The 107,149-nt window shown below is 69.3% G+C and carries 103 protein-coding genes and 1 tRNA gene (1 of these 104 cut by a window edge); 59 read left to right on the forward strand and 45 right to left on the reverse strand.

Annotated elements, in window-relative coordinates:
• From acs to tsaD, 5 genes are all read right to left on the reverse strand, one after another.
• Nucleotides 1-974: the start of an acetate--CoA ligase gene (gene acs, locus KHC19_RS19915; RefSeq protein WP_213354764.1), read on the reverse strand. Its footprint begins 982 nt before the window's first position; only the first 974 of its 1,956 coding nucleotides appear in the window; its start codon is at nucleotides 972-974; its stop codon lies off the left edge, out of view.
• Between the two features lie 127 nt (nucleotides 975-1,101).
• Nucleotides 1,102-1,800 (reverse strand): class I SAM-dependent methyltransferase, encoded by a 699-nt coding sequence (locus tag KHC19_RS19920; RefSeq protein WP_213354766.1) that lies wholly within the window; start codon nucleotides 1,798-1,800, stop codon nucleotides 1,102-1,104.
• Nucleotides 1,764-2,180: an EVE domain-containing protein gene (locus tag KHC19_RS19925; protein WP_213354768.1), complete on the reverse strand. Its 417-nt coding sequence runs from the start codon at nucleotides 2,178-2,180 to the stop codon at nucleotides 1,764-1,766. The genes KHC19_RS19920 and KHC19_RS19925 overlap by 37 nt, the downstream gene beginning before the upstream one ends.
• Nucleotides 2,181-2,205: 25 nt before the next feature.
• Nucleotides 2,206-3,195: an NAD(P)H-dependent glycerol-3-phosphate dehydrogenase gene (locus tag KHC19_RS19930; protein WP_213354782.1), complete on the reverse strand. Its 990-nt coding sequence runs from the start codon at nucleotides 3,193-3,195 to the stop codon at nucleotides 2,206-2,208.
• Nucleotides 3,192-4,256 carry a tRNA (adenosine(37)-N6)-threonylcarbamoyltransferase complex transferase subunit TsaD gene (gene tsaD / locus KHC19_RS19935; protein WP_213354797.1) on the reverse strand — a complete coding sequence of 355 codons (1,065 nt, stop codon included), beginning with the start codon at nucleotides 4,254-4,256 and terminating at the stop codon, nucleotides 3,192-3,194. Before tsaD ends, KHC19_RS19930 begins: the two co-directional genes overlap by 4 nt.
• Before the next feature lie 62 nt (nucleotides 4,257-4,318).
• Between tsaD and hemC the strand changes: the two genes are divergently transcribed.
• From hemC to KHC19_RS19960, 5 genes are all read left to right on the forward strand, one after another.
• Complete coding sequence (gene hemC, locus KHC19_RS19940; protein ID WP_213354800.1) at nucleotides 4,319-5,278, forward strand: hydroxymethylbilane synthase; 960 nt, start codon at nucleotides 4,319-4,321, stop codon at nucleotides 5,276-5,278.
• 48 nt (nucleotides 5,279-5,326) lie between these two features.
• Nucleotides 5,327-6,028 carry a uroporphyrinogen-III synthase gene (locus tag KHC19_RS19945; RefSeq protein WP_213354802.1) on the forward strand — a complete coding sequence of 234 codons (702 nt, stop codon included), beginning with the start codon at nucleotides 5,327-5,329 and terminating at the stop codon, nucleotides 6,026-6,028.
• A 110-nt stretch (nucleotides 6,029-6,138) separates the two neighbouring features.
• Complete coding sequence (locus KHC19_RS19950) at nucleotides 6,139-7,563, forward strand: hypothetical protein (protein ID WP_213354804.1); 1,425 nt, start codon at nucleotides 6,139-6,141, stop codon at nucleotides 7,561-7,563.
• Complete coding sequence (locus KHC19_RS19955) at nucleotides 7,560-9,140, forward strand: heme biosynthesis protein HemY (RefSeq protein ID WP_213354807.1); 1,581 nt, start codon at nucleotides 7,560-7,562, stop codon at nucleotides 9,138-9,140. Before KHC19_RS19950 ends, KHC19_RS19955 begins: the two co-directional genes overlap by 4 nt.
• Before the next feature lie 525 nt (nucleotides 9,141-9,665).
• Nucleotides 9,666-10,373 carry an HXXEE domain-containing protein gene (locus KHC19_RS19960; RefSeq protein ID WP_213354810.1) on the forward strand — a complete coding sequence of 236 codons (708 nt, stop codon included), beginning with the start codon at nucleotides 9,666-9,668 and terminating at the stop codon, nucleotides 10,371-10,373.
• Nucleotides 10,374-10,439: 66 nt separating this feature from the next.
• Here KHC19_RS19960 and cobT read toward each other — a convergent pair whose 3' ends face one another.
• The 3 genes from cobT to KHC19_RS19975 all read right to left on the reverse strand — a co-directional run bounded on the left by cobT (nucleotide 10,440) and on the right by KHC19_RS19975 (nucleotide 14,266).
• Complete coding sequence (gene cobT / locus KHC19_RS19965) at nucleotides 10,440-12,383, reverse strand: cobaltochelatase subunit CobT (RefSeq protein ID WP_213354813.1); 1,944 nt, start codon at nucleotides 12,381-12,383, stop codon at nucleotides 10,440-10,442.
• A gap of 223 nt (nucleotides 12,384-12,606) precedes the next feature.
• Nucleotides 12,607-13,593: a cobaltochelatase subunit CobS gene (gene cobS, locus KHC19_RS19970; protein WP_213354816.1), complete on the reverse strand. Its 987-nt coding sequence runs from the start codon at nucleotides 13,591-13,593 to the stop codon at nucleotides 12,607-12,609.
• A 52-nt stretch (nucleotides 13,594-13,645) separates the two neighbouring features.
• Nucleotides 13,646-14,266, reverse strand: coding sequence for a J domain-containing protein (locus KHC19_RS19975; protein ID WP_213354819.1), 621 nt, complete (start codon nucleotides 14,264-14,266; stop codon nucleotides 13,646-13,648).
• A 110-nt stretch (nucleotides 14,267-14,376) separates the two neighbouring features.
• Between KHC19_RS19975 and KHC19_RS19980 the strand changes: the two genes are divergently transcribed.
• A complete protein-coding gene (locus KHC19_RS19980) occupies nucleotides 14,377-14,673 on the forward strand; it encodes a BolA family protein (protein WP_213354846.1) in 297 nt (98 codons plus the stop codon).
• A gap of 99 nt (nucleotides 14,674-14,772) precedes the next feature.
• Here the strand turns inward: KHC19_RS19980 and KHC19_RS19985 are convergent, their stop codons facing one another.
• From KHC19_RS19985 to KHC19_RS19995, 3 genes are all read right to left on the reverse strand, one after another.
• Nucleotides 14,773-16,086 carry an HlyC/CorC family transporter gene (locus KHC19_RS19985; protein ID WP_465252707.1) on the reverse strand — a complete coding sequence of 438 codons (1,314 nt, stop codon included), beginning with the start codon at nucleotides 16,084-16,086 and terminating at the stop codon, nucleotides 14,773-14,775.
• A 111-nt stretch (nucleotides 16,087-16,197) separates the two neighbouring features.
• Entirely contained in the window at nucleotides 16,198-17,334 is a 1,137-nt protein-coding gene (gene aroB, locus KHC19_RS19990; protein ID WP_343207766.1) for a 3-dehydroquinate synthase, read from the reverse strand.
• On the reverse strand, nucleotides 17,331-17,924 hold the full coding sequence (locus KHC19_RS19995) for a shikimate kinase (RefSeq protein ID WP_213354861.1): 594 nt from the start codon (nucleotides 17,922-17,924) through the stop codon (nucleotides 17,331-17,333). The genes aroB and KHC19_RS19995 overlap by 4 nt, the downstream gene beginning before the upstream one ends.
• A gap of 173 nt (nucleotides 17,925-18,097) precedes the next feature.
• Between KHC19_RS19995 and KHC19_RS20000 the strand changes: the two genes are divergently transcribed.
• From KHC19_RS20000 to KHC19_RS20015, 4 genes are all read left to right on the forward strand, one after another.
• Complete coding sequence (locus KHC19_RS20000) at nucleotides 18,098-18,241, forward strand: hypothetical protein (RefSeq protein WP_213354864.1); 144 nt, start codon at nucleotides 18,098-18,100, stop codon at nucleotides 18,239-18,241.
• A gap of 29 nt (nucleotides 18,242-18,270) precedes the next feature.
• Nucleotides 18,271-19,245 (forward strand): tyrosine recombinase, encoded by a 975-nt coding sequence (locus KHC19_RS20005; RefSeq protein ID WP_213354866.1) that lies wholly within the window; start codon nucleotides 18,271-18,273, stop codon nucleotides 19,243-19,245.
• A gap of 196 nt (nucleotides 19,246-19,441) precedes the next feature.
• Nucleotides 19,442-20,395, forward strand: coding sequence for an acetyl-CoA carboxylase carboxyltransferase subunit alpha (locus tag KHC19_RS20010; RefSeq protein ID WP_213354868.1), 954 nt, complete (start codon nucleotides 19,442-19,444; stop codon nucleotides 20,393-20,395).
• Nucleotides 20,396-20,597: 202 nt separating this feature from the next.
• The gene (locus KHC19_RS20015) at nucleotides 20,598-22,262 is read left to right on the forward strand and encodes a L,D-transpeptidase family protein (RefSeq protein WP_246549196.1); all 1,665 of its coding nucleotides are present in this window, start codon (nucleotides 20,598-20,600) and stop codon (nucleotides 22,260-22,262) included.
• A gap of 439 nt (nucleotides 22,263-22,701) precedes the next feature.
• Here the strand turns inward: KHC19_RS20015 and KHC19_RS20020 are convergent, their stop codons facing one another.
• Both KHC19_RS20020 and secA read right to left on the reverse strand, forming a co-directional pair.
• Entirely contained in the window at nucleotides 22,702-23,082 is a 381-nt protein-coding gene (locus tag KHC19_RS20020) for a nuclear transport factor 2 family protein (protein WP_213354873.1), read from the reverse strand.
• Entirely contained in the window at nucleotides 23,079-25,862 is a 2,784-nt protein-coding gene (gene secA / locus KHC19_RS20025) for a preprotein translocase subunit SecA (protein ID WP_213354876.1), read from the reverse strand. The genes KHC19_RS20020 and secA overlap by 4 nt, the downstream gene beginning before the upstream one ends.
• Nucleotides 25,863-26,252: 390 nt before the next feature.
• Between secA and KHC19_RS20030 the strand changes: the two genes are divergently transcribed.
• On the forward strand, nucleotides 26,253-27,269 hold the full coding sequence (locus tag KHC19_RS20030; RefSeq protein ID WP_213354879.1) for a peptidylprolyl isomerase: 1,017 nt from the start codon (nucleotides 26,253-26,255) through the stop codon (nucleotides 27,267-27,269).
• A gap of 114 nt (nucleotides 27,270-27,383) precedes the next feature.
• On the opposite strand, the gene KHC19_RS20035 is transcribed toward KHC19_RS20030, so the two are convergent.
• Complete coding sequence (locus KHC19_RS20035; protein ID WP_281418582.1) at nucleotides 27,384-28,043, reverse strand: TetR/AcrR family transcriptional regulator; 660 nt, start codon at nucleotides 28,041-28,043, stop codon at nucleotides 27,384-27,386.
• A gap of 122 nt (nucleotides 28,044-28,165) precedes the next feature.
• Between KHC19_RS20035 and KHC19_RS20040 the strand changes: the two genes are divergently transcribed.
• The 3 genes from KHC19_RS20040 to mutT all read left to right on the forward strand — a co-directional run bounded on the left by KHC19_RS20040 (nucleotide 28,166) and on the right by mutT (nucleotide 30,195).
• Entirely contained in the window at nucleotides 28,166-28,387 is a 222-nt protein-coding gene (locus KHC19_RS20040; protein ID WP_213354882.1) for a putative antibiotic biosynthesis monooxygenase, read from the forward strand.
• A gap of 130 nt (nucleotides 28,388-28,517) precedes the next feature.
• The gene (gene argJ, locus KHC19_RS20045; RefSeq protein WP_213354895.1) at nucleotides 28,518-29,765 is read left to right on the forward strand and encodes a bifunctional glutamate N-acetyltransferase/amino-acid acetyltransferase ArgJ; all 1,248 of its coding nucleotides are present in this window, start codon (nucleotides 28,518-28,520) and stop codon (nucleotides 29,763-29,765) included.
• A 16-nt stretch (nucleotides 29,766-29,781) separates the two neighbouring features.
• A complete protein-coding gene (mutT, locus tag KHC19_RS20050) occupies nucleotides 29,782-30,195 on the forward strand; it encodes an 8-oxo-dGTP diphosphatase MutT (protein WP_213354898.1) in 414 nt (137 codons plus the stop codon).
• 11 nt (nucleotides 30,196-30,206) lie between these two features.
• Here mutT and KHC19_RS20055 read toward each other — a convergent pair whose 3' ends face one another.
• The 3 genes from KHC19_RS20055 to KHC19_RS20065 all read right to left on the reverse strand — a co-directional run bounded on the left by KHC19_RS20055 (nucleotide 30,207) and on the right by KHC19_RS20065 (nucleotide 32,365).
• Nucleotides 30,207-30,707, reverse strand: coding sequence for a hypothetical protein (locus KHC19_RS20055; RefSeq protein ID WP_213354901.1), 501 nt, complete (start codon nucleotides 30,705-30,707; stop codon nucleotides 30,207-30,209).
• 72 nt (nucleotides 30,708-30,779) lie between these two features.
• Nucleotides 30,780-31,364 carry a TetR/AcrR family transcriptional regulator gene (locus KHC19_RS20060; protein WP_213354904.1) on the reverse strand — a complete coding sequence of 195 codons (585 nt, stop codon included), beginning with the start codon at nucleotides 31,362-31,364 and terminating at the stop codon, nucleotides 30,780-30,782.
• Nucleotides 31,365-31,459: 95 nt separating this feature from the next.
• Nucleotides 31,460-32,365, reverse strand: a complete 906-nt coding sequence (locus KHC19_RS20065) for a methyltransferase domain-containing protein (protein WP_213354907.1) — start codon at nucleotides 32,363-32,365, stop codon at nucleotides 31,460-31,462.
• Between the two features lie 154 nt (nucleotides 32,366-32,519).
• Here KHC19_RS20065 and KHC19_RS20070 point away from each other — a divergent pair, with 154 nt between their 5' ends.
• The 5 genes from KHC19_RS20070 to KHC19_RS20090 are packed head-to-tail and all read left to right on the forward strand — an operon-like array spanning nucleotide 32,520 to nucleotide 35,523.
• Complete coding sequence (locus KHC19_RS20070; protein ID WP_213354919.1) at nucleotides 32,520-33,341, forward strand: ComF family protein; 822 nt, start codon at nucleotides 32,520-32,522, stop codon at nucleotides 33,339-33,341.
• 57 nt (nucleotides 33,342-33,398) lie between these two features.
• Nucleotides 33,399-33,656 (forward strand): glutaredoxin 3, encoded by a 258-nt coding sequence (grxC, locus tag KHC19_RS20075; protein WP_213354922.1) that lies wholly within the window; start codon nucleotides 33,399-33,401, stop codon nucleotides 33,654-33,656.
• 29 nt (nucleotides 33,657-33,685) lie between these two features.
• Nucleotides 33,686-34,612 (forward strand): carbon-nitrogen hydrolase family protein, encoded by a 927-nt coding sequence (locus tag KHC19_RS20080; protein ID WP_213354925.1) that lies wholly within the window; start codon nucleotides 33,686-33,688, stop codon nucleotides 34,610-34,612.
• 2 nt (nucleotides 34,613-34,614) lie between these two features.
• A complete protein-coding gene (locus tag KHC19_RS20085; protein ID WP_213354928.1) occupies nucleotides 34,615-35,091 on the forward strand; it encodes a DUF1178 family protein in 477 nt (158 codons plus the stop codon).
• Nucleotides 35,092-35,115: 24 nt separating this feature from the next.
• The gene (locus KHC19_RS20090) at nucleotides 35,116-35,523 is read left to right on the forward strand and encodes an Ivy family c-type lysozyme inhibitor (protein ID WP_213354931.1); all 408 of its coding nucleotides are present in this window, start codon (nucleotides 35,116-35,118) and stop codon (nucleotides 35,521-35,523) included.
• A gap of 15 nt (nucleotides 35,524-35,538) precedes the next feature.
• Here KHC19_RS20090 and KHC19_RS20095 read toward each other — a convergent pair whose 3' ends face one another.
• The 3 genes from KHC19_RS20095 to KHC19_RS20105 are packed head-to-tail and all read right to left on the reverse strand — an operon-like array spanning nucleotide 35,539 to nucleotide 37,082.
• Nucleotides 35,539-36,156 (reverse strand): DsbE family thiol:disulfide interchange protein, encoded by a 618-nt coding sequence (locus KHC19_RS20095; protein ID WP_213354934.1) that lies wholly within the window; start codon nucleotides 36,154-36,156, stop codon nucleotides 35,539-35,541.
• Entirely contained in the window at nucleotides 36,146-36,322 is a 177-nt protein-coding gene (ccmD, locus tag KHC19_RS20100; protein WP_213354937.1) for a heme exporter protein CcmD, read from the reverse strand. Before ccmD ends, KHC19_RS20095 begins: the two co-directional genes overlap by 11 nt.
• A 25-nt stretch (nucleotides 36,323-36,347) precedes the next feature.
• A complete protein-coding gene (locus tag KHC19_RS20105; RefSeq protein ID WP_213354940.1) occupies nucleotides 36,348-37,082 on the reverse strand; it encodes a heme ABC transporter permease in 735 nt (244 codons plus the stop codon).
• Between the two features lie 395 nt (nucleotides 37,083-37,477).
• On the opposite strand from KHC19_RS20105, the gene KHC19_RS20110 reads away from it, so the two are divergent.
• From KHC19_RS20110 to rplS, 6 genes are all read left to right on the forward strand, one after another.
• The gene (locus KHC19_RS20110) at nucleotides 37,478-37,876 is read left to right on the forward strand and encodes a DUF930 domain-containing protein (RefSeq protein WP_343207767.1); all 399 of its coding nucleotides are present in this window, start codon (nucleotides 37,478-37,480) and stop codon (nucleotides 37,874-37,876) included.
• A 362-nt stretch (nucleotides 37,877-38,238) separates the two neighbouring features.
• On the forward strand, nucleotides 38,239-39,780 hold the full coding sequence (gene ffh, locus KHC19_RS20115; protein ID WP_213354951.1) for a signal recognition particle protein: 1,542 nt from the start codon (nucleotides 38,239-38,241) through the stop codon (nucleotides 39,778-39,780).
• A gap of 206 nt (nucleotides 39,781-39,986) precedes the next feature.
• The gene (gene rpsP, locus KHC19_RS20120) at nucleotides 39,987-40,346 is read left to right on the forward strand and encodes a 30S ribosomal protein S16 (protein WP_213354964.1); all 360 of its coding nucleotides are present in this window, start codon (nucleotides 39,987-39,989) and stop codon (nucleotides 40,344-40,346) included.
• Between the two features lie 197 nt (nucleotides 40,347-40,543).
• Nucleotides 40,544-41,098, forward strand: a complete 555-nt coding sequence (gene rimM, locus KHC19_RS20125; protein WP_213354966.1) for a ribosome maturation factor RimM — start codon at nucleotides 40,544-40,546, stop codon at nucleotides 41,096-41,098.
• A gap of 5 nt (nucleotides 41,099-41,103) precedes the next feature.
• A complete protein-coding gene (trmD, locus tag KHC19_RS20130; RefSeq protein ID WP_213354978.1) occupies nucleotides 41,104-41,859 on the forward strand; it encodes a tRNA (guanosine(37)-N1)-methyltransferase TrmD in 756 nt (251 codons plus the stop codon).
• Between the two features lie 110 nt (nucleotides 41,860-41,969).
• Complete coding sequence (gene rplS, locus KHC19_RS20135; RefSeq protein ID WP_213354981.1) at nucleotides 41,970-42,377, forward strand: 50S ribosomal protein L19; 408 nt, start codon at nucleotides 41,970-41,972, stop codon at nucleotides 42,375-42,377.
• 307 nt (nucleotides 42,378-42,684) lie between these two features.
• Here rplS and KHC19_RS20140 read toward each other — a convergent pair whose 3' ends face one another.
• Entirely contained in the window at nucleotides 42,685-42,954 is a 270-nt protein-coding gene (locus KHC19_RS20140) for a hypothetical protein (protein ID WP_246549205.1), read from the reverse strand.
• Between the two features lie 219 nt (nucleotides 42,955-43,173).
• On the opposite strand from KHC19_RS20140, the gene KHC19_RS20145 reads away from it, so the two are divergent.
• From KHC19_RS20145 to leuB, 11 genes are all read left to right on the forward strand, one after another.
• Nucleotides 43,174-43,371, forward strand: a complete 198-nt coding sequence (locus KHC19_RS20145) for a hypothetical protein (protein ID WP_213354984.1) — start codon at nucleotides 43,174-43,176, stop codon at nucleotides 43,369-43,371.
• A 114-nt stretch (nucleotides 43,372-43,485) separates the two neighbouring features.
• Nucleotides 43,486-44,901, forward strand: coding sequence for a 3-isopropylmalate dehydratase large subunit (gene leuC, locus KHC19_RS20150; RefSeq protein WP_213354986.1), 1,416 nt, complete (start codon nucleotides 43,486-43,488; stop codon nucleotides 44,899-44,901).
• A gap of 11 nt (nucleotides 44,902-44,912) precedes the next feature.
• A complete protein-coding gene (locus tag KHC19_RS26250) occupies nucleotides 44,913-45,047 on the forward strand; it encodes a hypothetical protein (RefSeq protein WP_281418583.1) in 135 nt (44 codons plus the stop codon).
• A 34-nt stretch (nucleotides 45,048-45,081) separates the two neighbouring features.
• The gene (locus tag KHC19_RS20155; protein ID WP_213355180.1) at nucleotides 45,082-45,483 is read left to right on the forward strand and encodes a metallopeptidase family protein; all 402 of its coding nucleotides are present in this window, start codon (nucleotides 45,082-45,084) and stop codon (nucleotides 45,481-45,483) included.
• Between the two features lie 59 nt (nucleotides 45,484-45,542).
• Nucleotides 45,543-46,148 carry a 3-isopropylmalate dehydratase small subunit gene (gene leuD, locus KHC19_RS20160; protein ID WP_213354987.1) on the forward strand — a complete coding sequence of 202 codons (606 nt, stop codon included), beginning with the start codon at nucleotides 45,543-45,545 and terminating at the stop codon, nucleotides 46,146-46,148.
• A gap of 173 nt (nucleotides 46,149-46,321) precedes the next feature.
• Nucleotides 46,322-46,702, forward strand: a complete 381-nt coding sequence (locus KHC19_RS20165) for a RidA family protein (protein WP_213354989.1) — start codon at nucleotides 46,322-46,324, stop codon at nucleotides 46,700-46,702.
• Between the two features lie 79 nt (nucleotides 46,703-46,781).
• Complete coding sequence (locus tag KHC19_RS20170) at nucleotides 46,782-47,114, forward strand: ribbon-helix-helix domain-containing protein (RefSeq protein WP_213354992.1); 333 nt, start codon at nucleotides 46,782-46,784, stop codon at nucleotides 47,112-47,114.
• A 152-nt stretch (nucleotides 47,115-47,266) separates the two neighbouring features.
• The gene (locus tag KHC19_RS20175; protein WP_213354999.1) at nucleotides 47,267-47,662 is read left to right on the forward strand and encodes a VOC family protein; all 396 of its coding nucleotides are present in this window, start codon (nucleotides 47,267-47,269) and stop codon (nucleotides 47,660-47,662) included.
• A gap of 116 nt (nucleotides 47,663-47,778) precedes the next feature.
• Nucleotides 47,779-48,327, forward strand: coding sequence for a Twin-arginine translocation pathway signal (locus tag KHC19_RS20180; protein WP_213355001.1), 549 nt, complete (start codon nucleotides 47,779-47,781; stop codon nucleotides 48,325-48,327).
• Between the two features lie 15 nt (nucleotides 48,328-48,342).
• Nucleotides 48,343-49,914, forward strand: a complete 1,572-nt coding sequence (locus tag KHC19_RS20185) for a GMC family oxidoreductase (RefSeq protein WP_213355003.1) — start codon at nucleotides 48,343-48,345, stop codon at nucleotides 49,912-49,914.
• A 427-nt stretch (nucleotides 49,915-50,341) separates the two neighbouring features.
• Nucleotides 50,342-51,448, forward strand: coding sequence for a 3-isopropylmalate dehydrogenase (gene leuB, locus KHC19_RS20190; protein ID WP_213355005.1), 1,107 nt, complete (start codon nucleotides 50,342-50,344; stop codon nucleotides 51,446-51,448).
• 108 nt (nucleotides 51,449-51,556) lie between these two features.
• Here the strand turns inward: leuB and KHC19_RS20195 are convergent, their stop codons facing one another.
• Both KHC19_RS20195 and KHC19_RS20200 read right to left on the reverse strand, forming a co-directional pair.
• On the reverse strand, nucleotides 51,557-51,829 hold the full coding sequence (locus tag KHC19_RS20195) for a hypothetical protein (RefSeq protein ID WP_213355007.1): 273 nt from the start codon (nucleotides 51,827-51,829) through the stop codon (nucleotides 51,557-51,559).
• Between the two features lie 96 nt (nucleotides 51,830-51,925).
• Entirely contained in the window at nucleotides 51,926-52,855 is a 930-nt protein-coding gene (locus tag KHC19_RS20200) for a polyprenyl synthetase family protein (protein WP_213355011.1), read from the reverse strand.
• Between the two features lie 138 nt (nucleotides 52,856-52,993).
• On the opposite strand from KHC19_RS20200, the gene mtgA reads away from it, so the two are divergent.
• The 3 genes from mtgA to KHC19_RS20215 all read left to right on the forward strand — a co-directional run bounded on the left by mtgA (nucleotide 52,994) and on the right by KHC19_RS20215 (nucleotide 56,007).
• Complete coding sequence (mtgA, locus tag KHC19_RS20205) at nucleotides 52,994-53,674, forward strand: monofunctional biosynthetic peptidoglycan transglycosylase (protein ID WP_213355021.1); 681 nt, start codon at nucleotides 52,994-52,996, stop codon at nucleotides 53,672-53,674.
• A gap of 169 nt (nucleotides 53,675-53,843) precedes the next feature.
• Nucleotides 53,844-54,029 (forward strand): 50S ribosomal protein L32, encoded by a 186-nt coding sequence (rpmF, locus tag KHC19_RS20210; protein WP_213355023.1) that lies wholly within the window; start codon nucleotides 53,844-53,846, stop codon nucleotides 54,027-54,029.
• Nucleotides 54,030-54,306: 277 nt separating this feature from the next.
• Entirely contained in the window at nucleotides 54,307-56,007 is a 1,701-nt protein-coding gene (locus KHC19_RS20215) for an EAL domain-containing protein (RefSeq protein WP_213355025.1), read from the forward strand.
• Nucleotides 56,008-56,019: 12 nt separating this feature from the next.
• On the opposite strand, the gene phaR is transcribed toward KHC19_RS20215, so the two are convergent.
• Nucleotides 56,020-56,604 carry a polyhydroxyalkanoate synthesis repressor PhaR gene (phaR, locus tag KHC19_RS20220; RefSeq protein WP_213355036.1) on the reverse strand — a complete coding sequence of 195 codons (585 nt, stop codon included), beginning with the start codon at nucleotides 56,602-56,604 and terminating at the stop codon, nucleotides 56,020-56,022.
• A gap of 235 nt (nucleotides 56,605-56,839) precedes the next feature.
• Between phaR and KHC19_RS20225 the strand changes: the two genes are divergently transcribed.
• Nucleotides 56,840-58,018: an acetyl-CoA C-acetyltransferase gene (locus tag KHC19_RS20225; protein ID WP_213355038.1), complete on the forward strand. Its 1,179-nt coding sequence runs from the start codon at nucleotides 56,840-56,842 to the stop codon at nucleotides 58,016-58,018.
• 158 nt (nucleotides 58,019-58,176) lie between these two features.
• Nucleotides 58,177-58,902, forward strand: a complete 726-nt coding sequence (gene phbB / locus KHC19_RS20230) for an acetoacetyl-CoA reductase (protein ID WP_213355039.1) — start codon at nucleotides 58,177-58,179, stop codon at nucleotides 58,900-58,902.
• A 34-nt stretch (nucleotides 58,903-58,936) separates the two neighbouring features.
• Here the strand turns inward: phbB and KHC19_RS20235 are convergent, their stop codons facing one another.
• Nucleotides 58,937-59,263 carry a PepSY domain-containing protein gene (locus tag KHC19_RS20235; RefSeq protein ID WP_213355062.1) on the reverse strand — a complete coding sequence of 109 codons (327 nt, stop codon included), beginning with the start codon at nucleotides 59,261-59,263 and terminating at the stop codon, nucleotides 58,937-58,939.
• A gap of 363 nt (nucleotides 59,264-59,626) precedes the next feature.
• On the opposite strand from KHC19_RS20235, the gene yddG reads away from it, so the two are divergent.
• A complete protein-coding gene (gene yddG, locus KHC19_RS20240; RefSeq protein WP_213355063.1) occupies nucleotides 59,627-60,502 on the forward strand; it encodes an aromatic amino acid exporter YddG in 876 nt (291 codons plus the stop codon).
• An 18-nt stretch (nucleotides 60,503-60,520) separates the two neighbouring features.
• On the opposite strand, the gene KHC19_RS20245 is transcribed toward yddG, so the two are convergent.
• The 5 genes from KHC19_RS20245 to thpR all read right to left on the reverse strand — a co-directional run bounded on the left by KHC19_RS20245 (nucleotide 60,521) and on the right by thpR (nucleotide 63,600).
• Entirely contained in the window at nucleotides 60,521-60,961 is a 441-nt protein-coding gene (locus tag KHC19_RS20245) for a cupin domain-containing protein (protein ID WP_213355065.1), read from the reverse strand.
• 5 nt (nucleotides 60,962-60,966) lie between these two features.
• The gene (gloB, locus tag KHC19_RS20250; RefSeq protein ID WP_213355067.1) at nucleotides 60,967-61,740 is read right to left on the reverse strand and encodes a hydroxyacylglutathione hydrolase; all 774 of its coding nucleotides are present in this window, start codon (nucleotides 61,738-61,740) and stop codon (nucleotides 60,967-60,969) included.
• 112 nt (nucleotides 61,741-61,852) lie between these two features.
• Nucleotides 61,853-62,365, reverse strand: coding sequence for an invasion associated locus B family protein (locus KHC19_RS20255; protein ID WP_213355069.1), 513 nt, complete (start codon nucleotides 62,363-62,365; stop codon nucleotides 61,853-61,855).
• Nucleotides 62,366-62,578: 213 nt separating this feature from the next.
• Nucleotides 62,579-62,977, reverse strand: a complete 399-nt coding sequence (locus KHC19_RS20260; protein WP_213355071.1) for a YkvA family protein — start codon at nucleotides 62,975-62,977, stop codon at nucleotides 62,579-62,581.
• A gap of 89 nt (nucleotides 62,978-63,066) precedes the next feature.
• Nucleotides 63,067-63,600: an RNA 2',3'-cyclic phosphodiesterase gene (thpR, locus tag KHC19_RS20265; protein ID WP_213355073.1), complete on the reverse strand. Its 534-nt coding sequence runs from the start codon at nucleotides 63,598-63,600 to the stop codon at nucleotides 63,067-63,069.
• A 152-nt stretch (nucleotides 63,601-63,752) separates the two neighbouring features.
• On the opposite strand from thpR, the gene KHC19_RS20270 reads away from it, so the two are divergent.
• A complete protein-coding gene (locus tag KHC19_RS20270; RefSeq protein ID WP_213355075.1) occupies nucleotides 63,753-64,589 on the forward strand; it encodes an MOSC domain-containing protein in 837 nt (278 codons plus the stop codon).
• A 228-nt stretch (nucleotides 64,590-64,817) separates the two neighbouring features.
• Here KHC19_RS20270 and KHC19_RS20275 read toward each other — a convergent pair whose 3' ends face one another.
• The 5 genes from KHC19_RS20275 to KHC19_RS20295 all read right to left on the reverse strand — a co-directional run bounded on the left by KHC19_RS20275 (nucleotide 64,818) and on the right by KHC19_RS20295 (nucleotide 72,054).
• On the reverse strand, nucleotides 64,818-65,873 hold the full coding sequence (locus KHC19_RS20275) for a DUF4167 domain-containing protein (RefSeq protein WP_213355077.1): 1,056 nt from the start codon (nucleotides 65,871-65,873) through the stop codon (nucleotides 64,818-64,820).
• A gap of 611 nt (nucleotides 65,874-66,484) precedes the next feature.
• The gene (prmC, locus tag KHC19_RS20280; protein WP_213355078.1) at nucleotides 66,485-67,339 is read right to left on the reverse strand and encodes a peptide chain release factor N(5)-glutamine methyltransferase; all 855 of its coding nucleotides are present in this window, start codon (nucleotides 67,337-67,339) and stop codon (nucleotides 66,485-66,487) included.
• Between the two features lie 4 nt (nucleotides 67,340-67,343).
• The gene (prfA, locus tag KHC19_RS20285) at nucleotides 67,344-68,438 is read right to left on the reverse strand and encodes a peptide chain release factor 1 (RefSeq protein WP_213355079.1); all 1,095 of its coding nucleotides are present in this window, start codon (nucleotides 68,436-68,438) and stop codon (nucleotides 67,344-67,346) included.
• On the reverse strand, nucleotides 68,435-70,702 hold the full coding sequence (gene ptsP / locus KHC19_RS20290) for a phosphoenolpyruvate--protein phosphotransferase (protein WP_213355080.1): 2,268 nt from the start codon (nucleotides 70,700-70,702) through the stop codon (nucleotides 68,435-68,437). Before ptsP ends, prfA begins: the two co-directional genes overlap by 4 nt.
• A gap of 98 nt (nucleotides 70,703-70,800) precedes the next feature.
• Nucleotides 70,801-72,054, reverse strand: a complete 1,254-nt coding sequence (locus KHC19_RS20295; protein WP_213355082.1) for an aspartate kinase — start codon at nucleotides 72,052-72,054, stop codon at nucleotides 70,801-70,803.
• Between the two features lie 190 nt (nucleotides 72,055-72,244).
• Between KHC19_RS20295 and ubiG the strand changes: the two genes are divergently transcribed.
• Entirely contained in the window at nucleotides 72,245-72,997 is a 753-nt protein-coding gene (gene ubiG / locus KHC19_RS20300; protein WP_213355084.1) for a bifunctional 2-polyprenyl-6-hydroxyphenol methylase/3-demethylubiquinol 3-O-methyltransferase UbiG, read from the forward strand.
• A 183-nt stretch (nucleotides 72,998-73,180) separates the two neighbouring features.
• Here the strand turns inward: ubiG and KHC19_RS20305 are convergent, their stop codons facing one another.
• A complete protein-coding gene (locus tag KHC19_RS20305; protein ID WP_213355086.1) occupies nucleotides 73,181-73,810 on the reverse strand; it encodes a hypothetical protein in 630 nt (209 codons plus the stop codon).
• Nucleotides 73,811-74,081: 271 nt separating this feature from the next.
• Here KHC19_RS20305 and clpB point away from each other — a divergent pair, with 271 nt between their 5' ends.
• The 3 genes from clpB (at nucleotide 74,082) to KHC19_RS20320 (ending at nucleotide 78,502) form a co-directional block, all read left to right on the forward strand.
• The gene (gene clpB / locus KHC19_RS20310) at nucleotides 74,082-76,697 is read left to right on the forward strand and encodes an ATP-dependent chaperone ClpB (RefSeq protein WP_213355091.1); all 2,616 of its coding nucleotides are present in this window, start codon (nucleotides 74,082-74,084) and stop codon (nucleotides 76,695-76,697) included.
• 349 nt (nucleotides 76,698-77,046) lie between these two features.
• A complete protein-coding gene (locus KHC19_RS20315) occupies nucleotides 77,047-78,030 on the forward strand; it encodes an SPFH domain-containing protein (protein WP_213355181.1) in 984 nt (327 codons plus the stop codon).
• 10 nt (nucleotides 78,031-78,040) lie between these two features.
• Nucleotides 78,041-78,502 (forward strand): NfeD family protein, encoded by a 462-nt coding sequence (locus tag KHC19_RS20320; protein WP_213355092.1) that lies wholly within the window; start codon nucleotides 78,041-78,043, stop codon nucleotides 78,500-78,502.
• A gap of 27 nt (nucleotides 78,503-78,529) precedes the next feature.
• Here KHC19_RS20320 and galU read toward each other — a convergent pair whose 3' ends face one another.
• Complete coding sequence (galU, locus tag KHC19_RS20325) at nucleotides 78,530-79,420, reverse strand: UTP--glucose-1-phosphate uridylyltransferase GalU (RefSeq protein WP_213355093.1); 891 nt, start codon at nucleotides 79,418-79,420, stop codon at nucleotides 78,530-78,532.
• Nucleotides 79,421-79,694: 274 nt separating this feature from the next.
• Between galU and KHC19_RS20330 the strand changes: the two genes are divergently transcribed.
• The 3 genes from KHC19_RS20330 to KHC19_RS20340 all read left to right on the forward strand — a co-directional run bounded on the left by KHC19_RS20330 (nucleotide 79,695) and on the right by KHC19_RS20340 (nucleotide 83,552).
• Nucleotides 79,695-81,053 (forward strand): lytic murein transglycosylase, encoded by a 1,359-nt coding sequence (locus KHC19_RS20330; RefSeq protein ID WP_213355094.1) that lies wholly within the window; start codon nucleotides 79,695-79,697, stop codon nucleotides 81,051-81,053.
• A 105-nt stretch (nucleotides 81,054-81,158) separates the two neighbouring features.
• Nucleotides 81,159-82,553 carry an SGNH/GDSL hydrolase family protein gene (locus KHC19_RS20335; RefSeq protein WP_213355095.1) on the forward strand — a complete coding sequence of 465 codons (1,395 nt, stop codon included), beginning with the start codon at nucleotides 81,159-81,161 and terminating at the stop codon, nucleotides 82,551-82,553.
• A gap of 189 nt (nucleotides 82,554-82,742) precedes the next feature.
• Complete coding sequence (locus KHC19_RS20340; RefSeq protein ID WP_213355096.1) at nucleotides 82,743-83,552, forward strand: polysaccharide pyruvyl transferase family protein; 810 nt, start codon at nucleotides 82,743-82,745, stop codon at nucleotides 83,550-83,552.
• A gap of 77 nt (nucleotides 83,553-83,629) precedes the next feature.
• Here KHC19_RS20340 and KHC19_RS20345 read toward each other — a convergent pair whose 3' ends face one another.
• From KHC19_RS20345 to gltB, 4 genes are all read right to left on the reverse strand, one after another.
• Entirely contained in the window at nucleotides 83,630-84,721 is a 1,092-nt protein-coding gene (locus KHC19_RS20345) for a hypothetical protein (protein ID WP_213355097.1), read from the reverse strand.
• Between the two features lie 249 nt (nucleotides 84,722-84,970).
• On the reverse strand, nucleotides 84,971-85,780 hold the full coding sequence (locus tag KHC19_RS20350; RefSeq protein WP_213355099.1) for a polysaccharide pyruvyl transferase family protein: 810 nt from the start codon (nucleotides 85,778-85,780) through the stop codon (nucleotides 84,971-84,973).
• A gap of 327 nt (nucleotides 85,781-86,107) precedes the next feature.
• A complete protein-coding gene (locus tag KHC19_RS20355; protein ID WP_213355100.1) occupies nucleotides 86,108-87,532 on the reverse strand; it encodes a glutamate synthase subunit beta in 1,425 nt (474 codons plus the stop codon).
• A gap of 183 nt (nucleotides 87,533-87,715) precedes the next feature.
• Nucleotides 87,716-92,425: a glutamate synthase large subunit gene (gene gltB / locus KHC19_RS20360; RefSeq protein ID WP_465252706.1), complete on the reverse strand. Its 4,710-nt coding sequence runs from the start codon at nucleotides 92,423-92,425 to the stop codon at nucleotides 87,716-87,718.
• 513 nt (nucleotides 92,426-92,938) lie between these two features.
• Here gltB and KHC19_RS20365 point away from each other — a divergent pair.
• The gene (locus tag KHC19_RS20365; RefSeq protein ID WP_213355102.1) at nucleotides 92,939-93,946 is read left to right on the forward strand and encodes a hypothetical protein; all 1,008 of its coding nucleotides are present in this window, start codon (nucleotides 92,939-92,941) and stop codon (nucleotides 93,944-93,946) included.
• A gap of 108 nt (nucleotides 93,947-94,054) precedes the next feature.
• Here KHC19_RS20365 and KHC19_RS20370 read toward each other — a convergent pair whose 3' ends face one another.
• Nucleotides 94,055-94,528 (reverse strand): Hsp20 family protein, encoded by a 474-nt coding sequence (locus tag KHC19_RS20370; protein WP_213355103.1) that lies wholly within the window; start codon nucleotides 94,526-94,528, stop codon nucleotides 94,055-94,057.
• A gap of 285 nt (nucleotides 94,529-94,813) precedes the next feature.
• Here KHC19_RS20370 and KHC19_RS20375 point away from each other — a divergent pair, with 285 nt between their 5' ends.
• Both KHC19_RS20375 and KHC19_RS20380 read left to right on the forward strand, forming a co-directional pair.
• Nucleotides 94,814-95,197: a hypothetical protein gene (locus KHC19_RS20375; RefSeq protein ID WP_246549208.1), complete on the forward strand. Its 384-nt coding sequence runs from the start codon at nucleotides 94,814-94,816 to the stop codon at nucleotides 95,195-95,197.
• A 132-nt stretch (nucleotides 95,198-95,329) separates the two neighbouring features.
• A complete protein-coding gene (locus KHC19_RS20380; protein ID WP_213355105.1) occupies nucleotides 95,330-96,280 on the forward strand; it encodes an alpha/beta fold hydrolase in 951 nt (316 codons plus the stop codon).
• 27 nt (nucleotides 96,281-96,307) lie between these two features.
• Here KHC19_RS20380 and hisN read toward each other — a convergent pair whose 3' ends face one another.
• Complete coding sequence (hisN, locus tag KHC19_RS20385; protein ID WP_213355109.1) at nucleotides 96,308-97,093, reverse strand: histidinol-phosphatase; 786 nt, start codon at nucleotides 97,091-97,093, stop codon at nucleotides 96,308-96,310.
• A 3,372-nt stretch (nucleotides 97,094-100,465) separates the two neighbouring features.
• The gene (locus KHC19_RS20390; protein ID WP_213355111.1) at nucleotides 100,466-101,350 is read right to left on the reverse strand and encodes an N-formylglutamate amidohydrolase; all 885 of its coding nucleotides are present in this window, start codon (nucleotides 101,348-101,350) and stop codon (nucleotides 100,466-100,468) included.
• A gap of 245 nt (nucleotides 101,351-101,595) precedes the next feature.
• Here KHC19_RS20390 and cpdR point away from each other — a divergent pair, with 245 nt between their 5' ends.
• From cpdR to KHC19_RS20405, 3 genes are all read left to right on the forward strand, one after another.
• Entirely contained in the window at nucleotides 101,596-101,955 is a 360-nt protein-coding gene (gene cpdR / locus KHC19_RS20395) for a cell cycle two-component system response regulator CpdR (RefSeq protein ID WP_213355113.1), read from the forward strand.
• Nucleotides 101,956-102,103: 148 nt separating this feature from the next.
• Nucleotides 102,104-102,178, forward strand: a tRNA-Val gene (locus tag KHC19_RS20400).
• Nucleotides 102,179-102,420: 242 nt separating this feature from the next.
• A complete protein-coding gene (locus KHC19_RS20405) occupies nucleotides 102,421-102,690 on the forward strand; it encodes a hypothetical protein (RefSeq protein WP_213355114.1) in 270 nt (89 codons plus the stop codon).
• 50 nt (nucleotides 102,691-102,740) lie between these two features.
• Here KHC19_RS20405 and KHC19_RS20410 read toward each other — a convergent pair whose 3' ends face one another.
• Entirely contained in the window at nucleotides 102,741-103,529 is a 789-nt protein-coding gene (locus KHC19_RS20410) for a histidine phosphatase family protein (protein ID WP_213355115.1), read from the reverse strand.
• Between the two features lie 163 nt (nucleotides 103,530-103,692).
• On the opposite strand from KHC19_RS20410, the gene KHC19_RS20415 reads away from it, so the two are divergent.
• From KHC19_RS20415 to KHC19_RS20425, 3 genes are all read left to right on the forward strand, one after another.
• Nucleotides 103,693-105,531, forward strand: a complete 1,839-nt coding sequence (locus tag KHC19_RS20415) for a M3 family oligoendopeptidase (RefSeq protein ID WP_213355116.1) — start codon at nucleotides 103,693-103,695, stop codon at nucleotides 105,529-105,531.
• A 141-nt stretch (nucleotides 105,532-105,672) separates the two neighbouring features.
• On the forward strand, nucleotides 105,673-106,629 hold the full coding sequence (locus KHC19_RS20420; protein WP_213355117.1) for a heme-dependent oxidative N-demethylase family protein: 957 nt from the start codon (nucleotides 105,673-105,675) through the stop codon (nucleotides 106,627-106,629).
• Between the two features lie 124 nt (nucleotides 106,630-106,753).
• Nucleotides 106,754-107,047 (forward strand): aa3-type cytochrome c oxidase subunit IV, encoded by a 294-nt coding sequence (locus tag KHC19_RS20425; protein ID WP_213355118.1) that lies wholly within the window; start codon nucleotides 106,754-106,756, stop codon nucleotides 107,045-107,047.
• The last annotated feature ends 102 nt before the right edge of the window (nucleotides 107,048-107,149 follow it).

The following is a 107,149-nucleotide window of genomic DNA, read 5'->3' on the forward strand; positions in this document are numbered from 1 at the left end:
GTGGTGGCGCCGTTGGCGAGCGGGCCGTAGAGGATGTAGCTGTGGCCGGTGACCCAGCCGACATCCGCCGTGCACCAGTAGATGTCGCCCTCGTGGTAGTCGAAGACGTATTGGTGCGTCATCGAGGCGTAGACGAGATAGCCGCCGGTGGTGTGCAGCACGCCCTTGGGGGTGCCGGTCGAGCCGGAGGTGTAGAGGATGAACAGCGGGTCCTCGGCATTCACCGGCACCGCCGGGCATTCGCTGGTCACGAGGTCGGCGGCGGCGTGGTACCAGACGTCGCGGCCGGGGGTCATGTCGACGGCGCCGCCGGTGCGCTTCACCACGATGACATGATCGACCCCGCCCTCGACCTTGGCGATGGCGGCGTCGACATTGGCCTTCAGCGGCACCTTGCGACCGCCGCGCAGGCCCTCGTCGGCGGTGATGACCACCTTCGAATCGCAGTCGCGGATGCGGCTCGCCAGGCTGTCCGGCGAGAAGCCGGCGAACACCACCGAATGGACGGCGCCGAGCCGGGCGCAGGCCAGCATGGCGAAGGCGGCCTCGGGGATCATCGGCAGGTAGATGGTGACGCGATCGCCCTTCTCGACATTGCGGTTGCGCAGCACATTGGCGAAGCGGCAGACCTCGTCGTGCAGTTCCTGATAGGTGATCTTGCGCGACTGCGAGGGATCGTCGCCCTCCCAGATGATGGCGACCTGGTCGCCACGCGTCTCCAGATGCCGGTCGATGCAGTTCCAAGCGACATTGGTGACGCCGTCCTCGAACCATTTGATCGACACCGCGCCGGGCGCGAAGGAGGTGTTCTTCACCACCGTATAGGGCTCGAACCAGTCGATCCGCTTGCCTTCCTCGCCCCAGAACGCCTCCGGGTCGTGCACCGAGGCCTCATATTTGGCCCGGTAGCCGTGATCGTCGAGGAAAGCCCGCTGCGCCCATGCGGCCGGAACGTCGTAAATCTTTTCGGACATTGGCGTTTTCCCTCCATGCCTGCGCTGGTGCGCCTTATCTTGGTTCCAGGGAATTATGGTGAGGTGGCCGCATCGCGACAAGCATGGCCGGCGCGAGACTTTGGTCGGTATGCCGCAACCCGCGCGATCAGCCGGACGGTTTCGGCCGCCAGACGGCGGTGCGCTTGATCTCGCTGTCCTCGAGCTCGCGCGAGACGGGCACGCCATATTCGGCCAGCTTCTCCAGCCGCTCGCGCGGAAGGTAGCTGCGTCCGGGATCGCCGATCCACACCTGCGCACCGCGGGCGGCGAGCGCTTCCAGCCAGGCGAAGACCTGCGCCGCAAGGTCGCGCTCATAGGCGATGTCGCCGGCCAGCACCACGTCCCACCCCTCGTCGCGGCCGAGCACGTCGCGTTCGCAGGCGGTGATGGCGTCGAGGCCGTTCAGCCCGGCATTGAGCGCGATGGCGGCGCGGGCGAAGGGATCGATGTCCGCCGCCTCCACCGCGCGGGCGCCGGCCAGCCGGGCCGCCAGCGCGACGAGGCCGGAGCCGGAGGCGAAATCCAGCACGCGCTTGCCGGCGACGATCCCGGGATTGTCCAGTACATGGCGGGCCAATGCCTGGCCGCCGGCCCAGGCGAAGGCCCAGAAGGGCGGTGGCAGGCCCATCTCGCCGAGCTCCTCCTCGGTGCGCTGCCAGATCGGCACCGCCTCGTCGGCGACGTGGAGCCGGATTTCCGGCACCAGCGGCACCGGACGCGGGCGGGTTTCGGCGCGGATGAAGGCGCCGGGATCCTCGATCGCCGCCCTCACCTGGCCCCGGCCATGGACAGGACGATGTCCCATTCCTCGTCGGTGACGGGCTGCACGGAGAGGCGGGAGAAGCGCATCAGCGCCATTTCCGACAAACGCGGCTCGGCCTTGACGGCGGCGAGCGTCACCGGCTTCGGCAGGCTCTCCACCGCCTTGATGTCGACCATGACGAACTTGCCCGTCGGGTCGGAGGGATCGGGATAGGCTTCCCGGATCACCTCGACGATGCCGACGATCTCCTTGCCCTCGTTGGAGTGGTAGAAGAAGCCGCGATCGCCGAGCTTCATCGCCAGCAGCTGCTGCTTGGCCAGATGGTTGCGCACGCCGTCCCAATGGGTGCCCTTGGCGCCGGCGTCGAGCTGGTTCTGCCAGGACCATTTGAAGGGCTCGGACTTGTAGAGCCAATGCGCCATTTTTCCTTCCACCCTTCCGCCTGTGTCACGCCTCGGCCTTTTGCGGCCGTGCCAGCAGCGAGCCGATCGCCTGCTCGATGTCTTCCCGCCCCGACAGCACCGCCTCCACCGCGCGGGCGATCGGCATGTCGATGCCGGCATGCGCGGCCATCGCCACCAGCACGGAGGCGGTGAGCGCGCCCTCGGCCAGCTTGCCACCCGGCGGGAACTCGTTGTTCTTCCCGAGATTCAGCCCCAGCGCATAGTTGCGCGATTGCGGCGTCGAGCAGGTGAGGATGAGGTCGCCCAGCCCGGAAAGCCCGGTCAGCGTCTCCGGGCGGGCGCCGAAGGCGCGGCCGAAGCGCGACAGCTCGGCGAAGCCGCGGGCGATGAGCGCGGCGGCGGCGCTGGCGCCGAGCTCGCGTCCGCCGACGATGCCGGCGGCGATGGCGAGCACGTTCTTCGCCGCGCCGCCGATCTCCACCCCGCGCACGTCGTCGCTGTGATAGAGCCGGAAGGAGGGGGAGCCGAGCGCCGTGCACAGCGCCTCGGCGAGGGCGAAATCCGGCGCGGCGAGGGTGACGGCCGTCGGCAGTCCGGCGGCGACGTCGGCGGCGAAGCTCGGCCCGGAGAGGATGGCGGGCACCGCCTGCGGGCAGGCCTCGCCGAGCACCTGGGTCATGAAGAGCGAGGTGCCGCGCTCGATGCCCTTGGCGCAGGTGACGAGGGGAGTGCCGGGCTTGAGATGCGGGGCGAGGGCGGTCGCGACCTCGCGGCTCGCCTGCGCCGGCACCACCAGCAGCACCGCGTCGCACGCCTCCATGGCATGCAGCGCGGCGGCGGGCGACACCGAGGGGGCCAGCTCGACGCCGGGCAGATGCGTCTCGTTGCGGCGGCTGCGCGCCATCGCCTCGACCATGCCGCGATCGCGGCCCCACAGCGCCACGTCCCGGCCGGCACGGGCGGCGGCGTTGGCAAGCGCCGTGCCCCAGGCGCCGGCGCCGACCACCCCGATGCGGCGGAAGCGCGCGCTCATGCGGCGGAGGGTCGCTGCGCCTCGACCTCGCCCAGCGGCCAGCGGGCGCGCGGCGAGACGTCGAGCCCGTCGCGCAGGCCGAGGGCGAGGCGCTCGGCCCCGGCCCAGGCGATCATGGCGCCATTGTCGGTGCAGAGTTCCGGCGGCGGCACGGCGAGGCGGGTGCCGCCATCGGCCGCCACCTTGTGCAGGGCGCGGCGCACCGCCTGATTGGCGCCGACGCCGCCGGCCAGCACCAGCGCGCTGGGGGCGTGGCCGCGCTCGCGCATCGCCCGGAGGCCGTAGCGCACCCGATCGGTGACGATATCGACGATGGCGGCCTGGAAGCCGGCGCAGAGGTCCTCGACGTCGTGGTCCGACAGCGGGGCGATCTTCAACGCCTCCAGTCGCACCGCGGTCTTGAGGCCGGACAGCGAGAAATCGGGTTCCGGCCGGCCGAGCAGCGGACGCGGCAGCGCGAAGCGGGTCGGATCGCCGCCGAGCGCGGCGCGCTCCACCGCCGGCCCGCCGGGATAGGGCAGGCCGAGCATCTTGGCGGTCTTGTCGAAGGCTTCGCCGATGGCGTCGTCGATGGTGCCGCCGAGCTTCTCGTAGCGGCCGACGCCGGTGACGCAGACCAGCTGGGTGTGGCCGCCGGAGACCAGCAGCAGCAGATAGGGGAACGGCACCGAATCGGTGAGCCGCGCCGTGAGCGCATGGGCTTCCAGATGATTGACCGCCACCAGCGGCTTGCGGGCGGCGAGCGCCAGCGCCTTGGCGGTGGTGAGCCCGACGATGACCCCGCCGATCAGCCCCGGGCCGGCGGCGGCGGCGATGCCGTCGAGGTCGGGCAGGCCGGTGCCGGCGGCGCGCAGGGCACGGGCGACGACGTCGTCCAGCACCTCGACATGGGCGCGGGCGGCGATCTCCGGCACCACGCCGCCATAGGCCGCATGGTCGTCGAATTGCGAGAGCACGATATTCGACAGAATCGAGCCGCTGCCGTCCTCGCGCCGACGCACGACGGCGGCCGCCGTCTCGTCGCAGGTGGTCTCGATGCCGAGCAGCAGAAGATCGCTCATTGACTTTACGCTTGTCGCCGGTGTTCTGAACCCTTGAAGAACCGCTAGCATCGCAGGACCTCATGACGCAATCGCTTCCACAGGAACCGCCGAGGCTCAAGCTGGGGACGCGCGGCAGCCCGCTGGCGCTGTGGCAGGCGCATGCGGTGCGCGATGCCCTGCTGAAGGCGCATGGCTGGGAGGCCGGCGCGGTGGCGGTGGAGGTCATCCGCACCACCGGCGACGCCATCACCGACCGCGCGCTGGCGCAGGCCGGCGGCAAGGGGCTGTTCACCAAGGAGCTGGAGGAAGCGCTGATCGACGGGCGCATCGACCTCGCGGTGCATTCGGCCAAGGACATGGCGACAAGGCTGCCGGAGGGGCTGATTCTCGGCGGCTACCTCCCCCGCGCCGATGTGCGCGACGCGCTGGTGCTGCCGGCCGGGCAGGCGCCGCATGAGGGGCATCCGCTGGCCAGCCTGAAGCGGGGCGCGCGGGTGGGCACCGCCTCACTTCGCCGTGAGGCGCAGCTCAGGCGGCTGCGGCCGGACCTCGACGTGGCGCTGCTGCGCGGCAATCTGCAGACGCGGCTGGGCAAGGTGGACGACGGCACGTTCGACGCCACGCTGCTGGCGCTGGCCGGGCTGACCCGGCTCGGCCTGCAGGCGCGGGCGAGCGCCGTGCTCGGCACCGCCGATTTCCTGCCGGCGGTGGGGCAGGGGGCGGTCGCCATCGAGACGCGGGCGGGCGACGACGAGGTGGCGGCGCTGCTCGCGCCGGTGGCCTGCGGGCGCACCGGCCTCGCCGTCAGCGTCGAGCGGGCCTATCTCGCCGAGCTCGACGGCTCCTGCCGCACCCCGATCGGCGGCCTCGCCGAGGTGGACGACGAGACGGTGCGCTTTCGCGGCATGGTGCTCAAGCCGGACGGCAGCGCCTCTTACGAGATCGTCCGCCAGGGACCGCTGGGCGAGGCGGAGGCGCTGGGGCGCCACTGGGGCCGCGAGATGAAGCGCATGGTGCCGGCCGGCCTGTTCGGAGGCTGAGCCCATTTCGGGAGCCGAATTCGGGAGCCAAGTTCGGGAGTCACGCCGATGCGCGTGCTGGTGACGCGCCCGCAGCCCGATGCCGCCGCCACCGCGGCGCGGCTCGCGGCGGCGGGGCATGAGGGCCTCGTCGATCCGATGCTGGCCGTCGAGGCGATCGGCGCGGCGCGGCTGCCGGACGGGCGGTTCGACGCGCTGGCCCTGACCAGCGTCAACGGCGCGCGGGCGCTGGGCGCGCGGGCGGAGTGGGCGGAGCTGCGGCGGCTGCCGCTCTACACGGTGGGCTGGCGCACCGCCCAGGCGGCGCCCGAGGGCGCCACGTCGCGCGTGGCCGGCGGCGACGGCGCGGCGCTGGCCGAGCTGCTGCGCGCCGGGCTGCCGCGCGGGGCGCGGCTGCTGCATGTGTGCGGCGAGGACCGGGCGGTGGATCTCGGCGCGGCGCTGGCGGACGAGGGCATCGCGGTCGAGCTGTTCACGCTCTATCGCGCCGTGCCGGCCGCCGCGCTGTCGCCGGCGACGATCGCCGCGGCGCGGGACGGGCGGATCGACGTCGCCTTCCATTTTTCCCCACGCACGGCGGCGACGCTGGCGGCGCGGGCGACGGAGGCGGGGCTCTCGGCCGCCTTCGGCCAGGTCACGCATCTGTGCTTCTCGGCCAAGGTGGCGGCGCCGCTGGAGGCGGCCGGCTGGCCGGTACGCATTGCCGCAGCGCCAAACGAAAACGCGCTTTTCGCGTTATTGTCGGCGTAAACCATGATCGCGCGCCGCAGACTGCCCGGGTCGCGGCGCGAGGTTGCGGCGGGCCGGCCGGCGGTCTATCCCCAAGGGACCGGCGGCGAAGATCGGAAGAGGGGTGCAAGGTGGCCAGGCGACCAGCGGCGAAGCAGAACCCGACAGGCAAGGAGCCGGCGAAGCCGGATCCGCTGACCCCGGCGGCCGAGCCGGCGCCGAACGCCGACGCCGTGTCCGGGACAGCCGCCAATATCCCCGCCGGCGACCCGGCCGCCGGGACGTCCGCCGCGCACGAGCCCGCTGCGCACGAGCCCGCTGCGTTCGATGCCGAGCCGGTGGAGGCCGCGGCGGCGATTCCGTCTTCCGCGCCGCGCCGGCGGCCGGTGACGCTCGACCTGCCGGCCAAGGACCTGACGCCGCCCCCCCCGCCGCCGCCCCGGACCGAAAGCCCGGCCGCCGCGGGCGGTGGTGGCGCCGAGACGGCAGGGAACGGCCGCAAGCGCCAGTCGCTCGGGCTTGTCGGCGCCTCCATGCTGGCGCTGGCCGCCGGTGTGCTGGGCGGTGCCGTCGCCTTCGCGCTGGTCTCCACATTCTACAGCGCCGAGCAGAACATCGATTCCATCACCGAGCTGGAGGCGCGCGCGCTCGATCTGCGCCAGCGCGTCGAGCGGCTGGAGGCGCGGGCAGACCAGCCGGCGACCGCCGCCGCGCCGGCCGTGGGCGTGCCGGCCGAGCTGACGGCGCGCATCGAGGCGCTGGAAGGCGGGCTGACCGCTGCCGATGCCAAGATCACCGCGGCCGACGGCCGGATCACCGCTCTGGCGGAGGCGCCGGCGGCCGCCGCGGCTCCGGCGGCGTCGCCGGAAGCGCTGGCGCAGGCCGAGGCGCGGCTCTCGGCGCTGGAGGGGCGGATCGGCGAGACCGCCGCCCAGGGCCAGAACGAGGCGGCGCGGGTGGCGGCGCTGGAGAATCGCGTCAACGACGTGACGGCGCAGCGGCAGGCCGGGGCCGAGGCGGCCCGCGCTGCCGCCGGGCTGGCGACGCTCGGGGCGCTGCAGGCGGCGATGGCCGCCGGCGTGCCCTATGAGGCGGAGTTGCGGGCGAGCCGCACGCTGCTCGGCGACAAGGCCGCCGGGCTGTCGGCGCTGGACGCGTCCGCCAATGCCGGCCTGCCGACCGGGCCGGTGCTGGCCGGCCGGCTGAAGGCGGCGATGGCCGAGGCTCCGACCCCGGCAAGCGGTGGCGCTGCACCGGCGCCCGCCGATGCCGGCCTCGTCGACAAATTGTGGAACAGCGCCTCGTCGCTGGTGAGCGTGCGCCGCAGCAGCGGCGCCGGCGAGACCTCCAGCGAGCCGGCGATAAAGGCGGCGGACGACGCGCTGATGCGCGGCGACGTCGCGGAGGCGCTGACCATCCTCAACGGCCTGCCGGAGGTGGACAGGCAGAAGCTCGCCGGGGTGATCGGCGCCATGGAGGCGCGGCAGGCGGCGCTTGCCGCCGTCGCCGGAGTGAACCGCCAGTTGATCGTCGAACTCGCGGGGAGGACGCCGTGATCCGTCTCGTCATCTATCTCCTCGTCCTCGGCGTCGTCGCCTTCGGCATCGCCTGGCTGGCGGACCGGCCGGGCGCGGTCGCCATCGACTGGCAGGGCTGGCACATCGAGACCAGCGTGCTGGTGGCGGCGAGCGGGCTGCTGGTGCTGCTCGCGGCGGCGATCCTGATCTGGACGCTGATCCGGGTGATCCTGCGCTCGCCGGAAATGCTGGCCTTCTCCTGGCGCAACCGCCGGCGCAACCGCGGCTTCGCGGCGGTGACGCGCGGGCTCATCGCGGTGGGATCCGGCGATGCCACCGGCGCGCGGCGCGCGGCCAACGACGCCGAGCGTTTCCTCGGGCGCGAGCCGCTCGCCCAGCTGCTCGCCGCGCAGGCGGCGCAGCTCTCCGGCGATTCGGCCGGTGCCGAGGCCACCTTCCGCGCCATGACCGAGGCGCCGGCGACGCGCCTGCTCGGCCTGCGCGGGCTGCACATGGAAGCCCGGCGCCGCGGCGACGCCGGCGCGGCGCTGATCACCGCCGAGGAAGCGGCGCGGCACGAGCCGGGCCTCGCCTGGGCGGCGGATGCGGTGATCGAGGCGCGCTGCGTGAAGGGCGATTTCGCCGGGGCGCTCGCCATGCTGGAGCGCGAGGCCTCGCATGGCGGGCTCGACCGGGCGTCGCACCGCCGGCGGCGGGCGGTGCTGCTGGCGGCGCAGGCGCAGGCGCTGGAACTGTCCGATCCCAATGTGGCGCGCGAGAAGGCGGTGGAGGCCACGCGGCTCGCCCCGACGCTGGTGCCGGCCGCCGAGGTGGCGGGGCGGCTGCTCGGGCTGGCGGGCGACACCCGCAAGGCGGCGAAGATCCTGGAGACCGCCTATGCGGCGACGCCGCATCCCGGCCTTGCCGATGCCTATCTGCATCTGCGGCCGGGCGATGCGGCGCGCGAGCGGCTGAAGCGGGTGCGCACACTGACCTCGCGCATGCCCGAACATCCCGAAAGCGCGATGACGCTCGCCCGCGCCGCCATCGACGCGCAGGAATTCCCGGTGGCGCGCACCGCGCTCGCCCCGCTCACCGCGGCGCCGACGCAGCGCGCCTGCCTGTTGATGGCGGAACTGGAGGCGGCGGAAGCGGGAGATGTCGGCAAGGCGCGCGAATGGACGGCCCGCGCGGTGCGGGCGCAGCGCGATCCGGCCTGGGTGGCCGATGGCGTGGTCTCCGAGCACTGGGCGCCGATCTCGCCGGTGACCGGAAAGCTCGACGCCTTCGAATGGAAGGTGCCGCCGGGCGTGGCGGCGACGCCGCTTCTCGAGAACGAGGCCGAGCGCGCCAAGGCGGCGATCGCCGCCGTGCTGGAAAGCCGGGCGCAGGAGAGCGTGGCGGCGCCGGTGGCGCCGGTGATCGACGTCGCACCCAAGGCGGAGGCCGCCGCGAAAGCCGAACCGGCTGCGGCCGCGCCGGCGGCGGCCAAGCCGCATCTGGTGGGCGCCGCGCCGGTGGGGGTGATCGCCGAGCCGCATCTGCCCGACGATCCCGGGCCGGAGCCCTATCCCGACGAGGAGCCGGGGCAGAAGCGGCCGACTTTCGGGGTGTGAGCGTCCGGACCGCGCGTCCGGCTTGCACGCGAAAAAGGATCCGGCCAGAGGGCCGGCCGCTCGTCAGGCGGCCGGCGGGCATGAGGTGGGCCGGAGTACATCCGTCCTGACCCGCCTGCTTTCCGGGTAGGCGCCGACGAAGCGCCCGGGCACGAGGTGCCGCTGCCGGAAGTCCCGTTCTGGCCGGGAGCCCGACAGGGTGAGGCCGCGCCACGATCGAAGCCGCCGCGCGCGTGGCGCGGCGCCCCTCTCCGACGAGAACCCGCCTGAGGCAGGGACCGCCGCGACCTTCACCCTGTCGGGAAACCACCCCTGCCAGAGAGCCGGCCGCTCGTCAGGCGACCGGCGGGAACGAAGCGGGCCGGAGTACATCCGTCCTGACCCACTTCCATCCGGAGGGGCACTGACGAGGTGCCTGCACTGCCGGAAGCCCGTTCTGGCTGGGATGAAGCCTATATGGGGACGGTTCTGCCTTCCGCAAGGGGCGGCCTCCCCGGCGGGCGCGGCCGGTGCTAGCCTTCGGCCATGCCGTCCTTCGCCCATGGCTGGCCCTATATCGGGCTCGGCCTCGCCGCAGCGCTGCTATTCGCCCTGGCCTTCGCCGACCTGCGCGGCGACAGGAGCCGGCCGCGCCTGCGCGATCCGGTCTGGCTCGCCTGGGCGGCCATGGCGGCCTATCTCATCCACCAGTTCGAGGAGCACGGCATCGACGCCGAAGGCGCGCATTACGCCTTTCGCGGCATGTTGTGCGGCACCTTTGGCCATGCCGACGCGGCGAGCTGCCCGATCCCGCCCGCCTTCATCACCGCGGTGAACATCCCGGTGGTGTGGGTGGCGGGACCGGCCTATGCGCTGCTCGGCCGGCATCGGCCGGCGCTGGCGCTCGCCTTCTTCAGCGTGCCGGCGGTGAACGCCGTCGCGCATATCGGGCCGGCGCTCGCGGAGCGGAGCTACAATCCGGGGCTGCTCACCGCCGCGCTGCTGTTCCTGCCGCTGTCGCTCTGGGCCTTCCGGGTGGCGCTCGCCACGCCGGGGCTCGGCGCGCGGGCGGTGATCGCCACCCTCGCCGGCGGCGTGCTCCTGCATGCGGTGCTGCTGCTGTCGCTCAAGGCCTATCTCGCCGGCCTGATCGGCGAGACGGCGCTGATCGCCGTGCAGGTCGCCAATCCGGCGATCCCGGGGCTGCTGATGGCCGCGGTGATGCGCGGGAGGACCTTGCGCGGGAGGACCTGACGCGAGGTGGCCTGACGCCGGCACGATCCCGGAGACGGCCTCGCGGCCGCTCCGGGGACGAGCCCGTCAGTGTACCGGCTGGCCGGCACGGCGCGGCGGACGGCCGGCGGGCGCCGGGGCGCTGCCGCGCGCGGCCTTGCGGCTGACCCGCTCGTCGAACAGCTCGGCGAGCTTGTCGGTCATGGCGCCGCCCAGTTCCTCGGCATCGACGATGGTCACGGCGCGCTTGTAGTAGCGCGTCACGTCATGGCCGATGCCGATGGCGATCAGCTCCACCGGCGACTTGTCCTCGATCTGCTGGATGATCCAGCGCAGATGCCGCTCGAGATAGTTGCCGGGGTTCACCGACAAGGTGGAATCGTCCACCGGCGCGCCGTCGGAGATCATCATCAGGATGCGGCGGGATTCGTTGCGCGCCAGCAGGCGGTTATGCGCCCAGTCGAGCGCCTCGCCGTCGATGTTCTCCTTGAGCAGCCCCTCGCGCATCATCAGGCCGAGATTGCGTCGCGCCCGGCGCCACGGCGCATCGGCGGATTTATAGATGATGTGCCGCAAATCGTTCAAACGCCCGGGCGCCGCCGGCTTGCCGGCGCTGAGCCAGGCCTCGCGCGCCTGCCCGCCCTTCCACGCCTTGGTGGTGAAGCCGAGGATCTCCACCTTCACGCCGCAGCGCTCGAGGGTTCTCGCGAGGATATCCGCGCAGGCGGCGGCCACCGTGATCGGACGGCCGCGCATGGAGCCGGAATTGTCCAGGAGCAGCGTGACGACGGTGTCGCGGAAATCGGTGTCGCGCTCGCGCTTGAAGGAAAGCGGCTGCATCGGGTCGATCACCACGCGGTGCAGGCGCGCGGGATCCAGCATGCCCTCCTCGAGGTCGAACTCCCAGCCGCGGTTCTGCTGCGCCATCAGCTTGCGCTGCAAGCGGTTGGCCAGCCGGGCGACCACGCCCTGGAGATGGGTGAGCTGCTTGTCGAGATAGGCGCGCAGCCGCGCCAGCTCCTCGGGATCGCAGAGCTCGTCGGCGCTCACCGTCTCGTCGAAGCGCGGCGTGAAGGAATGGTATTCCGGCGGCCGCGGCTCGGCGGGCACCGCGTTCTGCGGCTTCCACGGCTCGGAGGATTCATCAGCCTCGCCCAGCTCGGCATCGTCGGAGAGCTCGGATTGCGGCTGCTCCTGCTGGTCCTCGCTGTCTTCCGGCGTCTGGTCGGAGGACAAGTCGGTGTCGACCTCGGTGGTGCCCTCGTTGTTCTCGTCCTGCTCGGCATCCGAGCCCTTGCCGCTGTCGTCCTCGCGCTGGTCGTCGGCATCGGTGGAGGGATCGTTGTTCTCATCGAAGGGGGCGACGTCCTCGCCCATGCCGAGCGAGGAGAGCAGGTCGCGCATCGCCTCGGCGAAACGCTCCTGGTCCCCCGCCTGGACGACCATCTCGTCCAGCGCCAGCCCGGCGCGCTCCTCGATGAAGCCGCGCCAGAGATTGACCATCTCGCGAGCGGCGGCCGGCGGGGCCATGCCGGTCATCCGCTCGCGCAGCATCAGCGCCACCGCGTCTTCCAGCGGGGCGTCGGCGCGGTCGGCGAGCTGGGCGAAATTGGCCTTCTGGTAGCGGTCCTCCAGCATGGCGGAGAGATTGAGCGCCACCCCGTCCATGCGCAGCGCGCCGAGCGATTCGCAGCGCGCCTGCTCGGCGGCATCGAAGGCGGCGCGAGCCTGCTGGCCGACCGGCGTGTGCCGCTTGTGCACCTTCGGGTTGTGGCAGGCGAGGCGCAGGGCCATGGAATCGGCATGGCCGCGCATGATCGCGGTGTCCTGCTTGGTCATGCGCCGCGCCGGCTCCTGCAGCCGGATGCGGCCGTCGGCGAAGCCCGGCTTCTCGGTGCCGAAGGTGACTTCGAGGTCCCTGTCGCCGGCGATCGCCCGCAGGCAGCCCGTCACCGCGCGCTTGAGCGGCTCGGTCGGCGCCTCCTTGGGCGGGGTGCGGGTCGTGCGGTTGGACGGGTTCGAAGAGCTCATGGCGGATGCCCTAGATGACTTGCTTCTTTTCCTCTCCCCGTTGGGGAGAGGTGGCCCGCGAAGCGGGTCGGTGAGGGGAGACGCGATTGGGAGGCGAAGAAGACCCCTCACCCCACCCCTCTCCGTCAAAATCGAATGTATTCGATTTTGACCTTTCCAAGTGCCGAACTCGGCAACAGCCGAGTTCGGTGTGGGGAGAGGGAGGCGTGTCGCGTCCGGTCCCTCAGGAGAGGACGACGTTCACCGCCGATTCCGGCAGTTCCTTGCCGAAGCAGCGCTGGTAGAACTCCGCCACCAGCGCGCGCTCCAGCTCGTCGCACTTGTTGAGGAAGGTCACGCGGAAGGCGAAGCCGAGATCCTTGAAGATCTCCGCGTTCTCCGCCCAGGTGATCACGGTGCGCGGGCTCATCACCGTCGACAGGTCGCCATTGACGAAGGCCTGCCGGGTGAGGTCGGCGAGGCGCACCATGCGGGCGACGGTGTCGCGACCCTCCGGCGTCTGGAAATGCTTGGCCTTGGAGGCGACGATCTCGACCTCCTTGTCATGCGCCAGATAGTTCAGCGTGGTGACGATGGACCAGCGGTCCATCTGCGCCTGGTTGATCTGCTGCGTGCCGTGATAGAGGCCGGTGGTGTCGCCGAGGCCGATGGTGTTGGCGGTCGAGAACAGCCGGAAGGCGCCGTGCGGGCGGATGACGCGGTTCTGGTCGAGCAGCGTCAGGCGGCCGGCGGACTCCAGCACGCGCTGGATGACGAACATCACGTCCGGGCGGCCGGCGTCGTACTCGTCGAACACCAGCGCGACGTTGTTCTGGTAGGCCCAGGGCAGGATGCCGTCACGGAACTCGGTGACCTGCATGCCGTCCTTCACCACGATGGCGTCCTTGCCGATCAGGTCGATACGGCTGATGTGGCTGTCGAGGTTGACGCGGATGCACGGCCAGTTGAGGCGGGCGGCCACCTGCTCGATATGGCTCGACTTGCCGGTGCCGTGATAGCCGGTGACCATCACGCGGCGGTTATGCGCGAAGCCGGCGAGGATGGCGAGGGTGGTCGGGCGGTCGAACAGATAGTCCGGGTCGATGTCCGGCACGTACTCGTCGGGCTCGGCATAGGCGGGCACCTCGAGATCGACGTCGAGGCCGAATACCTGACGCACCGAGACCTTCATGTCGGGCAGCGCCGGAGCTGCGTTAAGCGAGGCGGTCATCATTCCTCCGTTGCCGCGTCGAACCGCGGGCTGGGCTGGCCAAGGCACGGTTCTAGCAGAAGCCGGTACTCTTGAGGTGGTTATAGGCCTGGATCACGTCGCGCAGGCGGTCCTCGGTGGAGGTGTCGCCGCCATTGGCGTCCGGGTGGTATTTTTTCACCAGTTCCTTGAAGCGCGCCTTGATCTCCTCCGTCGTGGCGCCGAATTCGAGGCCGAGGCTCTCGAAGGCGCGCCGCTCGGCATTGCGGATCATGCGGCTCTCGCGGGCCGGCTCGGGGTCGGGCCGGTGGGCGCCGCCCATCTCGCCGAACATGCCGAACGGATCGGCGAAATGCTCCGGCTGATGGTCCTGCGCGCCGCCGCGCCGTCCCTTGGTGCCGCCGTTCTGGCCCATCTTCCAGGTGGGACGATGCCCGGTCAGCGCGTCCTTCTGATAGGCGGCGACGGCGTCGTCCTTCATGCCGGCGAAGTAGTTGTAGGACTGGTTGTATTCACGGACGTGATCGAAGCAGTAGCGCCAGAACTGGCCTTCCTGCTGCCGTCCCTTCGGCGCGCGATGCGTCGCGGCATTGCAACACCCCGCCCATTCGCAGACGGGGCCTTCCGCCTTCAGGCGGCGATCACGGTCCGGCTTGACGCGGATGCGATCGAATATCGGGGAGTCGAGCTTCATGATCGGCCGATTATGCTGATGCGGAGGCAGGTATACAAGAAACCAAACGGAGGTCACCGTCCCGTGTGGCGATATTGACGCGGGACTGTGTGGCGGATAGCGCAATCGTCATGAGCACCGATCCCTTCCCCGGCGACCCCGTCGCCGCCCGGCTCGCCCGCGTGCGCGCGGCGCTGGCCGAGTTGTCGCCCAGCGTCCTCGACCTCATCGACGAGAGCCATCGCCATGAAGGCCATGGCGGGCATCGGCCGGGACAGCTCACCCATCTTCGCATCCATATCGTTTCGGCCGCCTTCGCCGGGCAGGGCCGGCTCGCCCGCCACCGTATGGTCAACGGGCTGCTGGCCGCCGAACTGACCGGCGGGCTGCACGCGCTGGCGATCGAGGCCAAGGCTCCCGGAGAATAGCGCCGGGCGGCGTCGCCCCGGCAGCGAGGCGGCGGGCCGACACGTCGCTATATGGTGGCGCGGCGCGGTTTTTCCATGGCGCGGCACATCGGCGGCGCGTCACATCTGGACGCGGCGGACACGGGCGGACGGCGCCGGCGGCGGCAGCGGGGCGTCGAGCCGCACCACTCGGATCAGCGTCACGCGGTTGCGCTGCTTGCGCATGATCTGGAAGCGGAAGCCGTGGAAGATGAAGGCCTGTCCCGGCTCCGGGATGATGCGGGCCTCATGGATGACGAGGCCGGCCAGCGTGGTGGCCTCCTCGTCGGGCAGGCTCCAGCCCATGGCGCGGTTGAGGTCGCGGATCGGCACCGAGCCCTCGACATTGACCGAGCCGTCCGGGTGGCGGCGGGCGCCGGTGAAGGCGACGTCGTGCTCGTCGGCGATGTCGCCGACGATCTCCTCCAATATGTCCTCCAGCGTGACGAGGCCCATCACCTCGCCATACTCGTCGACGACGAGCGCGAAATGCTGCTTGCGGCGGCGGAAGGCCTTGAGCTGGTCGGCCAGCGTGGTGACGTCCGGCACGAACCACGGCTCGGCGGCGATCTTCTCGATGTCCAGCTTCGATACGTCGTTGTCGAGCGCCTGAAGCTCGCGCAGCAGGTTCTTCACATGCAGCACGCCGACGATGTTGTCCGGCTTGCCGCGCCAGAGCGGGATGCGGGTGAAGGGCGAGGCGAGCACCTCGCGCACCAGCGTCTCCGGCGGCTCGTCGAGATCGAGGCTCATGATCTTGGTGCGGTGGATCATGATGTCGGAGACCTCGAGCTCGTTGAGGTCCAGGAGGCCGCCGAGCATGTCGCGCTCGTCCTTCACCACGCTGCCCTCGCGGTGCAGGAGGTCGACGGCGCCGCGCAGTTCCTCGGCGCCCGAGAGCACGCTGCGGGTCTTGCCGACCTCCAGCCCGATCAGCCGCAGCAGGCGGCGCACCACGGTCTCGATGGCGAGGGTGAGCGGGCCGAACAGGCCGACCACGGCGCGGATCGGCCGCGCCACCCGCAGCGCCACCCGCTCGGGATGGTTGATGGCGATGGTCTTGGGCAGCACCTCGGTGAAGACGACGATGACCGCCGTCATGCCGAAGGTCGCATAGGCGATGCCGGCGGTGCCGAACCAGTGGAACAGAAGGCCGGTGGCCAGCGAGGAGGCGGCGATGTTGACGAGGTTGTTGCCGAGCAGGATGCCGCCGATCAGCCGCTCGCGGAAGGCCATCAGCCGGTTGACCAGCCCGGCGCGGGCGTCGCCGTTCTTCTCCAGCGCGTGCATGCGCGCCTTGGAGGCGGCGGTGAGCGCCGTCTCGCTGCCGGAGAAGAAGAAGGACAGCATCAGGCAGACGAGAACGGCGCCGAGCGCAAGCCAGTCGCTGGTGATCAAGGGGCCCTCCAAGCTGCGGGCGTCGAGCATAGAGCCGATGGGCGGCCGACGCGATGCCGGCGCGGCCGGCGGTCCCCGCCGGGCCGGGACATTCCGGGGGACGGTGCCTCAGGCGGCGCGCTCGGCCTCGAGGAAGGCGCGGATCGCCGCCGGGTCGACATCGCGGGCGATGAAGCTCTGGCCGATGCCGCGGACGAGGATGAAGGTGAGCGCGCCGCGCGAGACCTTCTTGTCCTGCGCGATGAGGTTCATGAGCCCGTCGGTGTCCGGGAGCTCGCCGGGAATGTCGCGGATGCGGGTCGGCAGGCCGACGGCGTGCAGATGCGCCGCGACGCGCTCGGCATCGGCCGGGGCGCACAGGCCCTGCTGCGCGGAGAAGCGGAAGGCCTGCGCCATGCCCACCGCCACCGCCTCGCCATGCAGCAGACGCTGCGAGAAGCCGGCACCGGCCTCCAGCGCATGGCCGAAGGTGTGGCCGAGATTGAGCAAGGCGCGGTCGCCGGTCTCGAACTCGTCGCGGGCGACCACCGCCGCCTTGGAGGCGCAGCTGGTGGCGATGGCCTCGGTGCGCTCGGCGCCGCCGGCGAACACCTGCTGCCATTTGCGTTCCAGCCAGGCGAAGAAGGGCGCGTTGTCGATGAGGCCGTACTTCGCCACCTCGGCATAGCCGGCGCGGAACTCGCGCAGGGGCAGGGTGTTCAGCACGCCGGTGTCGGCCAGCACCAGGATCGGCTGGTGGAAGGCGCCGACCAGGTTCTTGCCGTGGCGCGAATTGATGCCGGTCTTGCCGCCGACGGACGAATCCACCTGCGCCAGCAGGCTGGTCGGCACCTGCACGAAATCGACGCCGCGGCGCAGCGCCGCCGCCGCGAAGCCGGCGAGATCGCCGACCACGCCGCCGCCGAGCGCCAGAACGAGGTCGCGCCGCTCGATGCGGGCGGCGATGAGGCCGTCGACCACCTGCTCGAAAGTGGCGTAGTTCTTCGACTTCTCGCCGGGAGCCACCACGACGGTGGAGGGGCTGAGCCCCGCCGCCTTGAGGCTCTGCTCGACCTCCGGGAGGTGGCGTTCGGCGACATTGGCATCGGTGACGATGCCGACCCGCGCGCCGGGGCGCAGCGCGGCGATGCGCGCGCCCGATTCGGCGAGCAGGCCGCCGCCGATGACGATGTCGTAGCTGCGGGCGCCGAGGCCGACGGTCAGCCGGGTGGTGTCGGGGCGGTCGAGGATGGCGGCAGCGGTCACGTCTGTTCTCCCGTCGGGCTGTCCGCGCCGAGATGCTGCATCAGCGCGTCGATCACCGTCTCGACCATCACTTCCTGCGGCACGTCGTGCGAGACCACGGTGACGTGCGCGCCGGCATAGACCGGATAGCGCTGCTCCATCAGCGCCGCCAGCGTGCCTTCGGGATCGGCGGTCCTGAGCAGGGGACGGTCGTCGCGCCGGCGCACGCGGCGCATCAGCACGTCGAACTCCGCCTTCAGCCACACGGAGATGCCGAGGCGGTCGATGGCGCCGCGGGTGTCCTCGTTCATGAAGGCGCCGCCGCCGGTGGCGAGCACCATCGGCCCGGCCTCCAGCAGGCGGGCGATGACGCGCTTCTCGCCGTCGCGGAAGGCCGGCTCGCCGTGATGGGCGAAGATTTCCGGTATGGTCATGCCGGCGGCCTGCTCGATCTCGATATCGGCATCGGAGAAGGGCAAGCCGAGACGCTTGGCGAGGCGCTTGCCGACCGAGGACTTGCCGGCGCCCATCATGCCGACGAGCACGATGGAACGCGCGCCGAGATGCGCGCGCAACGCGTCCGCCTTGGTGTCGCCGGGCGTGGTGGTCATCGGGTCCCTCTCGCCGCGCGACCTAGCATCCGGCACAGGGCGATGCAATCGCGGCGCCGGGGCGGGAACGCCGCCCGCCGGAGGGCGGGCTTCCGTCCGGCGCCGGAAACGCTCTAGCATGGCCGGCGATCCGCCGTTCCGATTCGCCCGCCTGACCGGAGGCGCACGAGCCTATGCCGAGCCTGATCCGTCTTCTCGTGGTTCTCGCCGTGATCGGCGGAGCGGCCTATGGGATCATGTGGTCGCTGGCCAATCTCGTGGAGCCGCAGAAGCGGGAGATGAGCGTGCAGGTGCCGCAGGAGCGCTTCGCAAAATAGGCGGCCGCGTTTCGCCAGAGAGGTTGCCGATGGGCCGTCCGGTCGCGCTTTTCCTCGACATGCTGGCCGCTGAGCGCGGGGCGAGCGCCAACACGCTGGCCGCCTATCGGCGCGACCTCGATGACTATGCCGAATTCCTCGGCGGCGAGGCGAAGGCGGCGGCCAGCGGCACGCCGGACATCCGCGCCTATCTCGCCGAGCTGACCGGGCGCGGGCTCAAGGGCGCCACCGTGGCGCGGCGGCTCTCGGCGCTCCGGCAATTCCACCGCTTCCTCTATGTCGAGGGCTATCGCGGCGACGATCCCGCCGCCGTGCTGGAGGGCCCCAAGCGCGGCCGGCCGCTGCCCAAGGTGCTCAGCCTCGCCGAGGTGACGCGGCTGATCGAGACCGCGCATGAGCGGGCGCAGGCACCGGCGGCCTCGCCGGCGGAAGCCGCGCGGCGGGCGCGGGTCGCCTGCTTCGTCGAGCTGCTCTACGCGACGGGCCTGCGCGTCTCCGAGCTGGCGGCTCTGCCGGCGGCGGCGGCGCGCGCCAAGGGCGACGCCATCATCGTGCGCGGCAAGGGCAACAAGGAAAGGCTGGTGCCGCTCGGCGAGCCGGCCCGCGCCGCCATGGCGGCCTATCGCGTCGCGCTGGCCGCCGCGCGGGCGGCGCGTGCGGGCAAGGACGGGGACGCGACGTCGCGACCGGACGGAAAGGAGGAGGCGCGCTGGCTGTTTCCCTCTGCCGCCGCCAGCGGCCACGTCACCCGCCAGCAGGTGGCGCTCGATCTGAAGGATCTGGCGGCCGCCGCCGGCATCGACGCCGCCAAGCTGTCGCCGCATGTGCTGCGGCACGCCTTCGCCAGCCATCTTCTCGCCCATGGCGCGGAGCTGCGCATGGTGCAGACGCTGCTCGGCCATTCCGACATCTCGACGACGCAGATCTATACCCATGTGCTGGACGACCGGCTGAAGAGCCTGGTGCGCGACCTGCATCCGCTCGCCGACGGGGAGGCGGAATAGGACACCGCTTTCCGGGCCGTCGGGCGTGCCGGCGGGGCGGAATGACGCATGAGGCGGGCCCGTGCCGCCGCTTTGATGCCCGCATGCGCGGCCTTGCCTTGACGTCGCCACCCTCTCGGGGCAGCTTCCGCGCGCAATTGCGGACCGTCCGACCGGGCGGTCCTCCTTATCTCACAGCCGGACCAGCCGATCAGCGATGCGCAGCTACCTCGATTTTGAAAAGCCCGTGGCCGAACTCGAGGCCAAGCTGGAGGAATTGCGCGCCATGTCCGCGCAGGGCGACGCGGTCGCCATCGGCGACGACATCGCGCGGCTGGAGGCCAAGGCCAACGAGGCGCTGTTCCAGCTCTACGCCAATCTCTCTCCCTGGCAGAAGACCTCGGTGGCGCGCCACCCGCTGCGCCCGCATTTCCTCGACTATGCCGGGCACCTGTTCGAGGAGTTCACCCCGCTGGCCGGCGACCGGCTGTTCGGCGAGGACGAGGCGATCATCGGCGGGCCGGCGCGCTTCCGCGGCCGGGCGGTGATGCTGCTCGGCCACGAGAAGGGGTCCACCACCGAGACCCGCATCAAGCACAATTTCGGCATGGCGCGCCCGGAAGGCTACCGCAAGGCGGTGCGGCTGATGGAGATGGCCGACCGTTTCCAGCTGCCGATGATCTCGCTGGTCGATACCGCCGGCGCCTTTCCCGGCCTCGACGCCGAGGAGCGCGGCCAGGCCGAGGCGATCGCCCGCTCCACCGATGCCTGCCTGGCGCTCGGGGTGCCCAATGTGGCGGTGATCATCGGCGAGGGCGGCTCCGGCGGCGCCATCGCCATCGCCACCACCAACAAGGTGCTGATGCTGGAACACGCCATCTACAGCGTGATCTCGCCGGAGGGTGCCGCCTCGATCCTCTGGCGCGATACCGCCAAGGCGCAGGAGGCGGCGACCAACATGAAGATCACCGCCCAGGACCTGCGGAAGTTCCACATCGTCGACACCATCATTCCCGAGCCGGCGGGCGGGGCGCATCGCGCGCCGGCCAAGGCGATGGATGCGGCGGGCGACGCCATCGAATCGGCGCTGCGCGAGCTGGACGGCCTGGAGCCGGCGGCGCTGCGCAAGGCGCGGCGCGAGAAGTTCCTCGCCATCGGCCGCAGTCTCTAGTGCCGGCGAGGTCCCGCGGCCCGACGAGCGGGCCGAGGGGGCCCGACTCTTGCGGTAACGGTCTGGCAAGGATAACCCTCTAGGCTGTCGCGTCTTGGTGACCGGGAACGACGGACCGGGATTGACGGGGAGTTTCGCGTTGAGCCCATCGGCTTCTTCACGGCCCGCATTGCTTTCGGCGGGCGGGCGCCTGCGGGCGCTGATGCTCGCTGGCGCCGCGGCGGCAGCGCTGGCGCTTGCCGGCTGCACCGGCGACGGCGGTCCCTCCGTCAATGCCAAGGCGATGAAGGCGCTGAGCCCGCAGACGCTCGCCCTCATCAGCGAGAAGGGCATGACGAAGGACAGCCCCATCGTCGTGCGCATCTTCAAGGAGGAATCCGAGCTCGAAGTGTGGAAGGAAACCACCTCGGGCGAGTATGCGCTCCTGAAGACCTACCCGATCTGCCGCTGGTCCGGCGAGCTCGGCCCCAAGGTGAAGGAAGGCGACCGGCAGGCGCCGGAGGGCTTCTACACCATCACCCCGGGCCAGATGAACCCGAACTCCAGCTACTATCTCTCCTTCAATCTGGGCTTCCCCAACGCCTATGACCGCGCCTGGGGCCGCACCGGCGCCCACCTGATGGTGCATGGCGACTGCTCCTCGGCCGGCTGCTACGCCATGACCGACGAGCAGATCCAGGAGATCTTCGCGCTCGGCCGCGAGAGCTTCCAGGGCGGGCAGCGCGCCTTCCAGGTGCAGGCCTATCCGTTCCACATGACGGCGGACAACCTCGCCCGCCACCGCAACAACCCCAACCTTGCCTTCTGGCGCATGCTGAAGGAGGGCAGCGACACCTTCGAGGTGACGCGGCAGCTGCCCAAGGTGGATGTCTGCGGCCGGCGCTATGTGTTCAACGCCACGCCGGCGGACCCGAATGCGCGCTTCGATCCCAACGCGCCGTGCCCGGAATTCACCCAGCCGGGCGGGCTCGGCGAGGCCCTCGCTTCGCGCAAGGCCGTCGATCAGCAGCGCATCGCCTCCGCCTCCATGCCCGCCGCGCCGGTGAGGACCGGCAAGGATGGCGGCATGAACAAGGTGTTCCTCGCCAAGCTCGCCAACCCGCAGGCCAAGGCGCCGGGTTCGCTGCCGGCGGTGGTGAAGCCGCCGGGCTCGGATTACGGCGTCGACACCAACGAGCCGGCGCCCGCCGACAGCATCGCGCTGGCTACCGCCGATACGGTGCCGGTCGCCGCCAATGTGCCGCTACCCGAGCCGCGCCCGGCCGACGCGCCCGCCGGCTCGGCGCCGCAGCTCGCCTCCGCCTCCGGCGAGATGTCGCTGTTCGGGCGGGCCGCCCCGGCGCCCGCCGCTACCCAGGTTGCCTCGCTCGATCCGGCGGCGGTGCCCGCGCCGGCCGCCGCTCCATCGGGCGGCGCGTCGTCGGGTGGGCTGCTCGCCAGCGTCAACCGGCTGCTCGGCCGCAGCGACGCGCCCGCCGAGCCGGCGGCGCCGACCTCGGCTCCCGCCGCGTCGTCTTCCGCGACCTCGCCGGCACCGTCCGGCCTGACGGCGCTCGGCAATTGGCTGACCGGCAAGAGCGCCGAGCCGGCTCCTGCGCCGGTCGAGCCGGCAGCGGCGCCCGTCGCCGACGTGCCGGTGCCGCCCGCGCGCCCGCCGGCGCCGCGTGCCGCCGCCCCGGCCGCCGCGCCGCAGACCCATGCGCGCCGGACGGCGCCGGCCCCGGCCGTCGCCAGCGCCCCGGTCAGCGCTCCCACGCCCGTCGCCGCCGCCGCGCCCGCCAAGGGCACGACGTCGTCCAGCGTTGCGCTTCCCGGTCCGTCGATCCTGTCGACGGGCGCCTTCACCTCGTCGTCGTCGGTGCAGTAAGCCCGTTCTTCGCGGCTCATCACGAACAGGCGCCCACCGGACCGGTCGGGCGCCTTTTTCATTGGCGGTGGCGTGGCAGGCTGGCATGCGCGCCTTCAAGAGGCTCTCTTCCCGATGGGAAGACGTGCCCCGCGCAGCAGCGGGTCGATGTCGAGCGCCACCCTTCTCCCCGACGGGGAGAGCAGGCTCCTATCCTGGGGCCGCGTTCGGGGCATGGCGTCGGCCCTGTCCTCGATTGAAGGGCCTTCTCGGTTCGGGCCGCGGGTACCGGAGGAAGGGTGCGGGCGAGCCGTGAGGGCAGCCGGGCCCGGGTGGCAACGGAGATGCTGCTATCGGCCGAGAGGCCGTTGTCGCCGGATGGCGGGTGACGCCACTTTCATGGAACCGACCCTGGTGAAATCGCCACCCCGCAGGCCCGGTTCGACAAGGCCGCCGGCTCTCAGGCGATGGCGCTGGCGTGGATCGCCACCACCCGCCAGCCCGGCGCGGTCCGTCGCCAGAGCCGGCTGAACCGCAGCGCGGCGCTGAAGGGCGCGCCGCCGGCGACGCCCGCCGCATCGGCGCGCAGCACCGTGTGGGCGGTGTGCGGATCGAGAAGGCGGATGCGGAGATCGGAAAAATCGACGCGGCTCAGGCGAAGCGCGCCGGTCCGGTGGAGGTCGAGGTCGGCCTGCTTGTCGAGGATCCGGCCGGCGGCATCCACGAAGACGAGATCGTCGGCCAGCAGCGCGTCGAGCGCCGCGACATCGCCGGCAAGCGCCGCGCGGCGAAGGCTCTCCTCCGCCGCTGCGATCTCCTCGACGGCCGCCGCCTCGCTCATGCGAAGCGGCCGTGGCAGTGCTTGTACTTCAAGCCGGAGCCGCAGGGGCAGGGCTCGTTGCGCCCGACCCGGCCCCAGCTCGCCGGGTCGCTCGGGTCGCGGGCCGGCTCCGCCGGGGCGAGGGTCGCCGCGTCGAAGCTCTCGCCGGCCAGCTGAGCGAACTCGTCCTCGCCGGTATCGGCGTCGATGTGGTGCGCGCTCATCATCGGCGGCTCTTCCGGCGGCGGGGCCGTCATGATCTCCACCCGCATCAGCTGGGCGGTGACCGCCTCGCGCAGGTTGGAGAGCATGGCCTCGAACAGCTGGAAGGCTTCCGACTTGTACTCGTTGAGCGGGTCGCGCTGGGCGTAGCCGCGCAGGCCGATCACCTGGCGCAGATGGTCGAGGGTGACGAGATGCTCGCGCCAGAGATGGTCGAGCGTCTGCAAGAGGATCGACTTCTCGACATAGCGCATGATCTCGGGGCCGTACTGGGCCGCCTTCGCCGCCATCGCCTCGTCGGCGCGGGCCTGGATGCGCTGGCGCAGCTCCTCGTCGGCAATGCCCTCCTCGTGGCCCCACTCGACCACCGGCAGGTCGAGGCCGAGCACGTTGCGCAGCGTCTCCGCCAGACCCGCCGTGTCCCACTGCTCGGGATAGGCGGTGGGCGGCACATGCTTGGCCACGATGTCCTCGATGATGCCGTGGCGCATCTCGGCGACGGTCTCGGCGACGTCCTCGTCCTGCATCAGCTCGACGCGCTGCTCGAACACCACCTTGCGCTGGTCGTTCATCACGTCGTCGTACTTCAAGAGGTTCTTGCGGATGTCGTAGTTGCGCGCCTCGACCTTCTGCTGCGCCTTCTCCAGCGCCCGGTTGATCCAGGGATGGATGATGGCCTCGCCTTCCTTGAGGCCGAGCTTCTGCAGCATGCCGTCGAGCCGGTCCGACCCGAAGATGCGCATCAAATCGTCTTCCAGCGACAGGAAGAAGTGCGAGTGGCCGGGATCACCCTGGCGGCCGGAGCGGCCGCGCAGCTGGTTGTCGATGCGCCGGCTCTCGTGGCGCTCGGTGCCGATGACGTAGAGGCCGCCGGCTTCCAGCGCGATCTTCTTCAGCCGCGCGATCTCGTCGCGGATCGACTGCTCGGCGGCGGCGCGCTGCTCGCCTTCCGGCAGATCGGCGAGCTCGTGCGAGATGCGCATCTCGGCATTGCCGCCGAGCTGGATGTCGGTGCCGCGGCCGGCCATGTTGGTGGCGATGGTGATGGCGCCGGGAACGCCCGCCTGCGCGACGATGTAGGATTCCTGCTGGTGGTGGCGGGCGTTCAGCACCGCGAACACCTTGTCGTCGGCCTTGCCCTGGTCGCCGTCATAGAGCGGGCGGAAGGCGTCGGGGTCGCTGAAGTCCTTCTGCTTGAAGCCGCGCTTCTTGAGCAGCTCGGCGAGCAGCTCGGACTTCTCGATCGAGGTGGTGCCGACCAGCACCGGCTGGCCGCGCTGCTTGCAGTCGGCGATCAGCTCGATGATGGCGTTGTATTTCTCGTCCGCCGTCCGGTAGACCTCGTCGTCGTCGTCGATGCGCTTGACCGGCAGGTTGGTCGGGATCTCGACGACTTCGAGATTGTAGATGTCCTGGAATTCCGCCGCCTCGGTATTCGCCGTGCCGGTCATGCCGGCCAGCTTCTCGTACATGCGGAAATAGTTCTGGAAGGTGATGGAGGCCAGAGTCTGGTTCTCCGGCTGCACCTGCACGCGTTCCTTGGCTTCGAGCGCCTGGTGCAGGCCTTCCGAATAGCGCCGGCCCGGCATCATGCGGCCGGTGAACTCGTCGATGATGACGACCTCGCCGTTGCGCACGATGTAGTCCTTGTCGCGCTGGAACAGCGTGTGGGCGCGCAGCGCTTGGTTGACGTGGTGGACGACGGAGACGTTCTCGACGTCGTAGAGATTGTCGCCCTTCAAGAGCCCGGCGTCGCGCAGCAGGGTCTCGATCTTCTCCATGCCGTCCTCGGTCATGGCGACCGAGCGCTGCTTCTCGTCGACCGTGTAGTCGTCCTTCGACAGCTTGGGGATGTAGGTGTCGATGGTGTTGTAGAAATCGGAGCGGTCGTCGAGCGGGCCGGAGATGATCAGCGGCGTGCGCGCCTCGTCGACCAGGATCGAATCGACCTCGTCGACCACCGCGAAGAAGTGCGGGCGCTGCACCATCTGCGCGAGGTCGTACTTCATGTTGTCGCGCAGATAGTCGAAGCCGAGCTCGTTGTTGGTGGCGTAGGTGACGTCGCAGGCATAGGCCTCGCGGCGCTCATTGTCGTCCAAGCCGTGGACGATGATGCCGGTGGTCAGGCCGAGGAAGCCGTAGACGCGGGCCATCCATTCGGCGTCGCGGCGGGCGAGGTAGTCGTTGACGGTGACGACATGCACGCCCTTGCCGGCGAGCGCGTTGAGATAGACCGGGGCGGTGGCCACCAGCGTCTTGCCCTCGCCGGTGCGCATCTCGGCGATGCCGCGCTCGTGCAGCACCATGCCGCCGATCAGCTGTACGTCGAAATGTCGCTGGCCGAGGGCGCGCCGGGCGGCCTCGCGGACGGTGGCGAAAGCAGGGACGAGCAGGTCGTCCAGCGTCTTGCCGTCGGCGAGCTGCTGCCTGAACTCGGCCGTCCGGGCGCGGAGCTGCTCGTCGCTGAGCGCCCGGAGCTCCGGCTCCAGCGCGTTGATGGCGGCGACTTTCGGCTGGTAGCCGCGCACGCGGCGGTCATTGGCCGATCCGAAGAGCTTTCGCGCGAGAGCGCCGAACATGAGGCTTCCAATCCGTTCCCGCCAAGTCGGAGAACGGAGCGCGGCGGTGACGGGCCGCCGGCCCCGCTTGAAGCAGGCTCCCGCCGGCCGGGAGCGCGAGCAAACGTATCTTGCCGGTTCACCCAAACCCCTTTTGCGGCCGAAATGGGTCGTTCGGGCGAGGCCGGCACGCATCGCGAGAGGCCACCAGCGTCACAAAGACGCGAGCGGCCGGAAGGCTTCGCGGTGCGTGCCACACTTATGAACGGGTTTAGGGGTTGTCAATCGCAGGCAGGGCGCCCTTTTTCATGCCGGTCCGGGCGAGGGGGGCGCTTGCAACCGGCCCCGTTCCGGGCCAGCTTTCGCCCGCCCGTATCGCGGACAACCGCAAACCTGCGAGGAATGCTTTTCATGACCCCCACTCGTCCGCACGCCGCAAAGGCGCCGATCCGCGCGCGCGCCCTGATGGGCGCCGGCGCGCTCGCCCTGATCCTCGGCGCCGCGCTCGTCCTGCCGGTCGCCTCCGCTCAGGCGCAGACCGCGCCGGCGACGCCGGCGCCCGCCCAGGCTGCCCCCGCGCAGGCTGACGATACCGTGCTCGCCACCGTCAACGGGACGCCGATCACCCGCGCCGACGTCAATGCCGCGGCTGCCGAGCTGGGGCCGAACCTGCCGCCGCAGATCCAGGGCCCGGCCCGCGACGAATATGTGCTCGGCTTCCTGATCGACCTCACCGCCATGGCGCAGGCCGCCGAGGTGCAGAAGCTCGACCAGACCGCGGACTTCAAGCGCCAGCTCGACTTCATCAAGAAGCGGGTGCTGATGCAGGCGGCGCTGGAGCAGGCGGCGAAGGCGGCGGTGACCGACGAAGCGCTGAAGAAGACCTATGAAGAGGCGCTGAAGCAGCAGAAGCCGGAAGAGGAGGTGCATGCGCGCCACATCCTGTTCCGCGCCGACCCGAACGACAAGGCGGCCTCCGAGGCGGCCGAGAAGAAGGCCAAGGACGTCGAGGCGCGCCTGAAGAAGGGCGAGGACTTCGCCAAGCTGGCCGGCGAGCTGACCGAGGATCCCTCGGGCAAGCAGGACGGCGGCGATCTCGGCTTCTTCACCAAGGACCAGATGGTGCCGGAATTCGCCGAGAAGGCCTTCGCCATGAAGCCCGGCGACGTGTCCGAGCCGGTGAAGACCCAGTTCGGCTGGCATGTCATCAAGGTGGAGGAGAAGCGCCAGAAGCCGCTGCCGACCTTCGACGAGGTGAAGCCGCAGATCGAGCAGTATCTGGTGCAGAAGGCGCAGGCCGACACGGTGCAGAAGACCCGCGACGCCGCCAAGGTGGAGAAGACCGCCGCGGCGCCGAAGCCTTCCGACCTCGTCGCCCCGCCGGCCGGCACGCCCGCTCCCGCCGACGCGCCCAAGCCGGCGCAGTGAGGCTCGCGCGGGCCGGCCATGCCGGCTCCGCCGCCGCCCGACATTCAGGAAAAGGCCGTCCGGTTCATGCCGGGCGGCCTTTTTCTTTTTCGCGAGGCGGCCGGGAGGCGGGGGTCAGCGCCGGAGCATGCCGCGGGCGATCTGGCGCACGGCGGCGGTGATGGTCTCGACGTCGTCCTCCATCCGGCCGGTGAGCAGCCGTGCCCAGACATAGCCGCCGACAATGTCGACGGTGGTGTCGAGGTCGACGGCCGGGTCGAGCTCGCCGCGCTGATGCGCCCGCTCGAAGACCAGCGCGAGATGGTGCCGCCGCTCGGCGAGGAAGGCGCGCAGGGCGTCGAGCGCGGCGGGATCGGATTGCGCCTCGGCGATGATCGAGCGGAAGGCGCCGCCGGCCGGGGTCTCCCGCCAGAAGCGCGAGATGGTGCGGATCATGGCGGTCAGGTCGCCCTCGAGGGTGCCGGTGGCGTCCTCGGCGAGCGCGAGCTTCTGGCGGGCATAGATATCGAGCAGAAGCGCAGCCTTGCTGTTCCACCAGCGATAGATGGTCGGCTTGCCGGCCCCGGCGCGCTTGGCCACCTGCTCGATGGAAAAGCCGGCATAGCCCCGTTCGGCGAGCAGGGCCTCGGCGGCATCGAGGATCGCCTCGGAGGCGGCCTTGCTGCGGCGGGGACCCGCCGACACGCGGGAAGGGGAGGCCGGGGCCGGGGACGATCCGGCCATGAGGGCCCGATCGGAGACGCGGTCCTTTTCCCGGGCGGGGTCGTCGGTCATGGGCGACATTTCTCGCGGGTCGAGCGGGGCATGCGGCCCACTCTAGGAGCAGGGCTTCTCGTTGACAAAACGAAACGGAGCGTTTTAATAAACGAAACGTTCCGTTTTGTCATAGTGTCGTCATGTCCGCCGCTCCGAACTTCTCCCGCTCGCGCTTCACCCTCGCGGTGACGCTCGCGACCTATCCGCTGATGACCGCGCTGCTCTATGGCGTGATCGCCTTCACGCCCGATTGGCCGATCTGGTTGCGCACCATGATCGTCGAGCCGGTCATTTCCGTCGCCATGGTGTGGGTGCTGGTGCCCAGCATACGCGGCCAGCTGCGGGCCTGGCTGCATCCCTGAGCTTCCCGGGAGGTTGCCGGCGCCCGGCGGGTCGGCCGGGCGCGGCTGTCGAACGGGGCTGTCGAACGTCTTGCGGATGTCGCGCGCTTCGGGCACATCGGTCCGGCCTTCCTCCCGCCCGAGATGTCCCATGGCCCACGCTGCTCCCGTCTCCCCGCTCGCGCCCAAGACTACGCCGGATGTCGCCCCCGTCGAGGGCGTGCGCTTCGCCACCGCTGCGGCGGGCATCCGCTACAAGGGGCGCACCGACGTGCTGCTGCTGGCGCTCGACGAGGGCACCACGGCGGCCGGCGTGTTCACCAGGTCCAAGTGCCCCTCGGCGCCGGTGGAGTGGTGCCGGGCCAACCTTCCCGGCGGCCTCGCCCGCGGGCTGGTGGTGAATTCGGGCAATGCCAACGCCTTCACCGGCAGCAAGGGCCGCGAGGCCACCGCGCTCACCGCGAAGATCGCCGCCAAGGCGCTGGGCTGCGACGAAAGCGAGATCTTCCTCGCTTCCACCGGGGTGATCGGCGAGCCGCTCGACGCGACCAAATATGAGGGCGTGCTGGAGGAGACCGCCGGCCGGCTCGGCACCCTGCCCTGGATCGACCCGGCGCGGGCGATCATGACCACCGACACCTTTCCCAAGCTGGCCACCGCCACCGCCAAGATTGGCGGCGTCGAGGTGACCATCGCCGGCATCGCCAAGGGCGCCGGCATGATCGCCCCGGACATGGCGACCATGCTCTCCTTCGTGTTCACCGACGCGCCGATCGAGGCAAAGGCGCTGCAGGCGCTGCTCTCGCGCGGTGTGACCGATTCGTTCAACGCGGTGACCATCGACGGCGACACCTCCACCTCCGACACGCTGATGCTGTTCGCCACCGGCGCGGCGGCCAAGCGCGGCGCGCCGCGCATCGCCGAGGCGACCGACCGCCGGCTGGCGTCGTTCCGCAAGGCGCTGACCACCGTGCTGGCCGATCTCGCCGAGCAGGTGGCGCGCGACGGCGAGGGCGCGCGCAAGCTGGTGAAGATCGAGGTGACGGGGGCGACCTCCAAGCGCTCGGCGCGGCGCATCGCCATGTCCATCGCCAATTCGCCGCTGGTGAAGACGGCGGTGGCCGGCGAGGACGCCAATTGGGGGCGCATCGTGATGGCCGTGGGCAAGGCCGGCGAGCCGGCCGAGCGCGACCGGCTGTCGATCTCGTTCGGCGGCATCCGCGTCGCCCATGAAGGCGCGCGCGATCCGTCCTATGACGAGGCGCAGGTCTCGGCCTACATGAAGAACGACGTCATCGACATTCAGGTCGATATCGGCCTCGGCGCCTCGTCCGACCGGGTGATGACCTGCGACCTCACCAAGGAATATGTCGCCATCAACGGCGACTATCGTTCGTGAGCGAGGGGCGGGCCCGATGAAGATCGTCCTCGTCGCCGCCTGCGCGCTCGTCGATGTCGACGGGCGGGTGCTGCTCGCCCAGCGGCCGGAAGGCAAGCAGCTTGCCGGCCTGTGGGAATTTCCCGGCGGCAAGGTGGAGCCCGGCGAGCGGCCGGAGGACTGCCTGATCCGCGAGCTTGCCGAGGAACTCGGCATCACCGTGAAGGAGCCGTGCCTCGCCCCGCTGACCTTCGCCAGCCATACCTACGAGACGTTCCAGCTGCTGATGCCGCTGTGGATCTGCCGGCGCTGGGAGGGCCAGGTGCAGGGGCGTGAGGGGCAGAAGCTCGCCTGGGTGCGGGCCGGGCGGCTGCGCGACTATCCGATGCCGCCGGCCGACGAGCCGCTGATCCCGGTGCTCGTCGACCTACTCGGCCCGGGGCGGGACTAGCCGGCCCTCATCTAGCGGCGGCCGGGGCGTGCCGAGAGCCGTCCCTGCCGGCGCAGATGGATGATCTGCGCGGTCAGGCCGACCACGAGCAGGACCAGGAGCCCGGCCTGGGAGCCGACGAGCAGCGGCGCGTGCAGGTCGGTCACCAGCGGATGGCCGTCGGGGACCCGGCGCAGGATTTCGGTGACGGTGGGCAGCATCAGCAGGAAGGTGCTGAGGCTCAGGCAGACGGTTTCGATATAGTGCGCGGCCCTGCCGAGACCGGGAAGCCGCCCGACGCCGTATCCCGCCAGCAGGAACAGCAGCGTCACGGCGCCGATGACATAGCCGACCGGCTCGTGCGCCACGAGGAACGCGGTGACGGCGCCGATCACCATCGAGACGAAGTAGACGACGCCAGGGACCGACCGCGGCACGATCCGGCCATAGCGCACGAACATGTAGAACGCCACCGGGATCGCCGGCAGGCTGCCGAGCGTGTGGATCCAGCCGAGCGGAGAAATGCCAAACATGGGAATGTCCTTTGTATCTACCAACTGATTGGTAGATTGACGAGGCAAACTGGATGCCGCCCTGGGGCGGCGTCAGCGGGGTGTCTCGAGGCGTTCCAGCAGGGGATGGACGATGACGCCGAACATGCCGGCGTCGCCATAGGCCCGCGCCGACAGCATGGCGCCGTGAACGGTGGCGAGGATGATCTCGGCCTCCGCCCGGGCGGTTCCGGCCGGATGCAGCCGGCCCTGCGCGGCGCCGCGTTCCAGAACCGAGGTCAGCCAGTCCGAGAGCGCGCGGAAATGGGCGCGTACCTCCAGCACGACAGTCTCGGGAAGTGCCGGAATTTCGCTCGCCAGCAGGGCGCAGACGCAGAATGGCGCGCTCGCATCGGCGATGCAGGCTTCCCAGTAGCCGGTATAGGCCCGCAACTGAGCGGCCGGATCGGCTACCTGCCGCTCCAGTTCGGCGGTGGCGGCCTCCGCTTCCTGCCGATACCGCTTCACCAGCGTGCGGACGAGGTCCGACTTGACGGGAAAATGGTGGTGGATGCTGGCCTTGGTGATGCCGACGACCTTCGAGATGTCGGCATAGCTGAAGCCGTTATAGCCGCCGGCGATGACGAGCTCGCGGGTGCAACGCAGGATGTCGTCGGATGTGGTGGGGGCGCGGGACATAATTGTTTCTACCTTCTAGTAGGTAGGTTGTCAATGAGGCGGCTCCGCATCGCGCCGGCCCGCCGAGCCGCAGGCGCTGCCTTCCCGCAAGACCTTCAGGAATCGTCGCCGGGCAGCCTGCCTTCGGGCACCTTCAGCGCATCGGCGAGCCGGACCTTCGCCGAACCGGGGCGCAGCGGCTTCTGCTGGCTCTCATGCGGCGCCCAGCCGGAGATCCAGGCGATCTCGAAGGTGGCGCGCAGCCGCCCGTCCGGGTCGGCGAAGCGCTCGGCATAGACCTCGAACAGGCGGGCCAGCGTCGCGCGGCGCAGTGGGGCGCGGCGGCGGGCGGCGAGCGGATTGGCGGCGCCCATGCGACGCAGATCGTGCATCAGCGCCAGGGGATGGGCGTAGCGCACCACCACGCGATCGACATCGGTGACCGGCAAGGCGAGGCCGGCCCGCTGGATCAGGCCGCCGAGATCGCGCAGATCTGCGAAGGGCGCCACGCGGGGGGAGATGCCGCCCGTCGTCTCGCTCTCGGCGATGGCGAAGGCCTCGCGCAGCTCGGCGAGCGTGCCGGCACCGAACAGGCAGGCGAGCAGCAGCCCGTCCGGCCGGAGCGCGCGGCGGATCTGCGCCAGCGTGCCGGGAAGGTCGTTCGCCGTCTGCAGCGCCAGGGCGGAGACCACGAGATCGAGCGACGCGGCGCCGAAAGGCGGCATCTCGATGTCGGCCGCGGCGTCGTTGTCGGCGCGCTCGGGCGGGCCGAAGGCGAACAGCCGGCCGATCATCGGGGAGGCGGCGAGCGCGCGGGCGAGGGCCGTGGTCGGCGTGCCGAGATCGCCGGCGATGTCGAAGCGGCGGTTCACCGCGCCGAGCCGATCGGCGAGATCCTCCGCGACCCGGTCGATGAGGAAGGTTTCCGGGCCGAGCGCTCGCGCCCGCCGTCGCCGGGCGGCGAGGGTGCGGGCGTCGAAGATCCGGTGGGGACCGGCGGCGGCAGATTCGGAACCGGGCATGGGGCGCTCCTCGATGCCTGCCATAGGCCGATGCGGACGCGCGGTCAAAGCGCAGGGCCGGGAGACGAACCCGTCCGCCCGCGGCTTTCCCCACGCGCGGATTTCGGAAAGATCCCCCGCGCACAACCGCCGCGATCCGTGCAACGATGGCGCCATGGATGATGCCGCGCCCATCCCCGTCCGCTCGCGCCACCGCTTCGCCGCCGCCTTCACCCAGGCGGGGCAGGGGGCCTTGCGCGCGCTGAAGGTCGCGGGCCGGGTCGGGCTCGACCATGCGTTGCCGCCCACCTGCATGGCCTGCAAGCGGGCGGTGGGCGAGCCCGGCGGGCTGTGCGCCGCCTGCTGGCGGCAGCTCGACTTCATCTGCGAGCCGCTGTGCGAGCGGCTCGGCGTGCCGCTGGAAGCCGGCGCGAACCGGCTCTCGCCGCTGGCGGCGCAGCATCCACCGGCCTATGGGCGAGCGCGGGCCGCGGTCTGCTTCGGCGAGGTGGCGCGGGAACTGGTGCACGGCTTCAAATATGCCGACCGCACCGATCTCGCCGATCCGCTGGCGGGGCTGATGGCGCGGGCCGGCACCGAGTTGCTGCGCGATGCCGAGGCGCTGGTGCCGGTGCCGCTGCATCCGCGCCGGCTGTTCAAGCGCCGCTTCAACCAGTCGGCGCTGCTGGCGCTCGGCATAGAGCGGCGTAGCGCGGTGCCGATGCGGCCCGCCTGGCTGGTGCGCCGGCGGGCGACGACACCCCAGGTCGGGCTCGACCGTGCGGCGCGGGCGGAGAATGTCGCCGGTGCCTTCGCGGTGCCGGACGCGGCCCGTGCCGAGGTGGCGGGGCGGCGCATCGTGCTGGTCGACGACGTGCTGACCACCGGGGCGACGCTCGACGCCTGCGCCAAGGCGCTGCTGCGCGCCGGGGCGGAACGGGTGGACGTGCTGGTGTTCGCGCGGGTTGTTGACGGAATGACGACGCCCATATCATAGAACGGCGGCATCGCGTCCTCGGTGCAGGAGGACGGGGAATGGCGCGGGAGGAATGCCATGGCGCAGATCGAGATCTACACCACCTATACCTGCCCCTATTGCCACGCCGCCAAGGACCTGTTGAAGCGTAAGGGCGCCGCCTTTTCCGAGATCAACGTCGCCGGCGATCCGGTGATGCGCTCCACCATGTCCGGCCGCGCCGGCGGCCGCACCAGCGTGCCGCAGATCTTCATCGACGGAAAGCATGTCGGCGGCTGCGACGACCTTTACGCCCTCGACGAGGCCGGCGGGCTCGACCCGCTGCTCGCCCGCTGATCCTTCCCGCGTTCAACCGAGTTCAGGCCATGACCGCTTCCGCCGCCGACGCCACCTCCCGACCGCTGCATCTCGGCGCGCCCTTCAAGGCGGCGCTGGTGCAGATGCGCACCGGCAAAAGCGTCGCGGCCAATGTCGAGGCCGCCTCGGCGCTGATCCGCGCGGCGGCGGCCGACGGCGCCTCCTATGTGCAGACGCCGGAGATGACCGGCACCATGGAGGAAAACCGGCAGGCGCTGTTCGCCACGCTGCACGAGGAGGAGACCGACCCCGCGCTCGCGGCCTTCCAGTCGCTCGCCCGGGAACTCGGCATCCATCTGCATATCGGCTCGCTGGCGATCCGGGCCGGCGAGCACCGGGCGGCGAACCGCTCCTTCCTGCTGGCGCCGGACGGCTCGATCGCCGGCCGCTACGACAAGATCCACATGTTCGACGTCGACCTGCCCAATGGCGACGTCTATCGCGAATCCGAGGCCTACCGGCCCGGCGAGATCGCCATCCATGCCGATCTGCCGGAGATCCGCCTCGGGCTGACCATCTGCTACGATCTGCGCTTCCCGGCGCTGTTCCGCGCGCTGGCCGAGGCCGGGGCGGGCATGCTGGCGGTGCCCGCGGCCTTCACCAAGACCACCGGCGAGGCGCACTGGCATATCCTGCTGCGCGCCCGCGCCATCGAGACCGGCTCCTTCGTGCTCGCCGCCGCGCAGGGCGGCCTGCATGAGAATGGCCGCGAGACCTTCGGCCATTCGCTGATCATCGACCCGTGGGGGCGCATCCTCGCCGAGGCCGGCACCGAGCCGGGCGTCATCTCCGCGGTGATCGACCCGGCCGAGGTGGCGGCGGTGCGCCGGCGCATTCCCTCGCTGCAGAACGGCCGGCGCTTCGAGCTGCTGCCCGAGCCGGGCGCGGGGCGCCTGCATCTGGCGGCCTCCGGCCCGGCGCCGGCGGGAGAATAGCCATGATCCTCTATTCGCTGTGCTGCGAGAAGGAGCACGGCTTCGACAGCTGGTTCCGCGATTCCGCCGCTTACGAGCAGCAGAAGGCGCAGGGGCTGGTCGCCTGCCCGGTTTGCGGCTCTGCCGAGGTCGAGAAGGCGCTGATGGCGCCGGCGCTGGGCTCCGGCACCCGCAAGCGCGAGCCGGAGCCGGAGCCGACGGCGGCGCTGCCGGCGGAGAAGACGCGGCCGGAGAAGATCGCCCTGCTGTCCGAGCGGGAGCAGGCGCTGCGCGCCATGATCCGCGCGGTGCGCGAGCAGGTGACGCAGAATTCCGACTATGTGGGCGAGGAGTTCGCCACGCTCGCGCGGCAGATGCATGAGGGCGAGGTGGAGCAGCGCTCGATCTATGGCGAGGCGAGTGCCGAGGAGGTGCGCTCGCTGATCGAGGACGAGATCGAGGTGCTGCCGCTGCCGAACCTGCCGGACGAACGGAACTGAGGCCGGCGCGCCATGAGGGGATCCATGAGGGCGACCCGGCTGGCGGCACTCCTCCTCCTCGCGGGCATGCTCCCGATGGCGGCGCTGGCGCAGCCGACCACCGCCTCCCGCCCGCATCTCTATGAGCTGATCAGCCGCGAGCCCTATCGCTCGACCTGGAACCGGCTGATCGCGCCGGTGCTGAAGAACGACCGCTGGCTCAAGGGCGCGCGCGGCGTGTGGGTCGTGGTGCCGCCGGCGGTGCTGAACGGCGTGCACGTCAATGTCTACGTGCTCTGCAAGCCGACCGGCTGCGCGCATGGCCGGATTAGCGCCATCTTCGAGGCCGGCGGGCACCGGGCCTATGGCGCCTTCCTCAACGCCGCGGGCACGCAGATCCTCGGCTCGCCTCCCGCCGCCGAGCAAAGGGCGCTGCTGACGGCGCTGCGTTAGCGGCAGGCGACGCGATCAGCTGCCGGCCGGCGCCGGCGCGGCGATGGCCTTCTCGATCTCCGGCAGCAGGCGGTCGCGCAGGCCGTCGGCATCGATCGGGCCGACATATTTGTAGGCGATGCGGCCGTCGCGGCCGATGACGAAGGTCTCGGGCACGCCATAGACGCCCCATTCGATGGCCGCGCGGCCATTGGCGTCCACCCCCACCGCGGCATAGGGATTGCCGAAGGTGCCGAGGAAGCGGCGCGCATTGCCGGCATCGTCCTTGTAGTTGAGGCCGACGAGGCGGAAGCCCGGCATCTGCGACAGCTGCACCAGGTAAGGATGCTCGTCGCGGCAGGGCACGCACCAGGAGGCGAAGACGTTGAGCACGGTGACACCGCCCTTGCCGACCGATCCGGCGGGCAGGCCGGGCACCGGGGCGCCCGCGCGCGCCAGGCCGTCGAGCGGCGGCAGATCGAGCGTCGGGGCCGGGTGGCCGATCAGCGCCGAGGGCAGGCGGGCGGGATCGCCGGAGAACAGCCGGCCATAGAACAGCGCCGCCAGCGCCAGGAACAGCACCAGCGGCACGAGGAGCAGCAGGCGCCGGCGCAGCGGCGAACCTTGGGCGACGGCCGCGGGATCATCGGCCATCGCCGGTTCCCGTATTGGAGCGACGGCGGATGCCGCGTGCTTCCATGGCCGCGAGCTGGCGGCGGACCGCGCGGCCGTCGAACAGGATCCACAAGGCCAGCAGCGCGATGGAGACGGCGCTCGCCCCATAGGCGGCGGCGATGAAGAAGGCGTGGGTGTCGGCCATGTCGTTTTCGCCCTGAATGGTTCGTCTAGGCGTGCACGGCTTCGGCGGCGGTGCGCGCTTCCAGCGTCCTGAGGCGCCGGCGCAGGATCTCGGTGCGCATGGCGGCGAGATGCAGCGTCAGCATCAGCAGGGTGAAGCCCAGCGCGGTGGCGAAGAGCGGCCACAGCAGGCTCGGATGAATGCTCGGCCCGCCCATGCGGAACACCGAGGCCGGCTGGTGCAGCGTGTTCCACCAGTCGACCGAGAACTTGACGATCGGCACGTTGATGAACCCCACCAGCGTCAGCACCGCGCAGGCGCGGCCGGCCTGGTTGGGATCGTCGATCGCCGAGCGCAGCGCCAGCAGGCCGAGATAGAGCAGCAGCAGCACCAGCATCGAGGTGAGGCGCGCATCCCAGACCCAATAGGTGCCCCACATCGGCCGGCCCCACAGCGAGCCGGTGAGCAGGCACAGAAAGGCGAACAGCGCGCCGATCGGCACCAGCGCCTTGTGGGCGACGTCGGCCAGCGGATGCCGCCACACCAATATGCCGAGCGAGGAGAGCGCGAGCAGCGAATAGCCGAGCATGGCGAGCCAGGCGAAGGGCACATGGATGTACATGATGCGCACCGTCTCGCCCTGCTGGTAGTCGGCCGGCGCGCGGAAGGCGAGCACGAAGCCGATGCCGAGGGTGACGGCGGCGGCCCCCGCGAGCCATGGCAGCACCCGCCCGGAGAGGGCGAGGAAACGGGTGGGGTTCGCGAGATCCATCAGCGCCATGGGGCGGTTCTAATCTGCCCCGCGCGGCCCGGCAACACGGCGGGGGTGCGGCGGAACGCGGCGGAACGCGGATGTGAACGCCCCGCGCCGGCGGTGGCGGGGATCGCCCGCCGCGCCCCGGGCCTGCCCGCCCCCCGGGGAGGGCGCCCGGACGGGGATGCTTCCACAAGGGCAGCGTGAGCGGAGGTCGGGTATCGCGTAAGGTCAAGTGGTAAAAAGGAAAACGTCGAAATGGACCCCGGGCTTGAGCTTCCGGGCGGCTGGTGGCATCAGGGAGCGCGGCCGACCGGCCCGTCGTCTGTAACGTCGTCGTGAAACCCGTCCCCCGCGCCATGTCCGGGCCACATCCGCCCGCTTGAACGGCGCCTCGATTCGAGGCTGGAGATTCGACACCCGTGAAACGCGTCGCCTTCATCGCGCTTGCGCTCGCCGCTTCCGCTGCCCTGCCGCCGGCAGGCGCCCAGGCCAAGACCACCGACGAGCAGATGCTGATGCTCGACCCGGCCGCCCGGGTGGAGCAGCGCTGCAATTCGCGTGGCATGGGCGAGATCGGGCGCGAGCAGAAGGGCATGCATCCCGACGAGCTGGTCGCCTATGCCTATGCCAACACCAAGCTTTCCGGCCAGCACCTCGTCGCGCCCGGCGCGGCGGTGCGGAGCGGCGGCACCTGGTATCACCTGTCCTATGCCTGCGAGACCGCCAATGACGGGATGGACATCAAGTCCTTCTCCTACAAGCTGGGCGCCGCGATCCCCCGCTCGGAATGGGACGCGCATTACCTGGTGGCGCCGTAGGGAGCGGTCATTCCCGGCGCCGAGGCCGCCCGACGCATCGTCATGCCCGGGCTTGGCCGGGCATCCACGTCTCGGGCCGGGTGCGCCGGCTGAAGCGAAGGCGTAGATGGCCGGGCCAAGCCCGGCCATGACGGCGGCTGGGGCGACACGGGAGACGGCCAAGCCCTCCGCGACGGCCCTGTCCGCCGCCGGTTTCCTTGACTTCGCCGCACTCGGCCTGTAGACGACGCCATTCTCGCAACGATCCGCGAGCCGTCCCGCCGCCCGGCCCCCGAGGCCGGAGGTCCACGCCCGACAGCGCGATGCGCCCTCGGGCGTTTTCGGCTTGCGTGGTCTTCGGCGTGAAGATGGAGCCCGGACGCATGTTCGATTCACTGAGCGACCGCCTTGGCGGCATACTCGACCGGCTGAAGAAGCGCGGCGCCCTCACCGAGGCCGACGTCGGCGAGGCCATGCGCGAGGTGCGCCGGGCGCTGATCGAGGCCGACGTGGCGCTCGACGTGGTGCGCTCGTTCACCGACAAGGTGCGCACCCGCGCGGTCGGCGCCGAGGTGGTGAAGTCGGTCACTCCCGGCCAGATGGTGGTGAAGATCGTCCATGACGAGCTCGTCGCCATGCTCGGCTCGGACGCCAAGCCGATCGACCTCGAGGCCGCCCCGCCGGTGCCGGTGCTGATGGTCGGCCTGCAGGGCTCGGGCAAGACCACTTCCACCGCCAAGATCGCCCGCCGCCTGAAGGACCGGGCCGGCCGCAAGGTGCTGATGGCCTCGCTCGACACCCGCCGCCCGGCGGCGATGGAGCAGCTCGCCACGCTCGGCAAGCAGGTCTCCGTCGACACGCTGCCGATCGTCGCCGGCCAGAGCGCCGTGCAGATCGCGCGTCGCGCGATGGAAGCGGCAAGGCTCGGCGGCTTCGACGTGGTGATGCTCGACACCGCCGGCCGCGTCACCCTCGACGAGGCGCTGATGGCCGAGGTGGCCGAGGTGAAGGCCGCGACCGGCCCGCACGAGGTGCTGCTGGTCGCCGACAGCCTCACCGGCCAGGACGCGGTCAACACCGCCAAGGCCTTCGACGCCCGCGTCGGCCTGACCGGCATCGTGCTGACCCGTGCCGACGGCGACGGGCGCGGCGGCGCCGCGCTGTCCATGCGCGCGGTTACCGGCAAGCCGATCAAGCTGGTCGGCACCGGCGAGAAGATGGATGCGCTGGAGGATTTCGATCCCCGCCGCATCGCCGGCCGTATCCTCGGCATGGGCGACGTCGTCTCGCTCGTCGAGAAGGCGGTGGAGAACATCGACGCCGAAAAGGCGATGGCCGCCGCCGAGCGGATGCGCAAGGGCAATTTCGATCTCGAAGACCTGCGCATGCAGCTCGAGCAGATGGAGAAGCTCGGCGGCCTCGGCGGGCTGATGGGCATGTTGCCCGGCATCGGCAAGCTGAAGAACCAGATGGCCAATGCCAATCTCGACGACAAGGTGATCCGGCGCCAGAAGGCGATCATCGATTCGATGACGAAGAAAGAGCGGCGCAACCCGAAGCTGCTCGACGCCTCGCGCCGCAAGCGCATCGCCGCCGGTTCCGGCACCAAGGTCGAGGACGTCAACAAGCTGATGAAAATGCACCGCCAGATGGCGGACATGATGAAGGCGATGGGCGCCTCCGCCGGCGGCAAGCGCGGCGGACCGATGGCCGGCCTCGCCAACATGTTCGGCCTGGGTGGCGGCATGCCCAAGCCCGAGGACCTCGCCAAGCTCGCCGAGAAGATGCCCGGCGGCCTGGGCGGCGGCGGGCTCCCCGCGAAATTCCCCGGCAATCTTCCCGGTCTTCCGGGCGGGATGCCGGGCCTCGGCAACAAGCCGGGCGGGCTTCCGGGCCTGCCGGGCTTCCCGCCGAAGAAGAAGTGACGACCCCGTGAATCTGAACACCGTCATGGCCGGGCCTGGCCCGGCCATCCACGCCTTCCCCTGCGCAAGACGTGGATCCCCGGAACTCGGGTTCTCCCGAATTCCGCTCGTGCGGAACCGAAGTCGGCAGTCGCCGGCTTCGGGCCAAGCCCGGGGATGACGACGTAAACCGAAGACCGAACTTAAATACCTGAAAGGAAAGACCAATGTCCCTGAAGATCCGTCTCGCCCGCGGTGGCGCCAAGAAGCGTCCCTATTACCGCATCGTCGTCGCCGATTCGCGCTCCCCGCGCGATGGCCGCTTCATCGAGAAGATCGGCACCTTCGACCCGCTGAAGCCGAAGGACGCCGCTGACCGCTTCACCCTCGACGTCGAGAAGGCCAAGGCCTGGCTCGCCAAGGGCGCCCAGCCGACCGACCGCGTTGCCCGCTTCCTCGATTCGCTGGACGTGGTGAAGCGCGAGGCGCGCAACAACCCCGAGAAGGCCGTGCCCGGCAAGAAGGCCCAGGAGCGCGCCGCCGCTGCCGCCAAGGCCGCCGAAGCCGCCGCCGCTCCGACCGAGTGAGCCGATCGTCGCGGGTGATCCCCGAGACGTCTGCACTGGGAGCACCGTCATGCCCGGCCTCGTGCCGGGCATCCACGTCTTCCGACCGCCGCTGGGCCGTCGTGGATGGCCGGGACACGCCCGGCCATGACGATTGCCCCGGTGGGGAGCATGATGCGCTGGTACGCCGGCTCTCACTTCAGGAAGAGACCAGATCCATGCCCAACGATCGCGTTCTCCTTGCCCGCATCGGCGCACCGCATGGCGTGCGCGGCGAGGTGCGCCTGTTCGTCTTCGCCGAAGGCCCCGAGTCGTTGCTCGACTACGGCCCGCTGACCGACGAGACCGGCAAGCGCCGTTTCGAGATCGTGGCGATGCGTCCGGCCAAGGAGCATTTCGTCGCCCGGCTCAAGGGCGTCGACAGCCGTGAGGCCGCCGAGGCGTTGACCAATGTCGGCCTGCATGTCGCCCGCGACCTCCTGCCGGCGCCGGAGGACGAGGACGATTTCTACCATACCGACCTGATCGGCCTCGCCGCGGTGACCGCCGAAGGCGAGAGCTTCGGCCGGGTCGTGGCGGTGCATGATTTCGGCGCCGGCGACATATTGGAGATCGCCCGCGCGGCGGAGGACGGCAAGCCCGCCGGCACGGTGATGCTGCCCTTCACCAAGGCGGCGGTGCCGGTGGTCGACATTGCCGGCGGCCGCGTCGTGGTCGAGCCCGGCGAATGGGCCGAGGCGGCAGCGAAGCCCGACGACGCCGACGAAAGCTAGCCGCCATGACCGCCTCGACGGCCGGCTGGCGCGCCTCGATCATCACCATCTTTCCCGACATGTTTCCCGGGCCGCTCGGCCTGTCGCTCGCCGGGCGGGCGCTCGGCCAGGGCTCCTGGGCGCTCGATACCGTCGATCCGCGCGACGGCGCCACGGACCGCCATCGCTCGGTCGACGATACCCCGGCCGGCGGCGGGCCGGGCATGGTGATGCGCGTCGACGTGCTGGCCCGCGCGGTGGACATCGCCGCCCCCGAGGGGGACACCCGTCCGCGCTTGCTGATGACCCCGCGCGGCAAGCCGCTGACGCAGGCCCGCGTGCGCGAGCTGGCGGCCGGGGAGGGGGTGGTGGTGGTCTGCGGCCGCTTCGAGGGCGTGGACGACCGGCTGGTGGCGGCTCGGGGCCTGGAAGAGGTCAGCGTCGGCGACGTGGTGCTGTCCGGCGGCGAGATCGGCGCGCTGGTGCTGCTCGACGCCTGCGTGCGGCTGTTGCCCGGCGTGATGGGCCATCCCGACTCCGGCACCGAGGAGAGCTTTTCCGCCGGCCTGCTGGAATATCCGCAATATACGCGGCCGCAGAGCTTCGAGGGGCGGGAGATCCCGGCCATCCTGTCGAGCGGCGATCATGCGAAGGTGGCGCGCTGGCGCCGCGAGCAGGCCGAGGAGGCGACGCGCGAGCGCCGGCCGGACCTGTGGGCGGCCTACGCCTCGGCCCTGCCGCATGACGGACGAATGACGAAGAAGCGCCCGCCGCGCGAATAACGCATGACAAGCCCGCCGACTTGGCGTATAGGGCCCGCCATCACTGTTCCAACTGAAAACAGCAAGAAGCGGACGGCCGGTGGCCGGCCTTGTCCGTGAGAGGTGATATCATGGTCGACATTATCCAGCAGCTCGACAACGAGCAGATCGAGAAGCTCTCTGCCGTCAAGCAGATCCCGGACTTCCAGCCCGGCGACACCGTCATCGTGAACGTGAAGGTGAAGGAAGGCGAGCGCTCGCGCGTTCAGGCCTATGAAGGCGTGGTGATCGCCCGTTCCGGCGGCGGCATCAACGAGAACTTCACCGTCCGCAAGATTTCCTATGGCGAAGGCGTCGAGCGCGTGTTCCCGCTCTATTCGCCGAATATCGACAGCCTCAAGGTTGTCCGTCGCGGCAAGGTGCGTCGCGCGAAGCTCTATTACCTGCGCGACCGTCGCGGCAAGTCGGCGCGTATCGCCGAGCGCCAGGACAAGAACGCCGGCAAGGGCAAGAAGGACGCGCCGGTCGCCGCCGAGTGACCCGCTGACTTCGATCGAACGGAACAGACGGAAAGGCCGGGGCATGTCCCCGGCTTTTTTGTTGGGCGCGGCGGCGGGTGGTCGTTCGCATGCCCGCCCGTCAGATGCACGGGCCGCCGCGGGCCTCGACCTGCGAACCTCGCTCCGCGGGGCTCTGACCAGTCTGGTGTCGATCCGGTGGTGAGAGGGCGGCGATCCTCCGCCGGATGTGCGGCTTGCCGCCGCTCGGGGCGCGCGGATATCGCGGGGGCAGGGGCAGTCGGGGGGGCGGCGACTTCGGGCGCGGCGGTGCCGAAGGGCGATCCGGTTAGCAGTCCTTGATATGCCGCACCTTGGTACGGGTCTGCTGCTCGACGATCAGTGCGCCGTCGCCGAGCACGGCGGCCTGCATCACCGTGGCGAAATCCGGCTGGCGCTTCATAGGGCAGGTGATCAGCGCGGTTTCCACCCTCTCGACTTTCTCTACCGGCCGGATGGCGGCGAGGTCGACACGGGTGCGGCTCTCCAGCGCCACCGCCATGATGCCGAAGGCGACGATCAGGGCGAAATCGCTCGGGCGCAGAGCGGCGAGGTTCATGGCAGTCCCTCTTCACGTCGTTGCTTCCCCATGCGGGGGAAGGGTGGGGCACGACGTGCTTCACCGGTCATATTGAATTGACGTTAGGTTATTTCAACCGCTTTCCGCCGGGTACTTGCTGTAATACTGTATACTACCAATATGACGGCTGACGGCGGCGTGATCGCAACCCTTTGCGGGTGCATTGTTCAGCCGGCGGAAAGTTGCTAGAACGGTTCCATGATGAAGTCGGGCACGAGCGGAATTGTCGCACGTCGGATGGCTGTGGCCGTCGCGGATGGTTGTGATGTCGCGCGCCCGGAAGCGCGTCGTCGCCTGCCCACCACTATCGGCTTCGCCGCGGTGCCGGATCATGTGCGGCTGCCGGCGCGGTTTTTCGGCCGTTTCACCGCCTGCGCGGTCGCGGGCCTTAGCTGAGCGCCGCCCGGAACCTCGCCACTCGGCGTCTCGCGTTCCCGGCCGTGCGCTGGCCTGCCTCAGGCCGATATCCGACCCTTCCATTACAATTGCATCCAGCAGCCGAGGATGAGCATGTCCGCTCCCCGCACCCTGTACGACAAGATTTTCGACGACCACATCGTCGACCGCCAGGAGGACGGCACCTGCCTCCTCTATATCGACCGCCATCTCGTGCATGAGGTGACCTCGCCGCAGGCCTTCGAGGGGCTGCGCGTCGCCGGCCGCAAGGTACATGCGCCGGAAAAGACCCTCGCCGTGGTCGATCACAACGTGCAGACCAGCGACCGGCGCTTCGGCATCGAGGATCCCGAGAGCCGCATGCAGGTCGAGACTCTGGCCGAGAACACCCGCGACTTCGGCATCGAGTATTTCAACGAGCTCGACAAGCGCCAGGGCATCGTCCACGTGATCGGGCCGGAGCAGGGCTTCACCCTGCCGGGCACCACCATCGTGTGCGGCGACAGCCACACCTCGACGCATGGCGCCTTCGGCGCGCTCGCCCATGGCATCGGCACCTCGGAGGTGGAGCATGTGCTCGCCACCCAGACGCTGATCAGCAAGAAGAGCAAGAACATGCGCGTCACCGTCGACGGCAAGCTGCCCGACGGCGTGACGGCCAAGGACGTGACGCTCGCCATCATCGGCACCACCGGCACCGCCGGCGGCACCGGCTACGTCATCGAATATGCCGGTGAGGTGTTCCGCAACCTCACCATGGAAGGCCGGATGACGGTCTGCAACATGTCGATCGAGGGCGGTGCCCGCGCCGGCATGGTGGCGCCCGACGAGACCACCTATGCCTATGTGAACGGCCGTCCGCGCGCGCCCAAGGGCGCCGCCTGGGACGCCGCCCGCCGCTATTGGGACACGCTGCGTTCGGATGAGGGCGCCTTCTTCGACAAGGAGGTGCGCCTCGACGGCGCGGCGCTGCCGCCGATCGTCTCCTGGGGCACCAGCCCGGAGGACGTGATCTCGGTGGAAGGCCTGGTGCCGGATCCCGAGCTGATCGAGGACGAGGGCAAGCGCGAGGCGAAGAAGCGCGCGCTCCATTATATGGGGCTCACCGCCGGCACCAGGATCACCGACATCGCCATCGACAAGGTGTTCATCGGTTCCTGCACCAATGCCCGCATCGAGGATTTGCGCGCGGCGGCCAAGATCGTCGCCGGCCACACGGTGCGCGAGGGCGTGTCGGGCATGATCGTGCCGGGTTCTGGCCTCGTTAAGCTGCAGGCCGAGGCCGAAGGGCTCGACGCCATCTTCAAGGCGGCGGGCTTCGACTGGCGCGAGCCGGGCTGCTCCATGTGCCTCGCCATGAACGCCGACAAGCTCGGTCCGGAGGAGCGCTGCGCCTCCACCTCGAACCGCAATTTCGAGGGCCGGCAGGGCTTCAAGGGCCGCACCCACCTGGTTTCGCCGGCGATGGCGGCGGCGGCGGCGATCGCCGGCCGCTTCGTCGACGTGCGCAACTGGCGCGGCCCGGTCTGAGGACGGCGGCGATGGCCCCGCACCCCTATGCCGATCCCCCGGAGGACGACGCCGTCGAAATCTGGGGCCGGCGCATCGGGCGGGGCCTCGCCATCGCCTGCGGGCTCGGGCTCGGCGTGTATCTCATCGTGACCTATCTGCGCTGAGGCTCCATCCGTGAACGCGCTCGCAGAAGACCCGATGGCCTGGCGGCCGGTGAAGGCGCCGACGCTGGCCATGCTGGAAGTGATGGCGGAGGCGGCCTATGCGCGGCTGCCGAAGCGCTTTCGCGACCTGTGCGGCAATCTCGTCATCCAGGTGACGGATTTCCCCACCGACGAGGTTCTCGAGGAGATGGAGGCGGAGACGCCGTTCGATCTCCTCGGCCTGTTCCAGGGCGTGGGGCTGGCGCAGCATTACGAGAGCGCGCCCTTCGCCATGCCCAACATGATCTGGCTCTACCGCCGGCCCATCCTCGACTATTGGGCCGAGCACGAGGAGACGCTGGGCAAGATCGTGACCCATGTGCTGATCCACGAGATCGGCCACCATTTCGGCCTCTCCGACGACGACATGGAGCGGCTCGAGGACGAGGCTGGATGAGGGCGGCCGCCCGCATCGACAATCACGGCGCCGCCGCAAGAGGCGCGCAGGAGACGAGGATGGATAAGTTCACCACCCTGACCGGCGTCGCGGCGCCGCTGCCGCTGGTCAATGTCGACACCGACATGATCATCCCCAAGCAGTATCTGAAGACGATCAAGCGCACCGGCCTCGGCAAGGGCCTGTTCTCGGAGCTGCGCTATCTGGAGGACGGCTCGGACAATCCCGATTTCGTGCTCAACAAGCCGGCCTACCGAAACGCCTCGATCCTGGTCGCCGGCGACAATTTCGGCTGCGGTTCCTCGCGCGAGCACGCGCCCTGGGCGCTGCTCGATCGCGGCATTCGCTGCGTGATCTCCACCAGCTTCGCCGACATCTTCTACAATAACTGCTTCAAGAACGGCATCCTGCCGATCAAGGTGACGCCGGAGCAGCTGGAAGCCCTGTTCGACGACGCCTCGCGCGGCGCCAACGCCATCGTCACGGTGGATCTGGAAAGCCAGACCATCAGCGGGCCGGATGGCGGCTCGATCACCTTCGAGATCGACCCGTTCCGCAAGCACTGCCTGCTGAACGGCCTCGACGACATCGGCCTCACCCAGGTGAAGGCGGACAAGATCCACGACTATGAGGCGAAGCTCGCCGCCGACCGCCCCTGGGCGTGAACCTTTGGGCGTGAACCTTTGGGCGTGAGGCCGGCGGTGGCGGCCTGGCGGGATCGCCCGGTCTTCGCCGGGCATCCACGGCTTTTTGCCGCCCGGCCGGTTCAGCTGGCGCCGCGCGGGCGGTAAGAAGGAGGGCGCGGCCGGCCCGGTCGCGCGCGTCCCGGAGCTGCTTCATGCGTCGTCTCATTTCCACCGGCTCGCCTTTCGAGGTCCAGGCCGGCTATTCGCGCGCGGTGGTCGACGGCGCCGACATCTTCGTCTCCGGCACCACCGGCTACGACTACGCCACCATGACGCTGCCGGAGAGCGTGGAGGAGCAGACGCATGGCTGCTTCCGCAACATCGCCGCGACGCTGAAGGAGGCCGATGCCGCGCTCGCCGACGTGGTGCGGGTGCGCTACATCATCACCCAGCCGGAATATGCCGATATCGTCTTCCCGATCTTCGGCCAGTATTTCGGCACCGTGCGGCCGGCGGCGACGCTGATCGTCGCCGGGCTACTGAGGCCGGAAATGAAGATCGAGATCGAGGTCACGGCGCGCCGATCCGCCTGACGCGTATTTTCGCCTTTACAGCCGGGCGTCGCCGGAGTGGAATCATTCAAAATCAGAATGCGTTCCGGGAGACGCCCCCATGTGCCAGATCTTCGCCGGCCAAGACCCCGAAACCTATGCGTTCCAGACCCGCTCGGTGCGGATCGGCGGCCATTCCACCTCGATTCGGCTGGAAGCGGCGTTCTGGGCGATTCTCGACCAGGTGGCGGCGCATCAGGGCATGAGTCTGGGCAAGTTCATCACCAAGCTGCATGACGAGGTGCTGGAACTGCATGGCGAGGTGCGCAACTTCGCCTCGCTGCTGCGCTGCTCCTGCCTGATCCATCTCGACGAGGTGCGCGCCGCGCCGCGGCCCGCCCTCCCGCGCCAGCCCTGCGCCAGCCGGCTGCACCAGCTCGAAGCGGCGGAATAGCGCCGGCGTCCATGCGGAGCCTGGCGCCGCATGGACGATGCCATCGACAAAACACGTCGCCGCGATGTGTTAGCGGTCTACCACCACCGGCTTCCGCCGAAGCCTAGCATCCTCCCGTCAGGCGATCATCGCCGTTTCGGAGGTGCCTTCAGGTGGCCAAGGCCATTCATTCCATGATCCGCGTGCTCGACGAGGCGCGTTCCGTCGATTTCTACGCCAAGGCCTTCGGGCTCGGCGTGGCCGACCGCTTCCGCTTCGACGGCTTCACCCTCGTCTATCTGCGCAATGCCGAGGCCGATTTCGAGGTCGAGCTCACCATCAATCACGGCCGCACCGAGCCCTATGCGCTGGGCGATGGCTACGGCCACATCGCCTTCGCGGTGGACGATCTCGCCGCCGAGCATGCGCGCTTCGAGAGCCTTGGGCTCAACCCCAATCCGGTGAAGGAATTTTTCCGCGACGGCGCGCTGCTGGCGACCTTCTTCTTCGTCACCGATCCCGACGGCTACAAGATCGAGGTTCTCCAGAAGCACGGCCGCTACCGCTGACGCCGTCGCCGGCCGGGCATGCACCTGGCCGGCGCCGCCGCTTTCCCTTCCGCAGACGAGACGCGCCAACGTCTTCGACCATCGAAAACAACAACAGCAACAACCAGGAGGAAGCCATGACGACAGTGATCGACAGGGGAAGCCCTTCGCGCGGCCCCTCGCGCCGGACCCTTTTGGGCCTGATGGGCGCGACCGGCGCGCTCATGATCTCCGGCCTCGCGGTCATCAACCCGCGCGAGGCGTGGGGGCTGGAGGTGACCAATCTCAAGCCCGAGACCATGCGCACGCTGATCGTGATGGCGCGCGACATCTATCCGCACGACAAGCTGGCCGACCGCTTCTACGCCATCGCGATGAAGCCCTACGAGACCGGCGCCGCCACCGATCCGGCGCTGAAGGCGCTCGTCGAGGAGGGGGTGATCACGCTCGATACGCTCGCCAGGGCAAAGCACGGCGTGCCCTATGCCGATGTCGGCTGGGAGGAGCAGCGCGTCGCCATTCTGCGCGAGATCGAGGAGAGCGCCTTCTTCCAGAAGGTGCGCGGCGGCCTGGTGGTGAGCCTCTACAACCAGGAGGAGGTGTGGCCGGTGTTCGGCTATGAGGGCGCCTCGGCCGAGAAGGGCGGTTACATCGACCGCGGCTTCAGCGACATCAGCTGGCTGTGAGAGGAGCGCACCGACATGGCCGCACCCTTCGATCTCAATGATGATTCCGTCGTCGTCATCGTCGGCTCGGGCGCCGGCGGCGGCACGCTCGGCACCGAGCTTGCCCTCAAGGGCGTCAAGGTCGTGATCCTCGAAGCCGGCAAGCGGCACAATATGGAGGATTTCGTCAACAACGAGTGGGAGAGCTTCGCGCAGCTCGCCTGGACCGACATGCGCACCACCTCCGGCTCGTGGCGCGTGCACAAGAACTTCCCCAATTTGCCGGCCTGGATCGTCAAGTCGGTCGGCGGTTCGACGGTGCACTGGGCCGGCGCCTCGCTGCGCTTCCAGGAGCACGAGTTCAAGACCCGCGCCACCTATGGCGATATCGACGGGGCCAACCTGCTCGACTGGCCGATCACGCTGGCCGAGCTCGAGCCCTATTACGCCAAGGCCGAGGACAGGATGGGGGTGACGCGCACCAACGGCATTCCCGGCCTGCCCGGCAACAACAACTTCAAGGTGTTCGAGGCCGGGGCCAAGAAGATCGGCTATACCGAGGTCTCGACCGGGCGCATGGCGATCAACAGCCAGCCGCGCCATGATCGCGGCTCCTGCCAACAGATCGGCTTCTGCTTCCAGGGCTGCAAGTCGGGCGCCAAATGGTCGACGCTGATCGCCGAGATCCCGCGCGGCGAGGCGACCGGCAATCTGGAGGTGCGGCCGGAATCGATGGTGCTCAAGATCGAGCACGACGCCTCCGGCAAGGCGACCGGCGTCGTCTATGTCGACAAGGACGGCAAGACCCAGCGCCAGAAGGCCCGCATCGTCGCGGTGGCCGGCAATTCCATCGAGAGCCCGCGCCTGCTGCTGAACTCCGCCAGCACCATGTTCCCGGACGGGCTCGCCAACTCCTCCGGCGAGGTGGGGCGCAACTATATGCGCCACATGACCGGGTCGGTGTACGGCATCTTCGAGAAGCCGGTGCACATGTATCGCGGCACCACCATGGCCGGCATCGTGCGCGACGAGGCGGGGCATGACGACAAGCGCGGCTTCGTCGGCGGCTACGAGATGGAGACGCTCTCCCTCGGCGTACCGTTCATGGCCGCCTTCCTCAATCCGGGCGGCTGGGGCCGCTCCTTCACCTCCGCCATGGACGGCTATGTGAACACGGCCGGACTGTGGATCGTCGGCGAGGACATGCCGCAGGAGACCAACCGCGTCACGCTGAACACCGAGGTGAAGGACAAGAACGGGCTGCCGGTGGCGAACGTGCATTTCGACGACCACCCCAACGACATCGCCATGCGCAACCATGCCTACAGGCAGGGCGCGGCGATGTACGAGGCGGTCGGCGCGGTGCGCACCCTGCCGACGCCGCCCTATCCCTCGACGCATAATCTCGGCACCAACCGGATGAGCGAGAAGCCGCGCGATGGCGTCGTCAACAAGCACGGCCAGACGCACGACATCCCGAACCTGTTCGTCTCCGACGGCAGCCAGTTCACCACCGGCGGCGCGGAGAACCCGACGCTGACCATCGTGGCGCTGGCGATAAGGCAGGCGGATTTCATTGCCGGCGAAATGTCGAGGAACACGATCTGAGGGGGCGCAAAAGCCGTCGCCTTACTTTCCCTCTCCCCCGCTGGGGAGAGGTGGCCCGCGAAGCGGGGCGATGAGGGGGGACGACATCGGGAATCGTTGCTACCCCCTCACCCCATCCCTCTCCCCGCCGGGGAGAGGGAGCTGGCGCCTTTGGAGGCTTTGATCCCCTCGTACACCCTCAGCCTGAGGTGCCCGGCATGGCCGGACTTTGAGGCAGACCCATCCGGGCGCACCCGGCCCACCATCCTTCGAGGCTCGCTGGCGCTCGCACCTCAGGATGAGGGTGTACTTTGCGAGATGGGGAGAGGGCGGCCGCTGGGGCCTGCCCGGCGGCCGCCGCCGGCCTCTCGCCGCTTGCCAGCGGCGGCGCCAGCCATTAGCACTCGCTCGCCCGATAATTCAGCCCTCACGACAGGCGAGAGACACCATGGCCACCCACAAGCTCCTCCTCCTTCCCGGCGACGGCATCGGCACCGAAGTGATGGCGCAGGTGAAGCGGGTGCTGGCCTTCCTTGAGCAGCAGGGTCTCGCTTCCTTCGCCGTCGAGGAGGACCTCGTCGGCGGCGCCGCCTATGACCAGTGCGGCCTGCCGATCTCCGAGGAGGCGATGAAGCGCGCCTTCGCGGCCGACGCCATCCTGCTCGGCGCCGTCGGCGGTCCCAAATGGGCCAACGTGCCCTATGAGGCTCGCCCGGAAGCCGGCCTTCTGCGCCTGCGCAAGGACCTGCAGCTGTTCGCCAATCTGCGCCCGGCGCTGTGCTATCCCGCGCTCGCGGACGCCTCCAGCCTCAAGCGCGAACTGGTCGAGGGCCTCGACATCCTGATCGTGCGCGAGCTCACCGGCGGCGTGTATTTCGGCGAGCCCAAGACCATCACCGATCTCGCCGACGGCCAGAAGCGCGCCATCGATACCCAGGTCTACGAATCCTACGAGATCGAGCGCATCGCCCGCGTCGCCTTCGAGCTCGCCCGCACCCGCCGCAACAAGGTGGTGTCGGCCGAGAAGCACAATGTGATGAAGTCCGGCGTGCTGTGGAAGCAGGTGGTGAGCGAGGTTCACGGCGCCGACTATGCCGACGTGTCGCTGGAGCATCAACTCGCCGACAGCTGCGCCATGCAGCTGGTGCGCGCGCCCAAGCAGTTCGACGTGCTGGTGACGGACAATCTGTTCGGCGACATCCTCTCCGACGTGGCGGCGATGCTGACCGGCTCGCTCGGCATGCTGCCCTCCGCCTCGCTGGGGGCGGTGGAGGAGCTCACCGGCAAGCGCCGCGCGCTCTACGAGCCGGTGCACGGCGCCGCGCCCGACATCGCCGGCAAGGGCCTGGCCAACCCGATCGCCATGATCGGCTCGCTGGCGATGGCGCTGCGCTATTCCTTCGGCGAGGGCGCGCTGGCCGACCGGATCGAGAAGGCGATCGCCGGCGTGCTCGCCAAGGGCTTCCGCACCAACGACATCAAGTCGGAAGGCGCCACCGTGGTCGGCACCGGCGGCATGGGCGACGCCATCCTGGCCGAGCTGGCCGCCGGCTGAACGAATCGCCGCTCCAAAGACGAAGCCCGGCCGTCAGCGATGACGGCCGGGCTTCGTGCGTTTCGGCCCGGAGTGACGCGGCTATGGGACGTCCCGCCAGACGGCGGCTCAGCGGGGCAGGTCGAAGGGACCGGGCAGCGGCCAGCGCGTGCCGGTGATGGTGCTGTCGGTGCCGTAGCTGGGGAAGCGGAAATTGTTCAGCCCGACATAGTTGAGGTCGCGGCTGGTGCCCGGCCGCACATTCGGGCCGGGATCGAGATAGGAACGCTCCGGCAGCTTGCGGATGATGAGGCGGGTCGACTGGTCCTGCGCGGCAGCGGGCAGCGCGGCGAAAGCCGAGCCGGCCACGGCAAAAGCGAGGGCGAGCGGGATGAAACGCATGTGAACCTCCGGGCGACGCATCCGGCATCGCAGCGCGACGCTTACGTCACCCTAAAGATGGAGACAAGCCGGTCCCGCGTCGAGATGGGCAGAGGACTAATTCCGCCTCTCGGCGATAAAAACGGCGGCTTCCCGGAGAAGTGTGGCCCGCGTGCCGAAGCCGGACAGCGCGGCATGGGCGTTTTCCACCAGTCTTCCCAGCTCCGCCCGGGCGCCGTCGACGCCGAGAAGTTCGACGAAGGTGGCCTTGCCGGCGGCGCTGTCCTTGCCCACCGCCTTGCCGACGGTCGCCGCGTCGCCCTCGACGTCGAGCAGGTCGTCGGCGATCTGGAAGGCGCGGCCTACCGCGCGGGAATAGGCCTGCAGATTCGCGATCTCGGACGGGGACGCCCCGCCCAGCAGCCCGCCCGCCTCGCACGCATAGCGCAGCAGCGCGCCGGTCTTGAGTTCCTGCAGGCGGGCGACGCTGGCGAGGTCCGGGGCAGGGCGGCCGGCATCGGCGAAGCGCCCCTCGGCGGCGAGATCGAGCATCTGGCCGCCGATCATGCCCTCGCCGCCGGCGGCACGCGCGAGCGCCGCCACCAGGGCGATTCGCACCGCCGGGTCGGGAGCGGCCGCCGGCTCGGCGAGCAGTTCGAAGGCGAGGGTGAGCAGGCCGTCGCCGGCGAGGATGGCGGTCGCCTCGTCATAGGCGCGATGCACGGTCGGCTGGCCGCGGCGCAGGTCGTCATCGTCCATGGCCGGCAGGTCGTCATGCACCAGCGAGTAGCAATGCACGCATTCGAGCGCGGTGGCGGCCGGCAACGCCCGCGGCATCGGCACGCCGAACAGCGCCGCGCTTTCGATCACCAGGAAGGGACGCAGCCGCTTGCCGCCGGCCAGCGCCGCATGGCGCATCGCCCGCGCCAGCCTGTCGCTGACCGGCTGCGCGCGGGCGATCACCCGCTCGAGCTCGGCGGCGACGGCTCCGGCGCAGCGGGCGAGCGCATCGGCAAGCGTTTCGGCGGGGCGGTCGGTCTGGGTCATGGAACGGGTCCCCCGGTTTCCCGGCTGCGTGCCCGAGCCGGCCGCCGCGGTCAAGCGCTTCGCCACGTCGGACGACGCCCGGCTTGGTGGAACCGGCGCGAGCGTCTAGGTTTTCCGACCGAGGCCAGGGGAGACGGAATGCGCGGGCTGGGATGGATCTGGTGGATCTGGAGGGGGGCGCTCCTTCTCCTGCTGGTGCCGGTGGTGCTGGCCGTCCTCTATAATGTGGTGAACCCGGTCTCGACCCTGATACTGGGGCGCTGGGCGACCTTCCAGCGGGTGGAGCAGGCCTGGGTGCCGTTCGACCAGATTTCTCCGGCCCTGGTGCGCAGCGTGCTGGCCTCCGAGGATGCCCGCTTCTGCCAGCACAACGGCGTGGATCTCGTCGAGCTGCAGAACGTCATGGACACCGCCGAGGAGGGCGAGCCGGCGCGCGGCGCCTCCACCATCACCATGCAGCTCGCCAAGAACCTGTTCCTGTGGAACGGACGCAGCTTCATCCGCAAGGGACTGGAGATGCCGCTGGCGCTGTATCTCAACCTCGTCATGAGCAAGCGGCGACAGATCGAGATCTATCTCAACATCGCCGAATGGGGACCGAACGGCGAATTCGGCATCGAGGCGGCCTCCCAGCGCGCCTTCGGCCTTCCGGCGGCCCGGCTCGGCGCGCGGCAGGCGGCGCTGCTGGCGGTGATGCTGCCGAACCCGCACCGGCGGGACGCCGCCAAGCCGGGCCCCGGCCTGTCGCGTCTCGCCTCGCGGCTGCAGGCGCGGCTGCCGCGCGAGGGAGCGGAACTCACCCGATGCCTCGGTTCCTAGCCGGAGCCCGGCAAAGGCCGGAAAGGTTGCGGTTTCAGGGGCGGCCCCCCTTTCACTCGCGCGCATGAGTCTGTATAAGCCGCCACTCGAAATACGAGCTACCCGGCGCCGGCCCCCTCGGAACATCCGAGGCAAGCCATAGAGGACCGCCGGCACAGGAGTTGAGACAATGGCCGTTCCGAAGAAGAAAACCAGCCCGTCGCGTCGCGGCATGCGCCGCTCGGCCGATGCGCTGAAGCAGCCCACCTATATCGAGGACAAGGATTCCGGCGAGCTGCGCCGTCCGCACCACCTCGACCTCAAGACCGGCATGTACAAGGGCCGGCAGGTGCTGAAGGTCAAGGCCGAAGCCTGAGTGCGGGGGACGGGACAACCCGCCCTTTCCATCTCGTGACAAGACATGAAGCGCGGCCGCCACCGGTCGCGCTTTTTGTCGTGGGCCTGCGGTCTCGGCTTGCGCTGTCCTGGAGGCTGGCGCATCGTTCGACATCTCAAGAGCCATTCGCGGATCCGCCGAGTCGGCGGCTGCGACGCAAGGGATTGCATGGATCCCTTGCGAAGGCCGGAACGAGGGCGAACGGGGCGACGCGGCATGGAACCGTTAGGACAGGGCGCGGGAGCGGCGGGTGTTCATGTCTGACGCGGCGGGCGCAACGGTGCCGGATCTCGGCGGCATGGCGACGCTGAACGACATTGCCTGTGCGCATGGGACGGCAGGCAGCGCCGCCTATGAATGGCGCCTCGCCGATGACCGCCTGCAGTGGAGCGACTCGGCCGCCGCCTTTTTCGGGCCGGAGGTCCATCACGCGCTCGCCAGCGGCCGTTCCTATGCGCAGATCATCGTGCCCGGCAGCGGGCGCGGGCGCGAGGAGGCGGTGGAGGCCTGCCTCTCCGCCGGGCTCGCCGGCGAGTCCCAGCAGTTCAACATTGGCTATACGATCCGGCTGCCGGAACGCGACGGCTTTCGCGAGCTGCGCCTGATCGACCGCGGCGTCTGTCATTTCGATGGCCGCGGAAGGGTGGAGCGGGTGCTGGGCCTGATCCAGGCCGACGAGGCCGGGGCCACGGGGCGACCGGCCTCCGAAGACGCCCAGATCCTGCCGAATGCCGGCTCCGGTCGCCGTCCGCTCGCCATGCTGGTGAAGGACTGGCTCGATCGCGCCGAACGGACGGGCGAGGCGTTCGGCGTCGCTCTCGTCGGCATAGACGACCTGCCGCGCCTGAACGACATCTACGGCTTCGGTGCCGTCGACGAGGTGGTCGAAACCTTCCGGCGACGCCTGCGGGCGGAGCTCGCCGAGGGCGAGGTGATGGGCCGCTTCTCCGTCGGCAGCTTCGGCCTGCTGCTGCGGCTCGGATCCGGCGGGGAACTCGCCGACCGCGTGCGGGCGATCGTCGACACCGTCAATGCGCGGCCGCCGCGGATCGAACGCGGGGCCGTCGCCGCCGGGGTTACGGCCGGCGCGCTCACGGCGCCGTCGCAGGCGGCAACGCCGGCGGAGGTGTTCCGGCGCGTGCAGGACGCGCTGTATCACGCGCGCCACGGCAGCCGCGGCAGCTTCGCCATCTTCGACCCCGCCATCGACCGGGCAGGGGAGCATCTCGCCAATCTCCAGTTCGCCGGCAATATCGTCCGGGCCCTGGACGAGGGGCGCGTCACGCTCGCCTATCAGCCGGTGGCCGTGGCGCGCGATCGCAGCATCGCCTTTCACGAGGCGCTGGTGCGGGTGCAGGGGCGCGACGGCTATGTGCTCGACGGCGCGGCGGTGATCCCCACCGCCGAGCGCTTCGGATTGACCGGGCTGATCGACCGCCGCACCCTGCAGCTCGCCTTCGAGGCGCTCGCCGCCGACCCGCAGCTGACGCTGTCGGTCAACGTGTCGCCGACCAATCTGGACGATGGCGGCTGGACGTCGCTGGTGGAGAGCCACGCCGGCGACGGGCTGTGCCGGCGGCTGATCGTCGAGATCACCGAGAGCGCGCGGCTGGTCGATATCGCGCATGTCCGCCGCCGCATCGAGCACCTGCACGGGCTCGGCTGCCGGGTGGCGATCGACGATTTCGGAATAGGCTACACGTCGTTCCGCAGCCTGCGCGAGCTGAAGGTCGACATATTGAAGATCGACGGCAGCTTCGTGAGCGGCATGCTCCAGTCGGAGGCCGACCGCCATTTCGTCCGGGCGCTGGTGGAGCTTGCGGCCAATCTGGGCGTCGGCACCGTCGCCGAATGGGTGCTCGACGAGCCGACCGCCGGGCAACTCGTCGAATGGGGATGCACCTATCTGCAGGGCGGGCTGATCGGCCTGGCCGCCCCGCAGCCGCTTCGGCGCTGACGCGCCGCGCCGCTACTTCTTGGGATCGGTATCGCCGATCCTGTCGAGGCGCTTCTGCATTTCCGCCACCTGGCGTTTCAGCTCGTCGAGATCGTCGGCCTTCGCCGCGGGGGCGGTGGGGGCGGCCTCCTCGCGGGCATTGGGCAGGAACATCTTGAAGGTGCGGTCGAAGATGTCGATGTTGCGCCGCACCTGCTCTTCCATCGCGCCGAAACCGCCGGTGCCGAAGCCGCCGACGCCGAAGGCCTTGGCGAACTGGTCGCGGAACTTTTCCTGGTCGCGGGTGAAGTTCTCGATCGACATGTCGAGGTAGCGCGGCACGAGCATCTGCATGCTGTCGCCGTAGAAGCGGATGATCTGGCGCAGGAAATTGATGGGAAGCAGATTCTGGCCTTTGCCTTCCTGCTCGAAGATGATCTGCGTGAGCACGGAATGGGTGATGTCTTCGCCCGACTTGGCGTCGTACACGACGAAATCCTCGCCGTTCTTCACCATCAAAGCCAGATCCTCGAGCGTGACATAGGTGCTCGTCCCGGTGTTGTAGAGCCGGCGGTTGGCGTACTTCTTGATGGTCACGGGTTCGTTGGACTTGGCCATAGGATGCGCATGCCTTGTTGGTTTCCCCTTGAAAACTCTAGGGCCTTTCCGAACTGAGGGCTACAGGATTATCGGCGGAGCCACCCGCCTGCGACGTCTGGTATAATAGAGGCGCTGTCCGGCCGGGTTATTGACATGCGTCATACGACGTCACCACGATATCCCTACATTCGCTCCAGCCTCGCGCGGGACTTCCACCCGCGCCACATCTGATCCCATCGGAGGACGTTCACACATGAAGGACGGCATCGTCATCGTCGGCGCCGCGCGCACGCCCGTCGGCGCGTTCAACGGCGCGCTTTCCTCCCTGCCGGCGCATGAGCTCGGCAAGATCGCGATCGCCGCGGCGCTGGAGCGGTCCGGGGTCGCCCCGGGCGAGGTGAGCGAAACCATCATGGGCCAGATCCTCACCGCCGGCGCCGGGCAGAACCCGGCACGCCAGGCGTCGGTCGCCGCCGGCATCCCGGTGGAGAGCCCGGCCTGGGGCGTGAACCAGCTGTGCGGCTCCGGCCTGCGGGCGGTGGCCCTCGGCTTCCAGGCGATCGCCAATGGCGACAGCGAGATCGTGGTCGCGGGCGGCCAGGAATCGATGAGCCAGGCGACGCATTGCGCGCATCTGCGCAATGGCACCAAGATGGGGTCGCTCGAAATGGTCGACACCATGATCAAGGACGGGCTGTGGGACGCCTTCAACGGCTACCACATGGGTACCACCGCCGAGAACGTGGCCCGCCAGTGGCAGATCACCCGCGAGCAGCAGGACGAATTCGCCGTCGGCTCGCAGAACAAGGCCGAGGCGGCGCAGAAGGCCGGCCGCTTCAGGGACGAGATCGTCCCCGTCACCATCTCCACCCGCAAGGGCGACATCGTGGTGGCCGACGACGAATATCCCCGCCACGGCGCCACCATCGATTCGATGACCAAGTTGCGCCCGGCCTTTTCCAAGGACGGCACCGTCACCGCCGGCAATGCCTCGGGCATCAATGACGGCGCCGCCGCCATCGTGCTGATGAGCGCCGAGACCGCGGCGGCGCGCGGTGCCAAGCCGATCGGCCGCATCGTCTCCTGGGCGCAGGCGGGCGTCGATCCGGCGATCATGGGTTCCGGCCCGATCCCGGCCTCGCGTCGCGCGCTGGAAAAGGCCGGCTGGACGGTGGCCGATCTCGACCTCGTCGAGGCCAACGAGGCCTTCGCGGCCCAGGCCTGCGCGGTGAACAAGGATCTCGGCTGGGACACCTCCAAGGTCAACGTCAATGGCGGCGCCATCGCCATCGGCCATCCGATCGGCGCGTCCGGTGCCCGCATCCTGACCACGCTGCTCTACGAAATGCAGAAGCGCGACGCCAAGAAAGCCCTCGCCACGCTGTGCATCGGCGGCGGCATGGGCATCGCCATGTGCATCGAGCGCGACTGACGCCTTCCGCCGGCGGCGCGCCGTCGCCGCCGGCGGAAAGCCAATGGCGAGCCATGCGAAAATGATGGCAGGGCAAGCGTTTGGGTGCCTTGCCGTCCAATAAAAACGACGTACAAGCCATGGCAGGTTCCGGGACGGAAGCCGAGAGGGGAAGTCAGATGAGTCGCGTTGCGTTGGTAACCGGCGGCACCCGAGGGATCGGGGCGTCGGTGTGCGTGGCCTTGAAGGCAGCCGGCTACAAGGTGGCCGCCAACTATGCCGGGAACGAGGAGGCCGCGGCTGGCTTCACCGCCGCGACCGGCATCCCGGCCTTCAAATGGGACGTGTCGGATTTCGAGGCCTGCAAGGCCGGCGTCGCCAGGGTGGCGGCCGAGCTCGGCCCCGTCGACGTGCTGGTCAACAATGCCGGCATCACCCGCGACGGCATGCTGCACAAGATGACCGCCGAGCAGTGGTACGCGGTGATCAACACCAACCTCAACTCGCTGTTCAACATGTCGCGGCAGGTGATCGAGGGCATGCGCGAGCGCAATTTCGGGCGCATCGTCAACATCTCCTCCATCAACGGCCAGAAGGGACAGATGGGGCAGACCAACTATGCCGCCGCCAAGTCCGGCGACCTCGGCTTCACCAAGGCGCTGGCACAGGAGAACGCCAACAAGGGCATCACGGTGAATGCCATCTGCCCCGGCTACATCGCCACCGAAATGGTCAAGGCGGTGCCGCAGGAGGTGATCGAGAAGAAGGTGCTGCCGCAGATTCCGGTCGGCCGGCTCGGCGAACCGGAGGAGATCGCCCGCTGCGTGGTGTTCCTGGCGGCGGACGAGGCGTCCTTCATCACCGGCTCGACGCTGACCGCCAATGGCGGCCAGTTCATGATCTGAGCCGCGACCTGCCGGCCGCCTCCGGGCGGGCCGGCTACCTCGTCTCGGTCCTCAGCACCTTGCCGGTGGCGGCGTCGACGTCGACTTCCATGCGGCGGCCGGCGCCGTCGCGGCCTTCGGCTTCCCATTTGCGACCGTCGAGTTCGAGCTGCGTGACGGTGGCGAGGCCGTTCGCGCGGACGATGCGCAGCGCGTCGTCGATGCTGATCGCCGGCGTCTGGGCGCGGACCGGCAAGGCAAGGCCGGCGAACAGGGCGGCACCGAGCAGGGCCGAGCCGAGCTTGGCGTAGCGGAACGCGGCATGGCCGCTGCCGCTTTCGGTGCGGCCGAACCGGATGGAGGCGAGGCGGGTGGAGGCCATGGCATTCTATCCCTGCTGTCGGATCACCCGGATGAGATAGGTCGCCATTCCGCGCGATCCAGCGGACGATGGGCTGATTTTGGAAAACTGAGCCGCTCCGTCGCGACGCGCCGCCGCGATCGACCGCCTTCGCAAGGCGGCGGCCGGCGGGCGAGCGCCCGGCAGGCCGTCCTCCCTTCCCCGGCCCGCTGGCCCTCTGCGGGAGAGCCCGGTGTTGTGCCGGCAGGATTCGGCGCCGCTGCGGGAGAGCCTGGCTCGCGCCGGCAGGATTTGGCGCTGCTGCGGGAGAGCCCGGCTCGCGCCGGGACTTGGCGCCGCGGCGCGTGACGGTCATAAGGGACACCCCTATCCCGGTGTTCTCCCATGTCCGCTTCGATTCCGCGCTCCGTCGCCACCCTTGTCGGCTTTTCCGCCATCCTGCTCTGGGCGACGCTGGCGCTTGCCACGTCGGCGACCGGCGCGGTGCCGCCCTTCCTGCTCACCGCGCTCACCTTTGCGATCGGGGGCGGGGTCGGGCTCATTGCGGCGATGGTGCGCGGCGTCGGGCTGTCGGTGCTGCGCCAGCCCTGGCTGGTCTGGCTGCACGGCGTCGGCGGCCTGTTCGGCTACCATTTCTTCTATTTCTCGGCGCTGAAGCTGGCGCCGCCGGCGGAAGCGGGGCTGATCGCCTATCTCTGGCCGCTGCTCATCGTGCTGATGTCGGCGACGCTGCCGGGCGAGCGGCTGCGCCCCGCCCATATCGTCGGCGCGCTGATGGGGCTGGCCGGGACGATCCTGCTGCTCGGCGCTCGTGCCGGCGGCTTCGGCTTCTCACCGGCTTACCTGCCGGGCTACGCCGCGGCGGCGCTGTGCGCGGTGATCTGGTCGAGCTATTCGGTGCTGGCGCGCCGCTTCGCCGACGTGCCCACCGAGGCGGTGGCGGGGTTCTGCCTCGCCACGGCGGCGCTGTCCGTGCCGTGCCATCTCATCTTCGAGCCGGCGGTCTGGCCGTCGGGGACGGAATGGCTGGCGGTGGCGGCGCTCGGCATCGGGCCAGTCGGCATCGCCTTCTACACCTGGGACATCGGCATGAAGCGCGGCGACATGCGCCTGCTCGGCGTCGCCTCCTATGCGGCGCCAGTGCTGTCGACGCTGCTTCTCGTCGCCACCGGCTTCGCCAGCGCCAGCTGGGCACTGGCCGGGGCCTGCGCCCTCATCGTCGGCGGCGCCGGGGTGGCGACGCTGCTCGCGCGCAAATAGCCGGGATAGCGGGCAGGATCAGCCCGGCTGCCAGCCCGGCGGGGCCAGCTCGAAGCCGGCGAATTCGAAGCCCGGCGCCACGGTGCAGCCGACCAGCGTCCAGTCGCCGAGGCTGCGGGCCGCCTGCCAGGCACCGCGCGGCACCACCCGCTGGGGCTCCTCGCCGGCGGCGAGGTCAGGGCCGAGACGGAGGGATTGCACCGGGGCGGCATCGCCCGCGGCCAGCGAGAGCTCGAGCGGCGCCCCCGCATGCCAGTGCCAGATCTCCACCGCGTCGACCCGGTGCCAGTGCGATTCCTCGCCCGCCGCCAGCAGGAAATAGATGGCGGTGGAGGCGGAGCGCCCGTCTTCCAGGCGATGGGGATCGCGGAAGGTCTCGCGGAAATGCCCGCCCTCGGGATGCGGTTCGAGCCCGAGGCGGGCGATGATCTCGGCGGCGGACAGAGTGGGGACCGCCATCGCCGTCAGCCCCGGAACTGGCTCTTGAGCTCGCGCAGCTCGGTGAACACCGCGGCGGGTTCGGCGCCGGCGAGGCCGAGCTTCGCCGCCAGCGCCGGGTCGTCGGCCCGGAGGAACGGGTTGCTGGCCTTCTCCCTGCCGATGCTGGTGGGCAGTGTCGGCTTGCCCTGCGCACGCAGGGCCTCCGCCGAAGCGAGATGATCGCGCGAGGCGGCGTTGTCGGGGTCGACATGCACGGCGAAGCGGCCGTTGGAGAGGGTGTATTCGTGGCCGCAATAGACCGCGATGTCGTCCGGCAGCGCCCGCAGCCGCAGCAGCGAGTTCCACAGCACCGGCGGGTCGCACTCGAAGGGCCGGCCGCAGCCCATGACGAACAGCGTGTCGCCGCTGAACAATAGCCGCTCGCCCTCGAACAGGAAGACAATATGGCCCTTGGTATGGCCGGGGGTTTCGAGCACCCGCCCGACCAGGCTGCCCACCGCCACCGGGTCGCCGTCCACCACGGCGAAGTCGAGGCCGGGAATGGTGTCGCGCTCCGCCCGGGGGCCGATCACCGTCGCGCCGTAGCGGGCCTTCAGGGCCTCCACGCCGGCAATGTGATCGGTGTGGTGGTGGGTGACGAGGATATGCGTCAGCGTCCAGTCCTCGCGCTCGAGCGCGGCAAGGACCGGCGCCACCTCCGGCACGTCGACGACCGCGGTCGCCTCCGTCACCGGATCGCGCAGCAGCACGGCATAATTGTCGGCGAGGCAGGGGATCAGGCGAAGCTCGACCGGCATGGAGTTCCTCGACGGGCGTTCCCGATGGGCGTTTGGCTCGGCGTCCTCGAACGAGATGGGCGCGGGAGGCGGCACCGTCCGGGGGACGGTGCCGGGTTTTCCGGGTGCCGGTTCAGCGGCATTCCTGCGCGGCGCGATCCACCGCCGCGGAGATGCCGCTCAGCGAATAGGTGTCGGTGGTGACGTTGCCGCGTATCGACGAGCTCTTCACCACCACGTCCCTGCCGCGCCGCATGGCGTCGAGCAGGCGGTTCTCCTCCGCCACGTTGCGCACCCAGGCGCCGGATCCCCGGGTATAGAGATCGAAGGAAGCCGGGCCGATGGTGAGGGTGGCGTCCGAGCCTTCCTTCAGCGGGAAGCCCATGACGACGCTGATCTCGTTCTTCACATTCTCCGCCGTGCGGGTGCTGATGAAGAAATAGGCAGGATCGCGGTTCAGCCCGGCGGGAGCGCGCGACTTCGGCTGCGAGAGCGCGTAGCAGATCTTGCCGCTGCCGCTGTCGTCCAGATAAACGCCCCAATCACCGAACTGACCAACCAGCTTCGGCGCCGCTTCGGCGCCGGCCGTTCCGATGAGTGCCAGTGCCAGGCCGGCGAGTGCCGCGCGCGCCTTGCGTCGTGCCATCGTCGATCGCTCCTGTGTTATGCTTTCACCGCGGTCGCGGCTTCGCTCAATGCTCCGTTCAGACCGCTAAAGGGATATCTGCCCCTCGGACGGCTGTGAACCCTTCCGACGGGGATGTGACCGCTTTGGCGGAGAATTGGGCTCATCTTCGAGTGATTTTGCCGCGGAGGTAAATGAAGGATTACTGCGGGACGTGAAAGCCGTGGAAAGCCTTCACGCGCGTGTGATGCGCTCCATCGCCCGCCGGGCCGCCTCGCGGTGGACCGGCGTGATGTGAGCGGCGAGCAGGTTGAGGGCGGTGGCGAGCACGGCCGCGTCGTCGGTGAAGCCGAGCATGGGCAGGATGTCGGGAACCGTATCCGTCGGCAGCAGGAAATAGGCGAGGGAGCCGAACAGCACGGCGCGCACCTTCACCGGGGTGTTCCGGTCGAGCGCGCAGTAATAGGCCGCCGCGGCATCCGCCGCGAAGGGGATACGGCCGGCGGCGGCGGCAAGCTTGCGCCAGAAGCCGGCTCGCACTTCCTGTTCGTCGGCGGCGTTTCCAGTGCCGCCGAGATCGGCTTCGGTCGCATCGAAGGCGTCGGTGAAAGCGGCTGCGGAGCGGGTGGCCATATGAAACTCGTCTGCCATGACCATGAGATGGCCCCGCCTATCGTCATCCGCAATATGTCCGGCGCAAGGCAGACCCGCAGATGGGGCGTCTACATCAGCGGATAGGCGGCCTCGACGCGGTAGGGGCCGCCGCCGACCGAATCCCGCGAGGAGTAGAGCACGAAGCGGGAGACCTCGAAGGTCGGCGAGCGGTAGTAGCCGCGGATGGAAAGATAGTCCGCCACCTGGCGCGGCGCGGCGTCGCGCAGGCGGGCCAGGGTGACGTGCGGGCGGAAGTTTCGCCCCTCCGGCGGCAGGCCGATGCGCTTCATCAGCCGCTCGTGCTCGGCCTGCAACTCGTTGAGCGCGCTGTTGGTCTTGACCGCCGCGAAGATGGCGCGCGGCTTGTTGTTGCCGAACTGGTCGACGCCGTCGAGGGTGAGGTCGAAGCCGAAGCGATCGACCTCGTCGAGCGCGGCAGCCGCGTCGCGCGCCACGGCGTGATCGACATCGCCGATGAAGCGCAGGGTGACGTGGTAGAATTCCGGGTCGATCCATCGCGCCCCCGGCAGGCCGCCGCGCAGCATCGACAGGGTGCCGGCGACATTGGCCGGGATTTCGAGGGCGGTGAAAAGCCGTGGCATGGCCGGCCTCCCTGGTAGCCTCGGGATCGTCTGGGCAATTTGATACGGATTCGCGCGCCGAGGAAAAGCGCAAAAATCGGGCAGCCTGCCTCCCGCCATCGGCCGCTCGGCGAAGCTGACGGCCCTGCGCGAAGCCTGTATGTTGATCCTCCATGACCGAATCGCTCGACGATACCGACGTTCCCGCACCCGCCGACGCGCCGGTTGAGCCGATCGCGTTCGCTTCCGTCGCCGCGATCTATCGCTATCCGGTCAAGGGGCTGACCCCGGAACCGCTCGATGTCGCGGAACTGACCGCCGGCGGCTATTTCCCCGGCGACCGGCTCTATGCCATCGAGAACGGGCCCTCCGGCTTCGTCGCCGAGGCGCCGGCGTTCCAGCCGAAGATCAAGTTCCTCATGCTGATGCGCAACGAGCGGCTCGCCGCCCTCGATGCACGTTACGAGGATGCCGCGACGACGCTCGTCATTCGCCATGAGGGCGCGGAAGTGGTGCGCGGCGACCTTTCCACCGAGGAGGGGCGGGCGGCGATCGAGCTGTTCTTCCAGCGCTACGCCCGATACGAATTGCGCGGCGCGCCCAAGGTGCTGGCGGCGCCGGAGGGATTCCGCTTCGTCGACACCACCGAGGGGTACATCTCGCTCATCAACCTCGCCAGCTGCCGGGCGCTGGAGGAGATGATCGGCAAGCCCGTCGATCCGCTGCGTTTCCGCGCCAATCTCTATCTGTCCGGCATGGAGCCGTGGGAGGAGATGGATCTCGTCGGCCACACCATCGAGATCGGCGAGCAGGTGAAGCTGAGGATCACCGAGAGCATCGTGCGTTGCGCCGCCACCAATGTCGATCCGGCCAGCGCGGTGCGCGATCTCGACATTCCCGGGACGCTGAACCGCCAGCTCGGCCACAATCATTGCGGCATCTTCGCCGAGGTGGTTTCGGGCGGGGCGATCAATCGGGGCGACGCGGTGCGCCTGCGGTTGCAGCCGTAAGCGTCAATGCCGGGCGGCGAGGCCGCCCGAGGTCAGGACGACCGCAAGCCTCCCCATCCACGTTCTGTGTCGGTCGATGTCGCGCGGCTGCGGTCTGGCGTCCGTGGCCTGCGGCAGCGATCCGGCGCAGCCATCGTCTCCGAGCGATGACGGCCTGAAACGCAACAGCCCGGCACGAGGCCGGGCTGCAAGATCACGGACGCCGGGACGCAGGCCCGGGCTCGGCTCTCACTCGCCGGCTTCGGCGGGCTCGGCCGGCGTGTCCCCCTCGGCATCGCCGGCCCGGCGGTAGCGCCGGCGGCGGGTGCGGGGCTTGGCGGCATCGTCGGTCGCCTCCGGCGCCGGAGCGTCGGCGGCCGCCGGCTCGCTGGGCTGGGCGGGAGCCGCGGCCGCGGCGCGCGAGCGGCGCGCGGGTGCCGCGGGCACGGGGGCGGGCTCGGGTTCCGCCTGCGGAGCCGGCACGGGTGCGGGCGCGGCCGCCGCGACGGGCGGAACCGGCTCGGGCGCGGCGGCTACCGGCACCGGGCCGCTGCTCTGGGTGATGAAGGCCGGCAGGCCGATCTCGGCCTCGACATCCGGGCCGAGAACCGGCTGCGGCTGGTTGCCGGGATCGCGATAGGCATTCTCGCGCGGCTCGCGCTGCGGGCGCTCGCCGCGCTCCCAGCGATTCTGCCGCGGCTGGTCGGAGCGGTAGTCGCGATCCTCGCGCGGGCCACGCTCATTGCGCTGGTTGTTGCGATCCTGATTGCGGTCGCGATTGTCCCGGTTGTCACGGGAATCCCGGTTGTCGCGATTATCCCGGTTGTCACGGGGCTCGCGATTGTCGCGGTTGTCCCGGCGATTATAGCCGTCGCGATCGCGGAAATTGTCGCGCCCTCCCTCGCGGCCCTGCTCGCGGCCGCCGTCCTCGCGCTGGGGCGCCTCGCGCGGCTGCTGCAACTGCGCGTTCGGCTGCGCCTCGCCGCTCTCCTCGAAGTCGAAGTCGTCCTCGTCCTCGTCCGGGCGCTGGAAAGGCTGGCCCTGGACGCCGAACTGGGCCTGCACCGCGGCGATGATGCGGAAATAATGCTCGGCGTGCTGGAGATAGTTCTCCGCCGCCACCGGATCGCTCGAAGCCTGGGCGTCGCGGGCGAGCTGCAGATATTTCTCGGCGATGGTCTGGGCGGTGCCGCGGACCTTCACGTCCGGCCCGTTGGATTCATAGACCCGGGTCAGCGGGTTCTGGCTGCGCCGGTTGGTATTGTTCCGGCCACGCATACGCTTCTGCTGGTTGTTATTTCGCATCGAGTCTGGTCTCTGCTGCCGCACGTCCCGATGGGCAAGCGCCATGCCGGGAAGCCTGCGGGCGGGTCAATCGCCTTCTGGTGTTCGTATCGTCTTGGTGTGCGTCACAATCGTCGTTTCAGGCGCAGCCTTCGGAAAAAATCTCGACCGGGCAATTCCGGCAGGTTCAGCGCGGGGGACAGCGTCTCCGCCGCGGTGCCTGTACACGGAACAGCCCCGGAAACTGACCGTCCGGCGAAACATCCGGGCCTGGCGCGCCACCATGAAGTTCAAAACCGAAGTTCGAAACCTCTGCGCCCACCCGCATCCGGCCGGGAAATCCGGCCGCCGCCGTGACATTCACACCCTGCCGGCACGCTTCGAGCGCTGCCGTCAGCTTCGCGCTCTGCCGCGTGTCAGACATGCGGCCAAACGACTGAAGCAATCCTGTCCTAGGTGACATCGACCTCCCTTGCGGGAGAACTTCCGGTCAGGGGATCGTCCCGGCCGCGCAAGCCGTTCCGAAATCAACATCCTGTCGGTGAATGATGTCTCAGGTCGATTCCTGTGACCGGACACTAATCGGTTCGGTAGTTGGTTCCAAGCCCTTTTTTGCTGCAGGTCGGACGATCTCACGCCGGTGTGGTGACCAGGGCGCGGGCGATGCCGCCGAGATCGACGCGCGCCGGCCCGTCTATGCCGAGACCGGCCTTCACGAGCAATTGCGCGACCGCTGCTTCCTGTCCAACCCCCAATTCGAGAATGGCCCGGCCACCGGGCAACAATAGGGCAGGCAGGAATCCGGCGATGGCGCGATAGGCCGCCAGCCCGTCGGGGCCGCCGTCGAGAGCCATATGGGGATCGTGGGCGCGCACGTCCACCTCAAGGCGGTCGATGGCCGCGGTCTCGATATAGGGCGGGTTGGAAATCACGAGATCGAAGCCTCCGCCAAGCGGCGCGGCCCAGTCGCCGACCAGCACGGCGGCGCGGGACCCGAGGCCGAGGGCGACGAGATTGGCCCGGGCCTGTCGCGCCGCGCCTTCCGAGCGATCGACGCCGATGCCGAAGGCGTTGGGGCGCTCCGACAGCAGCGCCGCGAGGAGGGCGCCGCTGCCGGTGCCGAGATCGAGCACCCGCAACGGCTGGAGACGATCGGGGAAGGCGGCCAGCGCGGCTTCCACCAGCGTCTCGGTGTCCGGGCGCGGCACCAGCGTTTCGGGCGAGAGCGTGAAGTCGAGGCTCCAGAATTCGCGCTTTCCGGTCAGCCGCGCCAGAGGCTCGCCGTCGGCGCGGCGGCGGGCGAGTGCGCGGAGCCGTGCCGCCTCGGTCGCCTCGACGGCAAGCTCCGCCCGGGCGATCAGCTCGGCATCGCCGAGGCCGAGCGCCTGGCGCACCAGCAACCGTGCCTCGCGCCGTGCCGAATCGATGCCGGCGGCGGCGAGGGTGCCGGCGATCTCGCGGATCAGCGCCGCGCGCGTGACCGGCATCGGCCTAGTTCCAGCCGGCCGATTCGGCCTCGGCCAGCAGCGCCGCCTGATGCTCGGTGACCAATGAATCGACCAGCTCGCCGAGCGCGTCGCCGGCGACGATTTCCGGCAGCTTGTAGAGGGTGAGGCCGATGCGGTGATCGGTCACGCGTGCCTGCGGGAAATTATAGGTGCGGATGCGCTCGGAGCGGTCGCCGGAGCCGACCTGCAGCTTGCGCTCGCTGGCGCGGGCGCTGTCGCGCTTCTCGCGTTCGGCGTCGTAGAGCCGGGCGCGCAGGAGGCTCATGGCGCGCGCCTTGTTCTTGTGCTGCGAGCGCTCGTCCTGCACCGCCACCACGACGCCGGTGGGAAGGTGGGTGATGCGCACCGCGCTCTCGGTCTTGTTCACATGCTGGCCGCCGGCGCCGGAGGCGCGGAACACGTCGATCCTGAGGTCGCCCTCGTCGATGCCGATATCGACCTCCTCGACCTCCGGCAGCACCGCCACCGTGGCGGCGGAGGTGTGGATGCGGCCCGAGCCTTCGGTCTCCGGCACGCGCTGCACGCGATGCACGCCGGATTCGAACTTCAACTTCGCATAGGCGCCGCGGCCATGGATGGCGGCGATGATTTCCTTGTAGCCGCCGGCGGTGCCCTCGCTCATCGACAGCACCTCGACGGACCAGCCATTGAGCCCGGCGAAGCGCTCATACATGCGGAACAGGTCGCCGGCGAACAGCGCCGCCTCGTCGCCGCCGGTGCCGGCGCGCACTTCGAGGATGACGCCGCGCTCGTCCATCGCGTCCTTGGGCAGCAGCGCGAGCCGCACCTCATGGGTGAGCGCCTCGACCTTCTCTTCCAGCTCGGCGGCCTCGGCGGCGGCGAGCTCGGCCATTTCGCGGTCGGTCCCCGCGTCCTCGGCGAGATGCTGCGCCTCGGCGAGCTCGCGCTCGGCGGCACGCAGCGCCTTCACCCGCTCGATCAGCGGCGAGAGGTCGGCGAATTCGCGGGAGAGACGGACATAGGCCTCGGCATCGGGGCTGGCGGAGAGCGCATGCTCGATCTCGGCGTGACGGGCGAGAAGCTGGTCGAGCCGGGCGTCGGGGAGGGCGGTGGTCACAGCGGCAGGCCGGTGGTTTCGGCGAAGGCCTTCAGGTGCGGCCGCAGGCTGGCGATATGGGTCTCCCCCTTCAGCAGCGGCTCCACCAGCGCGGCGACGGCGCCGAGGTCGAGGTCGAGGAACATCGCCTTCACCGGGCCATAGGCGGCGGGGGAGAGCGACAGCTTGCGGTAGCCGATGGCGGCCAGCGCCAGCGCCTCTAGCGGCCGCGAGGCGAGTTCGCCGCACAGCGTCACCTGCTTGCCGTGGCGTTCGGCGGCGTCGGCAATGGCCTTCAGCGCGTTGAGGGCGGCCGGCGACAGGGGATCGAAGCGGTCGGCGACGCGCGGATTGCCGCGATCGGCGGCGAACAGGAACTGCACCAGGTCGTTGGAGCCGACCGAGGCGAAGTCGATGCGCTCGAACAGGGCGTCGAGCTGGAACAGCAGCGACGGCACTTCCAGCATCACCCCCACCAGCACCCGCTCGGGCAGGCCGTGGCCGTGACGGCGCAGATGGGTGAGCTCGCGCTCGACGATGTGGCGCGCCTTGTCGAACTCCTCCACCGCCGCCACCATCGGGAAGATGAGGCGCAGTTCGCGCCCGTTGGCGGCGCGCAGCAGAGCACGGACCTGGCTGCGCAGCAGGCCCGGCCGGTCGAGGCCGAGGCGGATGGCACGCCAGCCGAGCGCCGGGTTTTCCTCCTCGATCGCCCGCATATAGGGCAGCACCTTGTCGCCGCCGATGTCGAGGGTGCGGAACACCACCGGCCGCCCATCGGCGGCGTCGAGCACCGAGCGGTAGAGCTTCAGCTGCTCGTTGGTCCGCGGGAAGGCGGAGGCGATCATGAACTGCAGCTCGGTGCGGAACAGGCCGATGCCCGAGGCCCCGGTTTCGGCGATGTGCGGCAGGTCGACCAGCAGGCCAGCATTCAGGTGCAGGTCGATGGCGACGCCGTCGCGGGTGACGGTGGGCATGTCGCGCAGGGCGGCATATTGCTCCAGCCGCTTGGCGCGGAAGCGCACCTTCTCGACATAGACGCCCTCGACGTCGACGGGCGGGCGCACATGCACCTCGCCCGATACGCCGTCGACGATGATGGGGTCGCCGGCATCCACCAGCCCGACGATGTTCTCGATATGCCCGACGGCGGCGATGTTGAGCGCGCGGGCGACGATGGTGAGATGGCTGGTCGCCGCGCCCTCTTCCAACACCAGGCCGCGGATGCGGGTGCGGTCATAGTCGAGCAGCGCCGCCGGGCTCATGTTGCGGGCGACGATGATGGCGTTGTCCGGCAGCGCCATCTTCTCCGGCCCGCCGGCGCGGCCGGTGAGCTGGCGCAGCAGCCGGTTGGCGAGGTCGTCGAGATCGTGCATCCGCTCGCGCAGATACGGGTCGGTCATGCGCAGCATGCGCGCGCGGGTGTCCGACTGCACGCGCTCGACCGCGCCTTCCGCCGTGAGGCCGGTCATCACCGCCTCGCGCATGCGGTTGATCCACCCGCGGTCGTGGGCGAACATCCGGTAGGCCTCGAGGATCTCGCGATGCTCGCCGACGCGGGCGACGCCCTCGTCCTCCAGCATGCTGTCGATGGAGGCGCGCAGCGTCTCCACCGCCTGGTCGAGCCGGTCGAGCTCGCCGGGCACGTCGTCGGCGATGACCTTGGTCACCTCGATGCGCGGCTCGTGCAGTACCACATGGCCGAGGCCGATACCCTCGGAAAGCGCGCTGCCGGTGAGGTGCAGCGGCCGGCGGGCGGCCGGCTCGGCGCCGGGCAGGGCGAGGGCGGTCAATTCGCCGGAGGCGATGATCTCGGCCAGCACCATGGCGGTGGTCTGCAGCGCCTCGATCTCCTCCTCGGTATAGGAGCGATGGGCGCGGTTCTGCACCACCAGCACGCCGAGCGTGTTGCCGGCGCGCAGGATCGGCACGCCGAGGAAGGAATGGTAAATTTCCTCGCCGGTTTCCGGCCGGTAGGAGAAGGCCGGGTGTGCCTGGGCGTTGGAGAGGCTGATCGGCTCGGCCTCGCGCGCGACGGTGCCGACGAGGCCCTCGTCGATGCGCATCACCGTGAGATGCACGGCGCTGCGGTTGAGGCCCTCGGTGGCGTAGAGCTCCAGCGTGCCGTCGACGCGCAGCACATAGACCGAGCAGACCTCGGCCACCATGTTGGCCGCGATCAGGACCACGATCTTGTCGAGGCGGTCCTGCGCGCTGACCGGCTCCGCCATGACCTCGCGCAGGCGGCGCAGCAGCACGCGCGGACCGCCGAGGGCGCTACGCATCGGCCGTCCCTGGGTTCCGGGCCTGATCTCGGCGCTCGCCGAGTCCCGAACTGTCGAAGAATCGACGCGGCTGGAGCCGCGCCGCCGAAATGATGCCGTCAGGCGTCGAGCCCGTATACCGAATGCAGCGTCCGCACGGCAAGTTCGGTATAGGCCGCGTCGATCAGCACCGAGATCTTGATCTCGGAGGTGGAGATGGCGCGGATGTTGATGCCGCGCTCGGACAGCGCCTTGAAGGCGCGGGCCGCTACACCGGCATGTGAGCGCATGCCGATGCCGATGATCGAGATCTTCACCACGTCGGTGGCGCCCTCGATGGTGCCGAAGCCGATCTCCGCCTTCACCGGCGCGAGGGCGGCCTTGGCGCGCTCGAAATCGGCGGTCGGCACGGTGAAGGTGATGTCGGTGAAGCCTTCCGCCGACACGTTCTGCACGATCATGTCGACATTGATGTTGGCGTCGGCCAGCGGCACGAAGACGTTGGCGGCGATGCCCGGCTTGTCCGGCACGCGGCGGATGCTCACCTGGGCCTCGTCGCGCGCGAAGGCGATGCCGGTGACGACTTCACTCTCCACGATTTCCTCCTCGTCGCAGATCAGGGTGCCCGGCGGGTCGCCGGCGGTCTTCAGTTCCGGTGCGTCCGGGTCGGTGAAGCTGGAGCGCACGAAGGTGCGCACCTTGTGCACCATGGCCATCTCGACCGAACGTACCTGCAATACCTTGGCGCCCAGCGACGCCATCTCCAGCATTTCCTCGAAGGCGACCTTGTCGAGGCGCTTGGCCTTGGGAACGATGCGCGGATCAGTGGTGTAGACGCCGTCGACATCGGTGTAGATGTCGCAGCGATCGGCCTTGATGGCGGCGGCGACCGCCACGGCGCTGGTGTCCGAGCCGCCGCGGCCCAGCGTGGTGATGCGTCCCGACGCCTCGTGCATGCCCTGGAAGCCGGCGATCACGGCCACTTCGCGTCCCTCGCCGAATCGGGCGACGATCTCGTCGCCGTTCACCGAGAGGATGCGCGCCGAGCCATGGGCGTCGTCGGTGGAGACCGGCAGCTGCCAGCCCTGCCAGGAGCGGGCGGGAATGCCCATGTCCTTCAGCGCGATGGCGAGAAGGCCGGACGTCACCTGCTCGCCGGAGGCGACGATGGCGTCATATTCGCGCGGATCGTAGAGCACCGCCGTCTCGCGGCACCAGCCGACCAGCTCGTTGGTCTTGCCGGACATGGCGGACACCACCACGGCGACCTCGTGCCCGGCGTCGATCTCGCGTTTGACGTGGCGGGCGACGTTCTTGATGCGCTCAATGTTCGCGACGGACGTGCCGCCGAACTTCATCACCAGACGTGCCATGGGAAGAAACCGTACCGCTTGTTCTTATGTCGGGCGCAAGGGAGGCATCCCCCGGGCCGAAAAGGCGCGTATACATATCCACCTCGCGCCCCGGCCGCAACGCCCGCGCGCGGGTCGGGAGCGAGCTTGGAATTCTTCCCGGATGCGCCCATTTTCCGAGCCGCAGAGCCGATAGAGCCGAGAGCGCCTGATGACCGAGACCGCCGAAACCGCCACCACCGTCGATCCCCGCGAAGTGGAGCGCTTTGCCGCTCTCGCCGCCGAATGGTGGAATCCGCGCGGCAAGATGGGGGTTCTCCACAAGTTCAATCCGGTGCGCCTCGCCTGGCTGCGCGAGAAGATCGTCGCGCATTTCGGCCGCGACCCGCGCGCCATGCGCCCGCTGGAAGGACTGCGCCTGCTCGACATCGGCTGCGGCGGCGGCCTCTTGTGCGAGCCGCTGGCGCGGATGGGCGCCAGCGTCGTCGGCATCGATCCGGCCGAGAAGAATGTGCGCGTCGCCTCGCTGCATGCCGAGCAGAGCGGCGCGCCGGTCGAGTACCGCGCCACCACCGCCGAGGCGCTGGCGGAGGCCGGCGAGCGGTTCGACGTGGTGCTGGCCATGGAGGTGGTGGAGCATGTCGCCGATGTCGGGCTGTTCGTGAACAGCGCCGCCAGCATGGTGAAGCCGGGCGGGCTCATGGCCGCCGCGACGCTCAACCGCACCGGCCGCAGCTTCGCGCTGGCCATCGTGGGGGCGGAATATGTGCTGGGCTGGCTGCCGAAGGGCACGCATGACTGGAAGCGCTTCGTCACCCCGGAAGAGCTGGCGGACGCCATGGCCGCCGGCGGCCTCGCGGTGATCGACCGCGAAGGCGTGGTGTTCAATCCGTTCCTCAACGAGTGGCGGCGCTCCAGCGATCTCGGCGTCAACTACATGCTGCTCGCCGAGCGGCCGGCCTGAGGAGCCGCGGGCCCGAGGGAGCCGCCGCTCGCTACCACGGTGGAGTGCAGCCCTCCCGAGGCGCAAGCGCTCTTCTCCCTCTCCCCGTGGGGGAGAGGGGCGGGGTGAGGGGCCTTCCCGGCTTCCCGATCACTTAGTCGCTCACGGGCCGCCTCTCCTCGGCGGAAAGAGGCGGCCGGACGCTCAATAGACGATGCGGTTCTCCGGCCGGATCACCGGGGCGAAGCGTTCCGCCTCGGTCGGCTCGCCGGGGGACGGCAGCGTGTGCAGATGCACGTCGGTGGCGCCGGCCGCCCGCAACAGATCGAGCGCCCGCGCCTCATGCGCGGCGTCGCGGGTATAGACCCAGAGCAGCAGCCCGCCATTGCGCAGATGTCCGGCGATGGCGGTGGCATGCTCGCGCCCGAACATCCGGGCCAGCCACAACCCGACGGCGCCGCCGATGCCGCAGGAGGCGAGGGCGACGGCCACCACCGCCAGCATGGTGCCGCCGCTCGCGGCCATGATGACGCCGCCGACCATCGCCGGCACATAGGCGGCGGCGGCGACGATGCCGCCCCGGGCCTCCGCCAGCGATTCGCTCTCCTCATGCGAGCTGCGCGGTACGGCGAACTGGTCCGCCAGCTCGCCGGTGGCCAGCCAGCCACGGCCGAGCCGGCGCCGGATGGCGTCCTCGCTGGCGAGAATGCTGAGTTCGCTGCGGTCGAAGCCGGCGGTCTCGAGGTCCTTGACGGCGCGTTCCAGCTCCTGGGCGCTGGCGAACAATCCGACCGCTTCCGTCCGGGACGACGGTTCGCGAGTGTCGAAAGCCATGGCGGCCTCCCTGTTTGCGGGCGGCCGAGCGCCGCCCGACGGGAGGGATTATAGCGCAGAATGACGGCTTCCGCTGCCCGGCCCCCGACATGGGCGCGGATCGGTATTTTCTGCCGCCGCGCCCCCTTTCGTTGCCGATCTGCCACACTACATGAGCAGGGACGGATCGCCTGATCGGGGTCCGTCGCGGCGGCCGGGATACGGGCGCCGCCGTCCCGATGTGCCGTTCGCGCTTCCAGGAGGCGGACGGGGGGCCAGGAGGCAACGAGACATGAATTTCGAGACCTATACCGAGCGCGCGCGCGGCTTCATCCAGTCCGCCCAGTCGCTCGCCCTTCGCGAGGGGCACCAGCAGTTCACCCCGGAGCATCTGCTCAAGGTGCTGCTGGACGATCCCGAGGGGCTGTGCGCCGGGCTGATCCAGCGCGCCGGCGGCGATGCCCGCATGGTGCTCGCCGATACCGAAGCCGCCTTGAACAAGCTGCCCAAGGTGCAGGGTTCCGGCGCCGGCCAGGTCTATCTGGCGCCGGCGACCGCGCGCGTGTTCGACGCCGCGGAGAAGGCGGCGAAGAAGGCCGGCGACGGCTATGTCACCGTCGAGCGGCTGCTGCTGGCGCTGGCGCTGGAGAAGGACAGCGAGGCGGGCAAGATCCTCAGCAAGTCGGGTGCGAGCCCGCAGAAGATCAACGCCGCCATCGAGGCGCTGCGCAAGGGCCGCACGGCCGACAGCGCCACCGCCGAGAACGCCTATGACGCCTTGAAGAAATACTCCCGCGACCTCACCAAGGACGCCCGCGAGGGCAAGCTCGACCCGGTGATCGGCCGCGACGAGGAAATCCGCCGCACCATCCAGGTGCTGGCGCGTCGCACCAAGAACAATCCCGTCCTCATCGGCGAGCCCGGCGTCGGCAAGACCGCCATCGTCGAGGGCCTCGCCCTGCGCATCGTCGACGGCGACGTGCCGGAGAGCCTGAAGGACAAGAGCCTGCTGGCCCTCGACATGGGCGCCTTGATCGCCGGCGCGAAATATCGCGGCGAGTTCGAGGAGCGGCTGAAGAGCGTGCTCTCCGAGGTCGAGGCGGCCGAGGGCGGCATCATCCTGTTCATCGACGAGATGCACACGCTGGTCGGCGCCGGCAAGGCGGACGGGGCGATGGACGCTTCCAATCTGCTCAAGCCTGCGCTGGCGCGCGGCGAGCTGCACTGCGTCGGCGCCACCACGCTCGACGAGTACAGGAAGCACGTCGAGAAGGACCCGGCGCTCGCCCGCCGTTTCCAGCCGGTCTTCGTCTCCGAGCCGACGGTGGAGGACACCGTCTCCATCCTGCGCGGCATCAAGGAAAAGTACGAGCTGCATCACGGCGTGCGCATCACCGACAGCGCGCTCGTCGCGGCGGCGACCTTGTCCAACCGCTACATCACCGACCGCTTCCTGCCCGACAAGGCGATCGACCTGATCGACGAGGCCGGCTCGCGCCTGCGCATGCAGGTCGACAGCAAGCCGGAGGAGCTCGACAATATCGACCGCGAGATCGTGCGCCTGCGCATCGAGCAGGAGGCGCTGAAGAAGGAGAGCGACGCCGGCTCCAGGGATCGGCTGAAGAAGCTGGAGAAGGAGCTCGCCGACCTCGAGGAGCAGTCCTCCTCGATCACCTCGCGCTGGAAGGCGGAGAAGGACAAGCTCGGCGACGCGCAGAAGCTGAAGAGCGACCTCGAAAAGGCGCGCGCCGATCTCGCCATCGCCCAGCGCAATGGCGAGTACCAGAAGGCCGGCGAGCTCGCCTACGGCACCATTCCGGCGCTGGAGAAGAAGCTCGCCGAGATCGAGACCAAGGACCTCGCCGAAGAGGTGAAGGCCGGCGGCATGGTGGAGGAGGCGGTGACGCCCGATCACATTGCCGGCGTGGTCTCGCGCTGGACCGGCGTGCCCGTCGACAAGATGCTGGAGGGCGAGAAGGAGAAGCTGCTCCGCATGGAGGAGGAGCTCGGCAAGCGCGTCATCGGCCAGAAGGAGGCGGTGGAAGCCGTCTCGACGGCGGTGCGCCGCGCGCGGGCGGGTCTGCAGGACCCGAACCGGCCGATCGGCTCGTTCATGTTCCTCGGCCCCACCGGCGTCGGCAAGACCGAGCTGACCAAGGCGCTGGCGGCGTTCCTGTTCGACGACGATACCGCGCTGGTGCGCATCGACATGTCCGAATACATGGAGAAGCACGCGGTGGCCCGGCTGATCGGCGCGCCTCCCGGCTATGTCGGCTATGAGGAGGGCGGCGCCCTCACCGAGGCGGTGCGGCGCCGGCCCTATCAGGTGGTGCTGTTCGACGAGGTCGAGAAGGCGCACCCGGACGTGTTCAACGTGCTGCTTCAGGTGCTCGACGACGGTCGCCTGACCGATGGCCAGGGCCGCACGGTCGACTTCCGCAACACGCTGATCATCATGACCTCGAACCTCGGTTCCGAGTTCCTGGTGAACCAGCCGGAGGGCCAGGACACCGAGGCGGTGCGCGACGAGGTGATGGCGGTGGTGCGCGGGCACTTCCGGCCGGAATTCCTCAACCGCGTCGACGAGATCGTGCTGTTCCACCGGCTGATGCGCGCGCAGATGGGCGCCATCGTCGATATCCAGGCCAAGCGCCTGCAGAAGCTGCTGGAGGAGCGCAAGATCCAGCTGGAGCTCACCCCGGAGGCGCGGGACTTCCTCGCCGAGAAGGGCTACGACCCGGCCTATGGCGCGCGTCCCCTGAAGCGGGTCATGCAGAAGCTGCTGCAGGACCCGCTCGCCGGCCGCATCCTCGCCGGCACGGTGAAGGATGGCGACGTGGTGAAGGTGGAGCGCGGGGCGGGCGAGCTGCTGTTCGAAACCCACCCCGCGGTGGAGGAAGCCGCCTGAGGCGGCGGCAACCGTCCCGAGCCACGTCATCCCCGGGCTTGGTCCGGGGATCCACGCCCGTGGCCGGGCACGCCCGATGCAGAGCTGGCCGGCCGGGACGCGCCCGGCCATGACGGCCTGCGACGGGTGAGGACGAGCGGCGATTGGCGGCGCGACCGGGGGAACCGGTCGCGCCGTTTTCTTTGCAGCCGCTTCGTCTGCAACAGCCCATTCGACGATGGGGTCATCGCCGCGCGGCGCTGGCTGAAGGCGCGAAGCCCTCCAAGGTGGCCGCGCAGCCTTGCCGCCCATCCCGTCGCGCGCCACACTCCGCCCGCGCCGATGGCCGGCGCCTGCGGGAGGCCCCATGCTGATCGGCTTCAACCTGTTCGTGGTCGTGCTTCTGGTGCTGGCGATCGCCACCATCTTCGCCGCGGTGAAGACCGTGCCGCAGGGCCACCAGTACACGGTCGAGCGATTCGGCCGCTATACGCGCAGCCTGACGCCGGGCCTCAATCTCATCATTCCCTTCTTCGACCGCATCGGCAGCAGGGTGAACGTGATGGAGCAGGTGCTCGACGTGCCGACGCAGGAGGTCATCACCCGCGACAACGCCACCGTCGCGGTGGACGGCATCGCCTTCTTCCAGGTGTTCGATGCCGCGCGGGCCAGCTACGAGGTGGCCCGGCTCGACACCGCCATCCTCGCGCTCACCACCACCAATATCCGCACGGTGATGGGCGCCATGGACCTCGACCAGCTGCTCTCCCACCGCGACGAGATCAATGAGCGCCTGCTGAAGGTGGTGGACGCCGCCGCCGCGCCCTGGGGCGTGAAGATCACCCGCATCGAGATCAAGGACATCGTGCCGCCGGCCGATCTCGTCAGCGCCATGGGGCGGCAGATGAAGGCGGAGCGCGAGAAGCGCGCCGCGGTGCTGGAAGCCGAAGGGCTGCGCCAGGCGGAGATCCTGCGGGCGGAAGGGCAGAAGCAGTCGCAGATCCTCGAGGCCGAAGGCCGGCGCGAGGCGGCGTTCCGCGACGCCGAGGCGCGCGAGCGGCTCGCCGAGGCCGACGCCAGGGCGACGCAGATGCTGTCCGCGGCGGTGGCGGCCGGCGACCCGGCGGCGCTCAACTACTATGTCGCCGAGAAATATGTGAAGGCGCTGGAGGCCATGGCGTCGTCGCCCAACCAGAAGACGCTGATCCTGCCCTATGAGGCGACGGCGGTGATCGGTTCGCTCGCCGGCATTGCCGAGATCGCGCGCGGCGCCTTCGGGGAGGCGGCCGTTCCGGCCCGGGCCCGTTCGTGGCCGACCGGGCCGGCGTCCGGGGCGACGGCCGATCCGGGCTGAGGAGGCGAGGATGGGAGTGACGGAGATCGTCGCCGAAATTGGCACCTGGATCTGGTTCATCCTTGCCGGGGTGCTGCTCATCGGCGAGCTCGCCCTGCCGGGGGCCCAGTTCATCTGGCTGGGAATCGCGGCGCTGGCTACCGGGCTGGCGGTGCCGCTGTTCGAGCTCGGCTGGCAGGGGCAGCTGGTGCTTTATGCGGTGCTGGCCCTCGTTACCCTGCTGCTCGGCCGCCGGATGTTCCCGCGCGGGCCGAAGGCGAGCGACCGGCCGTTCCTCAATCGCCGCACCGAGGCGCTGGTCGGCCGGGTCTTCGTGCTGGGCGAGCCGATCGCCGGCGGCGTCGGCCATGTGAAGGTGGACGACACCGTCTGGCGCGTGACCGGCGAGGACAGCCCCGCCGGCGCGCGCGTGGTGGTGGTCGGCGTCGACGGGGCGATGCTCAAGGTGAGGCCGGAGGACACGGCGATCTGAGCCGCGTCCCCGGGCCGGGGCGCCGCGTCACTCGTTGCTGGCGAGCAGCGCGTCGAGTTCGGGGCGGAAGGTCTCGGCGATGTCCGGGCGGGCCAGCGCATAGGCGACATTGGCCATGAGGAAGCCGAGCTTCGAGCCGCAGTCATAGATCGAGCCGTCGAAGGTGACGCTGTAGAAGTCCTGCTTCTTGGCCAGCTTCAGCATCGAATCGGTCAGCTGGATCTCGCCGCCGGCGCCGCGCTCCTGGGTCTCCAGCAGGTCGAAGATTTCCGGCTGCAGGATGTAGCGGCCGGAAATGGCGAGGTTCGACGGGGCGACCTCCTTCTTCGGCTTCTCGACCATCCTGGCGATCTTGTGCACGCGGTCGGAGATCTCGTCGCCGAGCCCGACGATGCCGTATTGGTCGGTCTGGTCGTGCGGCACCTCGTAGACGGCGATGTGGTTGCCGCCGCCCGCCTTGTCGTAGGCGTCGACCATCTGGGCGAGGCAGCTCTTGCCGTTGCGCGGCTTGTGCAGCATGTCCGGCAGCAGCAGCGCGAAGGGCTCGTTGCCGATGATGTCGCGGGCGCACCATACCGCGTGGCCGAGGCCGAGCGGCAGCTGCTGGCGGGTGAAGCTGGTCTTGCCGGGGCCCAGGGTCTCGGCGCGCAGCGTGTCGAGCAGCTGGTGCTTGCCGCGCTCGGAGAGCGTCGCCTCGAGTTCGTACTGGCGGTCGAAATGGTCCTCGATCACACCCTTGTTGCGGCCGGTGACGAAGACGATGTGCTCGATGCCGGCGGCGCGGGCTTCATCCACGACATGCTGCACGACCGGGCGGTCGACGACGGTCAGCATCTCCTTGGGAACGGCCTTGGTGGCCGGCAGGAAGCGGGTGCCGAGACCGGCAACGGGAAGGATCGCCTTGCGAATATGTGTCATGTGAAACTAGGTCCGTTCTTGAAATGAGCGGGTCGAGCCGGATCGGTCTAGGTGGGGGCGTATGAACCTCAACTTAACGTGTGAAGCCCGCCAATGACAAAAATCATGTGACAGCGTGCGGCTTCTCCACCGCAGCATGGCCGCTATACCCGGTCGGATGGAGGTATCATGCGGCCGGTTACGTCAGGAAATCCTGAAAACCGACCTGACGTTAAGTCCTCGTAAAACATGCCGGGCCCCTAATCGGCCGGACTGCGTATCAGAGGTCTTAACCATGCGTACAGGGTCGGTTTCCGGCGGCCGCGTCTCCGGCGGCATGGCCGCCTTCGTCCTCGCCATCGGGCTTGGAGGCTGCGCCTTTTCGGACGACGTCACCGGCACCGTCGCGCCGGCGGGGCCCTCGCCCCTGGCGGCGCGGGCGGCCCCGCCGGCGCCGCGCGCCGCTCCGGCTCCCTCGACGCCGACCGCTTCCTCCCATCCCGACATGCAGCCGGCCGCCCTGCGCGCGGCGGAGGCGAATTTCAGCCGCTGCATCGCGTCGCTGGAGCCCAAGGCGCGCCAGGCCGGCGTTTCCGCCGCCGGCTTCCGCCGGCTGACCACCGGGCTCACCCCCGACATGTCGATCATGAAGAAGCTGGAGACCCAGCCGGAATTCTCCCGCACGCCGGGCCAGTATGTGGAGATGCTGGTCTCCGAGACCCGCATCCAGAAGGGCCGGCAGGCGATGGCGGAGAATGCCGCCGTCTTCCAGGCCGTCGAGCGCACCTATGGCGTCGATCCCTATGTGGTGGCGGCGATCTGGGGCATCGAGACCAATTATGGCGGCGCCCGCGGCTCCTATCCGGTGATCCAGGCCACCGCCACGCTCGCCTGCGTCGGGCGCCGGCAGGCCTATTTCCGTGACGAGTTCGTCGCCGCCCTGCGCATCGTCGATCGCGGCGACATTCCCGAGAGCCATCTGCGCGGCTCCTGGGCCGGGGCCTTCGGCCTCACCCAGTTCATGCCCACAGCCTTCCAGCGCGACGCCATCGATTTCGACGGCGACGGCCATCGCAACGTCGTCGATTCCGTCGCCGACGCCATGGGCTCGACCGCCAACAAGCTGAAGCGCGGCGGGTGGAAGCCGGGCATGAGCTGGGGCTACGAGGTGGCGGTGCCGCGCCGCTTCGACTACCTCCTCGCCGACAAGTCGATCCGCAAGCCGTTGCGCGAATGGCAGGCGCTGGGCATCGCGCGGGTGAGCGGGCAGGGCTTCCCGAACGGCGAGGCCACCGCCTATCTCCTGCTGCCTTCCGGCGCCAACGGCCCGGCCTTCCTGATGACCGACAACTTCAAGGCCATCCTCTCCTACAATCCGGCGGACGCCTATGCGCTGGCCATCGGCCATCTTGCCGACCGCATCCGCGGCGGCGGGCCGTTCGTGCAGCCCTGGCCGGAGGACACGCGCATGCTGTCGCGCGCCGAGCGCTCGGAACTGCAGCAGCGGCTGGCGCGGCGCGGCTTCGATCCCGGTCCCGCCGACGGCACCATGGGGCAGCAGACCCGCGTGGCGGTGCGCGAGTTCCAGGTCAGCGTCGGCATGCTGCCCGACGGCCACGCCACCGGCGACGTGCTGGACCGGCTGCGGAACTAGCATGTCGCCATCCGTCGCCGGGCCGTGGCGCGCGTGACCCGCATCCGTGCCGCGGGACTTGAAACCGCCGCGATATTGGTTCACCGCTTGCCGACGATGGATCTCATGAACCGGGTCAGGCAGCGACGGCGGATGGGACCGGAGGGCCGCAGGCTCTCCGCCGGGGCGCTGTTGGCCGTCGTGGCGCTGTGCCTCCCGCTGCTGATGGTGCCGGCTGCGCCGGCGCTGGCCCAATCGGACTGGTTCCGCCCGCCGGGCGATGTCGGCCAGCCGTCGCGCGCCGCGCCGCCGCAACGGGCGCGGCAGGCGCCGCAACCGCGCCGGCAGCCGCAGGCGGCGCCCACCCGCCAGGCAGCGCCGCCGCGCGTGTGGAATCCCTTCCAGCCGCTCATCGATCTGTTCCAGCCGCAGGACCAGCCACGCTATGCGCCTGGCCGTCCGCGCGACCTCTCTCCGCCGCCCGCCGTGGCCTCGCCAGCCCGGCCGCCGGCCATCGAGGCGCCGGCCGAGCCGCGCGGCGCGGTCTATGCCAACGCGGCGGCCGCCCGGGAGGAGCGCGGCGAGGAGCTGAAGGGGCTGGTGCTGGTGCTCGGCGACGAATATGCCGAGACGCTGGCGCAGGGGCTTGCCGATGCCTTCGCCGCCGATCGCAAGGACATCGCGGTGATCGGCCATGCCGAGCCCGGCTCGGGCTTCGCGCCGGCCAGCGGGTATGACTGGATCAATGGCGGGCGCGGGCTGGTCGCCTCGGAGGCGCCGAGCGCGGTGGTGATGTTCGCCGGCAGCTCGGATCTCGCGCCGATCCAGGATGCGGGCGGCACGGCGGAACTGTTCGACGAGCGCTGGCGCACGATCTATGGCCGGCGCATCGACGACCTGCTGCTGGGACTGAAGCTGCAGGGGCGCCCGGTGGTGCTGGTCGGGCTGCCGCCGGTCGACGATGCCGCCGCCAGCGAGCGCCACGCCCGGCTCAACGAGATCCTCGGCGAGCACGCCGAGCGGGCGGGGGTGATCTTCGTCGACGTCTGGGACGGCTTCGTCGACGAGAACGGCCAGTTCATGATGTCCGGCCCCGCCGTGGACGGCCAGCGCCGGCGGCTGCGGACCGCCAACGGCATCGGTTTCACCCGCGCCGGCGGGCGCAAGCTCGCCTTCTTCGTCGATCGCGAGCTGGGGCCGCGGCTGGAGCATGAGGAGCTTCCCGCGCCCGGCGATCCGGTGGCGGCGCGCCCGTCGATCATCATGCTGACCGGGGCGGGGGCCGGCGTCGGTGCCCGCGCGCTGGCTGGCGGCCCGACGCCGCCGCCGCCTCCGGGCGGCGACGCGGCTCCCGCGCCGGAGGAGGGCGCCGTGCGCCTTTTGGTGCGCGGCGAGCCGCTGCCGGTGGTGAGCGGGCGGACCGACGACTTTACCTGGACACCGCCGAAACCGGCATCCGCCCGCCCTCCCGAGGGGGCAGCTCCCGCCGCCGGCGATGCCGCGAAGGGAGCGGCGCCCTGACGGGCCGGGCCGCTTCGCCGGTGCAGCGGGCAACGGGTTCTTTTCGCTGCGGTGCGAAAGTTCCGATGGACCTGCGTGGGAAAGGCGGGCAAGTTAGCGCGCATTCCGGCTCGGGGAGGTGGCGATATTGCGCCTCGTGCCGTTTGTTTCGACAACGACGTTTACATTGTCAGATTGAGATCGTTCAGCATGGATCCGCTTAAGCTCTACTGGTGGAGACCCACCGACACGTCCAAGATCAATCTCGGCGATGAAATCGGCGCGGCGATCTGCCGGGAAGTGTCCCAACGGGACGTCGTTCGTGCGGATCTGAGCGAGTGCGAGCTGATTTCCATCGGCAGCATCCTGTCTGCCGTCTATTGGAAAAGCTCGATGCAGACGCGCAAGGCCCCCTGCTATGTCTGGGGTTCCGGCCTGATGGCGCCCGACTTCATCAAGCCGCACGACAAGGTCATCGTCAAATCGGTGCGCGGCCACCTGACCCGCTGCCTGGTCGATTCGGTGCGGACCCTGCCGATCGGCGACCCCGGTATCCTCGCCTCGGATGTCTGGCCGAAGGCGGCCACCCCCACCCATGCGGTCGGCATCGTCCCGCATTGGAGCCAGATCGACAGCCCGCTCTTCGCCGAGCTGACGGAGAAGATCCCCGGCTCCACCATCATCGACATGACCAATCCCGATGTCGCCGACACCATGACGCGGCTGTCGGCCTGCGAGACGATCATCTCGACCAGCCTGCACGGCCTCATCCTCGCGGATTCCTACCAGATCCCGAATGTGTGGATGAAGACCAAGGACATCCACAAGGGCAAGTCGTGGAAATTCTACGACTATTTCTCCTCGATCGGGCGCGACCGCTTCGAGCAGGTCGACGTCATGAACCACATCGACGCGATCAATAAGGGGGCGGCGAGCATCTTCTCCAGCCACCACCAGAAGAATGTCAGCGCGCTGAAATCCACGGTCGCCAAGGCGTTCCCCGCTGAACTGCGCGCCTAGGCATCGGCCGGGGCGGGCCGAACCCACCCCGCTTGCGAACAGCGCCGGCCGCGGCTTTGCCGCGACGGCGGCGGCGCCTACTCGGCAGCGAGGCGCGGCCAGGAGGAAGCGGCGTCGAGAGCCCGGGAGAGATGCTCGGGGACCTGATAGGTGGTTCCCGGCATCGTCAGGCCGCTCCAGCGGGTGCGGGCCTTCCAGGGCGACAGGCGCTGGGCGATGTCGCTGTACCGGTTGGGCAGCTGCGCCACGCCGTCGATGATCAGCGGATGCTCATAGAGCGACAGGGCGGAGATGTACTCCTCGTCGCTGAGGCAGATCACCCGGGTCGGCGCCGGATTCGCCAGGAACGAATAATATCCCTCCGCATAGGCGAGCTCGATCTCCCGTCCCATCTTGTGCAGCACGGTGAGCAGCGATCCCGAATAATAGGCGCATTGATGCGCGCCGCCGCCCTGGGTGCTGAGGAAGTGGAACGCCCGCTTGTACAGCGAGGCCTTGAAGTCGTTGATGCTGGGAGCGCCGAATCTGGCCGTGTACTGCTCCACCAGATCGTCGAAGAGGAACACGGAGGGGAATTCCTCGATCAACGAGAGATCGTCGAATTCGAGGCGGAACTTGACGTCGTTGGAGTATCCCTGCTGGATGCTCTTGATGCCGTGCCGGATGTAGACGATCGTATATTGGTCGCCCAGCCTTTCGAAGGTTTCCCGCAGGCAGGTATTGTTGATGAAGTTGACGGGCGGGCCCTTCCACTCATTGTTGAACTTGTTGTGGACGATCAGCAGGGGCTTGGCGTTCAGGCTGTCGCGGAAGGCGTCGCTGCATCGGGCGATGTCCAGCGTCCCGAGCTGCCGCATGACCGGAAAGGAGTGAAACGGGGAGGGCGCTGCATAAGTGTGCTCGAGGCCGACCGGCATCGGCGTGCTGATGCGCCGGTGGAGGCGCTTCTGCTTGCGTTCGACGATGGAGCGGCAATCCAGCGATTCATAGAACAGCGTCATACCGGAAAAGGTCAGTATGTCGGTGTTCTTCAAAAGGCCGGCCTTGGAAAGCCAGGTCGCGAACGGCAGGAACAGAATGATCTCCGCGCCGAATTCCCCGTCGAAGAAGATCGATTCGGGCATCTTCTTCTTGTCGAGGATAGACGAGACGAGATACTTGGTGGCCATATAACCATTCTCTCCGTTTGCGTCACTTTACGGCGGGGCGCCCGGCAAGGCTAGGCAACCCGCAGGATCTTCCGCTTTCGGCGTTCCTTCCGGTGACCGCAACCCATCTCAAACGCGATCGGGCCGGATAAGCAAGTGCGGCGCGGCGAGCCGGCAATCGCGGCGATCCGGCATGACCGCGCTCGCCCGCCCCGCCGAGGCACCGGCGGGCCTCGGGCGGAGCGGCGGCGGTCCTTCCGGCGCCCGCCCCTAGGCGCGCAGTTCGGCGGGGAAGGCCTTGATTACCGAGGCCTTGAGGGCATCCACGTTCTTCTGGTGGAAATCGGAGAAGATGCTCCGCGAGCCTTTGTTGATCGCGTCGACATGCTTGAGGATATCCACCTGGCCGAAGCGGTCGCGCCCGACCGAGGAGAAATAGTCGTAGAACTTCCACGACTTGCCCTTGTGGATGTCCTTGGTCTTCATCCACACATTCGGGATCTTGTAGGAATCCGCGAGGATCAGCCCGTGCAGGCTGGTCGAGATGATCGCCTCGCAGGACGAGAGCTGCTTCATCGTCTCGGCGATGTCGGGGTTGGTCATGTCGATGATGGTCGAGCGCTTGATCTTCGCCGCCAGCTCGGTGAAGAGCGGGCTCTCGATCTGGCTCCAATGCGGAATGATGCCGACCGCATGGGTGGGGGTAGCCGCCTTCTGCCAGACATCGGAGGCGAGGATGCCGGCATCGCCGACCGGCAGCGTGCCGGGCGTCTCCAGCATGCAGCGCGTCAGGTGGCCGCGCACCGAGCGGATGATGATGTTGTCGTTGGGCTTCATGAAGTCCGGGCTCATCAGGCCGGAACCCCAGACATAGCAGGGGCCCTGGCGGCCGGTGAGCGCGCTTCTACGGTAGACGGCCGACAGGATGCTGCCGATGGAGATCAGCTCGCATTCGCTCAAATCGGCGAGCACGACGTCCCTCTGCGAGATTTCCCTGCATATCGCCCAGCCGATCTCATCGCCGAGATTGATCTTCGAGGTGTCGGTGGGCTTCCACCAGTAGAGTTTAAGCGGATTCATGCGCGATTGATCTCAATTGCAAAGGGTCGAATGAATTCTCTACCTGACAGGGCACGCATCGGCTGCCGCCGATCGTCCCGACCCGGAAGCGCAATCTATCACATACCGGAATGAAGCTGTCACGATGGCTGGCCGGCCGACGGATGATCCGCATCGACCAGGAACCGGCGGCCCGTCGCAGGCCCCACCATGGGGAGCCGCGGGAAAGCCGGCGGGTGCGCGGGGCCAGCGGCACAGGGCAAGGCCCGCCGCGATGGAGGCGGGCGGCAATGGCGAGCCGGCGGGGAAGACGTTCCCGCCGGCGGCCCGTCGAACAGGTGAGCCGGGTCAGCGCGGCAGGACCGAGGCGCCCATCAGGAAGGTGTCGATCGAGCGCGCCGCCTGCCGGCCCTCGCGGATCGCCCACACCACCAGCGACTGGCCGCGGCGCATGTCGCCGGCGGCGAACAGCTTCGGCACCGTGGTGGCGTAGTCGTCGTCATTGGCGTCGACATTGCCGCGCCGGTCGCGCGACAGGCCGTCGAGCGCCAGCATGCCCTCATGCACCGGGTGGATGAAGCCGAGCGCGATGAAGACGAGATCGGCCTTGATGTGGAACTCGGTGCCGGGAATCGGCTGGCGCTTGTTGTCGACGCGGGCGCACTTCACCGAGGTGACATGGCCCTTCTTGCCGTCCATGCCCAGCGTGGCGGCGGCGAATTCGCGCTCGGCGCCCTCGGCCTGCGAGGAGGAGGTGCGGAACTTGGTCGGCCAGTACGGCCAGATCGCCAGCTTGTCCTCCTTCAGCGGCGGCACCGGGCGGATGTCGAGCTGATGGACGGAGAGGGCGCCCTGGCGGAAGGCGGTGCCGACGCAGTCGGAGGCGGTGTCGCCGCCGCCGATCACCACGACATGCTTGCCGGCGGCGAGGATCGGCTTCTCGGCGGAAACGTCCTCGCGGCCGATGCGGCGGTTCTGCTGCACCAGATAGGGCATGGCGTAATGCACGCCTTCCAGCTCCTGGCCGGGCAGGCCGGGGTCGCGCGGGTGCTCGGAGCCGCCGCACATCAGCACGGCGTCATGGCTGTCGATCAGCGCCTCGAGGGGCCGGTTGACGCCGACATTGATGCCGTAATGGAAGGTCACGCCCTCCGCCTCCATCTGCTGGACGCGGCGGTCGATATAGTGCTTCTCCATCTTGAAGTCGGGGATGCCGTAGCGCAGCAGGCCGCCGGCCTTGGGCTCGCGCTCATAGACATGCACCTCGTGGCCGGCGCGGGCGAGCTGCTGCGCGGCGGCCATGCCGGCCGGGCCGGAGCCGATGACGGCGACCTTCTTGCCGGTCCTGTGCGCCGGCACTTCCGGCTTGATCCAGCCCATCTTCCACGCCTTGTCGGCGATGGCCTGCTCGACGGTCTTGATGGTGACGGGCATGTCCTCGAGATTCAGCGTGCAGGCTTCCTCGCAGGGGGCGGGGCAGATGCGGCCGGTGAATTCGGGGAAATTGTTGGTGGAATGGAGGTTGCGCGTCGCCTCTTCCCAGTTGCCGTTATAGACGAGGTCGTTCCAGTCCGGGATCTGGTTATGGATCGGGCAGCCGTTCGGCCCGTGGCAGAACGGGATGCCGCAATCCATGCAGCGCGACGCCTGGTTGGCGACTTCCGAATCCGGCAGCGGCAGGGTGAACTCGCGGAAATGGCGAATGCGGTCGGACGCCGGCTGATACTTCGCCTCGCGCCGATCGATTTCGAGAAAACCGGTAACCTTACCCATCGCGACCTCTCGTCGGAGCACCGCCACCTTGGAGGCGTTCCAGCTCCGCAGCCAGATACATCAATTGTGCCATTTGGAAAATGACGGCGCGGCCTGCCGCCGCGCCGCGCACCACTCCCGGGATCCGGCAGAATCCCGGGAGTGGCCGGCGCTCACCCTTTCGGGCGGGCGCGGAGCGGCGGCCTATTCGGCCGCCTGCAGCCCGCGCGCTTTCTCCATTTCCCGCAGCGCCCGCTGGTACTCGACCGGCATCACCTTCACGAACTTGCCGCGATATTCGGCCCAGTTGTCGAGAATGGTCTGGGCGCGCTGCGAGCCGGTGTGGTGCAGGTGCTGGGCGATCAGCTGGTGCAGGCGTTCCTCGTCGCCATGGCCCATATCGGCCATGATGTCGATGCGGCCCTTGAACTCCAGGTCGCCGCCATGGTGGTGCAGGCGCTCGAGCAGGTCTTCCTCCTCCTCGACCGGCTCCAGGTCCACCATGGAGAGGTTGCAGCGGTTCTTGAAGCTGCCGTCCTCGTCCAGCACATAGGCGACGCCGCCGGACATGCCGGCCGCGAAGTTGCGCCCGGTCTGGCCGATCACCACCACCACGCCGCCGGTCATGTATTCGCAGCCATGGTCACCGGTGCCCTCGACCACCGCGATGGCGCCGGAGTTGCGCACCGCGAAGCGCTCGCCGGCCACGCCGCGGAAATACACCTCGCCGGCGGTGGCGCCGTAGAGCACGGTGTTGCCGACGATGATCGAGTTCTCCGGCACGATGGCGGCGTTCTCCGGCGGGCGCACCACGATGCGGCCGCCGGACAGGCCCTTGCCGACATAGTCGTTGGCCTCGCCGACCAGCGTCAGCGACACGCCGCCGGCGAGGAAGGCGCCGAAGGCCTGGCCGGCGGTGCCGGTCAGGTGGATGTCGATGGTGCCGTCCGGCAGGCCGGCCTCGCCGTAGCGCTTGGCCACCTCGCCCGACAGCATGGCGCCGGCGGAGCGGTTGATGCTCTTGATCTGGGCATCGATGCGCACCACCTCGCCGCTTTCGAGGGCGGGCTTCGCCTTCTCGATCAGCGTGCGGTCGAGCACGTGATGGATCGGGTGGTTCTGCCGCTCGCTGTGGCGAATGGCGACCTCCGGCCCGACCTGCGGCTTGGCGAAGATGCGGCTGAAATCGAGCCCGTTGGCCTTCCAGTGGTCGATCGCGGTCTTCTGGTCGAGCCATTCGGAATGGCCGATCAGCTCGTTGAAGGTCTTCACCCCCAGCGAGGCCATGATCTCCCGCACTTCCTCGGCGACGAAGAAGAAGTAGTTGATCACGTGCTCGGGCGTACCCTTGAAGCGCTTGCGCAGCACCGGGTCCTGGGTGGCGACGCCGACCGGGCAGGTGTTGAGGTGGCACTTGCGCATCATGATGCAGCCCGCCGCGATCAGCGGCGCGGTGGAGAAGGCGAAGTCGTCCGCCCCCAGCATGGCGCCGATCACCACGTCGCGCCCGGTGCGCAGGCCGCCGTCGACCTGCAGGGCGATGCGCCCGCGCAGATTGTTCAGCACCAGCGTCTGGTGCGCCTCGGCGAGGCCGATCTCCCAGGGGGAGCCGGCATGCTTCAGTGCGGTGAGCGGGGAGGCGCCGGTGCCGCCCTCGAAGCCGGAGATGGTGATGTGGTCGGCGCGCGCCTTGGCGACGCCGGCGGCCACCGTGCCCACCCCGACTTCCGAGACCAGCTTCACCGAGACATCAGCCTCGGGGTTGACGTTCTTCACGTCGTAGATCAGCTGCGCCAGATCCTCGATCGAGTAGATGTCGTGGTGCGGCGGCGGCGAGATCAGGCCGACGCCCGGCGTCGAGTGGCGCACCTTGGCGATCACCGCGTCGACCTTGTGGCCGGGCAGCTGGCCGCCTTCGCCGGGCTTGGCACCCTGCGCCATCTTCAGCTGGATCATGTCGGCGTTGACGAGGTAGTCCGCGGTCACGCCGAAGCGGCCGGAGGCCACCTGCTTGATCGCCGAGCGCATGCTGTCGCCGTTCGGCAGCGGCTTGAAGCGCGAGGCCTCCTCGCCGCCTTCGCCGGTGTTCGACTTGCCGCCGATCCGGTTCATCGCGATGGCGAGGGTGGTGTGCGCCTCGCGCGAGATCGAGCCGAACGACATGGCGCCGGTGACGAAGCGCTTGACGATCTCGGAGGCCGGCTCGACCTCCTCGAGCGGCACCGGCGCATGACCGACCTCCGCCGCCTCCTTGATGCGGAACAGCGAGCGGATGTTCAGCGTCTTGTCGCCGGTCTCGTTCACCAGCTTGGCGAAGGCGCGGTACTTGTCCTGCGCGTTGCCGCGCACCGCGTGCTGCAGCACCGCGACGGTCTCGGGATCCCAGGCGTGCTCCTCGCCGCGCAGGCGATAGGCGTATTCGCCGCCGACATCCAGCGCGTTGCGGAAGATCGGCGCGTCGCCGAAGGCGTCGCGATGGCGCATCGCCGTCTCCTCGGCGATCTCGGCGAGGCCGATGCCGCCGATGGTCGAGGCGGTGCCGCTGAAATACTTCGCGACCACCTCGTCGGACAGGCCGACGGCGTCGAAGATCTGCGCGCCGCAATAGGACTGGTAGGTGGAGATGCCCATCTTGGACATCACCTTCAGCAGCCCCTTGTCGATCGACTTGATGAAGCGCTTGACGATCTCGTACTCGTCCACCTCCTCGGGGATGTCGACGCGCATGTCGATCATCGTCTCGAAGGCGAGATAGGGGTTGATCGCCTCGGCGCCATAGCCGGCCAGGCAGGCGAAATGGTGCACCTCCCGCGCCTCGCCGGTCTCGACGACGAGGCCGACCGAGGTGCGCAGGCCCTTGCGGATCAGGTGGTGATGCACCGCCGCGGTGGCCAGCAGCGAGGGTATGGGGATGCGGTCCGGCCCGACCAGCCGGTCGGACAGGATGATGATGTTGTAGCCGCCATGCACCGCCGCCTCGGCGCGCTCGCACAGCCGCTCCACCGCGTCGCCCATGCCCGCCGCGCCCTTGTCGGACGGGTAGGTGATGTCGAGGGTGCGGGTGTCGAAGCGCTCCTCCATGAAGCCGATGGAGCGGATCTTCTCCAGGTCGACATTGGTGAGGATCGGCTGGCGCACCTCCAGCCGCTTGCGGCGGGAGTTGCCTTCGAGGTCGAAGATGTTCGGCCGCGGCCCGATGAACGACACGAGGCTCATGACGAGTTCCTCGCGGATCGGGTCGATCGGCGGGTTGGTCACCTGCGCGAAGTTCTGCTTGAAATAGGTGAACAGCGACTTCGACTTCTTCGACAGCGGCGAGATCGGCGTGTCCGTGCCCATGGAGCCGACCGCCTCCTGCCCGGTGGTCGCCATCGGCGCCATCAGCAGCTTGAGGTCTTCCTGCGAATAGCCGAAGGCCTGCTGGCGATCGAGCAGCGACACGTCGGTGCGCACTTCCCGCGCCTCGACCGAGCGCAGTTCCTCCAGCACCAGCTGGGTGCGGGCCAGCCACTCCTTATAGGGGTGCTTGCGCGCCATCTCGGTCTTCACCTCGTCGTCGGGGACGAGGCGGCCCTCTTCGAGGTCGATGAGCAGCATCTTGCCGGGCTGGAGCCGCCACTTGGTGACGATCTCCTCTTCCGGGAAGGTCAGCACGCCCATTTCCGAGGCGCAGACGATCTTGTCGTCCTTGGTCACCATGTAGCGCGCCGGCCTGAGCCCGTTGCGGTCCAGCGTGGCGACGATCTGGCGCCCGTCGGTGGCGACGATGGCGGCCGGGCCGTCCCACGGCTCCATGAGGGCGGCGTGGTACTCGTAGAAGGCGCGGCGCTCCTCGTCCATCAGCGGGTTGCCGGCCCAGGCTTCGGGCACCAGCATCATCGCCGCATGCGGCAGCTCGTAGCCGCCCTGCATGAGGAATTCGAGCGCGTTGTCGAAGCAGGCGGTGTCCGACTGCCCCTCATAGGAGATCGGCCACAGCTTGGAGATGTCGTTGCCGAACAGCTCGGAATCCACCGAGGCCTGCCGCGCCGCCATCCAGTTGACGTTGCCGCGCAGGGTGTTGATCTCGCCGTTATGGGCGACCATGCGGTAGGGATGCGCGAGAGACCACGCCGGGAAGGTGTTGGTCGAGAAGCGCTGGTGGACGAGGGCCACCGCGCTCTCGAAGTCCTCGTCGTGCAGGTCGGCATAGTAGGTGCCGAGCTGGTCGGCGTTGAACATGCCCTTGTAGACGATGGTGCGGCAGGACAGCGACACCACGTAATAGCCCGCCGTGCGCGGGTCCTTGGCGTCGTAGATGGCGTTGGAGACCACCTTGCGCAGGATGAACAGCCGGCGCTCGAAATCGTCCTCGGTCTGCACCGCCTCGCCGCGGCCGATGAACACCTGCACATGGCCGGGCTCGGTCGGCAGCACGGTGTGGCCGAGATGCGAGTTGTCGGTCGGCACCTCGCGCCAGCCGAGCAGCACCTGGCCTTCCTCGGCGACGACGCGCTCGAAGGTCTCGCGCACGATCTCGCGGCCTTCCGCCTCGCGCGGCAGGAAGATGTGGCCGACGGCATAGTGCCCCGGCTCCGGCAGGCTGAAGCCGAGCTTGGCCGCTTCCTTGGCGAAGAACTTGTGCGGGATCTGCACCAGCATGCCGGCGCCGTCGCCCGCGCGCGGGTCCGCGCCCACGGCACCGCGGTGCTCGAGGTTCAGGAGGATCTGCAGCCCGTCCTTGACGATCTGGTGCGACTTGCGGCCCTTGATGTCGGCGATGAAGCCGACGCCGCAGGAATCCTTCTCGTTGCGCGGATCGTAGAGACCCTGCGCGGCCGGCAGGCCCGGATCGACGGCGGCGATGGATTTGACGATGGCGCGGTCCGTCGCGGCCGGACGGACCGAACCCTCAACGAAACTCGACGCGGCCATGCCGCCAAACTGCTCGCTCATCGGAGCCTCCCTTCGTTCGCCTTCGCCGGTCCGCATGCCGAGACATCCCGGCTCCGCGGGCTCACCGCCCGCAAGCATGCACACCAGCCTCAAGATACACTAGCATTGGCTGTGCCAGCCGATGATGCTTTCATCGCGCAGAGCGGCAGCCTATGTGCTTAATAGGACAGTATGGTTGTCCTATCAACGCCGAAGATGCCAGAAACCGCGCGCTCGGACAAGCGGGAGATAACACTTTAGGCGCGGCATTTTTATCTCTTGTTGCGAGATGGGGCCGTAACGCGCAATCAATGCCAATCGGAAGGTGGGGTCGGCGCAAGCCAATTGCCCGTCGGCACCCCCCGCCTCCGCCCTGCCGGCGCGCCGGGAGGCGACGTCTCAGCGTCGCCGCATTCGGCGGCTTTCATGGTTCACGATCGGTAAAGCCCCTGATTTGCAGCTGGCCGCCAGCTGTTTTTCCTGGCCAGCTGTTTTCTCCTGGAACGCGGTTCGATGTCCAAGCTGCCCGCCCCGAAACTGGTCCGACACGCCCTCGCCCTGCCGGCGCTCGCCGTGGTGCTCGCCGCCGGCGCCGTGCTGCCGGCGCAGGCGCAGGTCTATTACCGTCCCTATGCGCCGCCGCCCGGCTACGTGCCGGCGCCCCGCTATGCGCCGCCGCCGGGCTATCCGCCGCCGATCTACCGCCCGCCCGTGGTGCGTCCCTATTCCCCGCCGGTGATGCCGCGCGCCGACATGCGGCCGATGCTGAGTTCCATGGGGCTGCGCAACATCTCGCGCCCGCGCACCGAGGGGCAGTTCTATGTGAGCGAGGCCACCGATGCGATGGGCCGTCGCGTGCAGGTGCGGGTGAGCGCCTATTCCGGCACCGTGGTGTCGATGCGTCCCATCGGCCCGGCGGTATCGGGTTCGCCCGCGGGCGAGCGCGCGCCGATGCCGCTGACCAACGTACTGCCGCCGAAGAAGCCGCCGCTGCCGGGCTCGCCGCATGCCCCGCTTTCCGCCAGCCTGCCCGAGGCCGGGGCCTCGACGCCGGCCGGCGAGCAGCGGCCGGTCGATCCCGCACCGTCCGCCATGGCGCCGTCCCCGATGGCGCCGGCGGCCGGCGGCGCGGCGCCGGTCGCGCCCCAGCCTTCCGTCGCCGCGGTGTCGCCGGCGGCGCCCGCCGGGACGTCTGGCGAGGCCCGGCCCGCGGAAACGCCGGGCGGCACGCCGGTGCGCGTCATTCCCGGCGTGGCGACCCCGTCCAATGCCACCCGCCCGGAGAGCGGCCCGCCCGCCGCCGCCACGCCCGCCGCCTCGACACCATCCGTCGCGGCGCCTGCCGCCAGCGCCCCCGCTGCCGAGCCGCCCGGCAGGGCGCCCAACGTGCTGGAGGCCCGCGCCGGCGTTTCAACCGGCGCCGGTGCCGGTGCGGCGGAAGTACCGGCCGGCACCGCCTCGGTGCTGGTGCGCGAGGTCGACGAGCCGCCGAAGCCGACGCCCAAGCCGCCGGTCAACTGAGGGGGCCCGCCTTTACGGGAGGGGCCCGCCGTCCAGCGAATGCGCCAACAAAAAAGCGCCCCGGTCTCCCGGGGCGCCTCCATCGTCACGTCGGTGACGGTTCGCGGGTTACGCGGCGACCTTGGCGTCGATCACCTTGGGGGCGGCCTGCGGGGCCGCGCCGGTGGTGATGGCGATCGAGCGGGGCTTCAGCTTCTCCGGGACCTCGCGCACGAGGTCGACATGGAGCAGGCCGTTGGCAAGCGAGGCACCACGTACCTCGACATGATCGGCCAGCTGGAAGCGGCGCTCGAAGGCGCGTGCGGCGATGCCCTGGTAGAGCACCTCGCCCGACTTGCCGGCTTCGTCGGCCTTGCGCTCGCCGCGGATGGAGAGCGTGCCCTCCTTCACGTCGATGAAGAGGTCCTGGTCGGTGAAGCCGGCGACCGCCACGGTGATGCGATAGGCATTCTCGCCGGTGCGCTCGATATTATACGGCGGGTAGGTGCCGGCATCGACACCGCCGACCTGGTCGAGCAGCGAGAACAGCCGGTCGAAACCGACGGTCGAACGATAGAGCGGGGAAAGATCGAACGTACGCATGGCATATCCTCCTGTGAAGCGACATGCGGGGTTGCGGACCCTCTCGGCTGAGCCGGGTCCCTCATGTGCCGCCGATTGGCCGGCACCATCTGGAGATGGGAAGGCCTCCCGGCTTCGCAAGGGGCGATCGCCGCATCGTCCCGGGCCATGCCGGGCGGCGGCCCGGCGGCGAAGATGAACGACAGATGAACGGCGGGCTCGGCGGCAATTCAGTTCGGCGGCCCTATCTTGCGTTTCGGTGGGGATGGGTGATCGATGTGGCCGTGATCGGGAGGTCGGGCGGTGATGGCGATGCTGCGCGTGCTGTTGGCGGTTCTGCTGGTTCTGCCGGCGGGGGCGGTGATCGACGCGCGGATGCCGGCCGCCGCTCAGAGCATCGGTCCCTCCGGTGGGCCGTGGGCGGCGCCCTATGGGCGCGGCGGCCCGCCGCCCGGTCCCTATGCGCCCTATGAAACGCCGCCGGCGGGCGGCGGTCTCGACGGCGCGGCGGCGGCTCAGATGCTGCAGGCCCGCGGCTTCTCCGACGTGTCGGTGCTGCGCCAGCGCGGCCCGACCATCCTCTTGGAGGCCAACGGCCCGCGCGGCGAGCGGGTGCGGGTGGTCGTGGATGCCGCCTCCGGCGCCATCAGCGGCATGAAGGTGATCGGCTTCGGCGACCGGCGCTATTGAAGCCGGACGCTGCGGAACGTGATCACGAAACTGTCACGGAAGCCCCGTGAAAGCCTTTGCCGGCTTGTGATTCGGCACGGTTTTCGCTACTCACCGCTTCCATTTTCCGCGAAGGTCCGTCCCACCCCCGAAATGCAACTCTTCAGCACTCCCGACAATCCCGTACCCGACAGCGCCGAGAGCGGCATGCTGCGCACGTCCGACGGCGTGTCGCTGCGCTATGCCTATTGGCGCGCCGCCCGGCGTTCGCGCGGCACGGTGTGCGTGTTTCCGGGGCGTACCGAGAAGATCGAGAAGTATTTCGAGACCGCCGAGGATCTGCGCGGCCGCGGCTTCGCGGTGGCGGTGCTCGATTGGCGCGGCCAGGGCGGGTCGGAGCGGCTGCTGCGCAACCCGATGAAGGGGCATGTGAGCACCTTCGCGGATTATCAGCTCGATCTCGAGGCCTTCATGCGCGAGATCGTGCTGCCGCATTGCCCGGCGCCCTATTACGCGCTTGCCCATTCCATGGGCGCCGCGATCCTGCTCGAATCCGCCCGCCTCGACAAGCGCTGGTTCGACCGCATGGTGCTGTCGACGCCGATGCTCGATCTCGCCATGGTGCGGCACGAGCGGACGGCGCGGCGCACGGCGCGGGTGCTGAGCGCTGCCGGGCTCTCGCGGGTCTATGTGCCGCATAATGGCCGCCTGCGCGCCGGCGAGCTGATCTTCGAGGGCAACCGCCTCACCTCGGATCCGGTGCGCTTCGCCCGCAATCTCGCCATCAGCGTCGAGCACCCGGTGCTCGATGTCGGCCCGCCGACCATCGGCTGGGTGAAGTCCGCCTTCGACCAGATGGACCGGCTCACCGATCCCGCCACCGCCCGCGTCATCCGCCAGCCGCTGCTGATGGTCGGGGCCGGTGCCGACAAGGTGGTGTCGACGCCGGCGATCGAGCGGCTGGGCAGCCGCCTCATCGCCGGTTCGCATCTGGTGTTGCCGGGCGCGCGGCACGAGTTGCTGCAGGAACGGGACGAGTTCCGCCAGCCCTTCCTCGCCGCCTTCGACGCCTTCATTCCCGGCAGCGCCGCCGCGGCGGCGTGAGCGGGCGGGCCTGAGCGGGGAGGGGGCTCAGCCCTCCGCCAGCACCTTCAGCGCCTGCTCATGCACGCGCCGGTCGCCGGCGGCGACGATGCGCCCGCCGCCGGTCGCCGGGTTGCCTTCCCAATCGGTGATGATGCCGCCGGCGCCCTCGACGATGGGGATGAGCGCGGCGATGTCGTAGTCCTGCAGCTCGGTCTCGATGACGAGGTCGACATGGCCGGCGGCGATCATGCAATAGGCATAGCAGTCGCCGCCATAGCGCGGCAGCCGCACCTGCCGCTCCACCTCGGCATAGCGGGCGCGATCGGCCTCCTGCATCAGCCGGGGGCTGGTGGTCATCAGCAGGGCCTCGCCGAGGCTGGCGCAGGGGCGCACGGACAGGCTGCGCGGCCCGGCCGGGCCGCGATAGCGGGCCACCACGCCGTCGCCGAAGAACCGCTCGCCGACGAAGGGCTGGTGCATCATGCCGTAGACCGGCGCGCCGTGGCGGGCGAGGCCGATCAGCGTGCCCCAGGCCGGCAGGCCGGCGATGAAGGATTTGGTGCCGTCGATCGGGTCGAGGATCCACACATATTCGGCGTCGAGATTCTCGTTGCCATATTCCTCGCCGCGCACGCCGTGCAGCGGGAAGGTCTTGCGGATGAGGTTGCGCATCGCCTGCTCGGCGCCGCGGTCGGCGGCGGTGACGGGATCGAAGGCGGAGCCCTTGTTCTTGTCCTCGACGCCGAGCGCCGTGCGGAAGAACGGCAGGATGACCTGGCCGGACACGGTGGCGAGCTCGTGTACGAAGGCTTCGAAATCCACCGCGCCCATGGGCTGCACTCCGTTCTGGTCCCGCCGATGCCGCTCGGCGCGGCGCCTTTCCATATCGGCCGCGCTGCCGGCCGGCAATGGCGGCGAAGCGGCCTCCCGCACGGGCCGGACGCAAGGTAACGATGAGCGTACCTCATGGCGCTCCGCCGGGAAGGGGGTCCGGAGCTCTGCGGCAGTCGCATGGCTGCCATTCCGGCAAGATGAACAATTAGGCAGCTTCGCCGATTGCCAGCGGGGGGAGGACCTGCCATATTATTGCAATGCGGCAGGGCGATTGGCGTTGCCTTGCTGCCGCCCTCCTTGGGCGTTTCCTCCCTAGACTTGGGCCGCTCCGGCAACGTGAGCGGCCCCTTTCTTTTGTCCAGGGCTTTGATTTAAAAACATTTCCTGACGAATTCGCGCATATCGGGCCGCGGCCTGCGCCATCGGCGCCGGGGCGTTCCCGCGTTCTGCAGGACCGGGGCGGGTGCGAGGCGGTCGGTTAAAAACGCTGCGCGGATGAGGCGCGCTCCGGGCGCGTTTTTCGTCACTTGCGCGTGAAGCGCGGCTGGCGCCTTTCGTTTCTTTCGTTTGCCCCTTGCGTCAGGCGCCTATCTCCTGCATATTATTGCGGTGCGGCAACGTGATTGGCGTTGCGTTGCCGTCGCCCTCCTTGGGCGTTTCCTCCCTAGACTTGGGCCGCTCCTCCGGGACGCGGCCCTTTCTTTTTTGGGCGTCCGGGCATCTCGGGCCGGATGAGGGGCGTACCTCCCCGATCGCTGCGCGGCCCTCATGGCGGCGGCCCCGGCTCGGCTCGCTCGCGCCGGCACCGCTCCCCGGCAACCTCCGCATTTCACGCCATGATCCGCCGCCCTGCTGGCGGCATCAAGCGTCGGTCTCGCCCTCGATGGATTGACGTGCGGGCCGATAGGCGCGCCGAGCCGCCCTGCGATGGCGGTGATGACGGCGGTGGTGATAGCGGTGGCTGCGACGGTGGCTGCGGCGACATGCGCCGTGGCCGGATGCCCGCGCTCATCTCCCGTGTTTCGCGGCAGGGCAGGGGAACAGCCTCGGCTGGACCGAGCACGGGCGCGTATCGAGCCGCTGCTGCCGCGTGGTCGCAAGAGCGCCCACCGGGTTGACGACCGCCGGGTGATCTCCGGCATCGTCCACATGCTGAAGAGCGGCACGCGCCGGCGGGATTGTCCGCCCGAGTTCGGGCTGCACACGCTTCAACCGGTGGAGCCGACACGGGCTCCAGCTGAAGATGTCCGAGGCTCTGGCCGGTCATGGCGGCATTTTCGATGGAGCGGCGACTGACGCCGTCCACGTCAAGGCGCCCTCTCGGTGGCGGGCGCAAAAGGGAGATTCGCCCAAGCCACAGGTCGCTCCCGCGGTGGCCGCACGACCGGGCTGCATGGCCTGGTCGACGCGTGCGGACGCCCGCGCGCTGCCGCTCGGCGCCGGCGGCATAAACGACATCGGCATGGCCGAGGCTCTGGTCCAGGCCGTCGGCCCGTTCCGCCGCCTGCTCGCAGACAGGGAGCATGACGCTCATCATTTCCGCCTGCCGCCTGCCGCCTGCCGCCTGCCGCCTGCCGCCTGCCGCCTGCCGCCTGCCGCCTGCCGGCGAGGCATCAAGGCCGTCATTCCCTCCACCACCTCTCGTGAGACCGCAATCCTCCCGCGACATCAGGGCCTGCAAGGATCGCCGCCGCGTCGAGCGCATGTGGGGCAGGCTCGAGGATTTCGGGCGCGTCGCTACACGCGACGGCAAACCCGCCAGCAACGGCCTCTCCGGTGCCCTCATCGCAGCAGCCTGTGCTTACTGGCTCAGTCGAGTCCGCACCCTAGGCCGGCGCAGCGGTCGCTATGGCGATGTCGTCATTGCGCGGAGCATGTAGCGGGCAGCCATTCTGTGGAAGACGAGGCCGTGGGGCCCTCTATCGGCCTCGCCCGGACACGGGATCGGGCCACGATATGTGGCCACGCCTCCCACCCTTCCGTGCTGTGCTGGTGCCGGACGACGCCTTCGTCATACCGGGGGAACAGGATGGCGCCTGCCGCTCCGGGGATATCTTCTTCTTCGTCCGGCGTCGGCGTTGCTGCCCGGCGGTAAGGCCAGCGCTCGACGGTCGTTGCCCATCGCCCGACGGTCGGTGCCGATCGCCCGGCGGCCGTTGCTCATCGCCCGGGGAGATCCCAGCGTGGCGGAGGCGGTTTCCCGACGGCTTCCTGCTGCCCTCCGGTACGTGGCGGCGGTGGTTCCGGCCCGCTCCCGCAGCGGTCTCGCCCAAGCTCGGGATATGGCCGCTCCTCCTGCACTTCCGCGCGGTCCAGGGCACGGGCGAGCCCCGTCATCGCCGCGAGGCAGGATGGCGCCAGCATCCGGGGCGCCAGCGCCCGGTGGTCGATGCCTGCCGTTCCGACAGGCTTCCGCGTGGCGCAAGGCGGTTTCCCAGTTGCTTCCTGCTGCACCCCGGTACGTGGCGCCGGTGGTTCCGGCTCGCGCCGGCAGCGGCCTCACCCAAGCTCGGGATATAGCCGCTCCTCCTGCACTGCCGCGCTGTCTTGGGTAGGGCACCGTCACCGGCATCCTTGCGGAGCAGAATGGCGTCAGCATCCGGGGGCGCCTGCGCCCGGTGGTCGCTGCCTGCCGCTCGGACAGGCTTCCGCGTCGCGCGAGGGCGGTCTCCCCGGCGACGTCCTGCTGCACCCCGGTACGCGGCGCGAGTGACTCCCGCTTCGCTCCGGCAGGAGGTGCGCGTCGTCCCGCCCGCCCGGCGTCACGCGGGCGCAAAACAAAAGGCCGGAACGGTTCGTCGCCGTTCCGGCCATCGCTCCGACGTGCGCGGCACGCATATCCCGCCATGGCGAGGACGTACCTACCGCGACAAATCAGCCACACCTGTCATTTGGTTGTATCTGGTATGCCAGAAAATGCTGCGTGCCGCCTTGATTAATTCGCAATGCGCATCCATCTTCTGTCTCGCACGCAGCGATTGGCGTCGCTCCGTGCAGCCCTCCTTGGGCGTTTCCTCCCTAGACTTGGGCCGCTCTCGTTCGCGTGAGCGGCCTCTTTCTTTTGTGCCTCCGGTCTCGATCCGGTGCGTGGCGGCTCTTCGCCGTCTCGCCGCTTTCCGGTCGATACCCTCGGCATGATGTCTCGCGACACCCGGAAGAAGGGCTAGCCGTTTCCGCATCGCGCCCCCGGCCACGGCGTCGCCGTCGTGGTACTGAAAATCCCGAAGCGGGATGGGGGAGCGCTCCGCCGGAACCGAGCGTGCAGAATTCGTATATCTCTCATTCCCAAAATGCAAGGCTGTTCTGCGGCGTTTTGCGTCGTGCGATAAAAAATCGTCATCTCCGACGCAAGCCTTTGCAGGCGCAGACTTATTCCGCCGCGGCGCGCGCGGCGGCCAGTTCGAGGTGCGGAATCGCCGTCAAGGCGCGGGCCACCGCGATGAGGTCGCGCTGCACATTGTCGAACTGCGGGCTGCGCTCATAGGTGCGTTCGTTCATGTAAAGCGCACGGTTGATCTCGATCTGGACGGCGTGCATGCCGGAGATCGGGTTGCCGTAATGCTCGGTGATGAAGCCGCCGGCATAGGGCTTGTTGCGCACCACCGAATAGCCGAGGCGCCGCAGCTCGCCTTCGATGCAGTCCGGGATCGATCCCGCGCAGCTGGTGCCGTAGCGGTCGCCGATCACCATGTCGACGCGGGCCCGCTCGTCGCGTCCGCCGCCGGAGGGCATGGAGTGGCAGTCGACCAGCACCGCGATGCCGAAGCCGCGCTGCATCTGCACCATCTGCTGGCGCAGCGCGCGATGATAGGGCTTGTAATAGGCCTCGATGCGGGTCATCGCCTCATCGACGGGGATGCGCCGGCCATAGATTTCCTGCTGCTCGCCGACCACGCGGGCGATGGTGCCGAGCCCTCCCGACACCCGCATGGAGCGCGTATTGGCGTAGGGCGGCAGCCGCCCCTCGAACATGCGCGGGTCGAGCTCGTAGGGTTCGCGGTTCACGTCGAGATAGCAGCGCGGGAAATGCGCGCGCATGAACGCCATGCCGAGCCCGGTGACCGGGCGAATCAGCTCGTCGACCAGCGTGTCCTCCGAGCGCCGCAGCGTCGGCATGTCGAGCCGCACCTGGTCGAGAAAGGCGCGCGGGTAGATGACGCCGCTATGGGGGGAATTGAACAGGAACGGCGCGGCGAAAGGATTGGGCTCCACGACCTCGAAGGCCGGATCTATCGTCTCCGATATGATCGCCATATGCCCGTCCGCCGGCTTCCCTCTGCGGCGCGCTCTGGAGCGGCGCGCCTGTCATCTATCTGTCTAACACGCGCATGATGCCGGTGGAACGGTCGGCAATGTTTCAGAAAGCACGTATCGTTCACAGCCGCGTGGATTCACGATGTGCTAACAGCCGGCACGGTACCCGATAGGCGAAACATGCGGAGAGTGTTCCGGCGAGCGACCCGTGCCCGAGGCGCGCTCCCGAATCCGAGGTGACGTCGATGCTGAAGATCCTGCTGGCCGAAGACGACAACGACATGCGCCGCTTCCTGGTGAAGGCGCTGCAGAATGCCGGCTATTCGGTCATATCGTTCGACAATGGCCGCTCGGCCTATGATCGGTTGCGCGAGGAGCCGTTCGAGTTGCTGCTGACCGATATCGTGATGCCGGAGATGGACGGCATCGAGCTCGCCCGCAAGGCGACCGAGCTCGACCCGGACATCAAGGTGATGTTCATCACCGGTTTCGCGGCGGTGGCGCTCAATGCCGACAGCCAGGCGCCGAAGGATGCGAAGATCCTGTCGAAGCCCTTCCATCTGCGCGATCTCGTCAACGAGGTCGGCAAGATGCTGGCGGCCTGATGCCGGCGGCCTGAGGTCGCGTCGCTCGCCCGGGATCGCGCCGCCGTCCCCAGGCCGTTGCCCCCCGCCGCGCGCGGGGCGCTTGCGCGGCGCGCGGCTTGTGGTTATAGGGGTGCCCGCCGGGTCGCCCCGGCATCCCGGACGGAATGGGCGCGTAGCTCAGCGGGAGAGCACCTCGTTGACATCGAGGGGGTCACAGGTTCAATCCCTGTCGCGCCCACCATTCCGAACCTGATCGCCCCGATCGTTCAGCCCGACCCGGACCCGTCCCGCAGATGGCGAGCGGCGGTCGCCCAACGCTGTCATTGAAAACCGGCCCGGCATGCGGCGGCCCGCGCGAGGAGGCGTCCTCGCCCGCCCGTGCGAAGATCAGTCCGGCCGCCATGCGGTTATCATGCGCCTCGATGAAACTAAAACGCCGCTCCCGCATTGAAGGAACAATTCAATACTCATCGGGAGGTGCTGATGATTTCGAGGAAGCTTGTCATTGCTGCACTCGCCGCCATGGTTGCCCTGCCGGTCGTCACGACCGTGAAGGTATATGCCACGACCACCGCGGTCGGTCCGTTGCCGGCCATCGGCAGCGAGGAGCAGAAGGAGGTGCGCGAGCGTGAGCGCGTGCGTCGCCAGCAGGTCCGCCAGAACAGCCATAACGGCCTGTTCGAGCCGATCTTCGCCCCGCTGTACAAGGGCTACAATTCGCCGGGCCAGAAGGTGAAGCGCACCTTCGATTGAGGAGGGCGCTTGCTTCCCGGCGTCTGCGAGGACGATGCGGGGACGAGGGATCAGGTGCAGCCGGAACCGGCGGGCAGCGGCTCCTTCGTCCCCCAGTCGTTCGAGGGAAGCCCGGCATAGGGCGGCGCGAAGTCCTGCCGCACCACTTTCAGGCGCGCCGGCACCTCGGCGTCCGGCCGGTCATAATCCAGTATCCAGAAGAAGTTGAAGTTCGAATCCGGCCAGGTGACGGGCACCGTGCCCGGCCACAGGCTGGGCCGGCCGTTCGGCGCGTTCACGATGTTCCAGGGCTTGATCTCGGCCAGTCGCAGCAATTGCCGCAGCGTCGCCTTCTCGCCGGGAAACTCGGCTTCCAGTGCCGCGCTGGCGATATGGAAATGCTCCCACACCATCACCACCGTCTTGCCGTGCCAGCGCGGATTGTCCATCAGGTCGCGCACCACCGCCTGGTTCACCTTGTTCAGCCTGGCATTGAAGGGGCGGGTGTTGCGGATCGGCTCATAGGCGATCGGCGGCGCCACCGGCTTCATCCCCCAGGCGGCGAGGATCGGCCGCGCGGTTTCCAGCGTGTGCAGCGTCATCACCAGGAAAGCCGCCGGCGGGTCGCCGGCGATCAGGCTCCTCGGGTTCGACGGCGAAAGATACTGCGCCGCCAGCGCCCGTGCCCGCTCCTTGCCGGTGCTGCACAGGGCGAGCGGCCCGGCCTTCTCGCCATGGCGCACGATGATGAGACGCCTGGGTGCCGCCTCCGCGGCCGGCGGCGCCAAGGCCAGCATGCCTGCCAACATGCCCGCCAGCGCCACGGCCTGCGCGAGAAGGAAGGCGGCGGCGCGGATCATCGAAAACCCCTGTCGGTGCGAGCGGCGGCGGTGCCGCGTCACCATGGGCTGCCGCCGGAAGCCGATCAAGGGGATGATCAAGACCGCGTGCGCCGCGCATTGATCGCGCCCGCTTCGGCACGATATCACTGCTCCCTGAAAGCAATGTCCCGTCGGAGTCGCCATGTTCCCCCGCCAGACCCGCCTTCCCGCCCTGTCTCCCGCCTCGGAAGGGGGCGCCGCGCTCGGCAAGCTGCCGCAATGGGATCTCTCCGATCTCTATCCCGGCATGGACTCGCCGGAGCTGAAGGCGGATCTGGAGCGTGCCCGGTCCGAATGCGACGAATTCGAGCAGGCCTATAAGGGGCGGCTCGCCGCCCTGCTCGACGGCGCCGATGCCGGCGGCGAGATGGCCAGGGCGCTGAAGCGTTACGAGGGCGTCGAGGAACTGCTCGGCCGGCTCTATTCCTATGCCGGCCTGGTCTATTCCGGCGACACCACCGATTCGGTGCGCGCCAAGTTCTATGGCGACGTGCAGGAGAAGCTCACCGAGGCCTCCACCCACCTGCTGTTCTTCTCGCTGGAGCTCAACCGGCTCGACGACGCGAAGATGGAGGCCGCGCTGGCCGATCCCGCCTTCGGCCATTTCCGGCCCTGGATCGACGATGTGCGCGCCGAGAAGCCCTACCAGCTCGAGGACCGCATCGAGCAGCTGTTCCACGAGAAGGGCGTCACCTCGCGCGGCGGCTGGAACCGGCTGTTCGACGAGACCATCGCCGGGCTGCGATTCGAGGTGGAGGGCCGGAGCCTGCCGCTCGAGCCGACGCTGAACTATCTCGCCGAGCCGGAGGAGGCCCGGCGCAAGGCCGGCGCCGAGGCGCTCGCCAAGGTGTTCGGCGAGAATCTGCGGCTGTTCACGCTGATCACCAACACGCTCGCCAAGGACAAGGACATCTCCGATCGCTGGCGCGGTTTCGAGGACATCGCGGATTCCCGCCACCTCGCCAACCGCGTCGAGCGCGAGGTGGTCGACGCGCTGGTCTCCTCGGTGCATGCGGCCTATCCGCGGCTGTCGCACCGCTACTACAAGCTGAAGGCCAAGTGGTTCGGCAAGGACAAGCTGGAATATTGGGACCGCAACGCGCCGCTGCCCAAGGTCGAGACCAAGGCCATCGCCTGGGACGAGGCGCGCGACACGGTGCTCGGCGCCTATTCCGCCTTTTCCCCGCGCATGGCCGACATCGCCCGCGACTTCTTCGACAAGAGCTGGATCGACGCCGGCGTGCGGCCGGGCAAGGCGACGGGCGCCTTCGCCCACCCTACCGTGCCCTCGGTGCATCCCTATGTGCTGCTCAACTACATGGGCAAGCCGCGCGACGTGATGACGCTCGCCCATGAGCTCGGCCACGGCGTGCACCAGGTGCTGGCCGGCCCCAATGGCGCGCTGATGGCGCCGACGCCGCTCACCCTCGCCGAGACCGCCTCGGTGTTCGGCGAGATGCTCACCTTCCGCAAGCTGCTCGACGCCGCCCCCGACAAGGCGGCGCGCAAGGCGATGCTGGCCTCGAAGGTCGAGGACATGATCAACACGGTGGTCCGCCAGATCGCCTTCTATACCTTCGAGCGGCGCATCCACACCGAGCGCAAGTCCGGCGAGCTCACCGCCGAGCGCATCTGCGAGATCTGGATGGACGTGCAGGCGACCAGCCTCGGCGAGGGCATCCATCTCGGCCCGGGCTACGAGAACTACTGGGTCTATATCGGCCACTTCATCCATTCGCCCTTCTATGTCTATGCCTACGCCTTCGGTGATTGCCTGGTGAACTCGCTCTACGCGGTCTACGAGAACGCCGCCGAGGGCTTTGCCGAGCGCTATCTCGCCATGCTGGCGGCGGGCGGCACCAAGCATCACTCCGAGCTCCTGAAGCCCTTCGGCCTCGATGCGCGCGACCCGGCCTTCTGGCAGACCGGCCTCAACCTCATCGACCGCATGATCGGCGAGCTGGAGGCGATGGAAGGCTGAGGCGGCCGGCCTCGCGCGGGCATCTCGCGCGGGGCCCGGCGGTCCGGCCGGGGCGTCGCCGGCGGGGGCGTGCTTGCATTTTAGGCTTGCCGGCGAGGCGGTCACTGGCCGACAAAGAAGCGTCATCGCCGGGAAGCCTTCATGTCCGCCTCCGCCGCCGAAACCTTCGCCCACACGCCGTTCGACGGCTCGCGCAAGCCGTTTTCCATCGCGCTCGCCCCGCTCGACCTCGCCGAATGGATCGAGCCGGATCCGCGCCTCGCCGCCCGGCTCGCCGAGCGTGCCGAGCTCATGGTCGGCAAGCGCGACGTCGTGCTGCGCGAGGAGCCGGGCACCCGCGCCGCCCAGCGCGAGGTGCTGGAGCTGCTCGTCGCCCATCTGACGGAGCGTTTCCCGCAGGATTACCGGCTCGACGGCCGCCGTCTCACGGTGGTCCCGGCCGGCGTCACCGTCGACCTCGACGACGACAGCGAGCCGCCCTTCGCGCTTGCCGGCCGCATCCTCTCCGACGACCTGCTGCTGCTCACCCCCGGCCCGCAGGGCTACCGGCTGGTGGCGGCGGTGCTGTGCTTTCCCTCCGCCTGGTCGCTGGCGGAGAAGTTCGGCCAGTCGCTCGACGGCCTGCATGCCGCCGTGCCCGGCTATCCCGACAAGATGGCGCGGGTGATGAACCGCATCTTCGACAACCTCAAGGTCGAGCAGCCGGTCTGGCGGGTGAACTGGTCGATCTATCCCGACGACGAGATGCACCATCCCGAATCCAAGGAGCGTCCGCGCGGCTGGTTCGACGATCCCGCCCATCTCGACGCCTCCGCCTTCGTGCGGGTGGAGCGGCAGACGCTGCGCCGGCTGCCGGTCAGCGGCGACCTGCTGTTCACGGTGCGCATCCATGTCGATCCGTTCGAGGCGTTCCGCCGCCACCCGCAGGGGCGCGAGCTGGCCGCCAGCCTGCGCGAGCAGATCCTCGGCCTCGATCCGGCGCAGCTCGCCTACAAGGCATTGACCGATCACCGCGATGCGGTCGCCGGGGCGCTCGCCGCCATTGCCGCGGTGCCGGCGGAGCAGGGGGCGGAGGCGTCCGGCGAGGCGGTGGCCTGACGGACGCTTCGCCGCGCGCGACGCCTTGACGCGGCCGCGCCCATCGGGCTTCGCGGCGTTGCCGCAAGGGACGAGTTCCGCTAAAGCGGACGATGGCTGACATTATCCATTAGGAGGGGGTCGCATGGCTGACCACGGAGCGCCGGAATACGCCACCGCCACCGGCAACGATTATGCCGAACATGAGGGCACCTACGGCTTCTTCGTGAAGCTGACCCTGGTGGGCACGCTCTCGCTTTGCAGCCTGATGATCGCGCTGGCGATCGGCGGCGTGAACGGGCACTGGGGGCTGTTCACCCTGGCGACGCTCGCCATCCTGGTGGCCACCGCCATCGGCCTCGCTTCCGAGAACGGCAAGCCGGCCATCGTCGGCGGCCTGCTCGCCCTTCTGGTGCTGCTGCTGATCGTTACTTCGTGAGTATTGCCATGCGTATCGCTGTTTTGAAGGAAGGTTCCGCCCAGGAGCCTCGTGTTTCGGCGTCGGTTGAGACGGTGAAGCGTCTTGTGGGTTTGGGCGGCG

The sequence above is a fragment of the Ancylobacter oerskovii genome (assembly GCF_018390555.1).
Classification (GTDB): domain Bacteria; phylum Pseudomonadota; class Alphaproteobacteria; order Rhizobiales; family Xanthobacteraceae; genus Ancylobacter; species Ancylobacter oerskovii.

What these genes read in the sequence shown, in the direction of transcription:
- KHC19_RS19920 (WP_213354766.1), bottom strand. Translation starts at nt 1,800, where the DNA reads ATGGGACATCGTCCTGTCCATGGCCGGGGCCAGGTGAGGGCGGCGATC.
- KHC19_RS19925 (WP_213354768.1), bottom strand. Translation starts at nt 2,180, where the DNA reads ATGGCGCATTGGCTCTACAAGTCCGAGCCCTTCAAATGGTCCTGGCAG.
- KHC19_RS19930 (WP_213354782.1), bottom strand. Translation starts at nt 3,195, where the DNA reads ATGAGCGCGCGCTTCCGCCGCATCGGGGTGGTCGGCGCCGGCGCCTGG.
- tsaD (WP_213354797.1), bottom strand. Translation starts at nt 4,256, where the DNA reads ATGAGCGATCTTCTGCTGCTCGGCATCGAGACCACCTGCGACGAGACG.
- hemC (WP_213354800.1), top strand. Translation starts at nt 4,319, where the DNA reads ATGACGCAATCGCTTCCACAGGAACCGCCGAGGCTCAAGCTGGGGACG.
- KHC19_RS19945 (WP_213354802.1), top strand. Translation starts at nt 5,327, where the DNA reads ATGCGCGTGCTGGTGACGCGCCCGCAGCCCGATGCCGCCGCCACCGCG.
- KHC19_RS19960 (WP_213354810.1), top strand. Translation starts at nt 9,666, where the DNA reads ATGCCGTCCTTCGCCCATGGCTGGCCCTATATCGGGCTCGGCCTCGCC.
- cobT (WP_213354813.1), bottom strand. Translation starts at nt 12,383, where the DNA reads ATGAGCTCTTCGAACCCGTCCAACCGCACGACCCGCACCCCGCCCAAG.
- cobS (WP_213354816.1), bottom strand. Translation starts at nt 13,593, where the DNA reads ATGACCGCCTCGCTTAACGCAGCTCCGGCGCTGCCCGACATGAAGGTC.
- KHC19_RS19975 (WP_213354819.1), bottom strand. Translation starts at nt 14,266, where the DNA reads ATGAAGCTCGACTCCCCGATATTCGATCGCATCCGCGTCAAGCCGGAC.
- KHC19_RS19980 (WP_213354846.1), top strand. Translation starts at nt 14,377, where the DNA reads ATGAGCACCGATCCCTTCCCCGGCGACCCCGTCGCCGCCCGGCTCGCC.
- KHC19_RS19995 (WP_213354861.1), bottom strand. Translation starts at nt 17,924, where the DNA reads ATGACCACCACGCCCGGCGACACCAAGGCGGACGCGTTGCGCGCGCAT.
- KHC19_RS20000 (WP_213354864.1), top strand. Translation starts at nt 18,098, where the DNA reads ATGCCGAGCCTGATCCGTCTTCTCGTGGTTCTCGCCGTGATCGGCGGA.
- KHC19_RS20005 (WP_213354866.1), top strand. Translation starts at nt 18,271, where the DNA reads ATGGGCCGTCCGGTCGCGCTTTTCCTCGACATGCTGGCCGCTGAGCGC.
- KHC19_RS20010 (WP_213354868.1), top strand. Translation starts at nt 19,442, where the DNA reads ATGCGCAGCTACCTCGATTTTGAAAAGCCCGTGGCCGAACTCGAGGCC.
- KHC19_RS20015 (WP_246549196.1), top strand. Translation starts at nt 20,598, where the DNA reads ATGCTCGCTGGCGCCGCGGCGGCAGCGCTGGCGCTTGCCGGCTGCACC.
- KHC19_RS20020 (WP_213354873.1), bottom strand. Translation starts at nt 23,082, where the DNA reads ATGAGCGAGGCGGCGGCCGTCGAGGAGATCGCAGCGGCGGAGGAGAGC.
- secA (WP_213354876.1), bottom strand. Translation starts at nt 25,862, where the DNA reads ATGTTCGGCGCTCTCGCGCGAAAGCTCTTCGGATCGGCCAATGACCGC.
- KHC19_RS20030 (WP_213354879.1), top strand. Translation starts at nt 26,253, where the DNA reads ATGACCCCCACTCGTCCGCACGCCGCAAAGGCGCCGATCCGCGCGCGC.
- KHC19_RS20035 (WP_281418582.1), bottom strand. Translation starts at nt 28,043, where the DNA reads ATGACCGACGACCCCGCCCGGGAAAAGGACCGCGTCTCCGATCGGGCC.
- KHC19_RS20040 (WP_213354882.1), top strand. Translation starts at nt 28,166, where the DNA reads ATGTCCGCCGCTCCGAACTTCTCCCGCTCGCGCTTCACCCTCGCGGTG.
- argJ (WP_213354895.1), top strand. Translation starts at nt 28,518, where the DNA reads ATGGCCCACGCTGCTCCCGTCTCCCCGCTCGCGCCCAAGACTACGCCG.
- mutT (WP_213354898.1), top strand. Translation starts at nt 29,782, where the DNA reads ATGAAGATCGTCCTCGTCGCCGCCTGCGCGCTCGTCGATGTCGACGGG.
- KHC19_RS20055 (WP_213354901.1), bottom strand. Translation starts at nt 30,707, where the DNA reads ATGTTTGGCATTTCTCCGCTCGGCTGGATCCACACGCTCGGCAGCCTG.
- KHC19_RS20060 (WP_213354904.1), bottom strand. Translation starts at nt 31,364, where the DNA reads ATGTCCCGCGCCCCCACCACATCCGACGACATCCTGCGTTGCACCCGC.
- KHC19_RS20065 (WP_213354907.1), bottom strand. Translation starts at nt 32,365, where the DNA reads ATGCCCGGTTCCGAATCTGCCGCCGCCGGTCCCCACCGGATCTTCGAC.
- KHC19_RS20070 (WP_213354919.1), top strand. Translation starts at nt 32,520, where the DNA reads ATGGATGATGCCGCGCCCATCCCCGTCCGCTCGCGCCACCGCTTCGCC.
- grxC (WP_213354922.1), top strand. Translation starts at nt 33,399, where the DNA reads ATGGCGCAGATCGAGATCTACACCACCTATACCTGCCCCTATTGCCAC.
- KHC19_RS20080 (WP_213354925.1), top strand. Translation starts at nt 33,686, where the DNA reads ATGACCGCTTCCGCCGCCGACGCCACCTCCCGACCGCTGCATCTCGGC.
- KHC19_RS20085 (WP_213354928.1), top strand. Translation starts at nt 34,615, where the DNA reads ATGATCCTCTATTCGCTGTGCTGCGAGAAGGAGCACGGCTTCGACAGC.
- KHC19_RS20090 (WP_213354931.1), top strand. Translation starts at nt 35,116, where the DNA reads ATGAGGGCGACCCGGCTGGCGGCACTCCTCCTCCTCGCGGGCATGCTC.
- KHC19_RS20095 (WP_213354934.1), bottom strand. Translation starts at nt 36,156, where the DNA reads ATGGCCGATGATCCCGCGGCCGTCGCCCAAGGTTCGCCGCTGCGCCGG.
- ccmD (WP_213354937.1), bottom strand. Translation starts at nt 36,322, where the DNA reads ATGGCCGACACCCACGCCTTCTTCATCGCCGCCGCCTATGGGGCGAGC.
- KHC19_RS20105 (WP_213354940.1), bottom strand. Translation starts at nt 37,082, where the DNA reads ATGGCGCTGATGGATCTCGCGAACCCCACCCGTTTCCTCGCCCTCTCC.
- ffh (WP_213354951.1), top strand. Translation starts at nt 38,239, where the DNA reads ATGTTCGATTCACTGAGCGACCGCCTTGGCGGCATACTCGACCGGCTG.
- rpsP (WP_213354964.1), top strand. Translation starts at nt 39,987, where the DNA reads ATGTCCCTGAAGATCCGTCTCGCCCGCGGTGGCGCCAAGAAGCGTCCC.
- rimM (WP_213354966.1), top strand. Translation starts at nt 40,544, where the DNA reads ATGCCCAACGATCGCGTTCTCCTTGCCCGCATCGGCGCACCGCATGGC.
- trmD (WP_213354978.1), top strand. Translation starts at nt 41,104, where the DNA reads ATGACCGCCTCGACGGCCGGCTGGCGCGCCTCGATCATCACCATCTTT.
- rplS (WP_213354981.1), top strand. Translation starts at nt 41,970, where the DNA reads ATGGTCGACATTATCCAGCAGCTCGACAACGAGCAGATCGAGAAGCTC.
- KHC19_RS20140 (WP_246549205.1), bottom strand. Translation starts at nt 42,954, where the DNA reads ATGAACCTCGCCGCTCTGCGCCCGAGCGATTTCGCCCTGATCGTCGCC.
- KHC19_RS20145 (WP_213354984.1), top strand. Translation starts at nt 43,174, where the DNA reads ATGATGAAGTCGGGCACGAGCGGAATTGTCGCACGTCGGATGGCTGTG.
- leuC (WP_213354986.1), top strand. Translation starts at nt 43,486, where the DNA reads ATGTCCGCTCCCCGCACCCTGTACGACAAGATTTTCGACGACCACATC.
- KHC19_RS26250 (WP_281418583.1), top strand. Translation starts at nt 44,913, where the DNA reads ATGGCCCCGCACCCCTATGCCGATCCCCCGGAGGACGACGCCGTCGAA.
- KHC19_RS20155 (WP_213355180.1), top strand. Translation starts at nt 45,082, where the DNA reads ATGGCCTGGCGGCCGGTGAAGGCGCCGACGCTGGCCATGCTGGAAGTG.
- leuD (WP_213354987.1), top strand. Translation starts at nt 45,543, where the DNA reads ATGGATAAGTTCACCACCCTGACCGGCGTCGCGGCGCCGCTGCCGCTG.
- KHC19_RS20165 (WP_213354989.1), top strand. Translation starts at nt 46,322, where the DNA reads ATGCGTCGTCTCATTTCCACCGGCTCGCCTTTCGAGGTCCAGGCCGGC.
- KHC19_RS20170 (WP_213354992.1), top strand. Translation starts at nt 46,782, where the DNA reads ATGTGCCAGATCTTCGCCGGCCAAGACCCCGAAACCTATGCGTTCCAG.
- KHC19_RS20180 (WP_213355001.1), top strand. Translation starts at nt 47,779, where the DNA reads ATGACGACAGTGATCGACAGGGGAAGCCCTTCGCGCGGCCCCTCGCGC.
- KHC19_RS20185 (WP_213355003.1), top strand. Translation starts at nt 48,343, where the DNA reads ATGGCCGCACCCTTCGATCTCAATGATGATTCCGTCGTCGTCATCGTC.
- leuB (WP_213355005.1), top strand. Translation starts at nt 50,342, where the DNA reads ATGGCCACCCACAAGCTCCTCCTCCTTCCCGGCGACGGCATCGGCACC.
- KHC19_RS20195 (WP_213355007.1), bottom strand. Translation starts at nt 51,829, where the DNA reads ATGCGTTTCATCCCGCTCGCCCTCGCTTTTGCCGTGGCCGGCTCGGCT.
- KHC19_RS20200 (WP_213355011.1), bottom strand. Translation starts at nt 52,855, where the DNA reads ATGACCCAGACCGACCGCCCCGCCGAAACGCTTGCCGATGCGCTCGCC.
- mtgA (WP_213355021.1), top strand. Translation starts at nt 52,994, where the DNA reads ATGCGCGGGCTGGGATGGATCTGGTGGATCTGGAGGGGGGCGCTCCTT.
- rpmF (WP_213355023.1), top strand. Translation starts at nt 53,844, where the DNA reads ATGGCCGTTCCGAAGAAGAAAACCAGCCCGTCGCGTCGCGGCATGCGC.
- KHC19_RS20215 (WP_213355025.1), top strand. Translation starts at nt 54,307, where the DNA reads ATGTCTGACGCGGCGGGCGCAACGGTGCCGGATCTCGGCGGCATGGCG.
- phaR (WP_213355036.1), bottom strand. Translation starts at nt 56,604, where the DNA reads ATGGCCAAGTCCAACGAACCCGTGACCATCAAGAAGTACGCCAACCGC.
- KHC19_RS20225 (WP_213355038.1), top strand. Translation starts at nt 56,840, where the DNA reads ATGAAGGACGGCATCGTCATCGTCGGCGCCGCGCGCACGCCCGTCGGC.
- phbB (WP_213355039.1), top strand. Translation starts at nt 58,177, where the DNA reads ATGAGTCGCGTTGCGTTGGTAACCGGCGGCACCCGAGGGATCGGGGCG.
- KHC19_RS20235 (WP_213355062.1), bottom strand. Translation starts at nt 59,263, where the DNA reads ATGGCCTCCACCCGCCTCGCCTCCATCCGGTTCGGCCGCACCGAAAGC.
- yddG (WP_213355063.1), top strand. Translation starts at nt 59,627, where the DNA reads ATGTCCGCTTCGATTCCGCGCTCCGTCGCCACCCTTGTCGGCTTTTCC.
- KHC19_RS20245 (WP_213355065.1), bottom strand. Translation starts at nt 60,961, where the DNA reads ATGGCGGTCCCCACTCTGTCCGCCGCCGAGATCATCGCCCGCCTCGGG.
- gloB (WP_213355067.1), bottom strand. Translation starts at nt 61,740, where the DNA reads ATGCCGGTCGAGCTTCGCCTGATCCCCTGCCTCGCCGACAATTATGCC.
- KHC19_RS20255 (WP_213355069.1), bottom strand. Translation starts at nt 62,365, where the DNA reads ATGGCACGACGCAAGGCGCGCGCGGCACTCGCCGGCCTGGCACTGGCA.
- KHC19_RS20260 (WP_213355071.1), bottom strand. Translation starts at nt 62,977, where the DNA reads ATGGCCACCCGCTCCGCAGCCGCTTTCACCGACGCCTTCGATGCGACC.
- thpR (WP_213355073.1), bottom strand. Translation starts at nt 63,600, where the DNA reads ATGCCACGGCTTTTCACCGCCCTCGAAATCCCGGCCAATGTCGCCGGC.
- KHC19_RS20270 (WP_213355075.1), top strand. Translation starts at nt 63,753, where the DNA reads ATGACCGAATCGCTCGACGATACCGACGTTCCCGCACCCGCCGACGCG.
- KHC19_RS20275 (WP_213355077.1), bottom strand. Translation starts at nt 65,873, where the DNA reads ATGCGAAATAACAACCAGCAGAAGCGTATGCGTGGCCGGAACAATACC.
- prmC (WP_213355078.1), bottom strand. Translation starts at nt 67,339, where the DNA reads ATGCCGGTCACGCGCGCGGCGCTGATCCGCGAGATCGCCGGCACCCTC.
- ptsP (WP_213355080.1), bottom strand. Translation starts at nt 70,702, where the DNA reads ATGCGTAGCGCCCTCGGCGGTCCGCGCGTGCTGCTGCGCCGCCTGCGC.
- KHC19_RS20295 (WP_213355082.1), bottom strand. Translation starts at nt 72,054, where the DNA reads ATGGCACGTCTGGTGATGAAGTTCGGCGGCACGTCCGTCGCGAACATT.
- ubiG (WP_213355084.1), top strand. Translation starts at nt 72,245, where the DNA reads ATGACCGAGACCGCCGAAACCGCCACCACCGTCGATCCCCGCGAAGTG.
- KHC19_RS20305 (WP_213355086.1), bottom strand. Translation starts at nt 73,810, where the DNA reads ATGGCTTTCGACACTCGCGAACCGTCGTCCCGGACGGAAGCGGTCGGA.
- clpB (WP_213355091.1), top strand. Translation starts at nt 74,082, where the DNA reads ATGAATTTCGAGACCTATACCGAGCGCGCGCGCGGCTTCATCCAGTCC.
- KHC19_RS20320 (WP_213355092.1), top strand. Translation starts at nt 78,041, where the DNA reads ATGGGAGTGACGGAGATCGTCGCCGAAATTGGCACCTGGATCTGGTTC.
- galU (WP_213355093.1), bottom strand. Translation starts at nt 79,420, where the DNA reads ATGACACATATTCGCAAGGCGATCCTTCCCGTTGCCGGTCTCGGCACC.
- KHC19_RS20330 (WP_213355094.1), top strand. Translation starts at nt 79,695, where the DNA reads ATGCGTACAGGGTCGGTTTCCGGCGGCCGCGTCTCCGGCGGCATGGCC.
- KHC19_RS20335 (WP_213355095.1), top strand. Translation starts at nt 81,159, where the DNA reads ATGAACCGGGTCAGGCAGCGACGGCGGATGGGACCGGAGGGCCGCAGG.
- KHC19_RS20340 (WP_213355096.1), top strand. Translation starts at nt 82,743, where the DNA reads ATGGATCCGCTTAAGCTCTACTGGTGGAGACCCACCGACACGTCCAAG.
- KHC19_RS20345 (WP_213355097.1), bottom strand. Translation starts at nt 84,721, where the DNA reads ATGGCCACCAAGTATCTCGTCTCGTCTATCCTCGACAAGAAGAAGATG.
- KHC19_RS20350 (WP_213355099.1), bottom strand. Translation starts at nt 85,780, where the DNA reads ATGAATCCGCTTAAACTCTACTGGTGGAAGCCCACCGACACCTCGAAG.
- KHC19_RS20355 (WP_213355100.1), bottom strand. Translation starts at nt 87,532, where the DNA reads ATGGGTAAGGTTACCGGTTTTCTCGAAATCGATCGGCGCGAGGCGAAG.
- gltB (WP_465252706.1), bottom strand. Translation starts at nt 92,425, where the DNA reads ATGGCCGCGTCGAGTTTCGTTGAGGGTTCGGTCCGTCCGGCCGCGACG.
- KHC19_RS20365 (WP_213355102.1), top strand. Translation starts at nt 92,939, where the DNA reads ATGTCCAAGCTGCCCGCCCCGAAACTGGTCCGACACGCCCTCGCCCTG.
- KHC19_RS20370 (WP_213355103.1), bottom strand. Translation starts at nt 94,528, where the DNA reads ATGCGTACGTTCGATCTTTCCCCGCTCTATCGTTCGACCGTCGGTTTC.
- KHC19_RS20375 (WP_246549208.1), top strand. Translation starts at nt 94,814, where the DNA reads ATGGCGATGCTGCGCGTGCTGTTGGCGGTTCTGCTGGTTCTGCCGGCG.
- KHC19_RS20380 (WP_213355105.1), top strand. Translation starts at nt 95,330, where the DNA reads ATGCAACTCTTCAGCACTCCCGACAATCCCGTACCCGACAGCGCCGAG.
- hisN (WP_213355109.1), bottom strand. Translation starts at nt 97,093, where the DNA reads ATGGGCGCGGTGGATTTCGAAGCCTTCGTACACGAGCTCGCCACCGTG.
- KHC19_RS20390 (WP_213355111.1), bottom strand. Translation starts at nt 101,350, where the DNA reads ATGGCGATCATATCGGAGACGATAGATCCGGCCTTCGAGGTCGTGGAG.
- cpdR (WP_213355113.1), top strand. Translation starts at nt 101,596, where the DNA reads ATGCTGAAGATCCTGCTGGCCGAAGACGACAACGACATGCGCCGCTTC.
- KHC19_RS20405 (WP_213355114.1), top strand. Translation starts at nt 102,421, where the DNA reads ATGATTTCGAGGAAGCTTGTCATTGCTGCACTCGCCGCCATGGTTGCC.
- KHC19_RS20410 (WP_213355115.1), bottom strand. Translation starts at nt 103,529, where the DNA reads ATGATCCGCGCCGCCGCCTTCCTTCTCGCGCAGGCCGTGGCGCTGGCG.
- KHC19_RS20415 (WP_213355116.1), top strand. Translation starts at nt 103,693, where the DNA reads ATGTTCCCCCGCCAGACCCGCCTTCCCGCCCTGTCTCCCGCCTCGGAA.
- KHC19_RS20420 (WP_213355117.1), top strand. Translation starts at nt 105,673, where the DNA reads ATGTCCGCCTCCGCCGCCGAAACCTTCGCCCACACGCCGTTCGACGGC.
- KHC19_RS20425 (WP_213355118.1), top strand. Translation starts at nt 106,754, where the DNA reads ATGGCTGACCACGGAGCGCCGGAATACGCCACCGCCACCGGCAACGAT.